This window comes from Olsenella sp. KH1P3 (assembly GCF_900167315.1).
Taxonomy (GTDB): domain Bacteria; phylum Actinomycetota; class Coriobacteriia; order Coriobacteriales; family Atopobiaceae; genus Olsenella_J; species Olsenella_J umbonata_A.
The window spans coordinates 1-115,343 of the sequence record NZ_FUWQ01000005.1; the positions used below are offsets into that span (position 1 = coordinate 1).

At 62.2% G+C, this 115,343-nt stretch carries 104 protein-coding genes and 3 tRNA genes (1 of these 107 running past the window's edge); 73 read left to right on the top strand and 34 right to left on the bottom strand.

Features of this window, described 5'->3' with window-relative positions; translation table 11 throughout:
- Nucleotides 1-302, bottom strand: a 302-nt coding sequence (locus B5D13_RS06840; protein WP_143327762.1) for a helix-turn-helix domain-containing protein, incomplete at its 3' end; no start/stop codon positions are given.
- A gap of 93 nt (nucleotides 303-395) precedes the next feature.
- Entirely contained in the window at nucleotides 396-2,297 is a 1,902-nt protein-coding gene (ftsH, locus tag B5D13_RS06845) for an ATP-dependent zinc metalloprotease FtsH (protein WP_078687583.1), read from the bottom strand.
- A gap of 437 nt (nucleotides 2,298-2,734) precedes the next feature.
- Here ftsH and ileS point away from each other — a divergent pair, with 437 nt between their 5' ends.
- The 6 genes from ileS to leuS all read left to right on the top strand — a co-directional run bounded on the left by ileS (nucleotide 2,735) and on the right by leuS (nucleotide 12,780).
- Nucleotides 2,735-5,551 (top strand): isoleucine--tRNA ligase, encoded by a 2,817-nt coding sequence (ileS, locus tag B5D13_RS06850; RefSeq protein ID WP_078687584.1) that lies wholly within the window; start codon nucleotides 2,735-2,737, stop codon nucleotides 5,549-5,551.
- Between the two features lie 7 nt (nucleotides 5,552-5,558).
- The gene (gene lspA, locus B5D13_RS06855; protein ID WP_234970758.1) at nucleotides 5,559-6,050 is read left to right on the top strand and encodes a signal peptidase II; all 492 of its coding nucleotides are present in this window, start codon (nucleotides 5,559-5,561) and stop codon (nucleotides 6,048-6,050) included.
- Nucleotides 6,051-6,139: 89 nt separating this feature from the next.
- Complete coding sequence (locus B5D13_RS06860) at nucleotides 6,140-7,165, top strand: RluA family pseudouridine synthase (protein WP_078687586.1); 1,026 nt, start codon at nucleotides 6,140-6,142, stop codon at nucleotides 7,163-7,165.
- 25 nt (nucleotides 7,166-7,190) lie between these two features.
- Complete coding sequence (locus B5D13_RS06865) at nucleotides 7,191-8,486, top strand: glycosyltransferase family 2 protein (protein ID WP_078687587.1); 1,296 nt, start codon at nucleotides 7,191-7,193, stop codon at nucleotides 8,484-8,486.
- A 92-nt stretch (nucleotides 8,487-8,578) separates the two neighbouring features.
- Nucleotides 8,579-10,090: an IMP dehydrogenase gene (locus tag B5D13_RS06870; protein WP_078687588.1), complete on the top strand. Its 1,512-nt coding sequence runs from the start codon at nucleotides 8,579-8,581 to the stop codon at nucleotides 10,088-10,090.
- Nucleotides 10,091-10,209: 119 nt separating this feature from the next.
- Nucleotides 10,210-12,780, top strand: a complete 2,571-nt coding sequence (gene leuS / locus B5D13_RS06875) for a leucine--tRNA ligase (RefSeq protein WP_078687589.1) — start codon at nucleotides 10,210-10,212, stop codon at nucleotides 12,778-12,780.
- A gap of 161 nt (nucleotides 12,781-12,941) precedes the next feature.
- Here leuS and B5D13_RS06880 read toward each other — a convergent pair whose 3' ends face one another.
- Both B5D13_RS06880 and B5D13_RS06885 read right to left on the bottom strand, forming a co-directional pair.
- Complete coding sequence (locus B5D13_RS06880) at nucleotides 12,942-13,937, bottom strand: 2-keto-3-deoxygluconate permease (protein ID WP_078687590.1); 996 nt, start codon at nucleotides 13,935-13,937, stop codon at nucleotides 12,942-12,944.
- Nucleotides 13,938-14,049: 112 nt separating this feature from the next.
- On the bottom strand, nucleotides 14,050-14,805 hold the full coding sequence (locus B5D13_RS06885; RefSeq protein WP_078687591.1) for an SDR family NAD(P)-dependent oxidoreductase: 756 nt from the start codon (nucleotides 14,803-14,805) through the stop codon (nucleotides 14,050-14,052).
- Between the two features lie 571 nt (nucleotides 14,806-15,376).
- Here B5D13_RS06885 and rimP point away from each other — a divergent pair.
- The 27 genes from rimP to holA all read left to right on the top strand — a co-directional run bounded on the left by rimP (nucleotide 15,377) and on the right by holA (nucleotide 42,567).
- The gene (rimP, locus tag B5D13_RS06890) at nucleotides 15,377-15,847 is read left to right on the top strand and encodes a ribosome maturation factor RimP (RefSeq protein ID WP_078687592.1); all 471 of its coding nucleotides are present in this window, start codon (nucleotides 15,377-15,379) and stop codon (nucleotides 15,845-15,847) included.
- A gap of 49 nt (nucleotides 15,848-15,896) precedes the next feature.
- A complete protein-coding gene (nusA, locus tag B5D13_RS06895) occupies nucleotides 15,897-17,144 on the top strand; it encodes a transcription termination factor NusA (protein ID WP_078687593.1) in 1,248 nt (415 codons plus the stop codon).
- A gap of 54 nt (nucleotides 17,145-17,198) precedes the next feature.
- Nucleotides 17,199-19,808, top strand: a complete 2,610-nt coding sequence (gene infB, locus B5D13_RS06900; RefSeq protein WP_078687594.1) for a translation initiation factor IF-2 — start codon at nucleotides 17,199-17,201, stop codon at nucleotides 19,806-19,808.
- Between the two features lie 6 nt (nucleotides 19,809-19,814).
- A complete protein-coding gene (gene rbfA, locus B5D13_RS06905; RefSeq protein ID WP_078687595.1) occupies nucleotides 19,815-20,225 on the top strand; it encodes a 30S ribosome-binding factor RbfA in 411 nt (136 codons plus the stop codon).
- Between the two features lie 5 nt (nucleotides 20,226-20,230).
- Entirely contained in the window at nucleotides 20,231-21,265 is a 1,035-nt protein-coding gene (locus B5D13_RS06910) for a DHH family phosphoesterase (RefSeq protein WP_078687596.1), read from the top strand.
- Nucleotides 21,262-22,185, top strand: coding sequence for a tRNA pseudouridine(55) synthase TruB (gene truB, locus B5D13_RS06915; protein WP_078687597.1), 924 nt, complete (start codon nucleotides 21,262-21,264; stop codon nucleotides 22,183-22,185). Before B5D13_RS06910 ends, truB begins: the two co-directional genes overlap by 4 nt.
- A complete protein-coding gene (locus B5D13_RS06920) occupies nucleotides 22,182-23,246 on the top strand; it encodes a riboflavin kinase (protein WP_078687598.1) in 1,065 nt (354 codons plus the stop codon). The genes truB and B5D13_RS06920 overlap by 4 nt, the downstream gene beginning before the upstream one ends.
- Nucleotides 23,243-25,147 carry a DNA primase gene (gene dnaG, locus B5D13_RS06925; protein ID WP_078687599.1) on the top strand — a complete coding sequence of 635 codons (1,905 nt, stop codon included), beginning with the start codon at nucleotides 23,243-23,245 and terminating at the stop codon, nucleotides 25,145-25,147. The genes B5D13_RS06920 and dnaG overlap by 4 nt, the downstream gene beginning before the upstream one ends.
- Before the next feature lie 50 nt (nucleotides 25,148-25,197).
- Nucleotides 25,198-26,547, top strand: coding sequence for an RNA polymerase sigma factor RpoD (rpoD, locus tag B5D13_RS06930; protein WP_078687600.1), 1,350 nt, complete (start codon nucleotides 25,198-25,200; stop codon nucleotides 26,545-26,547).
- Nucleotides 26,548-26,672: 125 nt separating this feature from the next.
- Nucleotides 26,673-26,747 (top strand) — tRNA-Asn (locus tag B5D13_RS06935).
- Nucleotides 26,748-26,787: 40 nt separating this feature from the next.
- A tRNA-Asn gene (locus B5D13_RS06940) sits at nucleotides 26,788-26,862 on the top strand.
- 192 nt (nucleotides 26,863-27,054) lie between these two features.
- Nucleotides 27,055-27,876, top strand: coding sequence for an ABC transporter permease (locus B5D13_RS06945; RefSeq protein ID WP_078687601.1), 822 nt, complete (start codon nucleotides 27,055-27,057; stop codon nucleotides 27,874-27,876).
- 9 nt (nucleotides 27,877-27,885) lie between these two features.
- Nucleotides 27,886-28,974, top strand: coding sequence for an ABC transporter ATP-binding protein (locus B5D13_RS08795; RefSeq protein ID WP_234970760.1), 1,089 nt, complete (start codon nucleotides 27,886-27,888; stop codon nucleotides 28,972-28,974).
- Entirely contained in the window at nucleotides 28,975-30,102 is a 1,128-nt protein-coding gene (locus B5D13_RS06955; protein ID WP_078687603.1) for a glycosyltransferase family 2 protein, read from the top strand.
- A gap of 290 nt (nucleotides 30,103-30,392) precedes the next feature.
- Entirely contained in the window at nucleotides 30,393-30,965 is a 573-nt protein-coding gene (pyrR, locus tag B5D13_RS06960) for a bifunctional pyr operon transcriptional regulator/uracil phosphoribosyltransferase PyrR (RefSeq protein WP_078687604.1), read from the top strand.
- The gene (locus B5D13_RS06965; protein WP_078687605.1) at nucleotides 30,966-31,904 is read left to right on the top strand and encodes an aspartate carbamoyltransferase catalytic subunit; all 939 of its coding nucleotides are present in this window, start codon (nucleotides 30,966-30,968) and stop codon (nucleotides 31,902-31,904) included.
- Nucleotides 31,888-33,177 carry a dihydroorotase gene (locus tag B5D13_RS06970; RefSeq protein ID WP_078687606.1) on the top strand — a complete coding sequence of 430 codons (1,290 nt, stop codon included), beginning with the start codon at nucleotides 31,888-31,890 and terminating at the stop codon, nucleotides 33,175-33,177. Before B5D13_RS06965 ends, B5D13_RS06970 begins: the two co-directional genes overlap by 17 nt.
- A gap of 74 nt (nucleotides 33,178-33,251) precedes the next feature.
- Entirely contained in the window at nucleotides 33,252-34,043 is a 792-nt protein-coding gene (locus B5D13_RS06975; RefSeq protein ID WP_180363891.1) for a dihydroorotate dehydrogenase electron transfer subunit, read from the top strand.
- 14 nt (nucleotides 34,044-34,057) lie between these two features.
- A complete protein-coding gene (locus B5D13_RS06980) occupies nucleotides 34,058-34,966 on the top strand; it encodes a dihydroorotate dehydrogenase (RefSeq protein WP_078687688.1) in 909 nt (302 codons plus the stop codon).
- Entirely contained in the window at nucleotides 34,960-35,685 is a 726-nt protein-coding gene (pyrF, locus tag B5D13_RS06985; protein WP_078687607.1) for an orotidine-5'-phosphate decarboxylase, read from the top strand. Before B5D13_RS06980 ends, pyrF begins: the two co-directional genes overlap by 7 nt.
- Before the next feature lie 179 nt (nucleotides 35,686-35,864).
- Complete coding sequence (gene mihF / locus B5D13_RS06990) at nucleotides 35,865-36,173, top strand: integration host factor, actinobacterial type (RefSeq protein WP_078687608.1); 309 nt, start codon at nucleotides 35,865-35,867, stop codon at nucleotides 36,171-36,173.
- Nucleotides 36,174-36,749: a guanylate kinase gene (gene gmk / locus B5D13_RS06995; RefSeq protein WP_078687609.1), complete on the top strand. Its 576-nt coding sequence runs from the start codon at nucleotides 36,174-36,176 to the stop codon at nucleotides 36,747-36,749. It begins immediately after the preceding gene.
- A 1-nt stretch (nucleotide 36,750) separates the two neighbouring features.
- Entirely contained in the window at nucleotides 36,751-37,044 is a 294-nt protein-coding gene (locus B5D13_RS07000; RefSeq protein ID WP_078687610.1) for a DNA-directed RNA polymerase subunit omega, read from the top strand.
- 2 nt (nucleotides 37,045-37,046) lie between these two features.
- Nucleotides 37,047-38,300, top strand: coding sequence for a tRNA uracil 4-sulfurtransferase ThiI (gene thiI / locus B5D13_RS07005; protein WP_078687611.1), 1,254 nt, complete (start codon nucleotides 37,047-37,049; stop codon nucleotides 38,298-38,300).
- A 120-nt stretch (nucleotides 38,301-38,420) separates the two neighbouring features.
- The gene (locus tag B5D13_RS07010; RefSeq protein ID WP_078687612.1) at nucleotides 38,421-39,197 is read left to right on the top strand and encodes a ComEA family DNA-binding protein; all 777 of its coding nucleotides are present in this window, start codon (nucleotides 38,421-38,423) and stop codon (nucleotides 39,195-39,197) included.
- Nucleotides 39,190-41,571 carry a ComEC/Rec2 family competence protein gene (locus B5D13_RS07015; protein WP_078687613.1) on the top strand — a complete coding sequence of 794 codons (2,382 nt, stop codon included), beginning with the start codon at nucleotides 39,190-39,192 and terminating at the stop codon, nucleotides 41,569-41,571. The genes B5D13_RS07010 and B5D13_RS07015 overlap by 8 nt, the downstream gene beginning before the upstream one ends.
- 24 nt (nucleotides 41,572-41,595) lie before the next feature.
- Nucleotides 41,596-42,567: a DNA polymerase III subunit delta gene (gene holA / locus B5D13_RS07020; RefSeq protein WP_090991481.1), complete on the top strand. Its 972-nt coding sequence runs from the start codon at nucleotides 41,596-41,598 to the stop codon at nucleotides 42,565-42,567.
- Between the two features lie 194 nt (nucleotides 42,568-42,761).
- Here holA and rpsT read toward each other — a convergent pair whose 3' ends face one another.
- Nucleotides 42,762-43,025 carry a 30S ribosomal protein S20 gene (gene rpsT, locus B5D13_RS07025; protein ID WP_078687614.1) on the bottom strand — a complete coding sequence of 88 codons (264 nt, stop codon included), beginning with the start codon at nucleotides 43,023-43,025 and terminating at the stop codon, nucleotides 42,762-42,764.
- Nucleotides 43,026-43,162: 137 nt separating this feature from the next.
- Here rpsT and lepA point away from each other — a divergent pair, with 137 nt between their 5' ends.
- The 28 genes from lepA to hflX all read left to right on the top strand — a co-directional run bounded on the left by lepA (nucleotide 43,163) and on the right by hflX (nucleotide 75,490).
- On the top strand, nucleotides 43,163-44,977 hold the full coding sequence (lepA, locus tag B5D13_RS07030) for a translation elongation factor 4 (protein WP_078687615.1): 1,815 nt from the start codon (nucleotides 43,163-43,165) through the stop codon (nucleotides 44,975-44,977).
- Nucleotides 44,977-46,083 (top strand): tRNA dihydrouridine synthase, encoded by a 1,107-nt coding sequence (locus B5D13_RS07035; protein WP_078687616.1) that lies wholly within the window; start codon nucleotides 44,977-44,979, stop codon nucleotides 46,081-46,083. The genes lepA and B5D13_RS07035 overlap by 1 nt, the downstream gene beginning before the upstream one ends.
- Before the next feature lies 1 nt (nucleotide 46,084).
- The gene (locus B5D13_RS07040) at nucleotides 46,085-47,356 is read left to right on the top strand and encodes a coproporphyrinogen-III oxidase family protein (protein ID WP_234970764.1); all 1,272 of its coding nucleotides are present in this window, start codon (nucleotides 46,085-46,087) and stop codon (nucleotides 47,354-47,356) included.
- 136 nt (nucleotides 47,357-47,492) lie between these two features.
- Complete coding sequence (locus tag B5D13_RS07045; protein ID WP_306806908.1) at nucleotides 47,493-48,602, top strand: DnaJ domain-containing protein; 1,110 nt, start codon at nucleotides 47,493-47,495, stop codon at nucleotides 48,600-48,602.
- A 57-nt stretch (nucleotides 48,603-48,659) separates the two neighbouring features.
- On the top strand, nucleotides 48,660-49,811 hold the full coding sequence (gene dnaJ / locus B5D13_RS07050) for a molecular chaperone DnaJ (RefSeq protein ID WP_078687618.1): 1,152 nt from the start codon (nucleotides 48,660-48,662) through the stop codon (nucleotides 49,809-49,811).
- A complete protein-coding gene (locus B5D13_RS07055) occupies nucleotides 49,808-51,091 on the top strand; it encodes a MiaB/RimO family radical SAM methylthiotransferase (RefSeq protein WP_078687619.1) in 1,284 nt (427 codons plus the stop codon). The genes dnaJ and B5D13_RS07055 overlap by 4 nt, the downstream gene beginning before the upstream one ends.
- 51 nt (nucleotides 51,092-51,142) lie before the next feature.
- Nucleotides 51,143-52,120 carry a PhoH family protein gene (locus B5D13_RS07060; protein ID WP_078687620.1) on the top strand — a complete coding sequence of 326 codons (978 nt, stop codon included), beginning with the start codon at nucleotides 51,143-51,145 and terminating at the stop codon, nucleotides 52,118-52,120.
- A 47-nt stretch (nucleotides 52,121-52,167) separates the two neighbouring features.
- Entirely contained in the window at nucleotides 52,168-52,674 is a 507-nt protein-coding gene (gene ybeY, locus B5D13_RS07065; protein WP_078687621.1) for an rRNA maturation RNase YbeY, read from the top strand.
- Nucleotides 52,674-53,063: a diacylglycerol kinase family protein gene (locus B5D13_RS07070; RefSeq protein ID WP_078687622.1), complete on the top strand. Its 390-nt coding sequence runs from the start codon at nucleotides 52,674-52,676 to the stop codon at nucleotides 53,061-53,063. Before ybeY ends, B5D13_RS07070 begins: the two co-directional genes overlap by 1 nt.
- A 69-nt stretch (nucleotides 53,064-53,132) precedes the next feature.
- A complete protein-coding gene (gene era / locus B5D13_RS07075; protein ID WP_078687623.1) occupies nucleotides 53,133-54,065 on the top strand; it encodes a GTPase Era in 933 nt (310 codons plus the stop codon).
- Nucleotides 54,066-54,070: 5 nt separating this feature from the next.
- The gene (gene recO / locus B5D13_RS07080; protein ID WP_078687624.1) at nucleotides 54,071-54,820 is read left to right on the top strand and encodes a DNA repair protein RecO; all 750 of its coding nucleotides are present in this window, start codon (nucleotides 54,071-54,073) and stop codon (nucleotides 54,818-54,820) included.
- Nucleotides 54,821-54,994: 174 nt separating this feature from the next.
- The gene (gene rpsO, locus B5D13_RS07085; protein ID WP_078687625.1) at nucleotides 54,995-55,273 is read left to right on the top strand and encodes a 30S ribosomal protein S15; all 279 of its coding nucleotides are present in this window, start codon (nucleotides 54,995-54,997) and stop codon (nucleotides 55,271-55,273) included.
- Nucleotides 55,274-55,363: 90 nt separating this feature from the next.
- Nucleotides 55,364-57,577, top strand: coding sequence for a polyribonucleotide nucleotidyltransferase (locus tag B5D13_RS07090; RefSeq protein ID WP_078687626.1), 2,214 nt, complete (start codon nucleotides 55,364-55,366; stop codon nucleotides 57,575-57,577).
- 238 nt (nucleotides 57,578-57,815) lie between these two features.
- Nucleotides 57,816-59,477 carry a ribonuclease J gene (locus tag B5D13_RS07095; RefSeq protein WP_078687627.1) on the top strand — a complete coding sequence of 554 codons (1,662 nt, stop codon included), beginning with the start codon at nucleotides 57,816-57,818 and terminating at the stop codon, nucleotides 59,475-59,477.
- Nucleotides 59,478-62,093, top strand: coding sequence for an FtsK/SpoIIIE family DNA translocase (locus B5D13_RS07100; protein WP_078687628.1), 2,616 nt, complete (start codon nucleotides 59,478-59,480; stop codon nucleotides 62,091-62,093). It begins immediately after the preceding gene.
- Between the two features lies 1 nt (nucleotide 62,094).
- Nucleotides 62,095-63,657 (top strand): helix-turn-helix domain-containing protein, encoded by a 1,563-nt coding sequence (locus B5D13_RS07105; RefSeq protein ID WP_078687629.1) that lies wholly within the window; start codon nucleotides 62,095-62,097, stop codon nucleotides 63,655-63,657.
- 13 nt (nucleotides 63,658-63,670) lie between these two features.
- A complete protein-coding gene (locus B5D13_RS07110) occupies nucleotides 63,671-64,168 on the top strand; it encodes a YajQ family cyclic di-GMP-binding protein (protein ID WP_078687630.1) in 498 nt (165 codons plus the stop codon).
- Nucleotides 64,134-65,495 (top strand): 30S ribosomal protein S12 methylthiotransferase RimO, encoded by a 1,362-nt coding sequence (gene rimO / locus B5D13_RS07115; protein ID WP_078687631.1) that lies wholly within the window; start codon nucleotides 64,134-64,136, stop codon nucleotides 65,493-65,495. The genes B5D13_RS07110 and rimO overlap by 35 nt, the downstream gene beginning before the upstream one ends.
- Before the next feature lie 7 nt (nucleotides 65,496-65,502).
- Nucleotides 65,503-66,099: a CDP-diacylglycerol--glycerol-3-phosphate 3-phosphatidyltransferase gene (pgsA, locus tag B5D13_RS07120; RefSeq protein WP_078687632.1), complete on the top strand. Its 597-nt coding sequence runs from the start codon at nucleotides 65,503-65,505 to the stop codon at nucleotides 66,097-66,099.
- 1 nt (nucleotide 66,100) lies between these two features.
- Nucleotides 66,101-66,622, top strand: coding sequence for a CinA family protein (locus B5D13_RS07125; RefSeq protein WP_078687633.1), 522 nt, complete (start codon nucleotides 66,101-66,103; stop codon nucleotides 66,620-66,622).
- 147 nt (nucleotides 66,623-66,769) lie between these two features.
- Complete coding sequence (gene recA / locus B5D13_RS07130; RefSeq protein ID WP_078687634.1) at nucleotides 66,770-67,864, top strand: recombinase RecA; 1,095 nt, start codon at nucleotides 66,770-66,772, stop codon at nucleotides 67,862-67,864.
- Nucleotides 67,865-67,869: 5 nt separating this feature from the next.
- Nucleotides 67,870-68,553: a regulatory protein RecX gene (locus B5D13_RS07135; RefSeq protein ID WP_078687635.1), complete on the top strand. Its 684-nt coding sequence runs from the start codon at nucleotides 67,870-67,872 to the stop codon at nucleotides 68,551-68,553.
- Nucleotides 68,554-68,835: 282 nt separating this feature from the next.
- A complete protein-coding gene (rny, locus tag B5D13_RS07140) occupies nucleotides 68,836-70,386 on the top strand; it encodes a ribonuclease Y (protein ID WP_078687636.1) in 1,551 nt (516 codons plus the stop codon).
- A 15-nt stretch (nucleotides 70,387-70,401) separates the two neighbouring features.
- Complete coding sequence (locus B5D13_RS07145; protein ID WP_078687637.1) at nucleotides 70,402-71,472, top strand: ATP-binding protein; 1,071 nt, start codon at nucleotides 70,402-70,404, stop codon at nucleotides 71,470-71,472.
- A 104-nt stretch (nucleotides 71,473-71,576) separates the two neighbouring features.
- Complete coding sequence (locus tag B5D13_RS07150) at nucleotides 71,577-71,894, top strand: stage V sporulation protein S (protein ID WP_078687638.1); 318 nt, start codon at nucleotides 71,577-71,579, stop codon at nucleotides 71,892-71,894.
- The gene (gene miaB / locus B5D13_RS07155) at nucleotides 71,894-73,261 is read left to right on the top strand and encodes a tRNA (N6-isopentenyl adenosine(37)-C2)-methylthiotransferase MiaB (protein ID WP_078687639.1); all 1,368 of its coding nucleotides are present in this window, start codon (nucleotides 71,894-71,896) and stop codon (nucleotides 73,259-73,261) included. The genes B5D13_RS07150 and miaB overlap by 1 nt, the downstream gene beginning before the upstream one ends.
- Complete coding sequence (gene miaA / locus B5D13_RS07160; RefSeq protein ID WP_078687640.1) at nucleotides 73,258-74,187, top strand: tRNA (adenosine(37)-N6)-dimethylallyltransferase MiaA; 930 nt, start codon at nucleotides 73,258-73,260, stop codon at nucleotides 74,185-74,187. Before miaB ends, miaA begins: the two co-directional genes overlap by 4 nt.
- A 1-nt stretch (nucleotide 74,188) precedes the next feature.
- The gene (gene hflX, locus B5D13_RS07165; RefSeq protein WP_078687641.1) at nucleotides 74,189-75,490 is read left to right on the top strand and encodes a GTPase HflX; all 1,302 of its coding nucleotides are present in this window, start codon (nucleotides 74,189-74,191) and stop codon (nucleotides 75,488-75,490) included.
- Nucleotides 75,491-75,531: 41 nt separating this feature from the next.
- Here the strand turns inward: hflX and B5D13_RS07170 are convergent, their stop codons facing one another.
- Both B5D13_RS07170 and lexA read right to left on the bottom strand, forming a co-directional pair.
- A complete protein-coding gene (locus B5D13_RS07170; RefSeq protein WP_234970786.1) occupies nucleotides 75,532-76,293 on the bottom strand; it encodes a heparan-alpha-glucosaminide N-acetyltransferase domain-containing protein in 762 nt (253 codons plus the stop codon).
- Between the two features lie 16 nt (nucleotides 76,294-76,309).
- A complete protein-coding gene (gene lexA, locus B5D13_RS07175) occupies nucleotides 76,310-76,954 on the bottom strand; it encodes a transcriptional repressor LexA (protein ID WP_078687643.1) in 645 nt (214 codons plus the stop codon).
- 183 nt (nucleotides 76,955-77,137) lie between these two features.
- Between lexA and B5D13_RS07180 the strand changes: the two genes are divergently transcribed.
- From B5D13_RS07180 to trxB, 6 genes are all read left to right on the top strand, one after another.
- On the top strand, nucleotides 77,138-77,566 hold the full coding sequence (locus B5D13_RS07180; protein WP_078687644.1) for a LysM peptidoglycan-binding domain-containing protein: 429 nt from the start codon (nucleotides 77,138-77,140) through the stop codon (nucleotides 77,564-77,566).
- Nucleotides 77,567-77,673: 107 nt separating this feature from the next.
- Nucleotides 77,674-78,126, top strand: a complete 453-nt coding sequence (nrdR, locus tag B5D13_RS07185; protein WP_078687645.1) for a transcriptional regulator NrdR — start codon at nucleotides 77,674-77,676, stop codon at nucleotides 78,124-78,126.
- Nucleotides 78,119-78,565 carry a dUTP diphosphatase gene (gene dut / locus B5D13_RS07190; protein ID WP_078687646.1) on the top strand — a complete coding sequence of 149 codons (447 nt, stop codon included), beginning with the start codon at nucleotides 78,119-78,121 and terminating at the stop codon, nucleotides 78,563-78,565. Before nrdR ends, dut begins: the two co-directional genes overlap by 8 nt.
- 82 nt (nucleotides 78,566-78,647) lie before the next feature.
- Nucleotides 78,648-79,961, top strand: coding sequence for an NCS2 family permease (locus B5D13_RS07195; RefSeq protein WP_078687647.1), 1,314 nt, complete (start codon nucleotides 78,648-78,650; stop codon nucleotides 79,959-79,961).
- A 68-nt stretch (nucleotides 79,962-80,029) separates the two neighbouring features.
- On the top strand, nucleotides 80,030-81,319 hold the full coding sequence (locus B5D13_RS07200; protein WP_078687648.1) for a uracil-xanthine permease family protein: 1,290 nt from the start codon (nucleotides 80,030-80,032) through the stop codon (nucleotides 81,317-81,319).
- A 163-nt stretch (nucleotides 81,320-81,482) separates the two neighbouring features.
- On the top strand, nucleotides 81,483-82,430 hold the full coding sequence (gene trxB / locus B5D13_RS07205; protein WP_078687649.1) for a thioredoxin-disulfide reductase: 948 nt from the start codon (nucleotides 81,483-81,485) through the stop codon (nucleotides 82,428-82,430).
- Between the two features lie 880 nt (nucleotides 82,431-83,310).
- Here trxB and B5D13_RS07210 read toward each other — a convergent pair.
- From B5D13_RS07210 to B5D13_RS07250, 9 genes are all read right to left on the bottom strand, one after another.
- Entirely contained in the window at nucleotides 83,311-84,999 is a 1,689-nt protein-coding gene (locus tag B5D13_RS07210) for a ClC family H(+)/Cl(-) exchange transporter (protein WP_078687650.1), read from the bottom strand.
- Nucleotides 85,000-85,107: 108 nt separating this feature from the next.
- Nucleotides 85,108-85,632, bottom strand: coding sequence for an adenine phosphoribosyltransferase (locus B5D13_RS07215; protein ID WP_078687651.1), 525 nt, complete (start codon nucleotides 85,630-85,632; stop codon nucleotides 85,108-85,110).
- 9 nt (nucleotides 85,633-85,641) lie between these two features.
- The gene (locus tag B5D13_RS07220) at nucleotides 85,642-86,370 is read right to left on the bottom strand and encodes a transcriptional regulator FtsR (protein ID WP_078687652.1); all 729 of its coding nucleotides are present in this window, start codon (nucleotides 86,368-86,370) and stop codon (nucleotides 85,642-85,644) included.
- Between the two features lie 3 nt (nucleotides 86,371-86,373).
- Nucleotides 86,374-86,808, bottom strand: a complete 435-nt coding sequence (locus tag B5D13_RS07225; protein ID WP_078687653.1) for an FHA domain-containing protein — start codon at nucleotides 86,806-86,808, stop codon at nucleotides 86,374-86,376.
- A gap of 49 nt (nucleotides 86,809-86,857) precedes the next feature.
- Complete coding sequence (locus B5D13_RS07230; RefSeq protein WP_078687654.1) at nucleotides 86,858-87,238, bottom strand: RidA family protein; 381 nt, start codon at nucleotides 87,236-87,238, stop codon at nucleotides 86,858-86,860.
- A gap of 2 nt (nucleotides 87,239-87,240) precedes the next feature.
- Nucleotides 87,241-88,473, bottom strand: a complete 1,233-nt coding sequence (locus B5D13_RS07235; protein ID WP_078687655.1) for a MalY/PatB family protein — start codon at nucleotides 88,471-88,473, stop codon at nucleotides 87,241-87,243.
- 140 nt (nucleotides 88,474-88,613) lie between these two features.
- A complete protein-coding gene (locus tag B5D13_RS07240; RefSeq protein ID WP_078687656.1) occupies nucleotides 88,614-89,471 on the bottom strand; it encodes an aminomethyltransferase family protein in 858 nt (285 codons plus the stop codon).
- Nucleotides 89,468-90,697 carry a D-alanyl-D-alanine carboxypeptidase family protein gene (locus tag B5D13_RS07245; protein WP_078687657.1) on the bottom strand — a complete coding sequence of 410 codons (1,230 nt, stop codon included), beginning with the start codon at nucleotides 90,695-90,697 and terminating at the stop codon, nucleotides 89,468-89,470. The genes B5D13_RS07240 and B5D13_RS07245 overlap by 4 nt, the downstream gene beginning before the upstream one ends.
- On the bottom strand, nucleotides 90,697-91,434 hold the full coding sequence (locus tag B5D13_RS07250; RefSeq protein WP_078687658.1) for a CDP-alcohol phosphatidyltransferase family protein: 738 nt from the start codon (nucleotides 91,432-91,434) through the stop codon (nucleotides 90,697-90,699). The genes B5D13_RS07245 and B5D13_RS07250 overlap by 1 nt, the downstream gene beginning before the upstream one ends.
- 226 nt (nucleotides 91,435-91,660) lie before the next feature.
- Between B5D13_RS07250 and B5D13_RS07255 the strand changes: the two genes are divergently transcribed.
- The 5 genes from B5D13_RS07255 (at nucleotide 91,661) to B5D13_RS08720 (ending at nucleotide 95,116) form a co-directional block, all read left to right on the top strand.
- Nucleotides 91,661-91,939: a DUF1292 domain-containing protein gene (locus B5D13_RS07255; RefSeq protein WP_078687659.1), complete on the top strand. Its 279-nt coding sequence runs from the start codon at nucleotides 91,661-91,663 to the stop codon at nucleotides 91,937-91,939.
- 445 nt (nucleotides 91,940-92,384) lie between these two features.
- Nucleotides 92,385-93,308 (top strand): tyrosine-type recombinase/integrase, encoded by a 924-nt coding sequence (locus tag B5D13_RS07260; protein WP_159444002.1) that lies wholly within the window; start codon nucleotides 92,385-92,387, stop codon nucleotides 93,306-93,308.
- Entirely contained in the window at nucleotides 93,239-93,592 is a 354-nt protein-coding gene (locus B5D13_RS07265; RefSeq protein ID WP_078687661.1) for a tyrosine-type recombinase/integrase, read from the top strand. Before B5D13_RS07260 ends, B5D13_RS07265 begins: the two co-directional genes overlap by 70 nt.
- Before the next feature lie 54 nt (nucleotides 93,593-93,646).
- On the top strand, nucleotides 93,647-94,597 hold the full coding sequence (locus B5D13_RS07270) for an Abi family protein (protein WP_078687662.1): 951 nt from the start codon (nucleotides 93,647-93,649) through the stop codon (nucleotides 94,595-94,597).
- A gap of 363 nt (nucleotides 94,598-94,960) precedes the next feature.
- Nucleotides 94,961-95,116, top strand: coding sequence for a hypothetical protein (locus B5D13_RS08720; RefSeq protein WP_159444003.1), 156 nt, complete (start codon nucleotides 94,961-94,963; stop codon nucleotides 95,114-95,116).
- A 421-nt stretch (nucleotides 95,117-95,537) separates the two neighbouring features.
- Here B5D13_RS08720 and B5D13_RS07275 read toward each other — a convergent pair.
- Nucleotides 95,538-95,614, bottom strand: a tRNA-Pro gene (locus tag B5D13_RS07275).
- A gap of 193 nt (nucleotides 95,615-95,807) precedes the next feature.
- Here B5D13_RS07275 and B5D13_RS07280 point away from each other — a divergent pair.
- Complete coding sequence (locus B5D13_RS07280) at nucleotides 95,808-96,152, top strand: MGMT family protein (protein ID WP_078687692.1); 345 nt, start codon at nucleotides 95,808-95,810, stop codon at nucleotides 96,150-96,152.
- A 72-nt stretch (nucleotides 96,153-96,224) separates the two neighbouring features.
- Here B5D13_RS07280 and B5D13_RS07285 read toward each other — a convergent pair whose 3' ends face one another.
- The 17 genes from B5D13_RS07285 to ispH all read right to left on the bottom strand — a co-directional run.
- The gene (locus tag B5D13_RS07285) at nucleotides 96,225-96,947 is read right to left on the bottom strand and encodes a Crp/Fnr family transcriptional regulator (RefSeq protein WP_078687663.1); all 723 of its coding nucleotides are present in this window, start codon (nucleotides 96,945-96,947) and stop codon (nucleotides 96,225-96,227) included.
- Nucleotides 96,948-97,090: 143 nt separating this feature from the next.
- The gene (locus B5D13_RS07290) at nucleotides 97,091-97,477 is read right to left on the bottom strand and encodes a DUF1667 domain-containing protein (protein ID WP_234970789.1); all 387 of its coding nucleotides are present in this window, start codon (nucleotides 97,475-97,477) and stop codon (nucleotides 97,091-97,093) included.
- A gap of 1 nt (nucleotide 97,478) precedes the next feature.
- Nucleotides 97,479-98,804, bottom strand: a complete 1,326-nt coding sequence (locus B5D13_RS07295; RefSeq protein ID WP_078687664.1) for an NAD(P)/FAD-dependent oxidoreductase — start codon at nucleotides 98,802-98,804, stop codon at nucleotides 97,479-97,481.
- Nucleotides 98,797-100,266 carry an NAD(P)/FAD-dependent oxidoreductase gene (locus B5D13_RS07300; RefSeq protein ID WP_200802625.1) on the bottom strand — a complete coding sequence of 490 codons (1,470 nt, stop codon included), beginning with the start codon at nucleotides 100,264-100,266 and terminating at the stop codon, nucleotides 98,797-98,799. Before B5D13_RS07300 ends, B5D13_RS07295 begins: the two co-directional genes overlap by 8 nt.
- Before the next feature lie 147 nt (nucleotides 100,267-100,413).
- Nucleotides 100,414-102,300: an ABC transporter ATP-binding protein gene (locus tag B5D13_RS07305; RefSeq protein ID WP_078687665.1), complete on the bottom strand. Its 1,887-nt coding sequence runs from the start codon at nucleotides 102,298-102,300 to the stop codon at nucleotides 100,414-100,416.
- Nucleotides 102,301-104,037, bottom strand: coding sequence for an ABC transporter ATP-binding protein (locus B5D13_RS07310; protein ID WP_078687666.1), 1,737 nt, complete (start codon nucleotides 104,035-104,037; stop codon nucleotides 102,301-102,303).
- Between the two features lie 24 nt (nucleotides 104,038-104,061).
- Nucleotides 104,062-105,888, bottom strand: coding sequence for an ABC-F family ATP-binding cassette domain-containing protein (locus B5D13_RS07315; RefSeq protein ID WP_078687667.1), 1,827 nt, complete (start codon nucleotides 105,886-105,888; stop codon nucleotides 104,062-104,064).
- A 5-nt stretch (nucleotides 105,889-105,893) separates the two neighbouring features.
- On the bottom strand, nucleotides 105,894-106,763 hold the full coding sequence (locus tag B5D13_RS07320; RefSeq protein WP_078687668.1) for a deoxyribonuclease IV: 870 nt from the start codon (nucleotides 106,761-106,763) through the stop codon (nucleotides 105,894-105,896).
- Nucleotides 106,750-107,970, bottom strand: coding sequence for a bifunctional phosphopantothenoylcysteine decarboxylase/phosphopantothenate--cysteine ligase CoaBC (gene coaBC / locus B5D13_RS07325; RefSeq protein WP_078687669.1), 1,221 nt, complete (start codon nucleotides 107,968-107,970; stop codon nucleotides 106,750-106,752). Before coaBC ends, B5D13_RS07320 begins: the two co-directional genes overlap by 14 nt.
- On the bottom strand, nucleotides 107,970-108,689 hold the full coding sequence (locus tag B5D13_RS07330) for a zinc ribbon domain-containing protein (RefSeq protein WP_078687670.1): 720 nt from the start codon (nucleotides 108,687-108,689) through the stop codon (nucleotides 107,970-107,972). Before B5D13_RS07330 ends, coaBC begins: the two co-directional genes overlap by 1 nt.
- Before the next feature lie 44 nt (nucleotides 108,690-108,733).
- The gene (locus tag B5D13_RS07335) at nucleotides 108,734-109,912 is read right to left on the bottom strand and encodes a cysteine desulfurase family protein (RefSeq protein ID WP_078687671.1); all 1,179 of its coding nucleotides are present in this window, start codon (nucleotides 109,910-109,912) and stop codon (nucleotides 108,734-108,736) included.
- Complete coding sequence (rpe, locus tag B5D13_RS07340; protein ID WP_078687672.1) at nucleotides 109,912-110,592, bottom strand: ribulose-phosphate 3-epimerase; 681 nt, start codon at nucleotides 110,590-110,592, stop codon at nucleotides 109,912-109,914. The genes B5D13_RS07335 and rpe overlap by 1 nt, the downstream gene beginning before the upstream one ends.
- 58 nt (nucleotides 110,593-110,650) lie before the next feature.
- Entirely contained in the window at nucleotides 110,651-111,670 is a 1,020-nt protein-coding gene (locus B5D13_RS07345) for an NAD(P)H-dependent glycerol-3-phosphate dehydrogenase (RefSeq protein WP_078687673.1), read from the bottom strand.
- 3 nt (nucleotides 111,671-111,673) lie between these two features.
- Complete coding sequence (gene plsY, locus B5D13_RS07350; protein WP_234970792.1) at nucleotides 111,674-112,357, bottom strand: glycerol-3-phosphate 1-O-acyltransferase PlsY; 684 nt, start codon at nucleotides 112,355-112,357, stop codon at nucleotides 111,674-111,676.
- A complete protein-coding gene (gene der / locus B5D13_RS07355) occupies nucleotides 112,358-113,677 on the bottom strand; it encodes a ribosome biogenesis GTPase Der (protein ID WP_078687674.1) in 1,320 nt (439 codons plus the stop codon).
- 99 nt (nucleotides 113,678-113,776) lie between these two features.
- Nucleotides 113,777-115,216, bottom strand: coding sequence for a DUF512 domain-containing protein (locus B5D13_RS07360; protein ID WP_078687675.1), 1,440 nt, complete (start codon nucleotides 115,214-115,216; stop codon nucleotides 113,777-113,779).
- Between the two features lie 33 nt (nucleotides 115,217-115,249).
- Nucleotides 115,250-115,343, bottom strand: partial view of a 4-hydroxy-3-methylbut-2-enyl diphosphate reductase gene (gene ispH / locus B5D13_RS07365; protein WP_078687676.1) — the final stretch only. It continues 788 nt past the right edge of the window; the window shows 94 of its 882 coding nt (coding positions 789-882); its start codon lies beyond the right edge, outside the window; it ends in the stop codon at nucleotides 115,250-115,252.

The window sequence follows — 115,343 nt, forward strand, 5'->3', positions numbered from 1 at the left end:
CAGTCCTTCAACGGGGTCGTCGAGGCTATGCCGAACCTCTCCATGGCCTCGGGCTTCGTCATGCCCTCGTCGACGACGGCGCGCGCGGCGGCGACCTTGGTCTCATATGAGTAGACGGCGTATTTCTTTCCCATGTCTGTCAGCCCCTCGATGCCGACGGATCTGTACGTGTCGATCCATTTTCTCACGGCCTCGTAGGGAACACCGATCAGGCTGGAGATGGCTTTGACACCGTTCCCCGCGTCGTAGAGCTCGGTGGCTTTCGACCTCGTGGCGGCGTCGTACAAAGTTCTTCGGGTCATGAAAGAAGCCTCCCTTTTCTCATGTCCAAGAAAAGGGAGGCGGTTCAATGCGCTCCGGGCGGGCCGCCTTTCTCTCGCACGTTGTCTCTCGTGCTACTCCGTTGCCTCGTCGGGGTACTTGGGGGCGAAGCCGTCGTCCCGGTTGAGGATGTTCATGAACTCCTCGCCGGTGATGGTCTCCTTCTTCTGGAGGTAGTGTGCGATCTCGTGCAGCTTGAAGCGGTTCTCCTTGAGCGTTCTGAGAGCCGTCTGGTGACCCTCCTCGACCAAGGCGCTGACCTCGGCGTCGACGGCTGTCGCCGTCTCGTCGGAGCATGTGAGTTCGGTGCCTCCGCCGAGGTACCTGTTCCTGGTCTCGCCGAGTGCCATCATGCCGAACCTGTCGGACATTCCGAGCTGCGTGACCATGGCCCTCGCGATCTTCGTGGCCTTCTCGATGTCGTTGGCAGCCCCCGAGGTCATCTGGCCGAAGATGAGCTCCTCTGCTGCGCGGCCGCCGCAGATCACGGCGATGCGCTGCTTGTACTCCTCGCGCGTCGTCAGGTAGTGCTCGTCCTCCTCCGTCTGCATCGTGAAGCCCAGTGCGCCCGAGGTTCGCGGGACGATCGTGATCTTCGAGACGGGGCGCTTCCCGTTCTGCACGGCAGCGACGATGGCGTGGCCGGTCTCGTGGTAGGACACCACCTCCTTCTCGTGCTCCGACAGAACCGTCGACTTCTTCTTCGCACCCGCGATGACCACGTCGACCGACTCGGTGATGTCTTCCTGCGTGACCCTGTCGCGTCCCATCCTGACGGCCCTTAGTGCGGCTTCGTTGATCATGTTCGCCAGATCGGCTCCCGATGCGCCTGGCGTCTGGCGTGCGATCGCGCCGAAGTCCACGCCGGGCTCTATCTTCACGTCGTTGCCGTGGAGCTTGAGGATGGCCTCGCGACCCGTCAAGTCGGGGAGCTCGACGGGCACGCGGCGGTCGAATCGGCCGGGGCGCAGCAGCGCGGGGTCAAGCGAGTCCGGCCTGTTCGTGGCTCCGAGGACGACGATGCCCTTGTGGTTGTCGAAGCCGTCCATCTCGGTGAGGAGCTGGTTGAGCGTCTGCTCGCGCTCGTCGTTGGTGTTGAGCGAGACATCTCGCTTCTTGCCGATGGTGTCGATCTCGTCGATGAACACGATGCAGGGGGCCTTCTCGTTCGCCTGCTTGAAGAGGTCGCGGACCTTGGCGGCGCCGCGGCCGACGAACATCTCGACGAACTCTGAGCCGGATATCTGGAAGAAGGGTACATTGGCCTCGCCGGCGACCGCCTTGGCGAGCAGCGTCTTGCCGGTTCCCGGAGGGCCCACGAGCAGGGCGCCCCTTGGGCATCGGGCGCCGATCGCGGAGTACTTCTCGGGGTGCTCGAGGAAGTTGACGATCTCGGCCAGGGATTCCTTTGCCTCGTCCTGTCCGGCGACGTCCTTGAACGTGACGCCGGTCTCTCGACCCTTGACCTCCTTGACGTTCGAGCGACCGAGTCCTCCACCCATGCCGAAGCCGCTTCCGAAGTTCATGGAGGGACCGTCCTCACCCATCTGCTTTCGAAGCTGGCGGTTGAGCAGATATCCGCCGCCCAGGATTAGCAGAATCGGAAGGCCATAGCTTGCGAGCAGGTAGATCCACATGTTCGAGGACTCGTCCGGGATTTGGGCCGAGAAGTCCACGTTCTTCTTCTCAAGCCTCTTGACCAGGGAGTCGTCATTGGGGAACTGGTTGGTCTGGTAGGTCTGCTTGTCGTCGCCCTCGCCGGTCGTGAAGCGGATGATGCTCTTGCCGGTGTCGAGCTGGACCTGGCTGACCTTGCCGTCGTCCACCATTCCAAGGAACTCGCTGTAGCTCACCTCCTTTATCTGGGGCTGAGTGATGCTTGGGTACAGCACTGACCTCAGCACAATCGCGGCGACGACTGCGACGATCAGGTAGAGGATCATCGACTGTCGCTTCTTCTTGTCGTCCATCTGCATCGGGCTTTGCTCCTTACAGGGTCTGTTAGTTGCCTTCGCTTTGGCTACATAGATACCCATCCGCGTGCCTTTCACGCACCCGACACAACTATTAAAGGTAAATTCGGGATTCGCGCCTTCGGCCAAGCGTCGTGCTAGAATGCTTCCGAAGCATTGATGGGGACATTAGCCTGGGTTGCCGTCGCAAAGCGAGCGGGGGAGTGGTGAGAGCTCCGCCGACGGTCCAAGTGAACATCACCCCGGAGCTGCGGCCCGAAAGCGTTGGTTCACGACGCGAGTAGACGTCGCCGGAGTGGCCGCCGATACAGGTCAGCCGAGTAAGGCGGATTTCCGCTCGCTGGGTGGTTACAAGCGAAGTGACTTTCGGGAGCGCTTCGTCCCAGCCTGAGGGACGAGTGCTCTTTTTTATTGCGCTCGGTACGGGAAAGGTGTGAAAGGTGGCAAATCAGTACAAGAAGACGATGAACCTGCCCAAGACCAGGTTCTCGATGAGGGCTGGTCTCGCCCAGCACGAGCCCGAGCGGCTTAAGGACTGGGACGAGAACGACGTCTACGGCCAGCTCATGAAGAAGAACGAGGGGCACGAAAAGTTCGTGCTCCACGATGGCCCTCCGTATGCCAACGGACCTATTCACCTCGGCCACGCTCAGAATAAGATCTCGAAGGACATCATCAACCGCTACTGGTCGATGCGCGGCTACCAGACTCCCTATGTCCCCGGATGGGACTGCCACGGCCAGCCCATCGAGCACAAGGTCGAGGAGATGCTGGGCACCGCCAAGTTCAACCAGCTTCCCACCGAGAAGATTCGCGAGCTCTGCCGCAAGATGGCCGTCGAGCAGGTCGACACCCAGCGTCAGGGCTTCAAACGCCTCGGTGTCCTTGCCGAGTGGGACAATCCCTACCTGACATACGTTCACGACTACGACGCCACTGACGTCGAGATCTTCAAGGCCATCTTTGACAAGGGGGCCATCTATCGTGGGCGCAAGCCGGTTCACTGGTGCCCCCACTGCCACACCGCCCTGGCGGAGGCCGAGATTGAGTACGGCGATGAGGTCTCACCCGCCATCTTCGTGCGCTTCGAGATGACGACGGTTCCTGCCGGCCTCGAGGCCTACGAAGGCAGGCTTTGGGTCGACATCTGGACCACGACCCCCTGGACCCTTCCCGCTGACGACGCCGTCATCCTTCATCCCGAGGCTGACTACGTTGCCGTTCTCGTCGATGGTCGCGCCGAGATCATGGCGCGCGCCCTCGTCGAGAAGGACTGCGCCAAGTTCGGCTACGAGTCGTATAAACTTGCGACCGACGCCGATGGCAACGTATGGAGCATGACGGGCACCGAGCTCGCCCACAACAAGTACAAGCAGCCCATCTTCGCTGACCAGGGCGAGGAGGGCGAGTTCATCTACGCCGACTATGTCACGCTCGACGACGGCACGGGCATCGTCCACACCGCGCCTGGCCACGGCGTTGACGACTACAACGCTGGCATGCGCTTCAACATCCCCATCATCATGCCCGTCGACGACAACGGCTGCTTCTACAAGGGCGATGGCATCGGCACCGGCGGCCCGTGGTCTGGCATGGACGTCAACGAGGCCAACCCCAAGATTATCGAGTGGCTCGACGAGCGCGGCACGCTCATCCTGCACGAGGACATCAACCACAGTTACCCCCACTGCTGGCGTTGCAAGCGCCCCGTCATCTTCCGCGCCACCAGCCAGTGGTTCGTCTCTATGGATAAGACCGGCCTGCGCAAGGACGCCCTCGAGGAGATCTCCAAGGTCAAGTTCTACCCGACGCACGCGGTCAAGCGCATTGGCTCTATGGTCGAGGGCCGTCCGGACTGGTGCATCAGCCGCCAGCGCAACTGGGGAGTCCCTATTCCCGCCTTCACCTGTCAGGACTGCGGCGAGGTCGTCATGAACGACGCCACGCTCGACAAGGTCATAGAGCTCTTCCGCGAGAAGGGCTCTGACGCATGGTTCACCGATGACCCCAAGGATTATCTGGGCGACGCCTGCGTCTGCGAGAAGTGCGGCAGCCACAACCTCAAGGCGAACAAGGACATCCTCGACGTCTGGTGGGACTCCGGTGTCTCGCACACTGCTGTCTGCAAGCACCGCGACAATCTGAAGTTCCCCGCTGACGTGTACCTCGAGGGCTCAGACCAGCATCGAGGCTGGTTCATGAGTTCCCTCATGACCTCGGTGGGCGCCTATGACATGGCTCCCTACAAAGCCGTTATCTCGCAGGGCTTCACCCTCGACGGCCAGGGCCGCAAGATGTCCAAGTCGCTGGGCAACGTCATCGACCCAAACAAGGTCTGCGACAACCAGGGCGCTGACGTGCTTCGTCTGTGGCTCTCTTCGGTCGACACCTCCGTTGACGTCCCGTGCGACGACACCATCCTGAGCCACGTCGGCGATGCCTACCGCAAGATCCGCAACACGCTGCGCTTCCTGCTTGGCGAGCTCGAGGGTCAGTTTGATCCCTCCGTCGACGGCCTTCCCTTCGAAGAGCTCGAGGAATTCGACAAGGTGACTCTTGCCCACATGTGCGAGGTTCACGACCAGGTCTCCAAGGCCTACCCCGAGTACCGCTTCAACGTCGTGTATCGCACGCTCTACGACTACGTCACCGAGCTCTCCAACGGTTACCTCAACGCGACGAAGGACCGCACCTACTGCGGCGGCAAGGGCAGCCGCGAGCGCCTCTCTGCGCAGACCGTCTGGGCCCACATTCTGACGATGCTCGTCCACGACCTTCAGCCCATCCTCGCCTACACCACCGACGAGATCATGGAGTTCCTGCCCGAGTCCATGCGTGACGGCCAGAAGTACGCCGCCCTTCTTGACTGGTATGAGAACCCCGTCTCGTCTGAGGTCTACGCGAAGTACCTTCCTGCGTACAAAGCACTCGTCGACGCTCGCGCCGCTTTCACCAAGTCCTACGAGGAGGCCACGACTAACGGTACCGTCACCGAGAAGACGACCCAGGCCACGCGTGCCGAGCTGACCGTCGGGCCCGACGAGTACGCCCTTCTCGGCTCCCTTGGCCGCGACGGCCTTGCCGAGGCCTTCGTCTGCTCCGACGTCTGCCTGCACGAGGGAGACGAGCTCTCCTGCGAGGTGCTTCCCGCCAATGGCGAGAAGTGCCCGCGCTGCTGGAACTGGAGGGAGCTTGGCGAGGATGGGCTCTGCGAGAGGTGCTCTGCGGTTGTCTCCGCTCTGCCGGCAGGGGAGTAGTGATTTCTTGGGCTCACGCACACTTAGGTCGACGCGCGGTCAGCGCGTCATGGCCTTTTGGATCATCGTTGTTCTGGGTGTCATCGTTGACCAGGTGGTCAAGGCTGCCATCCGCGCGACGCTTTCCGTTGGGGAGAGCGCGCCCTTCGTGCCAGGTGTGATTGAGCTGCGTCACGTCGAGAACACCGGCGCCGCCTTTGGCATGGGCGCCGGTGCCGGCGTAGCCTTCGTGGTGATAGCGGCCGTCGTTCTTGTCGCTTCTCTCATGTTCGTCTGGCGCAAGCGGATTCCCATGCAGCTTGCGGTGTCTATCGGTCTCGTTGCCTCCGGTGGCGTGGGAAACATGGTCGACCGTGTGATTGCGGGCTCGGTGACGGATTTTCTCTGCACTACGTTCGTGAGCTTCCCGGTCTTCAACGTGGCTGACATTATGGTTACGTGTGGTGTCGCCGTATCGCTTGTCGGCTACTACGTCTGGGAGTCGCGCACCGAGAGCTAGCGGCGAGTCCTGACAAGCGACCAATGGCTTCCATGGGACGCCCTCGCGCTTGCGCGACGGCGTCCCTCTTGTCGCATGAGAGGAGTTTGATGGCAATCAAGGTAGTTAATGCACTCGTCGGGCCTTCTGGCGACGGGATGCGCCTGGACGTGTTTCTTGCCCAGGTCGAAGGCTGTCCCTCGCGCAGCGCCTGTGCGCGCCTCGTCGAGAGCGGAGCCGTTACCATCAACTCGACTGAAGCCACGTCGAAGAGCGAGGCCGTCTGTCTTGGCGATCGAATCTGCGTGCAGGTCGACGTTCCGGAGCCGCAGGGGCCGCTCTCGCCGAACCCTGACATTCCACTCGATATAAGGTTTGAGGACGAGAGGCTCATCGTGTTGAGCAAGCAGGCTGGTCTCGTCTGCCACCCCAGTCCAGGCCACGTGAACGACACCCTCGCGAACGCCCTGGTCGCGCACTGCGGCTATGGGCATCTTGGCATGCTCCAGGGTGACGACCGCCCTGGCATCGTGCACAGGCTCGACATGGACACCTCTGGGCTCATGGTCGCCGCCAAGGACGACGAGGTCCAGAAAGACCTGCAGGACCTTATTCGCCTTCGCGTTCTTGACAGACGATACGTGACACTCGTCCACGGCTACGTTGCCCTTGACGAAGGGAACATCACGACGGGCATCGCGCGCTCGACGAGGGATCGCCTTAGGATGGCCGTTTCGGATGCGCCCGGCGCCCGCGAGTCAATCACGACCTTCAGGACACTTGAACGCTTTGAGGCCGGGCGCTTCGACGACGGGTACACCCTTCTTGAGTGTCATCTCTACACGGGCAGAACACATCAGATTAGGGTCCATATGCGCCACGTCGGGCACCCTTGCGTCGGCGACCCGCTCTACGGCAGGGGGGATGACCGTGCGAACAGGGGTCTTAGGAGGCAGTTCCTCCACTCGTGGAGCATTGCCTTTGACCATCCCATTACGGGAGAGGCGATCGAGCGAACCGATCGTCTGCCGAAAGATCTTCTTGCTGTACTAGAATCCCTTAAAGGAACCTCAATGGGTCGTACTGCGGCGGGCGAGGAAATTTGCCCGAAGCTCGGCCTTGGTGACCTTTCGTAAATAACGGAACAGAGAGGTTGTTCTCGTGGAAATCAGCAGGCTTGGCCTAACGCCCATCGTCATCTTCAACCTGGTGGTGTGGCTGTTCTTCACTCTGGCTTACTTCTATCAGATTGTGTATATCGTCAGGGTCATCGCCAAGGGAGACGTCATGCTTCCCAAGGCGAAGAAGAAGCACACCTACGCCTTCGTAATTGCCGCGCACAACGAGGAGCCTGTTATCGGCAACCTTGTGCGCTCTATCCTCGGGCAGGAGTACGACGGACGGATCGACTGTTACGTCGTTGCGGACGCCTGCACTGACTCGACGGCCGAGGAGGCCCGCAAGGCAGGCGCCATCACCTGGGAGCGCAACGATCTTGTCCGCAAGGGCAAGAGCTGGGTTCTCGACTTTGCGTTCGACCGCATTCTCAACGAGACGGGCGACAAGTACGAGGCGTTCTTCGTCATGGATGCCGACAACATCATCGCGCCCAACTACGTCGACATCATGAACGATGCCTTCGATGCCGGCTACCTTGTCTGCACGAGCTACCGCAACTCGAAGAACTTTGACTCCAGCTGGATTAGTTCGGCCTATGCCCTCTGGTTCCTGCGCGAGGCGAAGTTCCTCAACAACGCCCGCATGATGCTTGGTACAAGTTGCGCCATCTCGGGTTCCGGATGGATGGTTTCCTCGGCCATCATTCGCGGCATGCACGGTTGGAACTTCCATACCCTTACCGAGGACATCCAGTTCACGACCTTCTGCAACACGCACGGTATCCAGATTGGGTACGCGCCCGCGGAGTTCTTCGACGAGCAGCCGCTTACGTTCAAGGCCTCGTGGACCCAGAGGATGCGCTGGACCAAGGGGTTCTACCAGGTGTTCTTCTCGTATAACAAGAACTTCCTGCACGGCGTATTCGTGGATCACTCCTTCGCGTCCTATGACATGCTCATGACGGTCGCGCCGGGCATGATCCTTACGCTGCTCTCGTTCTTCATCAACGCCGCCTATCTAATAATTGGCACCCTGAGTCACGGTTTCATCGCGACGCAGGCAGAGCTCACCATGTGTGTGGGATCGCTGGTGATGACGTTCGCCTCGATGTACCTTGTCTTCTTCGTCCTTGGCGTTCTGACCACGGTCTCCGAGCGCAAGCATATTCACACGAATAAGAAATGGCGCATCGTCTCCAACTGTTTCACGTTCCCGATTTTCATGATGTCCTATATTCCCATCACTGTTGCCGCGCTGTTCAAGAAGGTCGAGTGGGTTCCTACGAAGCACGACATCGCGGTTAACTTTGATGAGGTTATGGGCGAGGGCTCAAAGTAGCATTTTCGTAACGTATCAGCGCTATACTTTCCTGCAATTTATCTGCTAACGGACTGAAATAGCGCCAAGGTCCAAGTCGAAAGGAGACATGCATGGCAACGTTCTTCGAGGGGGAGTCGCACACTTTCTCCGAGTACCTACTAGTCCCTGGATATTCCTCTCATGAGAACATACCGGCCAACGTGTCCCTCGAGACCCCTTTGGTGAAGTTCAAGCGCGGCGAAGAGTCTGCTATCAAAATGAATATCCCGATGGTCTCCGCCATCATGCAGGCTGTCTCTGGCCCGCGCTTGGCCATCGCGCTTGCGCAGGAGGGTGGCATTTCGTTCATCTACGGCTCTCAGACGCCTGAGAACGAGGCTGCGATGATTCGTGAGGTCAAGACATACAAGGCTGGCTTCGTCGTCTCAGACTCGACCCTCACTCCCGACATGACCCTTCAGGACGTTCTCGACCTTCGCGAGATGACCGGTCACACCACCATGCCCGTCACCGAGGACGGTACCGCCCACGGCAAGTTCTGCGGCATCGTCACCTCTCGTGACTACCGCGTCTCCCGAGACGATCGCAGCAAGAAGGTCTCCGAGTTCATGACCCCTGCTTCCGAGTGCGTCACCGCTGACCTGAGCACTTCGCTCAAGGTCTGCAATGACATCATCTGGGAGCACAAGATCAACACTCTGCCGATTGTCGACGGCGAGGGCAACCTCTCTTCCCTCGTGTTCCGCAAGGACTACGACTCGCACAAGTCCCGTCCCGAGGAGCTCCTGGACGAGCACAAGCGCTACATCGTCGGTGCGGGCATCAACACGCGTGACTATGCCGAGCGTGTCCCCCTGCTGGTCGAGGCTGGCGCTGATGTTCTTTGCATCGACTCCTCCGAGGGCTATTCCGAGTGGCAGAAGCTTACCCTTGATTGGATTCGCGAGCACTACGGCGACTCCGTCAAGGTTGGTGCGGGTAACGTCGTCGACGCAGACGGCTTCCGCTTCCTCGCCGAGGCCGGTGCCGACTTCGTCAAGGTCGGCATCGGCGGCGGTTCCATCTGCATCACTCGTGAGCAGAAGGGCATCGGCCGTGGGCAGGCTTCCGCACTTATCGACGTTTGCCGTGCGCGTGACGAGTATTTCGAGGAGACGGGCATCTACGTCCCGGTTTGCTCCGACGGTGGCATCGTCTACGACTACCACATGACGCTTGCTCTCGCCATGGGCGCCGACTTCCTCATGCTCGGCCGCTACTTCGCCCGCTTTGACGAGTCTCCCACGCGGCGCCTCAACGTCAACGGCTCCTATGTCAAGGAGTACTGGGGCGAGGGCTCTGCCCGTGCGCGTAACTGGGCTCGCTACGACCTTGGCGGATCCAAGAAGCTCTCCTTCGTCGAGGGCGTCGATTCCTACGTTCCCTACGCTGGCCCCCTCAAGGACAATGTCGACAACTCGCTTACTAAGGTTCGCTCGACAATGTGCAACTGCGGTGCGCTAAACCTAGCCGAGCTACGGGACAAGGCAAAGATCACGCTCGTCTCCTCCACCTCCCTCGTCGAGGGCGGCGCACATGACGTTATCCTTAAGGACTCCCAGTCTGACGGGTTCCGCTCTTAGCGCACTCCGCCCGGTTCCGTAGGACCGGGCTAGTTTCGAGTATCAGACGGTTCGTGGTCTGCCACCGCTTTCCCCGTATAATGGGGCGCGGTGGCAGACTAGGTTAGAAAGGTAGCTACGTGACTGACAACAATGACGCCGAGCGCGAGCAGGACTATCCGTCCTACGACGCTCAGGCAATCGAGAAGAAGTGGCAGGCCGCGTGGGAACGCGACGACCTCTACAAGACTGACGAGGATCCCTCCAAGCCCAAGAAGTACGTCCTCGAGATGTTCCCGTATCCCTCAGGCGACCTCCACATGGGCCACGCCCGCAACTACACCATCGGCGACGCGATGGCCCGCCAGGCACGCATGCGCGGCTTCGATGTCCTTCACCCCATGGGCTTCGACGCATTCGGCCTTCCCGCCGAGAACGCTGCCATCAAGCACAACACGCAGGCGTCGAAGTGGACTCACCAGAACATCTCGCAGGCCGTCGAGACCATGAAGCGCATGGGCTTCTCGTATGACTACGACCGTATGTTCAACACCTGCGACCCCGAGTACTACAAGTGGGGCCAGTGGATGTTCATCAAGATGTGGGAGAAGGGACTGGCATACCGAGACACATCTCCCGTCAACTGGTGCCCGACGTGTCAGACGGTTCTTGCAAACGAACAGGTCGTTGACGGCAAGTGCTGGCGTTGCGGATCCGTCCCCGAGAAGCGCAACCTCTCGCAGTGGTATTTCAAGATCACCGACTACGCCCAGGAGCTCCTGGACGACCTTGACAAGCTTGGCGGCTGGCCCGAGAACGTCAAGGCGCAGCAGCGTAATTGGATTGGTCGCTCCGAGGGTGCCGAGATCGACTTCACACTTGCCGCCGAGGATGGCGTGACCCCGACTGACCGCAAGGTCACCGTCTTCACCACGAGGGCCGACACCATCTTCGGCGTCTCGTTTATGGTGCTGCCTCCCGAGTCCGAGTTCGCCCACGAGCTCGTGAGCGGCACTGAGTACGAGCAGGCTTACCTCGAGCTCAAGGCTGCCACCGAGAAGGTCTCGAGCGTTGACCGCCAGGGTTCGGATCGCGAGAAGCACGGTGTCTTCACTGGTCGCTACGTTATCAACCCGGTCAACGGCCGCCAGGTCCCCGTCTGGGTAGCAGACTACGTCCTTATGGACTACGGTACCGGCGCGGTCATGGGCGTGCCCTGTGGCGACCAGCGCGACTTCGACTTTGCTAAGAAGTATGGCCTCGAGATCGCCCCGATCATCTGCAAGGAGGATGACCCCCTCTACGAGGAGCTCAAGGACGAGAAGGAGCTTCGCGTGCGCTCAGTCGACTGGGACCACGCCATGGCTGCCGAGGGCATCCTCGTCCAGTCTGGCGAGTTCACCGGCCTCAAGGGCGGCAAGCACTCTGAGGCTGTCGACGCCATCATCAAGTGGCTATCCGACAACGGCTGCGGCCGCGAGACCATCCAGTTCCGTCTGCGCGACTGGCTCATCTCCCGCCAGCGCTACTGGGGCAACCCTATCCCCATGATTCACTGCGACGACTGCGGTGACGTCCCTGTCCCAGAGTCCGACCTGCCCGTCATGTTGCCCGACAACCTTGACCTGGGTGCGGGGGAGACCCTCGCGGAGTACGCTCCGTTCTACGAGACCGTCTGCCCCAAGTGCGGCAAGCCCGCGAAGCGCATCACCGATACCATGGACACCTTCACCTGCTCTAGCTGGTATTACATGCGCTACACCGATCCCCACAACGACAAGGCTCCCTTCTCTAGGGATGCGGTCAACCGCTGGATGCCCGTTGACAACTATGTCGGCGGCATCGAGCACGCGATCCTCCACCTTCTGTACTCGCGCTTCTGGACCAAGGTCATGCGCGACCTCGGCATGATCGACGTGGACGAGCCGTTCACCAACCTGCTCTGCCAGGGCATGGTTAAGGACGAGCATGGCGACGTCATGTCCAAGTCCAAGGGCAACGTCGTTCCCCCCTCGAGCGTCATCGAGCCCTACGGCGCGGACACCATGCGCCTCACCATCCTCTTCGTCGCTCCTCCCGAGAAGGACTTCGACTGGGACCCCGACGCCGTTGCGGGTGCCAACCGCTTCCTCAAGCGCGCGTGGCGCATCGTCTGGGCACTCGCCAAGTCTGGCGACAAGGAATCCAAGCTCGACCTGTCGTCCCTCGACTCCCAGAGCAAGGAGCTCAATCGAGTCCTCCATGAGATGGGTCTGAGGTGTACCAACGACTTTGACCGTTGCCAGTTTAACACCGCCATCTCGGCCGTCATGGAGCTCGTCAACGCCGCTTCCAAGTACGTGCTTGACGTTCCCACCGAGAAGCGCGACGCCGCCGTGTGCTACCGCGTCGCCCATGACATCGTCGCTATGCTTGCACCCATCTGCCCCCACTGGGCCGAGGAGCTGTTCCATGCGGCGCTCGGCTGCGATGGCTCGGTCTACAACGAGCCCTGGCCCACGTTTGACACCTCGCAGGCGAAGAGCGACACGGTCGAGATCGCCGTCCAGATCAAGGGCAAGGTGCGTGCCCGCATCGTCGTGTCTGCTGAGGCATCAAAGGAAGAGCTTGAGCGGGCGGCAAAGGAGGCCGTTGCTGACCAGATTGCCGGCAAGGAGATCAAAAAGGTCATCGTCGTTCCTAGCAGACTCGTAAACATCGTCGCGGTCTAGCCGATCGCCTCGCAATATCGCTATTCTCCAGAAGGCGCCCCATCGCTTTTTGTGGTGAGGCGCCTTCCTACTGTCCTATTTTGTGACTAAAAATGGCGCCCCCACTGGGGGCGCCATGTCATAAGCCTTGTGCGGTCTCCTTCTGGCGGGAGCCATGCGGCTTACGCAGGCTGTTCAGCCACGGCCTTCTTCCCCTGCTGTTTTGCCTGGTTCTGCTTGTAGACGTAAGAGGTGATGAGCGGCGTGAGTATCGCGGTCACGATTGCGCATGCCGCGACCTGCGCGGTTGCCGTCGCAAGCACGGCACCCCCAAACTGCTCGGCGTTGACCGTCGCCATGGCTGCGGGAGTCGCGACGTTGGCGCCTGCGCAGCTGGAGATTGCTGCACCCGCGACGCCGGAGCCGCCCGTCAGCCTGTCTGCGGTCACGTTGATGACGGCTCCACCGACAGAGCAGATGATTCCAAGCAGGATTCCGGGGAGGCCTGCCTCGACGATCTGGCCCAGGGTCATGGTCGAACCCATGGCGAAGAAGACAATCATGATGATGCCGGGGAGGCCGGCCGAGAGCGTTTTCTTGAGGCTCGGGAAGAGGTTGCCCAGCACGATGCCGACGAGGATCGGGAGTACGGCCCCGAGGAGGCTCCAGCCGAGAGGGGCTTGGCCTGCTGCGCCGAGTGCGATCATCGTGACGGGGGGTCCTACGACCAGGGTCGTGATTGCGACCGCGCCACGCTCGATCTCGGTGCCGTATGTGCCAGTGAGACCCGCATAGAGCGAGTTGTTGGCGCCGGAGCAGGCCGCGAGGATGACCATGGCGCTCAGGCCGAAGAGATTGTTGCCCAAACCGAACTGGACGACCATTGCGAGGGCGACGCAGAACGCGACCTTCGTGATGATTATGACGGCTCCCCTAAAGGCTGCCTGGGGAGCAGACTTGAACGAAATCGTGGTTCCCACGATCAGGAGGAACGCGCCTACGAGCGCGCCAGAGCCCTGCGTGGTCATCGCGGTGGTAAAGCTGCCGATGCCGAAGACCTGAGGGAAGAACGTGTTGATGACGCATGCGCTCAGAAGCGGGATGAGGATGTTCGCACCGGGAAACTTCCCGAGCTTTTTGAAGAAGCCCTCTTTTTGGGGCTGTTCGTCGTTAGCCATCTTTTGCTCCTTCTCTCTCTTGTATCAACTTGTGTCCCCTTATGGTTGGGACACATAAAAATGGGGCCTGAGGCTCTTGTCCCCAGGCCCCGTATTGGCTGGTTCAGAACAACTAGCCGTCCATGACGATTCCGCCGTCGCAGTCGCCTATTTCGCCGTTGACGAAGCTTGCGAGGTCGGATGCGAAGAACAGAACCATCTGTGCGGGCTCGGAGGGCTTTGCCGCGCGGCCAAGAGGAATCATGCCGATGACCTTTGCGTACTTGTCAGGGTCATTCTGGAGTGCGGTGGTCATGCCGGTGATGGTGAAGGAGGGGCAGACGGCATTGCATGAGATGCCGTACTTGCCGCCCTCTTTTGCGATTGCCTTAGTGAGGCCGTTGACGCCAGCCTTGGAGGATGCGTAAGCAGCGGTTCCGAGGAGGCCGCCGCCGAGCTTGCCGGCAACCGAGGAGACGTTGACGATACGTCCGCCGCCGTTCTTCTTGAAATAGGGGAAGATGGCGCTGCACATGGTAAACGTGCCCGTCAGGTTGATGTTGATCGTGCGAGCCCACTCGGCGTCGTCAATCTCCTCGAACGGCTTGGCAGAGATGATGCCAGCGACGTTTACGAGTACGTTGACCTCGGGAACCTCAGCCATGATCTTGTCAACGGTCGCGCGAACCTCGGCGGGATCAGAGACGTTGAGCTTGTAGAAGTGGTTGCCTTCGCCAAGGGACTTCACGAACTCGTTGCCGCGCTCCTCGTTGATGTCGGTGACGACGACATGTCCGCCTCCATCAACGATGCCCTTGACAATCTCGCTACCAATGCCGCCGACGCCGCCGGTGACTATGGCAGTTTTGCCTGAAAAATCAAACGCCATTGTCTTCCCTTCTAAATCGCTTGCGAACTATGGTTCTGTTTACACGGGCCCCTAAAGACCGGGGGGAAAGATATCACTGGTGGGAACGAATGAAATGAGTGGGGCTCTCCCGATTGCGCATAGGATTCCTTTTGATTGCCTTCAAATATTTATTTCGCGCGCGAAATTATTCTCTGCGTCTCTGCCGCCTTTCGCGAGGCCGGCCGTCCGTATGCAATAGTGGACCTCGGCGATTCGGCGTTGTGGTTTGACTTTCCGGTATATAACACCATAAAACCTACATCTACCTAAAATTGATTAGAAATACTTGAACCAAAAGATGAAACGGCTTAATCAAATGTGTAGAAAAACGTAGAACAAAGCACGTAGACCCAACCGTTTGCCCGTCTCGTTCTCTGGTGGCAGTGCCTTTGGAGTCGTCTTGAGCTAGGCCTGAAAACTTTCTTTCCCACGTGTGTCAAAACGTGTTATCATTTCTTGAGCTTAATCGTGATTGTTCGAGGAAGTGGGGCGTTAGGTCGCCCCGCTTCCTTTCTGTATGTAGGGACTCCGGTCCCAGAGAGGGGGGAGCGTGGCGTCCAGCGAACTTGAGCTCAAGATTGTCGACGCCCTCGAGGCCGTTGCAGGTGAGCACGGCATCGACGTTGTGGACGTGGAGGTCGTCGGGTCCAGCAAGGTTCCCATCGTCCGTGTTAGGCTTGACTATGCGGATGAGGAGAGCGGACCCATTTCACTTGACGAGGTGTCTGCGCAAAGCCCCTGGGTCAACGAGGTGATTGACGCTGTAGACCCCTTCCCGGGCTCCTATACGCTCGAGATCTCTTCTCCCGGGCTTTCGCGTCCCCTGCGCAAATCGCGCGACTACGAGCGCTTCGCAGGCGAGACCGTCTCGCTTAACACGTTTGCCAAGGAGGGCAGGAAGCACTTTACCGGCAAGCTCCTTGGTCTCGAGGACGGCAAGGTGAAGCTCGACTGTGACGATGGCGGCTTTGCTTTTGACCTCGACGAGATTAAGAACTGCAAGATCAAGCCCACATTCTAGAAGCGGCTCAATAACAATTCGCAAGAATCGATATATGGAAGGAACAACAATGGCATCTGAAATGATGGAAGCCCTGATGATGCTCTGCCAGGAGAAGCACATCGACGAGCTGTACCTGATCGACCAGCTCGAGCAGTCTCTCGCCAAGAGCTACGCCGAGGTCATGCACCTCCAGGATGGCGCTCGCGTCACCATCGACCGCGCCACCGGCAAGGTCTACGTGTACAAGCTCGTTCCCAAGGAGGAGTCCTGGGATGACGAGGTTGGCCTCTACACCGAGTTCGACGAGGAGGACGTTACCCCCAAGGATACGAGCCGCACCGCAGCCCAGCACGCCAAGTCCGTCATCAACGAGATCGTCCGCAACTCTGCCCGCCAGCAGATTTACGAGGAGTTCAGCCAGCGCATCGGTGACATCATCACTGGTACCGTGCTCCAGACCACGCCCGACTTCGCCTTTATTAAGATTCGCGAGAACGTCGAGGCCGAGCTGCCCTATTTCGACCAGCGTCGCTATCCCGACGAGCGCAACGAGCGCCCAGCGGGCGAGCGTTATGCCCACAACCAGAGAATCCGTGCGATCATCGTCGACGTTCGCGACCCCAACAGCAACCAGCCTCCCATCCGTGGCGAGCGTCAGCGTCCGTCCATCGTCGTTTCTCGTACCCATCCCGATCTGATCCGTCGCCTCTTCGAGCTTGAGGTTCCCGAGGTCTATGACGGCGTAGTCGAGATTCGCTCTGTCGCGCGAGAGGCTGGCGTCCGCTCCAAGGTCGCCGTTTCCTCCCTCGACGACCGCCTTGACCCCGTCGGAGCCTGCGTCGGCCCCAAGGGCAGCCGTGTGCGCACTGTCGTCTCCGAGCTCCGTGGTGAGCGCGTCGACGTCGTCCTATGGAGCGACGATCCCGCCAAGTGCGTTGCGAACGCTCTTTCCCCGGCGCGTGTCTCCCGCGTCCTCGTTGACCGCGAGAACAACTACGCGACGGTAATCGTCCCCGACGACCAGCTTTCGCTCGCCATCGGTAAGGAGGGTCAGAATGCCCGTCTCGCGGCCCGTCTCACCGGTATGCACATCGACATCAAGAATGAGTCTCTTGCGGCTGACATCATGCGTGAGATGCCCAAGGAGGTCGAGGCTCCCGCAGAGGAGGGCGAGCACCGCTGCGAGTATGTCGGCCCGACCGGCATCCAATGTCGTAACATGGCTCGCCCCGGCTCCAGGTACTGCGGCATCCATGAGAAGCTTGCAGAGCTTGGCGACGACGTTATCACCGACGATCCCGACTCCCTGATCTAGCGCGAAACGTTAGGTCCCGATTCGTTTCGCCCTACGGAAAGGAAGGTTGGTCACATGGCAAAGACCCGCGTACATGACCTTGCCAAGGAATATGGCATGACAAGCAAGGAGATGCTTGGGCATCTCGCAGACATGAAGATTCCCGCGAAGTCGCCGTCCTCCACCCTTGAGGATGCCTACGTCTCCATCGTCCGCAAGAAACTCAAGCCAATCCTGGAGGAGCGTGCCGCGGTCATCGAGGCCGAGAAGAAGGCCGAGGCCGAGAAGAAGGCCGAGGAGGAGCGCATCGCTGCCGAAAAGGCGGAGAAGGAGCGCATCGAGGCCGAGAAGCGCCGCGAGAAGGAACGTGCCGAGGAGGAGAGGCGTCGTGCCGCCGAGGAGGCCGCTCGCAAGGAGGCCGAGGAGAAGCGCGCCGCCGAGGAGGCCGCTCGCAAGGAGGAAGAGGAGCGCAACCGCGTGCGCGACAACGCTCCGAAGAGCACTCCGTCCTTCTCGAGCCTGCTTGACCAGATCGCCCAGCAGGAGAAGGTCCTCCAGCAGCAGGCGGAGGAGAACGCCCAGAAGAAAGAAGCTTCGAGGGGCCGTGGCGACTCCGATGGCCGTAGGGGCAGGAAGAACTCCTCCTCCAGGAACAACTCCGCCGACACCGAGTCCGAGAGTCGCGGTCGCGGTAAGGGCCGCAAGGGCGGTCGCCGCGGAGGTCAGGAGGAGGACCGCTACTCCCGCATGGCCAGGGAGGCCGAGGAGTACAGCAGGTCTAAGGTGCTCGAGGAGGCCCGCGAGGCCGTCGAGGAGGCGACCCGCGAGTCGACCGGCAGGCGCAAGGAACGCAAGAAGCGCCGCAAGCAGCAGCAGGCCGAGGCGGCCAAGGAGGCCCGCATCGAGGAGGCCCTCGCCAACGACCAGGACATCTCGCAGCTTGACACGGTTAAGGTTCCCCAGGGTTCCACCGTCGCCGACCTGGCCGACCTTCTGGGTATCAACCCGAACGACATCATCAAGCGCCTGTTCCTCCTGGGAACCCCGCTCACGATGACCGAGTCCATGTCCGACGAGCTCATCGAGCTCGTCGCCGACGACCTCGGCCGTGACGTTAAGGTCATGACCAAGGAGGAGGAGAACTCCTTCACGTTCTACGACGACCCGAAGGACCTTAAGCCGCGTCCGCCCGTGGTTACCGTCATGGGCCACGTTGACCACGGCAAAACCAGCCTTCTGGACGCCATCCGTCACACCGGTGTTGCCGAGGGCGAGGCAGGCGGCATCACCCAGGCCATCGGCGCGTCTCAGGTCAAGATCAACGACCGCATCATCACGTTCATTGATACGCCTGGCCACGAGACCTTTACCGCCATGCGTGCCCGTGGCGCCAAGGTTACCGATATCGTCATCCTGATCGTCGCCGCAGATGACGGCGTCATGCCTCAGACCATCGAGTCCATCAACCACGCGAAGGCCGCCGAGGTGCCCATCATCGTCGCCGTAAACAAGATCGACAAGCCCGGTGCCGATCCGACCCGCGTGCGTCAGGAGCTCACCGAATACGGCATCATTCCTGAGGAGTGGGGCGGACAGAACATGTTCGTCGACATCTCGGCAAAGAAGCACATGGGCATCGACACCCTTCTTGAGAGCGTCCTGCTTGAGGCCGACGTTCTTGAGCTCAAGGCCAATCCCGACACATTCGCTTCCGGCAACGTCCTCGAGGCGAAGCTCGACCGCGGCCGCGGCTCGGTCGCGACGCTGCTGGTCAACCGTGGCACCCTTCACGTTGGCGACGCCATCGTTGCGGGTCTCTCCTTCGGCAAGATCCGCGCTATGATCGACCCCCGCGGCAACAACGTCACCGAGGCGGGTCCCTCGTACCCCGTCGAGGTCCTCGGCCTCCAGAGCGTCCCCATGGCCGGTGATGAGTTCCGCGTCTTCCAGGACGAGCGCGACGCCCGTAGCCTCGCGGACGAGCGTGCGCTCAAGGCTCGCATCGAGGAGCAGAACAAGGTCAAGCACGTCACCCTCGAGAATCTGTTCACCACAATGGAAGATGCCGAGGTCAAGGAGCTCAACCTCATCATCAAGGCGGACGTCCAGGGTTCCATTGAGGCCCTTCAGGACTCGCTCGACAAGATGGATCAATCCGAGGTTCGCATCAACACGATTCACTCTGCCGTCGGCGCCATCACCGAGACCGACGTCATTCTTGCAGACGCCTCCAACGCCATCATCATCGGCTTCGGCGTTCGTCCCGAGTCGAAGGCCAAGGCCGCCGCAGAGCACGCCGGCGTCGAGATCAGGACCTACAGTGTCATCTACAAGTGCATCGAGGATATCGATGCCGCTCGCATCGGCATGCTCAAGCCGACCGAGCAGGAGGTCCAGACCGCCTCGATCGAGGTTCGCAACACCTTCAAGGTTCCCAAGGTCGGAATCGCCGCTGGCTGCATGGTCGAGGACGGCGAGGTCTCTCGCGACGACCTCTGCAGGCTCGTGCGCGACGGCATCGTCGTCTACGAGGGACGGCTTGCGTCGCTGCGCCGCTACAAGGACGACGTCAAGTCCGTCAAGGCGGGCTTCGAGTGCGGCGTGGGACTCGAGAACTTCCAGGACATCCATGTTGGCGACATCATCGAGACGTATCGCATCGAGCAGGTCGCCCGAACGGAGTAGTCGCTTATGAAGCAGAATCGCAATTCTCGCCGCATCAACAAGATCGCGCGTGAAAAGCTGGCAAGCATCCTTCTGTTCGAGGTTTCCGACCCCGACCTGGCGCTCGTGACCCTTACGAGCGTCGAGGTCTCGGTCGACAAGTCCGTGCTCAAGGCCTATGTCAGCTGCGACAGGGACCGCTATGAGGATGTCTCTGCAGCCCTTCAGAGGGCCAAGGGGCGCATCCGCGGCTTGCTGGGCCATGCGCTCGACTGGCGCGTCACCCCTGAGCTCATCTTCGAGATCGACACGACCGCCGACGAGGCGGAGCGCATCGCCATCGCCCTTGAGAACGTGCCTCCGACGCTCTCTGTCGAGAAGGACGATGCGGGCTATCCTGTTGCATCCGACGAAGACGAAGAGGAACCAAAGGAGTAGCTCGAATGGGATTGTGTTTTAGCCCTGAGCAGGCGGAGTCCTTCTCTGAGATTGAGGGGCTCATCGAGTCAAGTCAGACAATCGCCATCTGTGCTCACACTAGTCCGGATGGCGATGCCCTGGGGTCGACTCTCGGACTCAGGCAAGTCATCCTCTCCAAATGGCCCGACAAGTGCGTCGTCGGCCTGCTGGCGGACGACGACCAGGTCCCTCGCATCTACTCCTACCTTCCGGGCGCGGGCCAGCTCGTTCATGCCTCCGACTTCGACGAGAGCGTTGACCTCTTCGTGAGCGTCGACGTCTCCGTCGCTAGTCGCCTCAACGAGGGCGAGAAGGTCATGCGCCGCGCTCGTAGGACCGCCATCATCGACCACCATCCCTGCGACGATCCTGAGGCGGACGCGTACTTCATCAGGCCTGACGCGGCGGCGGTCGGCGTGCTCGTCTGCGAGTTCGCCCTTCAGCTCGGTGTTGAGGTGACGGCCGATATTGCGCGCTGCCTCTACTGCGCCGTCGCGACTGACACTGGCAGGTTTCAGTACCAGAATGCCGACCCGGAGTCGTTTCAGGTCGCATCCCTCCTGGTCGACGCTGGCGCTTCGCCCTCCGAGCTGTCGCTCAACGTCTATCAGAACTTCAGCCTCTCCTATCTTCACCTGGAGTCCCTCGTGATGGGCAGGATCACGACGTTTGCTGACGGCAAAATCTCTTACAGCTACGCGACCTCAGCCGACCTCGAGCGTACGGGCGCGAGTCTCGACGAGTGCGATGGCCTCGTCGATGTCGTCAGGAGCGTCGCCAGCTCCGAGGTCGCCCTGTTTCTTAAGGAGGTTCCCGGCAACAAGGTCCGAGGCAACCTCCGCTCAAAGACGGATAAAGACGTGTCGCAGGTCGCCCGTTCCCTTGGCGGCGGAGGGCACAAGGCTGCCGCAGGCTTTACGGTGGAAGGCGATATCGACCAAGCCCTGGCGTCGGCGTTGCCCCAGCTTGTCGCGCTCTTCTCGGATGCGCGTAAGCAGGAGGGAAACGATAGCGAGTGAAGCGTGGTCTCAGCGGAATAAACTGCCTCCTGGCGGTCGACAAGCCATTGGGCATGTCGAGTCATGACGTTGTCAACAAGGTTCGGCGCGCGCTTGGCGAGCGTAGGGTCGGCCATGCCGGCACGCTTGACCCGGCCGCCTCGGGCGTCCTCGTCGTCGGCGTCGGACAGGGAACCAGGCTGATGGGTAATCTCACCCTGGACACTAAGTCTTACCTCGCCCAGGTCGAGTTCGGGTTCGAGACGTCGACCGACGATGCCGAGGGTGAGCCCGTCGCCCGTGCCGAGGTTTCCGACGAGCTGCACGATCTCGGGTACGCTCGTCGCGTCGTCTCCGGCCTGGTGGGGGAGCACGATCAGATCCCTCCTGCGTACTCGGCCATCTCCGTCGACGGGAAGCGCGCCTACGCCCGGGCGCGGTCCGGCGAGGAGGTCGTCCTGCCCAGCCGCCATGTGAGCGTGCTCGAGGCGGACTGCCTTTCCTGCGGCGGTGACCCGCTCGTGTGGACCTGCGCCTTCACCGTCTCGAAGGGGACCTACATTCGCAGCATCGCTCGCGACCTCGGCCGCCAGCTTGGAACTGCGGCGCACCTCCGCGGCCTGCGCAGGACCGCCTCGGGGTCTATCGACATCGGCTGCTGTCTCACGCTCGAGCAGGTTGCCGAGCTTGGTCCCGGGCGTATCGTCACGCGTGCGCTCGATCCGCTTGCTTGCCTTGGCATCGTCTCCCAGGAGCTTGGCAAGAGGACTCTCGCGGACGCCATGTGCGGCAAGTCCATTCCTAACCGCTCCGGCGCCGCCGAGGGCGAGCGCGTCGGCCTCGTGTCCGACGGCAAGCTGATGGGCATCTGGCATGTCGTTGGCTCGTCGCTGCGCTGCGACGCAAACTTTCCATCGGGCGTCTCGGGGGTGGTCCTGTGACGCCGCTCTCGTACCCGTTGTCCTCGGCGACGTCCAGGGAGCTCATCTGCGAGTCGGTCTTCTCCGATGTCCAGCGCGGGTACGGTCGAGTCGAGCTTCCCTTTGGCATGGCGTACGTCGCCGATGGTGCCAGTCTTGCGGACAAGCCCCCTGTGGCATGCTGCATAGGTGCGTTCGACGGACTGCACCTGGGGCATCGCGACCTTGTCGGCTCATGCATGTCCGATGCACGCTCCCTTGGCGTCCTGAGTGCCGCGGTGACCTTCGATCCCGACCCGAGCGAGGTGCTGTCGTGCCCCTCCGCGAGGCTTCTGGGCTGTGCTGACCGGCTTCGCGGCCTCATGTCGCTTGGCCTCGACCTCATCCTGGTCGTGCGATTCGACGAGTGCCTGGCTGCCACCGATTATCGCGCCTTCCTCGAGGACCGCCTCGGTGGGGTCGTGCGGCTCTGCAGCGTGCACGTGGGCTCGAACTTCAGGTTCGGAGCTGGTGGCGCGGGAGACGTTGCGGCAATCTCCTCCTGGGGAGAAGCGCATGGCGTTCGCTGCTGCGGCCACGACCTCGTCTGCAGCGAGGGGCTGCCCGTGAGCGCCACGCGCATACGCTCGCTCGTGGCGTCTGGCGACATCGACTCCGCCCGCGAGCTTCTCGGACGCTGCCACTTCGTGTCCGGCGTTGTCGAGCATGGCCGCGGCCAGGGCAGGGCATTCGGCTTTCCTACTGCCAATCTGCGCTTTTCTCCGCTGTCTTGCGTTCCGGGCGCTGGCGTGTACGCCGGGTTCTTCCTCTTCGGGGGAAGGGCGTGGCCGGCTGCCGTCAACGTCGGTGCCCCGCCCTCGTTCGGAGGTCCTGACCCGTTCTTCCTCGAGGCACACCTCGTGGGGTTTGAGGGTGATATCTATGGGCGCTCTGCGAGCGTCGTCTTCGTCCGCTGGCTTCGGCCCTCCCGCGTCTTCGCGTCCACCGAAGAGTTGGAGACCGTCGTTCGCGGCAACATCGATTGGGTACAAGAGAACCTAGGCGTCGGCCTGGGCGACTCTGGTCTGGAGGTGAGCGCGTGATAACCGATGAAGACAAGGAGCGCGTTCGACAGGCCTCCGACATCCTGCAGATTGTCGGCGAGACCGTCGAGCTGCGCCAGCGCGGGAATGACTTCTGGGGCTGCTGTCCCTTCCACCACGAGAAGAGCCCGTCGTTCCACGTCATTCCCGCCACAGGCCTCTGGCACTGCTTCGGCTGCGGGGAGGGCGGAGACATCTTCGCGTACATCATGAAACGCGAGAGCCTGGACTTTCCCGACTCCATCCGCTACCTCGCCGATAAGGCGGGCATCGAGCTGCAGGAGGAGCGAGGCGGCCGACGCGGTCCCAAGCGCAACCGCCTGATCGAGTGCATGGGCGAGGCCGAGGCCTTCTACTCGCTCCAGCTGCTCAGGGGCAGGGGAGAAGGGCCCGACTCCGGACGCAGTTACCTTGGCGGCAGGGGATTCGGCTCCGACGTCTGCAGGCGCTGGGGGCTCGGCTACGCTCCTGGCCATGGCGCGCTCGTTCGGCACCTTCGCGAGAAGGGCTTCAGCGAGCAGGAGATGATTGCCTGCAACGCCGCGCTCGACGGAAGGGGCGGAGGAGCGCGCGACCGCTTCTTCGACCGCGTGATCTTCCCCATTCACGACGAGCTGGGGCGCACCATAGCCATGGGCGGAAGGGTCCTGACCAAGGGAAAGCCTGCCGTCGGCGGAAAATACGTCAACACGAGCGAGACCGCGATCTTCTCGAAGAAGAAGCACCTCTTCGCCTTCGATCGTGCCAAGGACACCATGGCGGCCACCGGTACCGCCATCGTCTGCGAGGGCTACACCGACGTCATCTCGATGCACGAGGCCGGCTTCACCAACACCGTCGCGACGATGGGGACGGCCCTGACTATGGACCACGTGAAGCTCCTTGAGCGCTTTGCCAAGCAGCGGATCGTCTGCATGTTCGATGGCGACGCGGCAGGCCAGAAGGCCGCCGAGCGCGCTGTCCAGTACATCGGCAGTACCAGCGTCGAGCTGCTGTGCGTCGTGCTTCCGGACAATCAGGACCCGATGGAGTTCCTCTCGGCCCACCAGCCGTCCGAGCTCCAGGAGATCCTGGATCGGGCACGCCCTTTGATGGACTTCGTGTTCGAGAAGCGACTCGATGGCTACGACCTCTCGGTTCCCGGTCGCAGGGTGGCGGCGATGAACGACATGGCCGCCCTTCTGGCGCCGCTCAAGGGATCGATCCTCATCGACGGCTATGCCTCCCAGCTCGCCGACCTCCTTGGTGTAGAGGTGCAGCGCGTCAAGCAGATCGTGAGCGAGACGCCCGTGAAGTCTCCGGAGCAGAGGGGGGCCGCACGCGCGGAGCGTCGTCCCGAGTATGATGCGAGAAGCTACGATGAGGTGCCCGCCTACGACGGACCTTATGGCGATCCGGTTCCCGCCCGCCCCTCGGGCTTCGGATCGATGCGGGGCCTGACCACGGACGAGAAGATGATCAAGGCGTCTGAGCGGGAGCTCCTCTCGCTCATCGCGACCCACCCCGACGTTCTGAGGCCCCAGTCGGAGCGCATCGCATCGTTCACCTGGACCGATCCGCGATATGAGAGCATGGCCTGGGCCATGCTCGCGACGCCTGCGGGATCATCTCCCCAGGACGTGGTGGCCGCGGCCTCCGAGGTCGTCCCCGAGGCACCCCGCGTGCTCTCCTCTGGACGGCTCGAGTCGACCTCCGCAATGTCAACCGAGGACCGAGCTTCATTCCTCCTTGACATGATCGACCTCTGGTCGAGCAGGCGTGAGATTCGCAGAATCAAGGGAAAGCTCAAGTCCGCTTCCTGCAGCGTGAATGATGCCGAGTCGGTAGAGCTGTTCAAGAAGGCGACCGAGCTACAAAAGCACGTAAATGAGTTGTCAAATAAGGTTTCAAGTGTTGTATGAGCGCATTTTTTGGGTAACATCTCAAAGGCATATGCGTCGAAAGGATTTCTGTGGCCACGAAGAAAGCTACCTCCGAGAGTACTGCTAACTTGTCCGACGAGCTTCTTGGTGTTGTTGACCAGCTGGTAAAGGGTGCCTCTGACTCAAGCATTACCGAGGATGACATTCAGGCTGCCATCGGTGACGTCGATGTCGACGACGACGAGCTCTCCGACATGTATGACCTCATTCGCTCGAAGGGCGTTTCCATCGAGAGCGACGGCGATGCCTCGACTTCCATGGTTTCTGACGACGAGGATGACAATCTCGACGAGGATGACATGGACGACGACAGTCTCGACGACGATGACGAGATGTCCGAGGCGAAAAAGGAGGCCAGGGTCGCAAACGAGGTCCTGCGCTCCGTGCCGAAGCAGAAGTCTCGCAAGCGCTCCTCGCGCGCCCGCGCCCGTCGGGTCGACGGCTCCACGGTCATGCTCACGGGCGACCCCGTCAGGATGTACCTCAAGGAGATCGGCAAGGTCGACCTCCTGACGGCCGCCGAGGAGGTCAACCTCGCCATGAAGATCGAGGCTGGCACGGAGGCGTCCGAGAAGCTCGAGGCCGCCGAGCGCGGTGACATTGAGCTCACCCGTTCTGAGAAGCGCCGTCTCATGCGCATCGAACAGGTCGGTCTCGATGCAAAGCAGGCGCTCATCAGTGCCAACCTCCGCCTCACGGTCTCAATCGCCAAGCGCTACGTCGGCCGTGGCATGCTCTTTCTCGACCTTATTCAGGAAGGCAACCTTGGCCTCATCCGCGCGGTCGAGAAGTTCGACTACACCAAGGGCTTCAAGTTCTCCACCTACGCAACGTGGTGGATTCGCCAGGCCATTACGCGCGCGATCGCCGACCAGGCCCGCACCATTCGCATTCCCGTCCACATGGTTGAGACGATCAACAAGCTCGTCCGCGTGCAACGCCAGCTCCTGCAGGACCTAGGCCGCGACCCGACTCCCGAGGAGATCGGTGCCGAGATGGGCATCTCTGCCGACAAGGTGCGCGAGATTCAGAAGATCAGCCAGGAGCCCGTCTCCCTCGAGACGCCTATCGGCGAGGAGGAGGACTCCCAGCTCGGCGACTTCATCGAGGATTCTTCCGCTGTCGCCCCTCCCGAGGCTGCTAGCGACTCAATGCTGCGCGAGCAGCTTGAGCAGGTTCTCGATGGCCTTGCCGACCGCGAGCGCAAGGTCATTAAGTTCCGCTTCGGCCTCGAGGACGGTCACCCACGCACCCTCGAGGAGGTCGGGCGTGAGTTTGGCGTCACGCGCGAGCGCATCCGCCAGATTGAGTCGAAGACTCTTGCCAAGCTTCGTCACCCGTCTCGCTCCGGCCGCCTCAAGGACTATATGGAGGAGTAGCCCCACGCAAGAGGCTTAAGATGCGGATTTGCGTGCCTTTTGATAACTGCCAAGAAATTTGATTTTCTGCTTGCATCGTGAGGGCGTATCCGTATACTTATTTCTTGCGTCGCGAGAGCGATTATTCCCCGATGGCGCAGTGGTAGCGCAGCTGACTGTTAATCAGCGTGTCGCAGGTTCGAATCCTGCTCGGGGAGCCAGAATCTTCGCAGCTGGAGCTAATGCTTCGGCTGCTTATATTCCCCGATGGCGCAGTGGTAGCGCAGCTGACTGTTAATCAGCGTGTCGCAGGTTCGAATCCTGCTCGGGGAGCCATGATTTTTCAGCCCGGGATTTTCTGCTCCCGGGCTTTTTGTTTGCCCGCATTCTGGTCTTGAGCTGCGCTTTGACTTGCCTGCTCTGACGTTTGTATGGCATCCACGGCCGCAATAGGCTCCTATGCTAATATTTTCCCGCTTATGTCCCTATCAAATGGGGCGATGTCGGATATAACCGTATGGAGGCAAATTGCAATCAGCCACCACCAAAGCGGGGGTTTCGGCAAAGGACGCCTGGTACCCCGCCTCTAAGCGAGACATCTTCATTCTGAAGGAGCTCGTCTCCAAGGACTTCAAGCTCAAGTACCGTCGCAGTGCCCTGGGTGTCGTGTGGAGCGTTCTCAACCCGCTGCTCATGATGCTTGTTATGGCGGCGGTCTTCGGCAGCTTCATGCGCTACAACGACCCCACCTTGGGTAACTACGCCGTCTACCTCATTCTTGGCAACACCGCGTTCCAGCTCATGAACGACGCGACGAGCCAGGGTATGGGCTCCATCATTGGTGCCTCGTCCCTTCTCAAGAAGGTCAAGATCAACCGATACGTCTTTCCGGTAGAAAAGGCGCTTTTTGCGGGCGTCAACTATCTTTTCTCGCTCATCGCAATTGCCATCGTCATGCTCGTCGAGCAGGTGCCCCTTGGTGTCACGGCGCTTCTCCTGCCTTTTGGCATCCTCATGTTGCTCTTCTTTAGCATCGGCTTGTCGCTCCTGCTCTCGGCGCTCTCGGTGTTCTTCCGCGACGTCATGCACCTCTGGAGCGTCGTGCTGACTGCGTGGACCTACGCCACCCCGCTCTTCTATCCCTTCGCTATCCTTCCCGGTTGGATGCAGACGCTCGAGCGCTTCAATCCCATGTACGTGTACGTCACCTACGTTAGGGATGTCGTTCTGTACCAGACCGTCCCCTCGGTTGGCATGCACGTCGCATGCGTCGCCTTTGCCGCGGTCTCGCTCTTGCTGGGCATGGTGGTCTTCAAGAAGAACCAGCACAAGTTCATCCTCTTTATCTAGGAGCAGGTTTTGCCTAACACTTCAGCAGAGATGCCTGAATGGCTTCCCGTCGCGACGCTTACGCAGAGCGACCTCACGTTCGGCGAGCACACATTCCTCGATGCCTCCGTCATCGGCAATGCTCCTCGTCACGTTCTCTATTCCTATTACTGGAACATCGAGGGTGGCGGACTTGGCGACAAGACCGGCACTCCCGGCGATCAGACGAGGTTCGGCTTCATCCCTCCGTGTCCCGGCCGCTTCCTCCTCACCGTCGAGGCCCATGGCTCCGACGGCGTGGTGAGAAACGCGAGTGCCTGGGTCACCGTTAGGTCCTCGTCGGAGGCGACCCTCAAGCGTCCGGACGTATCCCAGAGCGATGCCGAGGACGTCATCTCCGTCGACGACGTCTCGATGATCTTCAACGTCGCCTCCGAGCAGTTCGGCTCGCTCAAGGAGTACTTCATCGCCCTCATGCGCCACGAACTCAAGTTCAAGGAGTTCCGCGCGCTCAACCACATCAGCTTCAACGTGAAGCGCGGCGAGGCGTTCGGACTCGTGGGCACCAATGGCTCGGGCAAGTCGACCATGCTCAAGATCATCGCCGGCGTCCTCGAGGCCTCCGAGGGCAACTGCAGTGTGCATGGGTCCATCGCACCGCTCATCGAGCTTGGCGCAGGCTTCGACATGGAGCTCACCGCCAAGGAGAACATCTATCTCAACGGCGCCCTGCTGGGCTACCGCAAGGAGTTCATCGACGAGCACTTCAATGACATCGTCGAGTTCGCCGAGCTCCAGAACTTTATGGACATGCCCCTCAAGAACTACTCCTCGGGCATGGTCGCGCGCATCGCCTTCGCCATTGCCACGATCACTGAACCCGACATCCTCATCGTCGACGAGACGCTCTCCGTCGGCGACTACCTGTTCCAGCAGAAGTGCGAGAAGCGCATCCAGGAACTCGTTGCGTCGGGCAACGTCACGGTGCTTCTCGTCAGCCACTCCATCGACCTGGTCGAGCGCATCTGCAACAGGGTCTGCTGGATCGAGAAGGGGCAGATGAGGATGCTGGGCACGACCGACGAGGTCTGCGCGGCGTACAAGAGCATCGGAGCATAAATGAACTCGCAGGTAGACGTTACCGTCGTCCTTCCCATCTATAACACCGACAAATACCTTGACCAGGCGCTCTCGTCTGTCGAGAAGAACGATCGCATCAATCTCGAAATTCTTGCCATCAACGACGGCTCCACTGACCTCTCGCTCCAGATCATGAGGGAGCACGAGGCAAGGGACTCGCGCGTGCGCGTGATCGACAAGGCCAACCAGGGTTACGGCGCCTCCGTCAACAGGGGCTTCCGCGAGGCTCGCGGTACCTACGTGGCCATCCTCGAGCCCGATGACTATGTCGAGCCCCACATGTACGACGACCTGTTCGAGTTTGCGATGAGCTTCGGTATGGTCACGCCTCCCGACGTGGTCAAGTCCCCGTACTGGCGCATCTACATGCCTGGCACGCCCGAAGAGACGAGGCTCAACTGCGCCTACTACGATCGCATCAAGCCCAAGCGGCAGCCCTTCACCATCTTCGACTGCCCGCGCGTCGTCCAGCACCACCCCTCCATCTGGTCCGCTCTTTATCGCAAGGGCTTCCTGGAGGAGAAGGGCATCACCTTCAAGGAGGTGCCCGGTGCGGGATGGGTGGACAATCCGTTCCTGTTCGAGACCATGTGCCGGGCCGAATCCATAGTCTTCAAGAACACTCCGTACTACTGCTACCGAGAGGACCTGCCCGGCTCGTCGTCTGCCACGCGCGTGCTCTCGCTCTCGTTCGAGCGTTGGAATGACATGGCCGACGTCGTAGAGCGCCTGGGCATCACCGACGGGGGAGTCCTCAAGGCACTCGCGACCATCGGCTTCCGCTATGCCGGAGAGGCAATAGGCAGGGGAGCGCTCGACGACCCCGCCCTCAAGGACCAGATGGCCAAGCTCTTCTCGCGAATTGACGAAGAGACGATTCTGGGCCTGCAGAACGTCTCGCCCCAGCTGAGGAAGCTCGCCTTTGAGCTCTCGAATCGTCCCGTCCCCTCGATTTCGAAGCTCGGCTACCTCCTTGGACTCGTTTCCGAGTTCGCCTACGCCACGCGCTGCAACGGCCTTGGCTTTGCTATTTCGCAGATTTCGCGCTATCGCGACCGCAGGAAGCGTCAGGACAAGTGCTCCGAGGGGCATTCCGCCGAGGTCTAGCGAGGGCGATTGGCTTGCCGCGGGCTTGCTCGTGCGGTGGGGAAGCCCCGCATTCGCTTACGTTTTTTATCGACCCGTCTTTGGCGGGTCGATTTTTTTGCTATTGGCAAGATTCTCGCTTGTATCCGTTGTTTCTCGCGATATATTGAGTAAGACCTTTAAGCGCGGTACGAGATGCCGGCAAGGACGCTTTGATTATTGTAGGATCTCCGTTTAGGTGGTCTGACATAGCTTTCTTCCGACGCTTGTGCCGCATGTGCGGACAGGCGTTTTTTATTGGAAGGAGTGCCATGGCAGAGAACAGCCCCAAGGCCGTCATCATGGATGGGCAGGCAATGGCTAGGGCAGTGACTCGCATTGCCCACGAGATCATCGAGCGCAACGAGGGTGCCCAGGACCTCGCCCTCGTTGGCATCATCAGGCGCGGCGAGACGCTTGCTAACAGACTCGCCGATGCAATCGAGGGGATCGAGGGGACGCGTCCCGTGATCGGCTCGCTCGACATCAGCTTCTATCGCGACGACTTCATGCGCAACGTAGCGCCCGTGCTGCACGGCACGAACATTCCCTTTGACATCGACAATCGCACGATCGTCCTGGTGGACGACGTGCTCTACACCGGCAGGACGGTCCGCTCCGCGCTCAATGCGCTGATGGACTACGGCCGTCCCCAGTCCGTGCAGCTCGCCGTCATGGTTGACCGCGGCCACCGCGAGCTTCCCATCCGTGCGGACTTCGTTGGCAAGAACGTGCCTTCTTCCCACGAGGAGGACGTGCGCGTGTGCATTACTCCGCTCGACGAGCGTGACTCCGTCGAGATCTGGAGTCTCGATACCGAAAAGAATGCCGGAGGTGCAAACTAGATGCTCTCAGTCAAACATCTCATCGACACGTACAGCCTTACAGCCGATGACATCACCCAGATTCTCGACACGGCCGCCGCGTTCGAGTCCGTCAACAACGCGCGCGTCATCAAGAAGGTTCCCGCGCTGCGCGGCCGCACGATCGTGAATCTCTTCCTTGAGCCCTCCACGCGCACCAAGAGCTCCTTCGAGCTCGCCGAGAAGCGCCTCTCTGCCGACTCCATCTCCATGGGCGGCAGCACCTCTTCCGTCGTCAAGGGTGAGAGCCTCGCGGACACGATCCAGACCATCGACGCAATGAACGTTGACATGTTCATCTGCCGCGCCCGTCTCGCCGGCACGCCCCAGAAGATCACCGAGAACACCGACGCCATCGTCATCAACGCAGGTGACGGCAAGCACCAGCACCCCACGCAGGCCATGCTTGACCTCTACACCATTCGCAAGCACTTCGGCCACCTCGCGGGCCTCAAGGTCGCCATCGTCGGCGACCTTGCCCACAGCCGCGTCTGCGGATCGCTCGCCCCTGCGCTCAAGACCATGGGCGCGGAGGTTGTACTCGTCGGCCCTCCCACCTTCCAGGTGGACGACCCCGAGTGGTTCGGCTGCCCCCAGACCTGGAGCCTCGATGAGGTAATAGACGACGTTGACGTCGTCTACATGCTTCGCGTTCAGCTCGAGCGCATGGAGGGCGCGACCATTCCTTCTCGCCGCGAGTACAACCGCCTCTACGGCCTCGACATGAACCGCGTGCACCGCATGAAGGAGAACGCGATCATCTGCCACCCTGGCCCCATGAACCGTGGCATGGAGATCAACGCTGACGTGGCCGACTGTGGCCGCTCTAGGATTCTGAACCAGGTCAACGCTGGTGTTCTTACCCGCATGGCCGAGATGTACCTGCTGCTGGGAGGAGAGAACAATGGCATTTCTGCTTAAGGGAGCCCACGCCGTCGACCCTCAGGTCGGCCTCGACAAGGTAGTCGACGTCCTGATTGACGGCGAGGATATTGTTGAGGTCGCGGAGTCCATCGACGCGCCCGAGGCCGAGGTGGTCGACGCCCGCGGCAAGTACCTGGTTCCGGGCCTCGTCGACATGCACGTCCACTTCCGCGATCCCGGCTTCGAGTACAAGGAGGACATCGCCTCCGGCTGCCGTGCCGCGACCCATGGCGGCTTCACCGACGTCGCGACAATGCCCAACACCGACCCCGTCACCGACACGGGTACCGGCGTACGCTACCAGATCGACCGTGGTCGTGCGGCCGACCTCTGCCACGTCCGTCCAATCGGCGCGCTTACCCGTGGCGAGAAGGGCGAGGCCCTTGCGGAGATCGGTGACATGGTCCTCGAGGGTGCCTGCGCCTTCTCTGACGATGGCCACGGCGTCCAGAGCGCCGGCATGATGCGCACCGCAATGGGCTACGTCTCCCAGTTTGACCGCGTCGCCATCGCGCACTGTGAGGTCGAGTCGCTCACCACGCACGGCGTCATCAACGAGGGTCGCGCCTCGACGCGCCTTGGCATGTTCGGCTGGCCGGCGCTTGGCGAGGAGCTCGAGATCTATCGCGACATCGAGCTCTGCCGCCTCACTGGCTGCCCTCTCCACATCGCCCACATTTCGACCAAGAAGGGACTGGACCTTGTCAAGGCTGCAAAGGCCGAGGGTCTTCCGGTCACCTGCGAGGTCACGCCGCACCACATCTTCCTCAACGAGGATGACGTGACCGCCGAGTACAACACCAACCTCAAGATGAATCCTCCTCTGAGGCTCAAGAGCGATATGGAAGCCCTGCGCGAGGGCATCGTCGACGGCTCCATCGATTGCATCGTCACCGACCACGCTCCTCACGCCAAGCACGAGAAGGACTGCGAGTGGGAGATCGCCTTCTTCGGCACCATCGGCCTCGAGACCTCGCTGCCCCTCATGCTCAACAACATGGTTCGTTCCGGCGAGATGAGCTGGGCTAGGCTCGTCGAGGTCATGGCCATCAACCCCCGCTCCGTCCTGAGGTTGAAGCCGGTCAAGATCGAGAAGGGCTCCAAGGCAGACCTCACGCTCATCGATCCCGAGAAGGAGATCACCGTCAGCGAGGACTATTTCGAGAGCAAGTCCAAGAACTCCGCGTTCCTGGGCATGAACCTCGTCGGTGTCGCCACCGACGTCTTTGTCGACGGCAAGAGGACTCTCGTGGACGGTCAGGTGGCCTAGTCCGCTCGCATCACATCTCGTGGCGCGATACCCTAATGGGGTCTCGCGCCACGTCTGTATAAGGAGGACGTACTGTGCATCTGGATGCCAAGGTACATCAATACGACTTTACGGTTGTATCGAACGAGCGGGTGGGAGACGGAATATTTCGCCTCGTCATCAGCTGTCCCGAGCTCGCCTCGCTGATTCTTCCGGGGCAGTTCATGAACTTCCGCGTTCCGGGGGACGCTTCCCACATCGTCAGGATCCCGCTTTCCTTCGCTTCGAGCGATGCGGGTACGGGCACCATCGAGCTCGTTTACGCCGCGGTGGGCGAGGGGACGAGGCGACTCTCCCTCTTGGAGGCCGGAGACGGTTCCGACCTGTTGGGGCCTTGCGGCCATGGCTGGAATGTCAGGCCTGGAGGCAGGGCACTCTGCGTCGCCGGCGGCGTCGGTGTTCCTCCGGTGCTTGCTGCCGCGAGGGCTCTCGTGCAGGCCGGCCGCACCGTCGACGTCGTGCTTGGCGCCCAGACCGCCTCGAGGCTCTGGGGCGAGACAGACGCGCTCGCCCTTGGCGCCGGGGAGGTCATTGTCTGCACCGACGACGGCTCCTATGGCATGAGGGGCTTTGCGACCATCGCCGTAGAGAAGCTCTTCTCCGCCAACGAGTACGACCTCGTGGTCACCTGCGGGCCCAACGTCATGATGGGCGCCGTCGCGCGCATTGCAGAGGATGCCGGCGTGGAGTGCCAGGCCTCCCTCGAGCGCATGATGACCTGCGGGTTCGGTGCCTGCAGCACCTGCAACGTCGCCATGAGGGCCGGCGGCTACAAGGCCTGCTGCATGGACGGTCCCGTATTTGACGCAAAGGAGGTCGCGTGGTGAGCGATACCGTGAACATGTCCGTCGACCTCGGCGGCATCAAGATGAAGAACCCCATCAACACTGCGTCCGGAACCTTCGGCAACGGTTGGCAGTTCGAGGGATTCTACGACGTCAGCACCCTTGGCGCCATCACGACCAAGGGTTGCGCGGCCGAGCCGTGGGACGGCAATCCCGCACCGCGCATGTGCGAGGTCAACTCGGCCATCATGAACTCCGTCGGCCTTCAGAATCCCGGGGCCCACGCGTTCGTAGAGACCTATGGCGAATACCTGGCGGGACTCGAGGGTCGTGGAACGCGCGTCATCGTCCAGGTCGCGGGCCACTCCCTCGAGGAGTACGCCCGGGCCGTCGAGCTTTTTGACGAGCTCGCGCCGTTTGCCTCCGGCTTCGAAATTAACATCTCGTGTCCCAACGTGAGCAAGGGCGGCGCCGCCATGGGCGCAACTCCCAAAGCGGCCGCCGAGGTCATGCGTGCGGTTCGCCCCCTCACTTCGAGGCCCGTCGTTGTCAAGATGGCGCCGCATGACGTCGCCGAGATCGGGCGCGCGCTGGAGGCCGAGGGTGCGGACGCACTCTCGCTCATCAATACCATTCCCGCCATGGCCATCGACGTGAGGACTAGAAGAAGCCGCCTCTCGAGGGCCACGGCTGGCCTTTCCGGCCCCGCCATTCACAACATCGCGGTGCGCATGGTCTGGGAATGCCACAACGCGGTCGATATCCCGCTGTGCGGAATCGGCGGCGTCTCCTCGGGTGCGGACGCGGCCGAGTTCATCCTGGCCGGAGCCACGGCCGTCTCTGTCGGTACGGCGAACCTTACCGACCCCACGAGTGCCCCGAGGATACTGTCAGAGCTTGAGCAATGGGCCGAGTCCCAGGGTGTCCGTGACATCAACGATTTGATTGGAGCTGCCGAATGCTAGGTGAAGAGGCTGCGCGTGAGTCCGTTATCGTCGCGCTAGATTGTGACAAGCAGATCGCGCTAGAGCTTGCCGACAGGCTTCGTGGCAAGGCACGCTGGGTCAAGGTCGGCATGACGCTCTTCTACGCCGAGGGCCCGTCCATCGTGAGAGAGATGCACGATAGGGGATTCAAGGTATTTCTCGACCTCAAGATCCACGACATCCCCTTCCAGGTCAGGGGAGCTGCCCGCTCCGCCTCGCTCTCGGGTGCAGATATCCTTTCCATTCACGGCCTGGGCTCCTCTGCCATGATCGCCCAGGCGCGTGAGGGCGTTGAGGAGGCCGCTGCCAAGCGCGACGGCGACCGCACGAGGCTCGTCGCGATTTCCGTGCTGACGAGCATGGACCAGGGCTCGCTTTCCGAGGTCGGCATCGAGCTTCCTGTCAAGGACGAGGTCGCAAGGCTCGCTAAGCTCTCCTTTGACGCGGGCTCCGACGGCATCGTCTGCTCTCCGCAGGAGGCTGCCCAGATGCGCAAACTTCTGGGTCCGGAGGCCCTGCTCGTAACCCCGGGCGTCAGGCCGGTCGGCTCTGCGGTCGGTGACCAGAAGCGCGTTGCCACGCCTGCGGCTGCGATTGCTGCTGGAGCATCTAAAATTGTGGTCGGTCGCCCAATAACGCAGGCCGATGAGCCAATTTCTGCCTTCGAATGCATAGTGAATGAGCTAGTGAAGGGCTAATATTCTTTACGGGAGCGGTATTGAAGTGCAGTTATGTGTATTTCAGCCCGTCCACGTGCGTTTTTGCCAATAGGTACTTGATAAATACAGGACATATTGGCAAACTATCGTCTTGCACGTTGATTAACAGCGCTTTTGCAAGGCGTTATACGTATGAATTCCGATGTTTGGAGGAACCCATGGCACTACCTCAGCTTACTGACGAGCAGCGTAAGGCAGCACTCGAGAAGGCCGCTGCGGCCCGTCACGCGCGTGCTGAGCTGCGTGAGAAGATCAAGCAGGGTGAGATTTCTCTCGAGGAGGTTCTCAACTCTGAGGATCCTATCGCCAGCCGCATGAAGGTTTCCGCACTCATCGAGTCCCTGCCTGGCTATGGCAAGGCTAAGGCTGCCAAGATTATGGACGAGCTCGCCATCTCCTCCACTCGTCGCGTTAAGGGCCTCGGTGCTCGTCAGCGCGAGCAGCTTCTCGAGGTGCTCTCCAAGTAAGTGAGCACTCCTCGTTTATTTGTCATTTCCGGACCGTCGGGTGCGGGGAAGGGTACTTTGCTCTCGCTTGTTCGCGAGCAACGACCTGACCTCGGCCTGACGGTTTCGGCTACCACTCGTTCGCCGCGTCCCGGCGATGTGAATGGTGTCACGTACCACTTCCTCACCGATTCCGAGTTCGTCTCCAAGGTCGAGGCCGGAGAGTTTCTCGAGTGGGCGGACGTGCATGGCCACAAATACGGGACGCTTAAGAGTGAGGTTGACTCTCGAATCGCCGATGGCAAGTCGGTCATTCTCGAGATTGACGTTCAGGGGGCCTTTAACGTCAAGAGGATCTACCCCTCTGCCGTACTCATCTTCATCGAGCCGCCCTCCCTAGAGGTTCTCGAGCGGAGGCTGCGCGGCAGGGGTACCGAGGACGAGGCTTCCGTTGAGCTGAGGCTCACGAACGCCCGTCGAGAGATGGATTTGGCCGATCGCTACGATGCCCGGGTTGTCAATGACGATTTGGACAGGGCAGCAGCTGAACTTGCCCGCATTTTTGATCACTACGAGACGAATGGAGGTAACTCCTAACATGGCAGTTACTAAGCCCGAGATCGATGATCTCCTATCGATGACCGAGCAGAACCCGTTCCTGCTCTGCACCGTCGCTTCCAAGCGTGCGTGCGACATCAATAACATGGTACGTGGCCAGCACCTCCGCGTCACCGCCATTCAAGACTTTGACGACATCACTCCCGTCGTTTCGGGAGAGGACCCCGTCACCATCGCCATGACTGAGATCGAGGACGGCACCCTCGGCTTCGTCAAGGAGAAGTTTGACGAGGAGATCAAGGGCAACAACACTCGCGTCGAGCGCAACCTCTAGGCATGACTAACAGAGTCTGTCTGGTCCACTACCACGAGATCGGCCTCAAGGGCAAGAACCGTTCCACCTTTGAGAACCAGCTCGTGAGGAACCTTCGCTGTGCGCTTCGTAGCTTTCCCGTCAAGGGGATCAAGAGGATCTCGGGTCATCTGCTCGTGACGGTGGAGGATGGCTTCGCCTCTCAGGAGCTTGCTCATGCCATCTCCCGCGTTCCCGGAGTGGCGCGCGTCTCTCTTGCATACCTCTGCGGTCTTGACCAGGATGAGTACTGTGCCGCTGCCGTCAAGGCCCTTGGCGAGGCGGGGGAGTTCACAACCTTCAAGGTTCATGCGCGTAGGTCGTCGACCGACTACGAGCTTCACACGCTTGACATCAACCGACTCGTGGGCGGCGTACTCTGCCAGGAGTTCCCCGACAAGAAGGTTGCCATGCACGGCCCCGACGTGACGGTCATCGTCATGGTCGTCAACGCGAGCGTCTACGTGTACGCCGACACCGGTCGTGGCGTCGGCGGTCTTCCCGTCGGCACCGCAGGTAAGGTCGTCACGCTCCTCTCGAGCGGCTTCGACTCTCCGGTCGCTACGTGGATGGTCGGACGTCGTGGTGCTACCTGTGTTCCCGTGCACTTCTCGGGTCGCCCCATGACCGCCGACACCAGCGAGTACCTCTGTCAGGACATCGTCAACGCGCTTGCTCCCTCCGGCATGATTGGGCGTATGTACGTCGTTCCGTTTGGCGAGAAACAGCGCGAGATCTCACTTGCCGTTCCGCAGAGCCTGCGCATCATCACCTACCGTAGGATCATGTTCGCCGTGGCCGAGAGGATTGCGCAGATCGAGGGTGCCAAGGCCCTCGTCACCGGTGAGTCCCTGGGGCAGGTCGCCTCTCAGACGCTCGATAACATCTCGGTCGTCAATGAGATGGTCTCGCTTCCCGTGCTCCGCCCCCTCATCGGGTCGGACAAGCTTGAGATCATGAGCCGTGCCGAGGAGATTGGCACGTACGACATTAGCTCCCAGGACGCCGCCGACTGCTGCACCCTTTTCATGCCGCGTCGCCCCGAGACCCACGCGAAGCCCGACCAGGTACACGAGGCCTGGGACTCCTTCGACCATGATGCCATGATCGACGACCTGGTTAACAGCATCGAGTACGTCGACTTTGACCAGTGCCCGAGCTACAAGCCCCCTCGTGGGTACCGTGCACGCCACCGCGAGCTCGCTCCTGCCGCCTTCGAACGTGATGACGTCAAGTAGGGTGTGCGTCGTGCCCCGTCAGCTAGGCGAGAGCTTGAAGTGACTTAGGAGCGACCATACCTTTCTGTTTCGCCAAAGCATGCCACCCCTGGGACGATGATTGTCCTGGGGGTGGTTTTTATGGCGCAGCGCAGAAGCAAGGGTCGGGCGAGTTCGTCGGTTTCCCTCTTTTCCGACTCGGTCTCCAAAAGGATTGCCCTGTCTGGGCGGCGGCGGAGTGCCGTCATCGTTCTTGCGTGCTGCTTCCTGTTTGCGGTCGTGGGCATCACGTTCGTCCTGCTACGGCAGGGCGAGTATAGGCTCACGCGCTCATCGGGACCTGGGGCCGCGGCGGAGGCTGACGCTCGCCAGGGTGCGCACGAGTCGGAGCCTGTAGATCGGGGGGAACCCTCCGACTCAGAAGGCTCCTCGAAGGCGTCCGACTCCACGGAGACGTTCTTCGTGCACGTCGACGGCGCCGTCGCCTCGCCCGGAGTCTACGAGCTCGCCGCCGGCTCGCGTGCCAACGACGCGGTCCGCGCTGCCGGTGGACCCACCGAGGGTGCAGACCTTTCCATGCTCAACCTTGCGCAGAAGGTCTCGGACGGGGAGAAGATCCATGTCCCCGCTCAAGGCGAGGCGGCTCCCCAACCCTCGCAGGCAGATGTCGGTTCCATCGATCCCTCCGTCCCCCCTAGCGGTTCTGGCTCGTCTAAGGGCGGCGCGTCGCTCGTTAACATCAACACGGCCAGTGTCGACGAGCTTAAGACGCTCAGTGGCGTAGGAGAGTCCACTGCCAAGGCGATCGTGGAGGACCGGACAAATAACGGGCCGTTCGCCAGCAAGGAAGACCTGATGCGCGTCTCTGGCATAGGCGAGAAGAAATACGCCAAGCTTGAGGGGAGCATCTGTGTCTAGGGAAGCGAGGTTTCCCGACCGCCCCGGCATTCCCGTCTCCCTCTACTCGCTCCTCGTCGTCATGGCGGTGGAGAGGCTCGTCCTTCTCGGCGGGATGGTGCCGCCTCCCCTTGCAACGGCACCTCTTTTCCTACTTCTCCTCGCGCTTTCGTGCGTCCTCGTTCGAAGGGTCGGGTCCGAGGTCGTGGCGCTTACCGTGTTTGTCGCCGCTTCGGCGACGATTGCCCTATTCGCCTCCTCGGCGCGTTCGTCCTCGCTCGAACGTGCTGCTTGCGTTCTGGCCCGCACGCCTCCGTCTGCATGTACGTACCGCGTTTCTTCGGATTCCGCCGCATCGACGGGCGGATATCGTTCGCGTGCCGTCGCTTGCGTGGACGGCGAGGCCGTCGCAGATGTGTGGCTGTCTTCCAAAGATGAGCTTCGCGCGGGCGACGTCGTACGCTGCGTCGGTCGCTTTCGATCCAATTCGGATGACGAGTGGGGGAGGAGCAATCGCGGCCGGGGAATCATGGGCTCCGTCAGCGCGGTTCGCGTCGTCTCGCGCGGTTCCGACGACGGCGCGCTCGCACGTTTGCGTGCGTTTCGCGAGGACGTAATTTCGGATATCGTCTCGCAAGGTTCCGATGGGTCGACCGTCCTTGCGGGCTGTTTGTGCGGCTATCGAGGAGCCCTTAAGGAACGTGAGGTAGATAGGCTCTTCTCGACCTGTGGGGTGTCCCACCTCATTGCCGTGTCGGGGACTCACATCGCGATTGTGGCCGAGCTTGTGGCTATGGTCATGTCGCGTATTGGCGCTCGGCGCCTTGTCTCCGCTGTCGTTCTGTTGCTGTCGATCGGTTCCTTCGTCCTCTTTTGTGGAGCGCCGCCGTCCGCCGTCCGTGCGGGCCTCATGTCCGTCGTGGCTTCGGGTGCGGCGCTCGCCGGAAGGAGGGGGCAGTCGCTTTCGGCCGTCTGCGCGGTCGCCATTCCGCTGTGCCTCGTCGAACCTTGTCTCTCGTGTGAGGTTGGGTTTTTGCTGTCTGTCGTCGCGGTGGCCTCGCTTTGCCTGTTCGCGCCGTATGCCGCCTACGTCATCGAGGTGCTCTTCTCGTCCGAGGCGGCTTCTCGCTGGGCCTCTCGCAGAAGATGGGGGAGAAGGGCCCTCGAAACGCTCTCGGGAGCCAGACGCGCCCTTGCCGTCACCCTCGTTGCCCAGGTTGCGACGGCTCCCATTATTGTCTCGAACTTCTCCGAGATATCGCTCGTGGCACCGTTCACCAACCTGCTGGTGTCGCCTTTTGTCGCAATCGTCGTGGCCCTCGGCGTCGCGTCCTGCCTTCTCCGCCCCGCACCCTGGGCCTCCTTTGTCCTCGTCAGGACCGCCTCGGTGATAGGGGATGCGGTGGTTGCCGTGCTTCGCACAGTATCCGCCTGTCCCTTCTCGTCTGTCTCCGTTTCGGCCTCTGAGGGCGTGGCATTTGCCGTCTTCTTTGGTCTCTCCCTCGCCCTGCTCATTTGGTGGCCTCGCGTTAACGCGAGGCTTGTCCGGCATGTGATGCTCGCGGTTTTCGTTGGAAGTGCTTGTCTGCTGTTCAGATGGCGCTTCTTCGCTCCAGCGCGGGTCTGCGTACTGGACGTCGGACAGGGTGACGCTATCCTGGTGCAGGACGGTTCCTCTGCGATCCTGGTCGACGTCGGTCCCGACGACAGCGTCGTCCAGGAGCTCCAGAGCCTTCACGTCCTTCATCTTGACGCCGTGGTCGTCACCCACCTTCATGGCGACCACTATGGTGGTTTCGACTCGCTTTCGAGGGGAATCGGATGCGACCGGGTCCTCGTGGCGCGCGGGGTCTCCTCCGGCTTTGCCCGGATCGAGTCGGGCGCTTTGGCCCGCACGGCTCCCGAAGGTGTCGGCGAGTTGGGTCTTGGCGATGCCCTTGACTGCGGAGGATTCCACCTTCGCGTCGTATGGCCCGAGTCTGACGTCGATGGCACGCAGAATGCGCACTCGCTTGAGCTTGTGCTTTCTTACGACGAGGGTGGTCGCTCGATGACGGGACTCCTTACGGGAGACGCCGAGCGTGACGAGACCGGTGAGGTCGTCGACTCGGGTCGTGTCGGTCGGATTGACTTCCTCAAGGTTGGGCACCATGGTTCAAGCGTTTGCCTCACGCCCTCCGAGACAAAGGCGTTGTCACCGCTTTTGAGTGTCGCAAGTGCGGGTGAGGGCAACTCCTACGGACACCCGTCCGAGGAGGCCGTCGACATGCTGGAGGACGTTGGCTCTCGCTTCTTCTGCACGAAGGACGTCGGTCGCGTCGTGGTGGCTCCCGGGTCGGGAGGGCTTGAGGTTTCATGCGAAAGGGTGCCGGAGCCCCTGCCCGATGTGGCATAGTATTCAAGGACGAAAGGGGATGTCTTGGCAAGAATTTCAAATGCGGCTCTGCTTCCCGCCTACCTGGTGGTCGGAAGCGACGAGCTCAAAGTCGAGAAGACGGTCTGCAGGCTCAAGTCCCGCCTGGACGAGGGTCTCGCCACCTTCAACCTCGACGAGCTGAAAGCATCTGCCGACCTGCTGCCCGGCACCCTGACCTCCTCGCTCAACACCATCCCCGTCGGCACCGGCTTTAGGCTCGTGGTTGTGCACGACGCCGAGAAGCTTCCCAAGCCGACCTCCGAGGCCATCATCTCCTACCTCAAGGACCCGAACGAGGGCTGCGTACTTCTCCTCGTCGCTAAGACTCTCGCCAAGACGACCAGGCTCTACAAGGCGGTCAAGGCGTGCGGCGACAAGTCCGTCATCGATTGCTTCCCGCCGAAGAAGCGCTGGGAACTCTCCGGCCAGGTCTGCAAGCTCGCTCGCGCGCACGGCCTCCAGATGGACGAGGCCGCCGCGACGGAGCTCATATCGCGCGTCGGCGAGTCGACCGTCATGCTCGATGCCCAGCTCAAGTCACTTGCTGCGCTTTTTGGTGACGGTGCCTGCATAGGTGTGCCAGAGGTCGAGAAGAACGTGGCGCGCATTGCCGACGTCAAGCCCTGGGACCTTCTTGATGCCGTCTCGGCGCGTGATGCGCAGAAGGCCCTGAGACTCTATCGCATGATGAGGAAGCCCTCCCAGATCGCGCTCGTCACCTTCCTGAGTGGAAGGATTCGCGAGCTCATCTGCGCCAAGTCGCTCGACGCTCGTGGCGAGGGCGGGATGCTCCCCGGCGAGCTGAAGAAGCAGCAATGGCAGGTCAAGAACTACGTCGGCTGGGCCCGGCGCTTCGCTCCCGGCGAGCTTGAGTCCGCGCTTTCCTCCCTTGCGCGCTGCGAGGCTGACCTCAAGAGCGGAGCGGATGCCGAGACCACCTTCGTCACGCTCATGCTCGAGCTCTGTGGGGTTTAGGCTCCGTTCCTCTCATACGGTCTTTCCCACGCCGTTTCTCTCGAGTGACGCTTCCAAAACATGGCGCAATTGTGTCGTTTCGAGTGATCGCTCGTGTCGCGGTGCATGCATTTCTCTGCTGTGCTGTTTTTTGACATAAAAAGGGCGCATCCAATGGATGCGCCCTATGAGCCTTTATGAGGTGAAGAAGCGTCTTACTTGAGGGTGTTGACGAGCTTCTGCATGCCAGACTTGCGCTCGGCAGCCTGATTCTTGTGGATGATGCCCTTGGAGGCGGCCTTGTCCATCAGACGACCGGCGACGTTGGCAGCCTTCTGGGCCTCCTCGACGTCCTTGGCCTCGACGGCAAGACGAACCTTCTTGACGGCGGTCTTGAGCTCGGAGCGGACTGCCCTGTTGCGGATGCGAGCCTTCTCTGCGGTGAGAATGCGCTTCTTCTGAGACTTGATGTTAGCCACGTGTGGTTCCTTTCGGTTCTTATCCTTGAGGCCTCTTATTTACGAGGTGTAGGACGTGGGGAATCCGACACCTGACACGGCGAGGTCGACTTCGGGAGTATAGCACGTAACGTGCGATTTACGCTATTATCTTCCGCATGGCTAACAATGATACTTCACATATTCGCAATTTCTCGATCGTTGCGCACATCGACCACGGCAAGTCGACCATCTCTGACAGGATCCTCGAGCTCACTCACACGGTAGAGCGGCGAGACCTAGCGAGCCAGATGCTCGACTCCATGGAGATCGAGCGCGAGCGTGGCATTACCATCAAGAGCAATGCCGTTCGCGTGGTCTACACCGCAGACAACGGGGAGGACTACCAGTTCAACCTGATTGACACTCCTGGCCACGTCGACTTCACCTACGAGGTCTCCCGCTCGCTTGCGGCCTGCGAGGGCGCGGTTCTGGTCGTCGATGCCACGCAGGGTGTCGAGGCCCAGACGGTCTCGAACGCGAGCCTCGCGATGAATGCGAATCTCGACATCGTCCCCGCTATCAACAAGATTGACCTTCCGTCGGCCCACCCTGACGAGGTCAAGGCCGAGATCGAGGAGGACCTTGCCATCCCGGCCGACGACGCCGTCCTTGTGTCGGGCAAGACCGGCGAGGGCATCCACGACCTCCTCGAGTCGATCGTGTATCTGGTCTCGCCGCCGAAGGGCGACGCGAACGCCCCGCTCAAGGCCCTCATTCTGGACTCGTATTTCGACGAGTACCGCGGCGTGGTGGCGACGGTGCGCGTGTTCGACGGCGTCATGCGCGCCGGCAAGAGCATGCGCATGATGGCACTCGGCGACACCTTCCTGTGCGACGGCGTCGGCGTCAAGCGCCCACTCGAAACGCCCCTCGACGAGCTCGGGGTGGGCGAGGTCGGCTACGTCGTCACTGGCTTGAAGGATCCCGCCCTCGTCAAGACCGGCGACACCATCACGCTTGTAGACGATCCCTGTGCCGAGCCCTGTCCCGGCTACCACGAGGCGAAGCCCATGGTCTTCACGGGCCTTTTCCCGATTGACAACAAGCAGTACGAGAACCTTCGCGACGCGCTCGAGAAGCTCAAGGTCAACGACCCGTCGCTCACCTGGGACCCCGAGACCTCCGTCGCACTGGGCTTTGGCTTCCGCGTGGGATTCCTCGGTCTTCTCCACATGGAGGTCGTGAAGGAGCGCCTGGAGCGCGAGTTCAACCTCGACCTGATTGCGACGAGTCCCTCCGTCAACTACCACGTGTTCAAGACAGACGGCTCCATGATCGAGATCACGAGCCCTCAGGACATGCCCGAGGTGACGAGGATCGACCATATCGAGGAGCCCTACCTCAAGGCAAAGGTCATCGTTCCGCCCGAGTTCATGGGTGCCGTCATGCAGCTTGCCATCGACCACCGTGGCATCACGCAGGACATGGTCTACCTCTCCGAGAAGTCGGTCGAGATGCACTTCGACATGCCTTTGGCCGAGCTCATTTTGGACTTCTTCGACCAGCTGAAGAGCCGCACCAAGGGCTACGCCTCCCTCGACTACGAGCTGTCCGACTACCGCAGCTCCGACCTCGTCAAGCTTGACATCCTGCTCTCGGGTGACGAGGTTGACGCGCTCTCGTTCATCGTTCACAAGGACAAGGCCTACGAGCTCGCCCGCCGCCTGTGCGACAAGCTCAAGGAGATCATCCCGCGCCAGCAGTTCGAGGTTCCCATCCAGGGAGCCATCGGCAACAAGATCATCAGTCGCTCGACTGTCAAGGCTCATCGCAAGGACGTCCTCGCCAAGTGCTACGGCGGCGACATCTCGCGTAAGCGCAAGCTTCTCGAGAAGCAGAAGGAGGGCAAGAAGCGCATGAAGTCCATCGGCTCCGTCGAGGTCCCACAGGAGGCGTTCCTCGCCGTCCTCAAGGTGGATGACGACAAGTGATGCATGGTCTGAATATCGAGGATTCTCGTCGCAAAGCCCCCGGGTCGCTTTGCGACGACCCCGCCGCGTCCGAGGTGCTCGCCGCATTGGCGAGAGGTGCCGGACTCTCCGACGCGCTCGAGCGCTTCCCCCGTGCAGGCACCCTTCGCGAGCGTCTCGAGCGCGCCCGCTACCTCATGGCGCCCATGGCCGGCGTATCTGACGCGGCCTATCGCATGATGGCGCGCGCCGGCGGGGCCGGTCTGGCATACTCCGAGATGGTGTCGGTCGCTGGCATCCACTACGAAGGCGAGAAGACCTGGGACCTCGTTATCCCGCGCGATCCCGAGCCCGACCTCGCCGTCCAGCTGTTCGGGTCGAAGCCCGACCAGTTCAGGGAGGCTGCGGCTCAGGTGTCTGAGCGCCTCGGCGACCGTCTTGCGCTCATCGACATCAACATGGCCTGCCCGGTTCCAAAGGTCACCAAGAAGGGCGAGGGCTCGGCTCTCCTGGACGAGCCGGAGCTCGCGGCCGATATCGTGCGTGCCTGCGTGCGAGAGGCGAGCGTCCCCGTTACCTGCAAGATCAGACGTAGCCGACGTCCCGGCCCCGAGCAGGCGCCCGACTTCGCGCGCGCGCTCGAGCAGGCGGGCGCCTCTGCCGTCGCGGTTCATGGCAGGTGCGCGAGCCAGCTCTATCGCGGCGAGGCTGACTGGTCCGTCGTCAGGCACGTGGTCGACGCGGTCTCGATACCGATCATCGGCTCTGGTGACGTGCTCAGTGCCGAGAGTGCGTCTCGCATGCGCGCGGAGACCGGTGCGAGTGCGGTCATGGTCGCGCGCGGAACCTACGGAAACCCCTGGATCTTCGGGTCCGCTCGTCTCGTTGACGCTGGGAAGCCCCCCAAGGAGCCCTCGGCCCTGGAGCGTATCTCGGCATTCGAGTGCCACGTCAGGCTGCTTGCTGCCACCGGTGCCCACCTGGCTCGCGCCCGCAGCCTTGCCGGCTGGTACTTCAAGGGCATGCCGCATGCTGCCGCCTGGAGAAACAACGCTATGTCCTGCGTCTTGCTCGAGGATTTTCTGAAGCTCGCGCGCGATCTGCGCCTTCGCGCGCTGGAGGGCTAGCGTGCCTGCCGCGGGAGAGGTTGCGCTTTGGTCGGACCATTCGCTCGACCGCTCTGTGGGCGCGCTCTACGTCCACGTTCCCTTTTGCAAGAGCAAGTGTGCCTACTGTGACTTCTCCTCTCGGGCCACGAGCGCGGACGACCCGCTGCTTGCCGAGTACGCACGGGCAATCGAGGCGCAGCTCGAGGCGTTCGCCGACGTCGGCCTGCTCGATCGCTCCGACACCGCCTACGTTGGCGGAGGAACGCCGTCGAGGCTCGGCCCGGCGCTGCCGCCTCTTGTCGAGACCATCCGGCGCCTCTGCTCGCCGTCCGAGCTGAGCTGCGAGGCCAACCCAGAGTCGCTCGACGGGGCGCTCGCGCGCTCGCTCGCGCGGGCCGGCGCCTCGCGCATCTCGCTTGGCGTGCAGTCGACCTGCGACGTCGAGCTTCGTGCCCTCGGGCGCGCTCACGATGCCGCCGAGGCGCTTGCTGCCGTCTCGCGCGCCCGCGATGCCGGACTTACCGTCTCGTGCGACCTCATGTGCGCTACTCCTGAGCAGACGGACGAGTCGTGGGACCGCTCGGTCTCCGACGTCATCGCGGCCGGAGCCGATCACGTGAGCGTCTATCCGCTCGCCATCGAGGAGGGCACGGCGTTTGGAAGGCGCTTTGGAGACGACGCCCAGCCCTGGAACGACGAGGACGTCCAGGCCCGCCGCATGAAGATCGCTCGCGAGATTCTTGCCTCTTGCGGTTTCGCCCGCTACGAGGTCGCCAGCTACGCGCGGCCCGGGTGTCGCTGCGCGCACAACATCGCCTACTGGACCGGCGTTCCGTACCTCGGCGTCGGCACCGCCGCGGCTGGCATGCTCACGCGTCGTGGCTACGAGCGCCTTAGGCTGGCGTGCCCGCAGCTCCCCGATGCTCCAGGCGGCGTCGTGCGCATACGCCTAACCGTGAGGTCAGACGCCCGGCAGATCGCGGGCGACCCGAGGACTGAGGCGCTCCTGTTCGACGGCGAGTTCCTGAGCGAGGAACAAGCCGCGGCCGAGGACCTCATGCTTGGCGCGCGCCTCGTCGACGGCGTGTCGCCTGCGCTTCTGGGCCACGCACGCGACGTATTCGGCCCCTCACGGCTCGACGATACGCTTGAGTCGGTGCTGGGGTCCGGCCTCGCCGTGCTCGAGGACGGGCGCTTGCGCCCGACCGAGAGCGGATGGCTTTTGGGCAACGAGCTCTACGGCTCTTTGTGGTCGCTCTCGAGCGGCGAAGTGACGTCCTTCTCGGCTTAGCGCAAGATCCGCGCAAACGCTTCTTTTTGAAGATTCGTGCAGCTAGCGCGGGTCCGTGTATAACGGGTGGGCGCTAGGGATAGAATTCTCTGGACTGTTTGGAAGATCCTGTCGATTGGTATAGCCGATGCCCTCCATGAACGAAAAGGACTACTACGCCATCCTTGGCGTCGAGAAGGACGCTACGAGCGACCAGGTGCGCAAGGCCTTCCAGCAGAAGGCGCGCAAGCTCCATCCCGACGTGAACAAGGAGCCGGACGCCGAGGAGCGCTTCAAGGAGGTCTCCGAGGCCTACGCGGTCCTTTCCGACGAGAGCAAGCGTCGCCGTTACGACGCAATGCGCTCCGGCTCTCCCTTCGGCGGCTATGGCGCGCCCGCGGGCGAGGCGCAGGGCGACCCGTTCACTGGCGGATCTCCCTTTGGCTGGGGTTTCCCCTTCGGTGCCGCTGGCTATGGAAGGCGCAGGGCCACGCGAGCGCGCTCCTATAACCCTCGGGCTGGTGCCGACATCACGTTCAACCTCACTCTCGACGACGAGACCGCTCGCAAGGGCGGCAGCCGCGGCGTGACTTTCCAACGCTTCGTCGTCTGCGACGTGTGCTCTGGCAAGGGCTCGGTCGAATCGGCGCATGCCGAGACCTGTCCCACCTGCGGCGGGCGTGGCAGGATCCAGGTCGACCTGACCGGCGTCTTCGGCTTCGGCGCCCTCGACGTCGAGTGCCCCGAGTGCGAGGGCTCGGGAAAGGTCGTTGCCGATCCCTGCGAGAACTGCGGCGGCTCCGGCCGCGTCCTTTCTGCCAGCGAGGTGGTCGTCGAGATCCCCGCGGGCTCCCATGACGGTGACGTTGTCAGGGTCAAGGGCATGGGCAACGCCGGCACGAACGGCTCGAGCTCTGGAGACTTCGTCTGCAGGTTGGGCGTTCCCTCCGAGCAGCTGTCCCCGCGCCAGGCCTTCGGGTTCCAGGTGCTCGGCTTCGACGCCCCGTTCATCGTGTTCGGAGCCATCGCGGGAGTGATTCCCTCCATGTTGCTCTACGTTGTAGCTCTGCTGCTGCTCGGCGCTTTCATGGTCGTCCGGGGTGGCCCCGTCGGTCGCAATGCCCGCTGGTGGAGAAATGCGCTCACCACGTTCCTGGGCGGCGCCGCCAACGGGGCGCTTCTCGCGCTGGTCATGGTTTCGATGTTCTCGTGCGGGAGCTCCATGGGCAGGCGCGCTCTCTACCGGTCCGGCTTCGTTGGGCTCTAGGGGTCCCGATTCCGATAATTGTTCGATTTGTTCGTTGCTGTGTGGGAGATTGGTTAGATGTCTTCAGGTCGTGACTACTACGAGGTATTGGGCGTCGACAAGGACGCCGATGCGAAAACCATCAAGCGTGCTTTTCTTAAGCTTGCCAGGAAACTCCATCCCGACGTTAACAAGGAGCCGGGCGCCGAGGAGAAGTTCAAAGAGGTGAACGAGGCCTACTCGGTCCTTTCGGACGAGCGCAAGCGCGCCAACTACGATCGCTACGGCACCGCCGAGGGCCCCGGTGGCTTCGGCTCCGACTACGTCGACATGTCCGACATCTTCGGCGGCGGCTTCGGCATCGACGACATCTTCGACTCCTTCTTCGGAGGCTCTCGCGGCGGCTCGCGCCCGGCACGCACGCGTGGTCGCGACATGGGCATCACGCTGCAGCTAACGCTTGCTGAGGCGGCGGCCGGATGCAAGAAGACCGTCTCGTATGAGCGCCTGGCGCCCTGCGACGACTGCAACGGCACCGGCATTGCCGAGGGCGGGCACGAGACCACCTGCACCCGCTGCAACGGAACGGGCCGCGTGACCGAGTACCAGCGCACCATCTTTGGCCAGATGAAGTCCACCGGCGTCTGTCCCGAGTGCGGCGGATCCGGAAAGGTCATCGACAAGCCTTGCGAGACCTGCGACGGCCAGGGGCGCGCGCCGTCTCGCGAGACGGTCGAGGTGGACATCCCGGCCGGTGTGCACTCCGGTCAGTCGCTCTCCGTCAAGGGCAAGGGCGAGGCCGGCGTTCGCGGCGACGTGGCGGGCGACCTGATCGTCAGAATTGAGATCAAGCAGGACGAGCTCTTCGAGCGCCAGGGAGACGACCTCTTCTGCAAGGTCGAGCTCGACTACCTCGAGGCAATCGTGGGCAAGCGCGTTCGTGTCGAGGGCATCCTCGCAGACGAGGAGGTCGTCGTCAACGTTCCCGCCGGCTGCGAGTACGGTCAGCAGGTTCGCGTCGAGGGCAAGGGCATGCCGCGTCTCGGCTCGAGCGCGCGCGGAAGCCTGTATGCCGTCGTAGAGGTCATCGCCCCAAAGGGCCTCGACGCATCTCAGCTCGCGTCGATCGGCGCGCTCGTCGAGGCACGCGGCGGCTCCACTGACGGCGATGCCCCTCGCAAGCCGCGCTTTCACGCGCACGGCCGCAAGGCCAAGGGTGCCGCGAAGTGAGTGTCGGCAAGGTCGCCTTCGCAAACCTTGGATGCCGCGTCAACCGCGTCGAGATCGACGTTATCGCCTCCGAGCTCGAGCGTGCCGGCTGCGAGTTCGTCGGAGAGCAGGATGCGGACGTTATCGTGGTCAACAGCTGTGCTGTTACCGGCGAGGCCGAGGCCAAGACGCGAAAGGCCATCAGGCACGCCGCCTCGCTTCCTCAGGTGCCGATTGTCATCGCGACCGGCTGCGTTGCGACGCTGTTTGGTGGAGAGCTCGAGGCCATTGGCGCCAACGTGCGCGTGGTCCGTTCCAAGGCCAAGGTCTCTGGCGAGGTCCTTCGCGAGCTCGGCGCTCCCGAGGGAGGCGTCAGCGATGAGGGGACCGTCTTGGACGCGCCGTCGCCTACGGGAAGGACCCGACCCGGCATCAAGATTCAGGACGGCTGCGACAACCGATGCACCTACTGCATCGTCTGGAAGGCCAGGGGCCGCTCGCGCTCCGTCCCCGTCGAGGATATCGTGAGCTCCGTTCGGGAGGCCGTGGGCCGCGGTGCCCGCGAGGTCGTCCTGACGGGCATCAACATAGGAAGGTTCCGCGGAGAAATCGAGGGCGCCGTTCGCGGTCTGCCGGCACTTCTCGAGCACCTTCTCGGCGCTACGGACGTCGAGCGCCTGAGGGTCACCTCCATCGAGCCCCCTGACGTCACCGATGAGCTGTTGCGTGTCATGGCCTCCCATCCCGAGCGGATTGCGCCTTTTCTGCACATTTGCCTCCAGTCGGGCAGCGATGCCACCCTGGCGCGTATGGGTCGCGTGTATGACACGGCCTTCTACCGCGACGTCGTGCGGCGCTCTCGTGAGATGGTCCCCGGTCTCGCGCTCGGTACCGACGTGATTGTGGGCTTCCCGGGCGAGACGGACGAGGAGTTCGAGGATTCGCTCGCGTTTTGCCGGGAGATGGACTTCTCGAAGATGCACGTCTTCCGTTACTCGCAGCGCCCCGGCACGCCCGCAGCGGAGATGGAGCAGGTGGACGCGCGCATCAAGGCGGAGCGCGGCAGGAGGATGCGTGCCCTCGCTCGCACGATGCGGTTGGCGGCCGCCAGACGCTTGGTTGGCACCGAGCAGCTCGTTCTCGTACAGGCTACGGGTGCGGGCGTAACTGGCGGCCTGTTCGACGTGGTGGTCGATCGCGACATCGAGCCCGACACCTTCGCACGGCTGACTGTCTCGTCGGCCGCCGCAGACGGCACGCTCTTCGCGACGATGCGGCAAGACGACTCCGTAGCGATATGATGTAGGTACAGAGCTATCTGGCCTGCAGCTGCGATTCTGACTGGAGATACCTTGGACCCTACTCGCGTTCGCCTCACCATTCCCGATTCCGTCGATCCCACGGTTCTCATGGGGCCTGCCGACCTCCTGCTGCGCAGGATCGAGGCCGCGTTTGACGCGGCGATATCTGTCCGTGGCAACCAGATCACAGCGACGGGTCCGTCTGACGAGGTGGAGCGCGTGGTCTCTGTCTTCAGCGGGCTCATACGGCTGATTGAGATGGGGGAGTCCCCGTCGACGGCGGACCTGGACCTTTTGATCGGTCAGGTCTCGAGCGGGGTGGCGAGCGCAGACGACTTCCCCGACGACATCCTGCTCACCTACCGCGGACGTGCCATCAGGCCGAAGACCTCGGGTCAGAAGCGCTACATCGAGTCCATTCGCGACAACACGATCACCTTCGGGCTGGGACCCGCCGGAACCGGAAAGACGTACCTGGCAATGGCCATGGCCGTGGCGGCCCTCAAGCGCAAGGAGGTCTCGCGCATCGTTCTGACCAGGCCCGTCGTCGAGGCGGGTGAGTCGCTGGGGTACCTCCCGGGCACGCTCGAGGAGAAGCTCGACCCATACGTGCGTCCCCTGTACGACGCGCTCTTCGACATGACCGATCTCGAGAAGGGCAACGCCCTCATCGAGCAGGGTGTCATCGAGATTGCGCCCCTGGCCTTCATGCGCGGCCGCACGCTCAACGACGCCTTCGTCATTCTTGACGAGGCGCAGAACACGACGCCCGACCAGATGAAGATGTTCCTCACGAGGCTCGGGTTCAACTCGAAGATGGTTGTCACCGGCGACGCGAGCCAGCGCGACCTGCTTGGGGTCAACGGCCTCGAGACGGCCCGCCGCGTCCTCGGGGGTGTGGACGACATCTGCTTCGTCGACCTTGGCCGCAATGACATCGTTAGGCACTCTCTTGTCGCCAAGATCGTCGATGCGTACGAGCGTGACGACCGTGCGTCCGCGGGCCCCGCGCGCAGAGACGCTAAATAGTTGACCCGTCGCATTCACCGTGCGAGGATGCGACATGAGGAGGGGATATGGCGCACGAGTACGATATTGACATCGAGGACGACGTAAATTCACTTCTCGGCGAGGACGAGATTTGCCGTATCTGCGACTTCGTTCTTGAAGAGGAGGGTGTGGAGCGCCCCTGCATGGTCTCCGTCTCGATTGTGAGCGACGAGCGCATCCACGAGCTCAATCGAGAGTGGCGTGACGTCGACCGCCCGACGGACGTCGTGTCGCTGGAGTGCGAGAGACCCGACGACCCCGATCTCGCCCCGGGCGAGCCCTGCGAGCTCGGCGACATCGTCTTGGCGCCGGCGTTCATCTTCAGGCAGGCCGAGGGCTTCGGCACCACGCCCGAGGACGAGTGCAGGCTCTTGTTGGTCCACGGCATGCTGCACCTCCTGGGGTACGACCACCTCGAGGATGACGAGGCGGAGGTCATGGAAGCTCGCGAGGACGAGTTGCTCGTGGGGCTCAAGACCGATGCACCCCTCGGCCGCGTGGCCTTCACGCGGCATCGCGGCGGTGAAGACTGATGATTCCCGGCAGGAAGTCGAACCACCCATCTTTTAGGAGAAGCTTCCTCTTTGCGCTTCAGGGCTTCCGCACGGCCTTTAGTCTTGAGAGAAACATCAAGGTCATGCTTGCGGGAGGCCTCGTTGCGGTCATCGCCGGCTTTGCGCTGAGGCTTGATCCCGTCAGTTGGGGAGTCATCTTCCTGTGCTGCGGTTCCGTCCTCTCGATGGAGCTCATCAACACCGCGATAGAGACGGTCGTCGACCTTGTCTCGCCTGAGTTCCACCCCCTTGCGGGCCGCGCGAAGGACATCGCCGCTGCGGCCTCGTGGGTGCTCTGCATCCTCGTCGCCGGTGCGGGTCTCGTCATCTACGGATATGCCTTATTTAGGCTCTTGGGGCTGGCCTAGCGTCGCGTCATGCCACGCATGCTATCCTGCTCTGAGCTATCGCATCGAGTTTTTGGAGTTGGTGAATTCATGGGCGGGAGCAGTACCGACCAGCAGGCAAACGTCGACCGAACGTTCAGGAGTGGCTTCGTCGCGCTCGTGGGGCGCCCCAGTGTCGGCAAGTCGACGCTGCTCAACGCGGTGATGGGTGCCAAGCTTGCCATTACGAGTCCCGTTGCCCAGACCACGCGCAGGCGCATGAGGGCGGTCGTTAACACCGACTCCTCGCAGCTCGTCATCGTCGACACCCCGGGCCTGCACAAGCCCAAGGACGCCCTGGGCAAGGAGCTCAACAAGGTCGCCTTGGCCGAGCTCGCTGACGTCGACGTCGTCGCGTTCCTTATCGATGCGACCAAGCCCGTCGGCAGGGGAGACGAGTGGGTGGCGAAGCACGTGGAGAGCTCTGGCGCCACGTTCAAGCTGCTCGTTATCACGAAGGCCGACATCGCCAAGCCCGACCAGGTCTCCTCTCAGATCGAGGCGGCAAGCTCCCTGGCGCATTTTGACGAGACACTCGTCGTCAGCGCTCGCGAGGGATTCAACGTCGACTCCTTCGTCGGCCTCGTCTCGTCACACCTGCCTGCGGGTCCCAAGTGGTTCCCCGACGACATGGACTGCGACGCCACCGACGAGGAGCTTGTCGCCGAGTACGTGCGCGAGAAGGTTCTCAATAACCTGCGCCAGGAAGTCCCGCACTCCGTTGGCGTCATCTGCGAGGACATCGAGTGGGCCAAGGATGGCCATGCCTCCATCTCGGCGACAGTCATCGTCGAGCGTGAGGGACAGAAGGGCATCGTCATCGGCCGTGGCGGCAAGATGATCAAGAAGATCGGCACCGAGGCACGCAAGGACATCGAGCGTCTCTTCGACTGCAAGTGCTTCCTCGACCTCGAAGTCCGCGTGCGTCCCGACTGGCGTCGCGACCAGAACGAGATCAGGCGTCTTGGCTACGAGGCCGAGTAGCGTCCATGGCTTCAAGGCGGACGAGACGGGCACGTGGGATCGTACTCGATAGGACCAAGCTGGGCGAGCAGGACCTCATACTGACGCTCCTCATCCAGTCGGGAGAGCGCGTCAGTGTCGTTGCACGTGGAGCGCGTAAGCCCGGCGGGCGCCTTGCGGCCCGCTGTGAGCTCTTCAGCGAGACGGACTTTCTGCTTGCCCGCGGGCGCGGCCTCGAGGTCGTTGCCGAGGCTTCCCTGGTCGAGAGCCATTCGGGCATCAGGGGGGACCTTGCGCGTGTCAGCGCGGCCTCCGCCGTGTGCGAGGTCGCCTCGCTCACGAGCTTCGACGACGCACCCGACCCGTTCCTGTACCCCCTGTGCTCGCGCGTCCTGCGCGCGTGCGAGGAGGCCCGGGACCAGCAGGGGCTTGACGTCGCCGTGGTGGCCTACGTCTTCAAGGTCCTCGCTCACGGAGGCTGGTTCGCGCAGCTCGGCTCGTGCGTCTTGTGCGGCGACCAGTCTCGGTCGTACTTCTCGGCGAGGTCTGGCGGGGCCCTGTGTTCGAGCTGCGCCAAGGACGTGCCAGACGCAATCGAGATGGGTCCTTCGGAGCTCAAGTGGATTGACGCGTTCATCCGTTCCACCTTCGACGAGCTCGTTCTGGCGAGCATTGACATGGGTATGTCGACAAAGCTCCTGGGTGTCGCCCACACCTGGGCCGCCACGCACCTTGACGCGCGCCTCAGGTCCATGGAGTTCATGCTGAGCCTGTAGCGTTTGTGTTCATGATGCGGGTTTTTCGACGGGCGAGAGCGTCGCACCCGCCTCGCCTTTTGCAGTGCGCGGCGTTAGTGGTATCCTCGTCTGGTCGTTACCCCGCTCTTGGTGGCTCGTCCATTGCCAGACGGCCAACCCAGTCCGGGGCGTATCTATGTGAAAGGGGTTTTCATGGCAATTTCCAAGGAGCGTAAGGCTGAGCTCATCAAGCAGTACGGCAAGAACGAGCACGACTCCGGTTCCGCTGAGGTTCAGGTCGCCCTGCTGACCGAGCGCATCCGTGAGCTCACCGAGCACGTCAAGGTGCACATCCACGACCACCACACCCGTCGTGGCCTGCTGATGCTCGTCGGCAAGCGTCGTCGCCTCCTGTCCTACATCAAGAAGCAGGACATCGAGAACTACCGTTCGCTCATCAAGAGCCTCGGCATTCGCGACAACATCCAGTAACAAGGTGTTTAGAGGGGGCGCCAGAAGGGCGCTCCCTTGCTATTGACGGCCCGTCTGCGATGTGGCAGGCGGAGATAAGAGGAAAAGATAATGGCAAAGGTTACGCACGAGTTCGACCTGTACGGCAAGCACTACAAGTTTGAGACCGGCGAGCTCGCGAAGCAGGCAACGGGCGAGTGCCTCGTGTCCTGCGGAGACTCCACCGTCAACGTGACGGTCGTCGTCTCGAAGGAGCGCAAGAACTACGACTTCTTCCCCCTGACCGTGGACTTCATCGAGAAGATGTACTCCGTCGGTCGCATCCCCGGTGGCTATCTCAAGCGCGAGGCGCGTCCTTCCGAGAAGGCCACCCTCACCGCTCGCATGATAGATCGCCCCATTCGCCCGTCGTTCCCCGACGGCTTCCGCAACGAGGTTCAGATCGTGGCCATGCCGCTCGTGGCTGACCAGGTCAACCCCGTCGACACCATCTCGATCATGGGCGCCTCAGCTGCCCTGACCGTCGGTGGCGTGCCCTTCGAGGGTCCGCTCGCCTGCGTCCGCATCGGCCGTGACGCCGAGACCGGCGAGTTCATCGTCAATCCGACCTACGAGGAGCGTGACGCCTCTGACCTCGACCTCGAGCTCGGAGGCTCCGCCACGTTCATCTCAATGCTCGAGGCTGGCGCCGACGAGATCTCCGAGGAGGACATGCTTGCTGCCATGGCTTTCGGCCAGGAGGCCATCGCAGCCTTCTGCGAGGAGCAGAAGAGGTTCTTTGACAAGGTCATCGAGGCCAACGGCCCGTTCCCGGTGCGCGAGTACATCCTCGACGAGCCCATTCCCGAGGTTCACGAGAGGATCTTCGCCCACTTCGACGAGATGTCCGCCGCCCTCAAGGACGCTGACAAGCAGTCCCGCATGGGCAAGGTCGAGGAGCTGAAGGAGGCCATCAAGGCCGAGTTCACCGAGGAGGAGCAGCTTGAGTGGGATCGTGCGATTCCCGTCGAGCTCAAGAGCCTCGAGAAGCACGCGATGCGCAAGATGGTCGTCGAGACCGGCGAGCGCGTTGACGGCCGTACGGCCACGGAGGTCCGTCCCCTGATGGTCAAGCCCGACTACCTGCCGCTGGTTCACGGCTCTGGCCTCTTCCAGCGTGGCCAGACCCAGGTGCTCTCCGTCGCCACGCTTGGCATGCTCAACGAGTGGCAGCGTCTTGACACCATCGAGCCCGTCGACGGAAAGCGCTACATCCACCACTACAACTTCCCGCCGTTCTGCACCGGCGAGACCGGCCGCATGGGCAGCCCCAAGCGCCGCGAGATCGGCCATGGCAACCTGGCCGAGCGCGCGCTTCTCCCCGTCATCCCCTCTGAGGACGAGTTCCCCTACACCATCCGTGTCGTCTCCGAGGTCATGGAGTCCAACGGCTCCTCGTCGATGGCGTCGACCTGCGGATCCACGCTCGCCCTCATGGACGCCGGCGTTCCTCTGAAGCGTCCTGTCTCCGGCGTCGCCATGGGCCTCATCCAGGAGGAGGGCAAGACCGTCGTCCTGACCGACATCCAGGGCCTCGAGGACTTCCTCGGTGACATGGACTTCAAGGTGACGGGCACCACCAAGGGCATCACCGCCATGCAGATGGACAATAAGGCCACCGGCCTCACGCCCGAGATCCTCAAGCAGGCCCTGCAGCAGGCGCACGAGGGGCGTATGTTCATCCTCGACGCCATGCTCGAACAGATCCCCGCTCCGCGCGAGAACACCAAGGACAGCGCGCCGCAGATCATCAGTCTCACCATCCCGACTGACAAGATTCGCGACGTCATCGGCTCCGGCGGCAAGGTCATCCGCGGCATCCAGGACGACACGGGCGCCACGATTGACATCCAGGAGGATGGCACTGTCTTTATCGCCGGTACCAACGGCGCGGGCGACGAGGCTGCCGAGCGCATCAAGGCTATCGTCAAGGTTCCCGAGGTGGGCGAGGAGTACACCGGCCGTGTTGTCAATATCCAGCCGTTTGGCGCCTTCGTCGAGCTGCTTCCTGGCAAGGACGGCCTGCTCCACATCTCCCGCGTCGCTCAGGGTCGCGTCGGCAAGGTCGAGGATGTCCTCAACATTGGCGACGAGGTCAAGGTCAAGGTCCTCGAGGTGGACGAGAAGGGCAAGATTAGCCTCGATCGCATCGACAAGCCGGAGGTCTCTGGCGGCCCTGACTCCGAGGGCGAGCGCAAGGGCGGCGAGCGCAGGCACCGTCGTCCCGGTGACAAGCATGGCAACGGCGGCAACGGTCGTCAGCCGCGTCGTCACCATGAGGGCTAGTCCTCTGGCGCAGAATTGAGCACACGCTTGGCGGGCGCCTTCGGGCGCCCGCTTTTTTGCTTCTCGGCTGCGCAAACTGGCGATTTCCTATGGGGTTTGGCCTACGAATCTCTCCTGACGGCGATATGTGAGTAAAATAAGAAAGATATGACCAGCATGGTTTGGTCCTTCTTTCAAAGGTTAGGCGGGCTTCCGCCTTTGATATCGCAGTTAAAACGTCGAAAGGATTTTTCAACCAATGGCAAAAAAGCAGACTCCCCTGAGGATCATTCCGCTGGGTGGACTCGACGGCATCGGCAAGAACATGACCGCCTTCGAGTACGGCAGCGACATGATTCTGGTCGATGCCGGTCTCATGTTCCCCGATGACGAGCAGCCTGGCATAGACCTCATCCTGCCCGACTACTCCTACGTCCTCGAGAACGAGGAAAAGCTTCGCGGCATCATTATTACGCACGGCCACGAGGACCACACGGGCGCGCTGCCGTACGTCCTGATGGACCTCGCCAAGAAGGTCCCCATCTACTCCTCGAAGCTGACCCTGGGCATCATAGAGGGCAAGCTCGCCGAGCACAAGATCAACTCGCCCAAGTTCCGCGACGTCTCCAACGGCACGCACATCAACCTGGGTGCTTTCAGCATCGACTTCTTCTCGATGACACACTCCATCCCGGGCGCGCTGGGCGTCTATATGCGCACGCCGGCGGGCTCTGTCATGCACACGGGCGACTTCAAGCTCGACCAGACCCCGATTGACGGCGTCACACCCAACTACCAGGCCATCAACAGGTTCGCTACCCTCGGCGTTGACCTGCTCATGTCGGACTCGACCAACGCCACGCGTCCCGGCTTCACGAAGAGCGAGTCGGCCGTGGGCCCCGCCATCCGACACATCATCAAGAACGCCAAGGGCCGCGTCATTGTCGCGTCCTTCTCGAGCCACATCCATCGTCTGCAGCAGATTTGCGATGCCAGCACGGCCGTCGGTCGCAAGGTCGTTGTCACCGGCCGCTCGATGGTGCAGAACACCAAGATCGCCCGTGAGCTGGGTTACCTGAAGATCGATCCCGACGACATCATCGACGGCTTCGAGGTCGAGGACATCCCCGACGACAAGATCGTCGTCATGTGCACCGGAAGCCAAGGCGAGCCCATGAGCGCCCTCTCGCGCATGGCCAATGGCGACCACAAATCTTTCACCATCACGGCCGATGACACGGTCATCATCTCGGCCAACCCCATCCCGGGCAACGAGAAGAGCGTCCAGGGCATAATAAACTCGCTGTCCAAGATCGGGTGCGCCGTCTATGACAAGAGCACAACGCTTGTCCATGTCTCGGGCCACGGCTCCCAGGAGGAGCTCAAGCTCATGCTGGCCATGGCAAAGCCACGTTTCTTCATGCCTGTTCACGGCGAGGCCGTGCACCTGAGGGCCCACGCGAAGCTCGCCCAGGAGATGGGCATGCGCGCCGACCACATCTTCGTCGCCGACAACGGCGATACGCTCGAGATGGTCAACGGCAAGGTCGGCTGGGGCCGACCCGTCGAGTCCGGTGTCGTGTACGTCGACGGCCTCTCCATCACCGACGCGAACCCCGTCGTCTTCCGCGATCGCCAGAAGCTCGCGAGCGATGGCATCGTCACCGTCGTCTCTACCGTCTCCAAGCGCAGCCGCGCCGTCGGCAACGTCGAGATCTCCTGCCGAGGCGTCTCCTTCTCGGTCGACGACATCGCGAACGAGGCCCAGGAGACCGTCAGGCAGACGCTCCAGCGCATGGCGAGCAAGGAGGGCTCGAACGTCGAGTCCCTGCGCAAGAGCTCCCGCAACAGCCTTTCCAACTACCTTTGGAACAAGACGCGCACGCGACCCATGGTCATTCCGGTCGTGATGGAGGTTTAAATGCCCTCTAAAAGCAGATCAAACGCAAAAAAGAGGCGTAGTTCGTCCCGCGGCGCCGCGAACGGATCGGCCCTCGAGCATCTTCTGCCCGAGAGGGGCTCCGCGGTCTTCGACATCGTGGGAGTTTGTATCATCGTGGTTGCCATCGCGATGGTCTTAGCGCTTGTATCTCCCAGCAACGCTCCCGTGACGAAGGCGGTCGGCGAGTTCCTGGTGCTCTGTTTTGGCGTGGGTGCCCTGCTCTGCCCGATTTCGCTCATCATATTCGCGGCCACGCTCTTTTTGGGGGAGGACGAGCCCATAGGCCACAAGGTCGCTCTTGGCCTTTTCCTCATCATCGTCTCGATTCTGGGCATGATCTCGCTGACCGTTCCCGGAACTCTCGAGAGGCCCTACATGGTCGTCGCCGAGGAGATTGTCGGCAGCTATGGCGGATACGTCGGCGGTTGCGTGGCGTATGCCCTGCTGAGCACCGTCGGCCGTGACGTGGGCTACGTCATTCTCGCTGGCGTCATCGTCGTCGGCGCGGTCATCTGTGGCTTCTCCATCTCTGGTGCCGTTGCCCGTATCCGCGGCAAAGCCGAGCAGGTCGGTGACTCCATCAGGCTCGCCCGAGAGCGCAAGCGCGAGGCCTCCCTTGCCGAGTCCGCCCGCGGCCTGCAGTCTGACGACAATCTGGCAGACGACGACGTCGAGGCTCCCACCAGCTTCATCGGCTCCAGGCGCACCAGCGTCCTTCTGCGCGGACGCCACTCCAGGGGCCGTGTCGAGGACGCTCCGACCGTCAGACTCGACGACGTCCAAGCCGATGGGAACCTCGAGGCTACCCAGCCAAAGACCCGCCTGCTCAGGCGCAAGAAGCATCCCGACATCGACACGGACGTCACTCAGCCCGCCATCGACTTCGGCGGCGAGCTCGCCGGAGAAGGCGAGCCCTTGTGTGACGTGCGCGTCCAGCCCGAGCCGGACGACGAGGAGAGCGTTCCTGCCGCCGTGCCTGACTTCATTCGCAACGCACGCAGCTCTCGCGCGACCGTCGACAAACCCCATGAGGACTCCGCCAAGAGGGGCAAGCCCGCCAAGCAGGCCGTCGCAAAGCAGAAGACGACGCGCGCGAAGGCCTCGGGTTCGCGTCCTGGAGACGATGTCGACGGATATGAGCTTCCTCCGTTCAACATGCTGAGCAGCAACCCCCACAGTGCCAACGCCGCGGCCTCCAAAGAGGAGCTGGACGAGACGCGCGAGCGCCTTCAGGGAACCTTGAGGGAGTTTGGCCTGTCGAGCCGCGTCGTGGATTATATCTCGGGCCCCATCGTCACGACCTTCCGTATCGAGATGGGCGAGGGCGAACGCGTCAGCAGGATCAAGAACCTCGAGGACGATATTGCTCTTACGCTTGCCGCCGAGAAGGTTCGCATCTTCGCGCCCATCAAGGGCACGAGCTACGTGGGCGTCGAGATTCCTAACAGCAAGAGGTCCAACGTCCACCTGGGCGATGTCCTGCCCTATGCCACGGGCGGCCCCCTCGAGGTCGCCATAGGCCGCGACTCCGCCGGCAAGCCCGTCATAGCAGACATCTCGAAGATGCCCCACATGCTCGTTGCCGGCACCACCGGCTCGGGCAAATCCGTCATGATCAACTCGATGATCATGTCGATTCTCATGCGTGCGACCCCCAAACAGGTGCGCATGATTATGGTCGACCCAAAGCGCGTCGAGTTCTCGAGCTACAACGGGTTGCCGCACCTCTACGTCCCGGTCGTCACCGACCCACGCCAGGCTGCGAGCGCCCTGCAGTGGGCGGTCTCCGAGATGGAGCGCAGGCTCAAGGTCTTCGAGCGTGCCGGAGCTCGCAACATTCTCGTCTATAACGAGATGTGCAAAACCGGCAAGCTCTCCGAGATGGACAATCCCCCCGAGCCCCTGCCCTACATCGTTGTCGTGGTGGACGAGCTTTCGGATCTCATGATGACTGCTGGAAAGGATGTCGAGGCCTCCATCGTCCGCATCGCCCAGCTCGCGCGTGCGGCCGGCATTCACCTCGTAATTGCAACCCAGCGTCCCTCCGCCAACGTCGTCACGGGCCTCATCAAGTCCAACATCGACAGTCGCGTCGGCCTTAAGGTCGCCTCCGGCATCGACTCGCGCGTCATTCTCGATGAGACTGGCGCCGAGCGCCTTTTGGGCAATGGTGACATGCTCTTCAAGGACCGCGGCCTCGCCCCGAGGCGCGTGCTCGGCTGCTACACCTCTGACAACGAGATCGAGGAGGTCGTGAGCTTCATTCGCGACCAGGCGGAGCCTGACTACCACGAGGAGATTCTCTCCCAGGTGGTCCCCGGCATGCCTGGCGGCGGACGCGAAGAGGTCGGGGAGGACGACGACCCGCTCGTCTGGGAGGCCGCGCAGATTGTTGTGGACTCGCAGTTGGGTTCTACCTCTGGCCTCCAGCGCAGGCTCAAGGTGGGCTACGCTAGGGCAGGACGAATCATGGACATGCTCGAGGCTAAGGGCGTCGTCGGTCCACCCGACGGCTCCAAGCCCCGAGAGGTCCTTCTGGATAAAGAGGCCCTTGAGGACCTTAAGACGCAGGAAGCAAAGTATAGGGAGGTGTAGCATGGCGCGTCCTCGCTTCAGCGAGATGCTCGTCGACAGAAGACGCGAGCTCGGCCTTTCCATCAAGCAGGCGGCCAATGTGCTACGCCTGAGGGAGGACGTCCTCATGGCATTTGAGGACGGCGACTTCCAGATGATGCCCAAGTCAGGCTACGCCCAGGGTATGCTCTCCTCCTACGCTCGCTACCTCGGCCTTAATCCGCGCATGGTGACGGCACAGTTCTCGGCTGACTTGGCCGATTGGGAGCACGGTGGGTCGGGGCGCCAGATTGCCGGCCGCGGCGGCTCGCGTCGAGGGAGTGGGGGAGAAGGGCCTTCCTACGAACTTCCGGGCGAGGGCTCCGGGGGCGGCCACTACGAAGGCAGTCGCGGGCTTCTTCCCACCTCGGGCGGCTATGCTGGAGACGTGTATGGCTACACGACCACGCGTGCGAGTGCGCGCGGACAGGGCTCGACGCCTCTGGTCAGCAGCCGCTCGGCGGCACGTGGCGACATTATTCCGCGTCGCTATAGCGGAAGGGACATGTCCAACTATTCTTCCGGTCGCGACGGCGGCAGGTCATCGCGCTACCGTCAGCAGGCCGATCGCTCCGGCTATGCTTCGCGCTACCGCGGATCCGAGGGCTATGCGGATCGCTCGTCTCGCGACCGCGTGAGCGTCCGCCGCGTCAACCCGAGCGAGTACCGCGACGACCTCAGATATGACAATGCTCGTCCCTATGAGGCTGCCTCGACGCTCTCGGGCAGGCAGTCCTCTCGCAACATCGCGCGCACTGACCGACCCAACGTCGCACGCCGTCGGCCGAGCGAGGACCCGCGTCGCTACAACCGTGCACGCAGGAACCCCAAGCCGCCACGCGGCGGTGTCATGGGCGTGATTGAGGCGTTCTTCTCGGATAGCCGCCGTGCCATCGGCTTCGGACTGGTTGCCTGTGCGGTGATCTTGACTGTGGTCGTAATCTCGTCCATCAACTCCTGCGTGAGCAAGGGGGCCAGCGGCTCGAAGACTGTTGAGGTCAGCTCCTCTTCGACCCAGACGCAGTCCCAGTCGAAGCCAAGTGACTCCAGTCCAGGCTCCTCGGATAGCAATTCCAAGGAAGAGGAGGAGGCCGCTGCCGAAGCCGTCGCTGCCAAGAACGAGAAGGATGAGCAAGACGCGAACACCGAGACCGACGTGGTCGTGAGCGTCGAAGACGGCGAGGTGTCCTGGGTAGAGATCGAGTGCGACGGGAAGAGCGAGGTGGCTGAGCAGATAACCGGTCCCTGGAAGAAGAGCTTCGTCGTTACCGACTCCATCACCGTGCAGGTGAGCAACACCTCCGCAGTGACGGTTAAGAAGAACGGCGAGACCCAGAAGTTCGACAACAAGACCTCCGGCATCGGTACCGTTACCATTGCGGGCACCAAGGTCGCTACCAAGTCCGACGACGCATCTGATGGCTCGGATGCTTCCGTGACCTCCAGTGGCGATTCATCCTCAACCTCTTCGAGCGGCTCGAAGAGCGCGACTGCAAGCTCGGCCAAGGGCTCGAAGAAGACCGGCTCGAGCTCCCAGAAGAACTAGTGCGAGGGGAACCATGGCAAAGGAATCCAGCTTCGACATTGTCTCTGTGGTTGATATCCAGGAAGTAGACAATGCCTACCATCAGGCTTCGCGTGAGCTGACGCAGCGCTATGACCTGAAGCAGACCGACTCGAGCATCGAGTTTTCGAAGAGAGACGCGACCTTCAAGGTCGTCGCCCCCTCGGAGTTCGTTGTGGGGCAGGTTGTGGACGTGCTCAACTCCAAGCTATCTAAGCGCCTGATTGATCTCACCGCGCTCAGGTGGGACGACACCTGCTCTTCCTCGGGCACCTTGGTCTACCGCTGCGCCCGCATTGTCCAGGGGATTGACAAGGAGACCGCAAAGAAGATCTCAAAGGACATTCGCGATCTCAAGCTAAAGTGCAGGGTGACCGTCGAGGGCGACAAGCTCCGCGTCTCGTCCGCTTCGCGCGACACGCTTCAGAAAGTCATTAGCTCGCTAAAGGAAAGGGACTATGGCCAGCCTCTCCAGTTCAACAACTACCGATAACCCCATTCTCAACTGCCTCTACGTCACGCTTGGCTGCGCCAAAAATGAGGTCGACACCGACCGCATGCGCGCGCTTCTTAACGAGGCGGGCTTCGGCGAGGCCCACGACGTGGACGAGGCCGACGTCGTTCTCATCAACACCTGCTCGTTCCTCGCCTCGGCGACCTCCGAGTCCATTGACGCCACGCTCGACCTTGCCGATGACGTCGCCCAGGGCGTGCGCAGGCGTCCCATCGTCATGTGCGGCTGCGTGCCCTCTCGCTACGGCGACCAGCTTGCCGGACAGCTTCCCGAGGTCGCGGCCTTCGTCCGCGCTGACGAGGAGGATGGCATCGTTGAGGTTGTTCGTGGCGTCTTGGACATCGAGGGGCAGGACAGTGAGGCCCTTGGCAATCGCGTTTTGAGGACCGTCGAAGGCGCGAGCGCCTTCGTGAAGATTTCCGACGGCTGCGATCGCTACTGTGCCTTCTGTGCGATTCCCTACATTCGCGGGCGCTACCACTCGCGTCCTGCCGCCGAGATTCTCGACGAGGTTGCCGAGCTTATGAGGGGTGGCGTGCGCGAGGTTGTTCTCATCGGCCAGGACACTGGTATCTGGGGCAGCGACATGGGTGACGGTTACTCCCTTGCATGGCTCCTTCGCAGGGTCGGCGAGGTGGTGCGTCCCTACAACGGCTGGGTTCGCGTGCTATACCTCCAGCCCGAGGGCATGACGGACGACCTTATCGCAGCGATTCGCGACACGCCTGAGGTCCTGAACTACATCGACATACCCGTTCAGCACTGCGACGAGAAGATCCTCAAGTCGATGAACCGCTCCGGGTCTCTCGAACAGCTGCGTGCCGTCTTCGATAAGCTTCGCAGCGAGATTCCCGGCATGGTGCTCAGGACGACGGGTCTCGTCGGCTTCCCCGGCGAGACCGACGACCAGTTCGACGAGCTTCTTTCCTTCGTCACCGAGCAGGAGTTCGACTATACCTCGGTGTTTTCCTACTCGCAGGAGGACGGCACGGCCGCGGCCAAGATGGCCAATCAGGTGAGCGAGGACGTCAAGCTCGACCGCGCCCAGCAGCTTCTGGATGTCGCGGAGGAGATGGGCTTTGCTGCCACCGCAAAGCACGTGGGAGAGGAGGCCGACGTCATCATCGACGGCGTCGAGGAGACCGACGACGGCGTCGAGCTCATCGGTCACACCTGGTTCCAGGCTCCCGACTGCGACGGCGCGGTCCACATCGCCGAGGGCGAGGCCTCCGTGGGTGACGTCGTCCGCGTCAAGCTGGTCGATTCCTTCTGCTATGAGCTTGTTGGCGAGATCATTGGGGAGTAGTTAGTTCATGAGTTCCAACAAATCTATCTGGACGCCTGCAAACGTTGTCACCAGCGTCCGCGTCATATTCGTTCCCGTCTGGCTTGCCGTGGCCGAGCTGTGCCCCGCCTCGGATGGCTCTTCGGTCTCGTTTGCCGCGCTCTTCTCGGCCGTTTTCTTTATCCTGCTCTCCCTTACGGACAAGCTCGACGGTTACCTTGCGCGCAGCAGGGGAGAGGTGACCACCTTCGGTAAGTTCTTGGACCCCATCGCCGACAAGCTCGTTGTCATCGTCGCGCTTTGTTTCTTTTTGGAGAAGGGCATGACGTCTCCGTGGGTGCTGCTCGTCATCGTCTCGCGCGAGTTCCTTGTTTCTGGCCTGCGCATGGTCGTGGCTTCCGCGGGCACCGTCATCGCCGCGTCCAACCTCGGCAAGTGGAAGACTGCGACTACCATGGTCTCGCTTTCCGGTCTCATGCTGCTACGCTCTCTTCCCGCCGGTGTCCTCGCGTCGGGTCTTTCCGTCATCTCGTACGTCCTGCTGCTCGCCGCCGTCGTCCTGACTGCCTGGAGCGGCATTGATTACTTCGTAAAGAGCTGGGCTTTCATTACGGAGGGTGAGTAGCTTGTCGCTTTCCGACTCGGACATAGAGCTTCCTTCCGACGACGACCTCTCTCGCCTTGCGGGGGAGGTCGTTTTGCTTGGAGTTTCCTCCGGCAGCCTTGTCGGCACCGCGGAGTCCTGCACCGGAGGGCTTGTCGCTGCGGCCCTCACCTCGGTCTCAGGCTCCTCGGCCACTGTTAGGGGTGGCGTCGTGAGCTATGCGATAGGGGTGAAGCACGACGTCCTCGGTGTCTCGAGCGACATTCTTGATACGCCCGGCATCGGTGCGGTCTCCTCTGAGTGTGCCGAGGCCATGGCCGCTGGTGCGCGTCTTGTTCTCTCCTGCGACGTTGCCGTTTCGGTCACGGGGATTGCGGGACCGACAGGCGCCGAGCCGAATAAGCCGGTGGGGTCCGTTTGGTTCGGAATCGCATCTGTTGGGTCGACGAAGAGCGAGCTGCATCTTTTCTCCGGAAATCGCGACCAGGTGAGGCGCAAGGCGACCTTTGTCGCCCTCACAATGCTGAAAGACGCGCTTGCCTAGTAGAAGCTGCGACTTTGTGCGCGCAGCTTCTAACCCCTCTCGCTGGGTCAGTTTCCCGCAAGTCCAATTTGCTTAACTGGAAGCATGGTTTGACACCGAACGGGTGTTCGACTACTATTTCGGTAGTCTTTCGAATTGGGAGTGATTATGGCCAAGAGCAAGGGATCCGCACGCGCTGTGCACGAGAAGACCTACGGCGAAGAGCGCGACAAGATGATCGACGCCACCACGTCCGAGATCGTCAAGAAGTTTGGCAAGGGCGCAATCATGAAGTACGGTGACGGCGGCGTAGACCTCGACATCGAAGCCATCCCTACCGGTTCTTTGGCCTTGGATGCCGCCCTGGGTATCGGTGGCGTTCCGCGTGGGCGCATCATCGAGATCTACGGCCCCGAGTCCTCGGGCAAGACGACGCTTTCACTCGAGATCCTCGCCGAGGCCCAGGCTATGGGCGGTGTCGTGGCTTTTATCGATGCCGAGCACGCGCTTGACCCCGGCTACGCCGCCCGCATCGGCGTCGACATCGACGAGGTCCTCATCTCTCAGCCCGATACCGGCGAGCAGGCACTCGAGATCTGTGACATGCTTGTTCGCTCCGGTGCCATCGACGTCGTGGTCGTTGACTCGGTCGCCGCGCTCGTCCCGCGCGCCGAGATCGAGGGTGAGATAGGCGACACCACCGTCGGCCTCCAGGCTCGCCTTATGAGCCAGGCGCTCCGCAAGCTTGCAGGCTCGCTCTCTAAGTCCAAGACGACCTGCATCTTCATCAACCAGCTCCGCGAGAAAATCGGCATCATGTTCGGCAACCCCGAGACGACGCCCGGTGGACGTGCCCTCAAGTTCTTCTCTTCGGTTCGCATGGACATCCGCAGGATCGATTCGATCAAGAAAGACGGCGACGTCATCGGCAATAGGGTGAGGGTCAAGGTCGTCAAGAACAAGGTCGCTCCTCCCTTCAAGCAGGCCGAGTTCGACATCATGTACGGCACGGGTATCTCCAAGGAGGGCTCCATCCTGGACATGGCTGTCGACCTGGACGTCGTCAACAAGAGCGGCGCATGGTTCACCTACGAGACGGAGAGGCTTGGCCAGGGCAGGGAGGCTGCCAAGGCCTTTTTGGCCAGCAACCCCGACCTTCGCGAGGAGATCGACCACAAGGTACGGGTGGCGTGCGGCCTTGACTTTGGTGACGAGCCTGTCGGCGTTCCAGTTGCCCTCTCGGACACCGCTGAGGCGAAGTAGTCGCGATGGGTTCCTCTGGTTCGTTCGAGTGGAGCGTTTCCCTTCCTGGCTCCAAGGGCTCACGCTCCACTTTCTATAAGCCCAAGGCCTCCATCTGCATCGATTCGGAGTCTCGTGGGCATGAGGAGCTCTTCGTGCCCGTTTCGGTCGCGAAGGTCCTTGCACGTCATAGGAAGGACGGAGAGTCGCTTCCTGACTCACGTGCCGAGCTTATCTTTCAGTTGTCCTTGCTTGAGGAGACCGAATGCCGCAAGCGCGTAGAGGGCCTCATCAACCGCAGGGACTACTCGACCTCCGAGCTTACTCTACGCCTCCAGCGCGACGGGTACCCATCCGACGTGGTCAAGTCTGTTGTGGAGAGGATGGTTGAGGTCGGCGTCCTGAACGACTTGCGATATGCGGACGTCTTTATCAGGTCAAAGATCTCCTCCGGTTGGGGCGAGCTCCGGATTGAGCGTGAGCTTTCCCGAAGGGGCGTTGATGTTGAGACGCTCGAAGGCTGGCCTGACTCTTACTTCGACGCGACCAACGAGGCGGAGCGTGCTTACGAGCTTGCGTCTCGCAGGCGCTTCTCTGGAAGGGACCCTTACGCTAAGGCCGTTCGCTATTTGATTGGTCGCGGTTTCTCGTATTCCGTTGCATCTGATGTCGCCTCCCGCCTGAAGGACGAGGGCACGCTTCTCGGATAATGCGTTTCTTGGTTCGTCTAGCACGATTCTTTCGTGTATTTGGTACGTTTGGCGACGCTACTCGCCGTGCATGTTTGACAGTTTTCGGTATTCAACCTAGGATTTAATCGTCATTTGAGTATTTCTCGTTTGTCGGGCTCGTCGACAGGCGTTGTTTATCTTTTTTATTCCAGACAATGCACCTCCTTGGGACGAGATTCGCCTCAGATGGCGGGTTCCGCTGCGTATGCTGGCGGTTTCCTGAACAGACTTTATGCAATCTAATCATCTGAGGAGTGAACTATGGAAATTGTCATCGGGCTTGTGTGCCTGGTCATCGGTGCAGTTGCCGCGTACTTCATCGCCACGAGCGGCAGCAACTCGAAGATCCAGGAGGCGAACCGCACCCTCGAGGACGCCAAGAGCGAGGCTGCCAAGATCGTTGATGCCGCCGAGAAGGATGCGGCTACGGCGAAGAAGTCCGCACTCGTCGAGGCGCGCGAGGAGATCCTCCAGCTCAAGAATCAGAGCGAGGCTGACGAGCGCAAGAGGCGCCAGGAGCTCCAGTCGATGGAGAATCGCATCATGCAGCGCGAGGAGTCCCTCGACCGTCGCAACGACGCGCTCGATCGCAAGGAACACCAGCTCTCCAGCCAGCAGGGCCAGATCGACCGCCGCCAGAACGAGGTCAACGAGCTCTTCGCCCGTCAGACCTCCGAGCTCGAGCGTATCGCAGACCTCTCTCGCGACGACGCCCACCGCGAGCTTCTCGATCGCGTGCGTAACGAGGTCGTCCGGGACGAGGCCCAGATCATCAGGGACTCCGAGCAGAGGATCCGCGCTCAGGCCGACAAGACCGCGCGCGAGATCGTGAGCACTGCCATCCAGCGCTGCGCTGCCGACCAGGCCGGTGAGATTACCGTCACGTCCGTCCACATTCCCTCCGATGACCTCAAGGGGCGCATCATCGGCCGCGAGGGGCGAAACATCCGCACCTTCGAGCAGGTCTCCGGTGTCTCGCTGGTCATCGACGATACTCCCGAGACGGTTGTCCTCTCGAGTTTCAATCCTGTCCGCAGGGAGACCGCCCGCGTTGCCCTCGAGAATCTCATCGCTGACGGGCGCATCCACCCCGCGCGCATCGAAGAGATGTACAAGAAGGCCGAGAAGCTCGTCAACGAGCGCGTCCAGGAGGCTGGCGAGCAGGCTGCCTTCGACGCCGGCATCCACGACCTGCACCCCGAGCTCATCAAGACGCTTGGCGCACTGAGGTACCGCACCTCCTTTGGCCAGAACGTCCTTCAGCACTCCATTCAGGTCTCCGCTCTTTGCGGCATCATGGCATCCGAGCTCGGTCTTGATGAGGCCATCGCCAAGCGAGCCGGCCTTCTCCACGACCTTGGCAAGGCCATTGACCACGAGGTCGAGGGTCCCCATGCCGTCATCGGCGCCGACCTCTGCCGCCGCTACGGCGAGCGTCGCGAGATCGTTCACGCTGTCGAGGCACACCACGCCGACGTCGAGCCCGATACCGTCCTTGACGTCCTGGTCCAGGCTGCCGACGCCATTTCCGCTGCACGCCCCGGTGCACGTCGCGAGTCTGCCGAGAACTACATCAAGAGGCTTGAGAAGCTTGAGGAGATTTCCAATGCCCATGAGGGCGTTGAGCGCACCTACGCTATGCAGGCCGGTCGCGAGCTTCATGTCATGGTCCAGCCCGAGAAGATCTCCGACTCCGAGGCGACGGTCCTTGCCCACGACATTGCCAAACAGATCGAGGACGAGATGGAGTATCCCGGCCAGGTTCGCGTCGTGGTCATCCGCGAGTCCCGTGCCGTCGACGTCGCGAAGTAGCTTGGGCGCGTTCGTATGACAAGCGACCTCGTTGACTTCGTTGCCTCCATGGGAGGCGAGCGCTCTCTGCGTGTCGAGGAGAACTTTGGCGACGGCTTCGTCAAGCTTCGCGTTTCCGAAGCGGAGCGCCGTCAGGCAAAGCACGATATCCGCTGCATCGAAGACGTTGTCGTCGAGATGCTGAGGAACTCTCGCGACGCAGGTGCCCGCCGCATCTTCGTCGCGACGTTCAGGGACGGCTCCACGCGAAAGCTGACCATCCTCGACGATGGCTCTGGGGTTCCCGAGTCCATGCGGGACAGGATCTTCGATGCGCGCGTCACCTCAAAGCTCGAGAGCGTCCATATGGACCGCTGGGGCGTGCATGGTCGCGGAATGGCGCTCTTCTCGGTGAAGGAGAACGCCGAGTCCGCTCGCGTCGTGGACTCGGCTCCCGGCAAGGGGTCGTCCATCAAGGTCGTGACGGATGTCGAGAAGGTTCGCGAGAGGGCGGACCAGTCCACGTGGCCATCTCTGGGCAGCGACGACGACGGCAACCAGTCCGTCGTGCGCGGTCCCCACAACATCATTCGCACCTGCTGCGAGTTCGCCCTCGAGGAGCGCGGTAGGTGCGAGGTGTATGTCGGTTCGCCTGCTGAGATCGCGGCGACTGCACGCAGGAGGGTGAAGCCCTCCCTGGGGGGTTCCGACCTTCTCTTCGTCGATACGCTCTCCGAGCTCCCCGTGCTTGAGCGCTTCGCTGTTGCCGCGGACGCCTCCGAGCTCTTCGAGGTCTCTCGGGGCCTTGGGCTCGACATGTCCGAGCGCACCGCGCACCGCATCGTGAGCGGTCAGGTCAAGCCCCTTCGCAGCGTCTTCTCACGTCTCACGCATAAGGGGTCGCCCGATCCCAAGGAGGTCGACCTCCAGAAGGACCGCAGGGGGCTCAAGGTCTCCGTCGAGGACCTCGAGAACTTCTCGCGCGTGATGGAGAGGGATTTCTCGTCTATCGCCGACAAGTACTACCTGTGTCTTGCCGCTGACCCAAAGATTAGGGTGACGCGCAACAAGATTACTGTTACTTTTGAGATTGACGAGGGCGACTAGCTTGTCAGCCCCTCATATCTGAAGCTAAACTGTAAGATAATTGTTTGTAACTGAGTACCAAAACCATCGCACCGCAAGACTAGAAACGCACCCGGGAGTATCACATGGAGTTCCTTAAGGTCTCCAGCAAGTCGTCGCCCGCTTCTGTGGCAGGCGCTATCGCTGGTATGGTAAAGGACGGGGTCCCCGTCAATCTTCAGGCAATTGGCGCTGGGGCCGTCAATCAGGCGATAAAGGCTGTTGCCATCGCCAGGGGCTTCCTGATTCCCACGGGAGTCGACATCTCTTGTGCTCCCACGTTTGCAGACATAATCATTAACGGCGACAGCCGTACGGCCATCAGGATTGCCGTGTACGTACATCGCATTGTTCCGCAGACCGGCTCTGCGGACGACAGCAGCAGCTCGGAGTTGGTTTCTTAGTGTCTAGAGTCAAGCAGCTTGTAGGGAAGACCTACTTCGTCCGCACTTTCGGATGTCAGATGAACCTCCATGATTCCGAGAGGGTCGCAGGTCTCCTTGATGACTGCGGCTGCGTCCAGGTGGAGGGTCCCGCCGAGGCTGACGTCGTCGTTTTCATGACGTGCTCGGTCAGGGAGAAGGCTGACACCCACCTGTATGGCGAGGCTTCGAATCTGGTCCGTCTGCCTGCCGCCCCCTCTGGACGTCGCGTGGTCGCCATCGGCGGATGCATTGCTCAGCGCGACGGCGAGGCGCTCAAGGAGCACGTGCCCAATGTCGATGTCGTGTTCGGTACGAGCGCCCTGGCAGAACTTCCGGCACTTCTTGTCAGTGCCTTCGAGGAGAAGGGCGATGGCGTTTTCGTCGACGTCGTCGAGGAGGGCCGCGGCTTCTCCGCCGACCTCCCCAGCCACAGGGCGCAGCGCTTTCACGCCTGGGTGCCCATCATGACCGGCTGCAACAACTTCTGCTCTTACTGCATCGTCCCGTACGTTCGAGGGCGCGAGAAGAGCCGAGTGTTCGAGCGGATCGTCGCCGAGTGCGAGAGCCTTGTCGCGGACGGCGTGCGCGAGATCACGCTCTTGGGCCAGAACGTAAACTCCTATGGCCGTGACCTCTATGGCGAGCCTCGCTTCGCGGAGCTCCTAAGGGCTGTCGGTGCCACGGGCGTCGAGCGAATCCGCTTTACCTCGTCGAACCCCAAGGACCTTTCGGCCGAGACCATCGCAGCCATGGCTGAGACGCCCAACGTGATGCCTCACCTCCACCTAGCGGTCCAGTCCGGCTCTTCGCGCATCCTTAAGGCCATGAACCGCAGTTATGACCGCGACGAGTACCTGCGCCTTGCGAAGGACCTCAAGGCGGCCATCCCGGGCCTCTTCCTCTCTACCGACATCATCGTCGGCTTCCCTGGCGAGACGGAGGAGGACTTCCTCGACACGATGAGCCTCGTTCGCGAGGTTGGCTTCTCGTCCGCGTACACCTTCATCTACTCCAGGCGGCCTGGCACCCCGGCCGCCAAAATCGCAGATGACACGCCTCGCTCCGTCATTCAGAATCGCTTCGATCGCCTTGCGTCGCTCGTTGACGAGCTGGCCCACGAGGCAAACCAGGTCGACTATGACAAGGTCGTTACCTCCCTCGTGGAGGGCACATCCAAGAAGGATGACTCCGTCTTGGTGGGACACAGCGAGAAGAACCAGACCGTGCTCTTTTCGCTTCCCGAGGGTCACACCGCCGGCGAGTATGTCGGCAAGATGTGCGACGTCCACGTTTCCGAGGCCAGAACCTGGTACCTGCGCGGCGCGCTCGTCGGCGATCCTCGATGAGCCGCCCTCTGGTCGTTGCCATTGTGGGGCCGACCGCCTCCGGCAAGAGCGCCCTCGCGGACGAGCTTGCCGTCAGGCTGGCGACCAGCGTCATATCGGTCGACGCCATGCAGGTATATCGCGGGATGGACGTCGGTACGGCCAAGACTCCCGTGGAGGAGAGACGCGCGCCGCTCCTGATGATTGACGTCGCCGACGTCGGCGACGACTATTCGGTCCGTCTCTTCCAGCGCGGCGCGCGCGTCTGCATTGACGATCTCCTTTGCGCGCACAGGCTGCCCATCTTATGCGGCGGTACGGGCCTGTACCTCAATGCTGTCGTCGATCGCATGGAGTTTCCCGCCGGCGCGACCGAGAGTCCCGCCCGCGAGCGCTATGAGCGTTATCTGGAGCAGGAGGGCTCTGAGGCACTGTACGCGCTCCTGAGCGCGCGCGACCCGGCAAGCGCCGCGCTGATTCACCCCAACAACACGCGTCGCGTCGTTCGCGCCCTCGAGATGCTCGAGGGCGGGGTCTCGTATGCCGAGCATCACAAGGGCCTTCACGAGTGCAAACCCTTCTACGACGCCCGCATTTTCGGACTCGCGATGTCCCGCGAGAGACTCTACAGGCGCATCAACGAGCGCGTCGACCTCATGATGGAGCAGGGACTGCTCGCTGAGGTTGAGGCGCTTCTCGACCGCGGGCTCGGCTCATCCGCAACTGCCCGCCAGGCAATCGGCTACAAGGAGATTCTTGACTACTTGGACGGGGTTTGCTCCCTGGACGAGGCCGTCGAAACAATCAAGACTCGCTCGCGCAGGTATGCCAAGAGACAGCTTTCCTGGTTCAGGCGAGACGGGCGCGTCAGCTGGCTAGACATGGATGCGATGGACACGTTTGCGGCGGCAGACGCCGTTCTGGAGAGCTTGGGGGAGCGCGACTAGCATGGGAAGGTTCAAGCATTACGAGACTGCTTTTCGTCCCGAGCGTGCCATCCTCGTCGGCGTCGACTTCGGCAAGGGCGAATGGAGCATCGAGGAGTCGCTCGCTGAGCTCGAGCGCCTTGCGCAGACTGACGGCGCCGTTGTGGTCAGGACTATCGTGCAGCGTCTTGACGCGCCGGTTCCCAGGACGTTCATTGGCAGTGGTAAGGCGGATGAGCTCGCCCGGCTCGTGAGGGCGCTTGACATCGACGTCGTCATATTCGACGACGAACTGAGTCCTTCTCAGCAGTCGAACCTTGAGAGACTTGTCGGAGAGCCCGTGAAGGTGATCGACAGGACCGCCCTCATCCTCGACATCTTCGGAGAGCATGCCCGCACGCGCGAGGGACGCCTTCAGGTTCAGCTTGCCCAGCTTCAGTATGTGCTCCCTCGTCTCCGCGGCATGTGGAGCCACCTTGTGGGCGAGCAGACCCGAGGCGGCATCGGCAGCAGGTTTGGGCAGGGCGAAAGCCAGCTCGAGGTCGACCGCCGACTCGTCAGGAAGCGCATTTCGTGGCTTCGCAAGGAGCTCGAGCAAGTCGACGTCAGACGCCGTACCCAGGGCAAGGCGCGTTGGGACTCTGGCGTGTATCGCGTCTCACTGGTCGGATATACGAACGCAGGAAAATCCACGCTCCTCAACCACCTGACAGGGGCTGGCGTCTACGTTAAGGACGAGCTCTTCGCGACGCTCGACCCGACCACACGCTCGCTCGAGCTCGAAGAGGGACGAAAGATCACTATTACCGACACCGTCGGATTCATCCAGAAGCTCCCGACGATGCTCGTCCGTTCGTTCAAGTCCACCCTGGCCGAGGTCTCTGCCGCGGACCTCATCCTGCTGATTGTTGACGCGAGCGACCCCAACGCCTCGAAGGAAATAGCTGCCGTTCGCGCCATCCTGGAGGAGATCGACTCCGCGAGCGTTCCGTCGGTGCTGGTCTACAACAAGTGCGACCTACTGTCCGTCTCCGAACGCGAGGCTCTGGCACTTAGCAATCATGACGCCGTCTTCATATCGGCGATGACGGGGGAGGGGATCCGCTCCCTCACTTACAGGATCGTGCAGGAGGCATCTGCCGGAGACGAGACCGTGACCGCGCTGATTCCCTACGAGAAGGGACTGCTCATGAAGCTTGTCCACGAGCGCTGCCAAGTCCTTCGCGAGTCATACGAGCAGGGTGGCCTTCTGGTTACGGCCAAGGCCTCGAAGCGCATGCGAGAAACGCTCAGGCCCTACGAGATCGAAGGCGACACCGTGTAGGCTTACGCGCCCGCGCCTTGGCGCCGGGGTCGCCGCATGCGTTATGCGAAGCGTGCTATTGCATCCGCCAAGATGAGCAAGATTGGCTGGTGCGCCACGTAGATGGGCAGCGGTCGCCTGCCCACAACCTCGAGCGGTCCGATGCCGCATGAGAGCACGGCTGAAGTCGTCTTGCTCTCCTTCACCTTCGCGCCGGCTCCCCAGCCGGAAAGATAGAGGAAGAGGTAGGGGAGAAGGGGGTAGTAGTCCCCCGACGCGAAGCGGGGGCCAGGAAATCCCAGCCACGACAGCCAGCCCGCTTCGTATGGCGCCCTAGGCAGGCGGAGGGCATTTGCGCCCAGGCCTATGATTCCCTCCTGCAGGTTCAGGCAGACGATAAACGCCGCGGCAAGAAGCACGACGCCCATCCACCCCGGAGGCCTTACGCCAGTGCGCTCCAGTACGGCGGTTGTCAAGGTGCAGGCGCCCATGCAGTAGATGATTCCAAAGCTGATTGGTGTGTCGACGGCAGCCACGCTCGTCACGACGAATATCAGCAGGGCGACGGCGAGGTACTTTGCTGACCTCTTGAGGTTGTTGCGCGAGTAGTTGCACATCATTCCGGCTAGCAGGATAAACGTCCACGATATGGTGCATCGCCAGACGTCCTGCGTCGGCGGCCGGAAGAACGGAAGGTCGATTCCCATGATGTACTTGAGGTCGTAGCAGAAGTGAAAAAGGACCATCGATATGACCGACAGCCCTCTGATAGTGTCGTAGAGCCTCGCTCGTTCGACTCGGTTCGTATCCTTGATATCGACCAACTTGACCTCGGCTCGACTAGATTGACCTGAAGAGTCCGGTTACACGCCCCAGGATCTTCGGGTTGTCGACGTAGATCGGGTCCATGGTGTCGTTCTCGGGCTGGAGCCTGATCCTGTCCTTCTCGCGATAGAAGGTCTTCACGGTCGAAGAGTCGTCGATGAGCGCAACGACGATTTCGCCGTCACGGGCGTCGTCCTGCTGCTTCACGACAATGTAGTCACCGTCGAGAATGCCGGCGTTAATCATAGACTGCCCACGGACGCGAAGCACGAAGGAACTCGCGTCGCCGACGATGCTGGTCGGAAGTCTGAAGCTGTCCTCCACGTTTTGCTCGGCGAGGATGGGCGTTCCCGCGGCCACGCGGCCGACGAGGGGGAGAGAGACCGAGCCGTCCTCGAGATCCTGCGTGACTCTGGCGGCCTTGTCTGTCGACTCGGTGTCTTCCTCAACGACCTCGATGGTGCGCGGCTTCTTGGAGTCACGCTTGATGAGGCCGCGCTCCTGCAGAACCTTGAGGTGCATGTGGACGGTTGACGGCGAAGCCAGGCCGACGGCAACGCCAATCTCGCGCACCGATGGCGGATAGCCGTGTTCAGTCGTGTAGTCGCAGATGAAGTCGTAGATTGCCTGCTGACGCTTGCTCAGTTTGTCTCTGGACATGATTCCCTCCTTCGTTTCCCCTATTTTACGCGAACGGATGGAATTAGACAAACAAATGTTCGATTATTGCTTGACCGTACGCTTGTTCTATATATAGTAGTACATGTGTTCCAATTCGTGCGTTCGAATTGTTGTCCGATCCGCTCGTCACAATGAGGTCAACGAATTCGAAAGGGGATAGAAATGAACAACGCATCCTGCGCATATGCGGTCGACGGTAATCTTGCCCTCAAGCCCGTGGAACGCCGGCGCCTCATTCTTGTTGAGGATTCGTCTTGCGGCGGTCGTCGTGCCGACTTCGTGCCTGAGGCTCCCGCCGCCGCTTCGCCGAAGTGCGTGGGGTCGCTTCTCGTGTTCGTTACCGCGTCTCTTATGCTCCTGGGGGCCATGGCTCTGGGCTCGACTCTCAGGGCCCAGCGTCTTTCTGCCCCCTTCTCCAACGTCTCCCGCCAGACCGTGGAGGTTTCCTCTGGCGACAGTGTGTGGACGATTGCCGAGCAACATCCGGTCGAGGGTGCTTCGACCCGTTCCGTTGCTGACTGGATCATCGAGGCCAACGGCCTCGAGCAGTCTAACCTTTCCGTCGGTCAGTCGCTCGTCGTGCCTGCTTAGCTTTCGCGTGCTCTCTTTAGTGGGTTATCTGGTCAGTTTTCTGCATTGATGCTTCACGTGCTGGATAGTGTGATACCTTTCGTACTGTTTAATGTATGAGGAGGAATATGCGCTGTCCCAAATGCGGATGCGATGAGTCGAAGGTCGTTGACTCTCGCCCTTCCGAGAGCAACGATGCGATTCGTCGTCGTCGTGAGTGCATCAAGTGCGGCACCCGTTTTACGACATATGAGCGTCGCGAGGAAATGCCCATCCTCGTGGTCAAGAAGGATGGTTCCAAGGAGACCTTCGAGCGCCAGAAGCTTATGCGCGGTCTCGTTACTGCTACTGTCAAGCGTAACGTGGCGCTCGAGGACCTGAACAATCTCATTGACGACATCGAGTCCTACCTCAGGGACAACGGTATTACCGAGGTGCCCTCCCAGGAGATCGGCAAACTCGTGCTTCAACGTCTTATCGATGTGGATAAGGTCGCTTACGTTCGCTTTGCGTCTGTCTATCGCGACTTCAAGGACGTGGATGAGTTCAACGAGGAGCTGAGGAGCCTGGCTAATGAGTAGCGAGCGCATCAATCTTCCCATTATGAGACTCGACCACGAGGTTGAGCTTCCCACGTACGCCTACGAGGGCGATGCTGGGCTCGACCTTCGCTCCAACGAGGATGTCGTCCTCCAGCCCCTTGAGCGTCGCCTCATCTCCACTGGTCTCGCAATCGCGATTCCCGAGGGATATGCCGGTTTTGTCCTGCCCCGAAGCGGGCTTGCCTATCGAGAGGGCCTTTCGATGGCCAATGCGCCGGGCCTCATCGATGCGCACTATCGTGGTGAGCTCAAGCTTTGTGCCGTTAACCTTGATGGGGAGAATCCCATTAGCATCTCTAGGGGCGAACGAATCGCCCAACTTGTTATTCAAAAGGTTCCGGTCGTTAATCTCGTCGAGGTCGAAGAGCTTGATTCGACTGACAGGGGGACCGGGGGATTTGGTTCAAGCGGTGTCTAGCCGTTGAATAAGTCGCTCGTTCGGATTGTCCGATCGGGCGATTATTTCTGTGTTTCGAGCTACAAGGAAGGAAAGGCATTCGATGGAGAAGTTCTTTAAGGCGGCCGAGCGTGGGTCGTCTGCGACCCAGGAGCTGCGTGCGGGTCTGACCACGTTCCTCGCGATGTCCTATATCATTGCGCTGAACCCCCTCATCCTTTCTGGCGCTGGGGTCCCCATCTCCGCCACCATTACCAGCACCTGCTTCGGCGCCGGCATCATGACGATTATCATGGGCCTGTTCTCAAACCGTCCCATTGCCCTCGCCTCGGGCCTCGGGCTCAACTCCATGGTGGCGGTCGCCACCACGACGCTCTGCGGTGGCGATTGGCACGCGGGCATGGGCATCGTCCTCGTTGAGGGCATCGTCATTCTCTTGCTCGTCCTCTGCGGCCTTCGCCAGGCGATCATGGACGCGATTCCCGTCTCGCTTCGTCATGCAATTTCGGTCGGCATCGGCATTTTCGTCGCTATGATCGGCCTTTCGAATGCCGGTATCATCACGGGCAATGGCGACACGCTCCTTGCGTTGGGCCAGGTTACCCAGCCGTCCTTTATCGTCGGTGTCATTTCCATCGTCGCGACCATCATCTTCGTCGCGTTTGACGTCAAGGGCGCTCTGCTCCTCGGCATCATCGTCGCCGTCGTGAGCGGCATTCCCCTGGGCATTACCGGCACGCCGCAAGGTGTCTTCTCGCTTCCCGACTTCACGGCCTTTGGTGCTCCATTTCAGGCTGACTCCGAGGGTGTCATGGGTATCGCCAAGGTCATTGCCACCCCAGCCCTTCTCGTGACTGCATTCTCGCTCATGATGTCCGACTTCTTCGACACGATGGGTACTGCCATGGCAGTCGCCAAGGACGGCGAGTTCCTCGATGAGAACGGCAACGTCGAGGACATCCGCTCCATCCTCATCGTCGACTCGTGTGCGGCTTGGGTCGGTGGCCTCCTTGGCGCCTCTTCCGTCACCACGTTCGTCGAGTCCGCCTCCGGCGCCGCCGATGGCGGCCGCACTGGCCTCTCCTCGATCTTCTGTGGCCTCTTCTTCATTGTCTGCGCGTTCTTTGCGCCGGTCATTGCTGTTGTCCCCGGTGCGGCCACTTGCGGTGCCCTCGTTTATGTCGGCTATCTGATGATGTCTGAGGTTACTGCTATTGACTGGAGTGACTTGCTTGAGGGCATCCCCGCATTCCTTTCTATCGCTGGCATCCCCCTCACGTACTCCATGTCCTCCGGTATCGGTCTCGGCTTCATCGCCTATATAGTCGTTGCCATTGCCACCGGAAAGGTCAGGCAGATCAAGCCTCTCATGTGGGTCGCTGCGATTGCGTTCGCGGTCTACTTCCTGGTTGCCTAGCGGTCAGTTATCCCATTGGACATGTCGCAACGACTGTCCTGTCCGTCCCTGATTCGAAAGGATTCTTAATGGCTGAAAAAGAACGCGAGGTCATTGGCGTCAGTGACCGCGTCTCTGTTGGAAGGGCCATTCCCCTTGGCATCCAGCACATGATGAGTATGTTTGGCTCGACGGTTCTCGTTCCCGTCCTCGTCGGACTAAATCCCAACGTCGCCATCATGTGCTCCGGCATCGGCACCATCTGCTACCTCCTCGTGACCAGGAACAAGATTCCTAGCTACCTGGGGAGCTCCTTTGCCTTCATCAGCCCCATCCTCGCCGCAGTTGCCGCTACGGGCAGCCTGCACACCGCCCTGTCCGGCGTCGTCGTCGCGGGTCTCGTCTTCCTTGCGGTCGCAGGCATTATCAAGCTCGTCGGCACCGGCTGGCTTGACCGCCTGCTTCCGCCCGTTCTCGTCGCTGCCGTAATGATCGTCATCGGCGTCGGACTCTCGGCGACCGCTGCCAAGATGGCGCTCTACTCCTCGACTGACTCTTTCGTCGCCGAGGGTGCTATCGTTGCGGCAATCACACTTTGCGCGGCCGTTATCTTCTCGGGCATGGGGGGACTTGTCGGCACGCTGCCCATTCTTCTGGCAATCATCGTCGGCTACCTCATCTCGATGCCGCTTGGGCTCGTCGACTTCCAGGGCGTCATCGACGCTCCTTGGATTGGTCTTCCGCCCATCCAGACACCGCACTTTGACCCGGGTGCGATTGCTCTGATCGCCCCCGTTGCCCTTGTGGTCGTTATCGAACACATCGGCCATCTCCTTGCGGTGGGCGAGATCGTCGGCAGGGACTACCGCGACATGCTTCCTCGCTCTCTTGCTGGCGACGGCATCTCCACCGTCATCTCCGGCCTTCTTGGTGGCACGCCTACCACGACGTATGCCGAGAACATTGGCGTCATGAGCGTCACGCGCGTTTACTCCACGCAGGTGTTCTGGTATGCGGCTGGCTTCGCGCTGCTCGTCGGTGGCTTCTGTCCGAAGCTCGCGGCCTTTATCAACTCGATTCCTGTTCCCGTCATGGGCGGCGTTAGTCTCCTGCTGTTCGGCCTCATCGCATCCAATGGCCTTCGCATGCTGGTCACCAACAACGTCGACTTCGACCAGAACCGCAACCTGATGATCGCATCCGTCGTCATCATTTTGGGTGTCGGCATGGAGACGTCGAGTATCGCGATTCCGGTGGGGGACTACACCCTTCCTGGTATGGCGACCTCCGCTCTCGTCGGCATCATCATGAACCTCATCCTTCCCAAGGCGAAGGATGATGCAGTCGAACCTGAGTCTTCCGTTGCGGAGACCGAGTAGTATCAACGTGTCGCGCGTCGAGCCTCTATTTTCAGGGCAAAGACTTTAGTTTGCATTATCGGTCTCATGCATTTTGCGTGGGGCCGATTTGTTTGTACGCGATTTAAAATTGCGAGAGGGTAGAGTGATTTTAGGATGAGAATTAGATCGAATGGAGGTCACTATGAGCTCTACTGAGTTGCTGGACCTTGTCGTCATAGGCGCCGGTCCTGCCGGCCTTTCTGCGGCCATCTACGCGCAAAGGGCCATGCTGTCCGGTGTGGTGCTCGAACAGGAATCGGTTGGCGGTCAGGTCGTGCTTACGAGCGAGGTTGACAATTATCCCGGGGTCCCGAACGCCGATGGGTATTCGCTGGTGGAAGCCATGCAAAAGCAGGCAATTGACCTTGGATCCACGATTCGCCTGGAGAACGTCGAGAGTGTCTCTCGGCTTGATGACGGCATCTTTGAGGTTGTGACGCCTCAGGACACCTATCATTCCAAGGCTGTCATCGTCGCCGGTGGCGCCTCGCCGCGTGCGGCCGGCTTCGAGGGCGAGGCTAAGTTTAAGGGGCACGGGGTCTCGTACTGCGCAACCTGCGACGGCATGTTCTATCGCGGCAAGCATGTCTTTGTCATCGGCGGCGGCAACTCCGCTGCTGAGGAGGCGTTATTCCTCACCAAGTTTGCCGACAAGGTGACGATGGTCGTTCGCAAGGATCACCTGCGTGCGCAGGCTGCGGTCGCAATGCAGGTTGAGCAGAATGAAAAGATCGAGATCCGCTTCAACACTAGCGTGGTTGCGGTCGACGGCGACAACCTGCCGAAGTCTATCTCATTCAGGGACAACGTCACCGACGAGGTCGTTACTGAGAGCTACGGTGAAGGCTCGTTCGGCGTCTTCGTGTTCGTCGGCCGCGTGCCGGCTTCCGAGCTGCTTCGAGGTCTCGTACAAGTAGACGATGCGGGCTACATCGTTACGGACGAGCGCATGGCAACCTCGACGACTGGACTGTTCGCGGCAGGAGACATTCGACAAAAGCCTCTACGTCAGATTGTGACCGCAGCGTCTGATGGAGCGATTGCCGCGACCAGCGTGGCGGCATATTTGGGGCAGCCCATCGAAGGTTAGGCTCGCGTCGCTCGTAAATCTAACTTTCTTAATAAACGGCCGGGGAGACGCTCGACGGAGTTCTCCCGCTTTGGATGATAGTTATCGTATTATGTAAAGTAGTAGTTTCCGAACGCCACCAATCGGGGAGAAGCAGTTTGCTCTAACCTGTTCTTAGTCTGGAGCAGTTGACGCCGCTGGGCCCGTTGATTCATGAGGCATAACTAGTCGATTAGAAATATCTAGGGCCTCAAAGCGCCTTAGAATGGCTCGTTTGTATTTGTGCAGGTAGAAAGACAATTATTGGTAACAAGTCTAACTTGTTGATAGCCATTGCGTTCCGATGGCAATATCGGCTTTGAGATGGGTTTCATATTCGAGATCGTCGCTGAATCGCCTGAAATGGTTGATGCGAATGCTCGTCTACAAGTTCACTGTTGCCTAAGATCGTCTCTCATAGTTGTTAGGTGCTGTGTGTGACTTGCTCAAGAATCGTTGCGTCTGGAGCCGTTTGATGTCGTGGTACGGCAATGCCGGTCGAGATGTTATCGTGGCTGATTCCAACTTGTGCATTGTCAGGCTCCGTGTTCGGCGACCATTTTGTCAGCACTATTTCATGTTAACGTGCCTTGTCGTTTGGGCATGGTTACAAGCTCGGGTTGTTGTCTTAAGGTAGTGGCCTTCAGAGGCTCTATGTCGTTTGGGTACTGATAATCCTCAAGTATTTATGAAACCGTGATAATATATCTTATGTAAAGTATAAATGATACTTGCCTTTAATTGTCGTCGAGGTCAAGATATTCCTTCCTCAACCAAGGAGAAAGCCCGGCCTGAAACGAATATCTGTTTCAGGCCGGGCGGCTCTCATTCCCTTTGCGGTGTTTTGCGTGCTTGAAGGGCCTTACTTGTTGGCTGAGACATTTCTGTTTGCGAAGATGTCTCGAACGCGCACTCGAAGTCTGGAGGACTTGGGAGTCCAATTGCTCGTGAGCGAACTCGAGAGCATCTTCCACACTTTGTCGTACGATTCGTCCTCGCTTGACCCATCCATTAGAACCAGGCACTCGTCCAGCGACTCGAGTACGGTGTCGCCCGTTGGCGTGATGTCGCGGTTGGCCCTGCTGATCAAGACGATTCTCGTGTTGCTTGGCCATTCGATGTCGCGGAGCCGCTTGCCCTCGACCTTGGATCCTGCTCCCACGGTTATGGTGTGCAGGACCTTCTCCCCCGCCGGGGTGGCGCCAGAACCATTGGACCCCGGTTCCTTGCGGTTTTGCGTGGCACCCAGGAGATTGCCGAGCAGGTGCTCGTAGAACGGGTCGACGCCCGTGAGGTTCGCGGTGACGTACGAGAGAACAGACACGACCGAAACCGAGAGCAGGGCCTCGAGCGAGCCGGTGAGCTCGAACGCCAGAACGACCGCAGTAACCGGCGCACGCACGACTGATGCGAACAGCCCCGCGATGCCCAGTACTACGAAGTTGGGCAGAAACTCCTGCGGCAAGCCGAGCGCGTGAGAAGACACGGTTGCGAAGAGGTATCCGCAGAGCGCGCCCATGACGCAGAGCGGAAAGAGCGTACCGCCGGGCGCCCCAGACGCAAAGGCAAGCGTCGTCGCAAGGTACTTTCCAACAAGGAGGAATGCCACAGCTGCGACCGCCAGTGCCTGCGGAGACTCAAGGAGCTTCAGAATCTCCTCTCCACCACAGGTAAACTGGGGCGCGAAGAAGACCAGGACGGCGGATGCCGCAAAGGGCACCACCAGGCGCGCATAGGGCAGGAAGCGGTCGACGCGCGCGTACAGGCGCTCGCTTGCGAGGAACATCCCCCTGTTGTGCGCGGCGCCAAGCAGGCCAGAGAGCACGCCGAGCGCGATGACGTAGAGGTAGCACGCGTGCGGGAGGCTCTGCGCGAGGGGGAACTTGAGCACGGGCTGCAGACCGAGCACCTGCGACGCGATGAAGTCGGACGAGACCGCCGAGGCCATCACCGAGATGATCAACGGCGCGGTGAACTCCTTGTGGATCTCCTCGATCGCAAAGAGGACTCCGGTCAGGGGCGCGCTGAAAGCGGCTGACATGCCCGCGGCCGCTCCGCAGGTGACAAGCAGGCGCTCTTCTCCCCTGCCCCTTCCGATGATCTTCGAGACTGCCTTGCCGCCCATGGCGCCCAGCTGAACGCTCGGTCCCTCTCGGCCGAGCGAGAGGCCGCCGAGGCAGCAGAGCGTTCCCTCGATGAACTTTGCGAGCGTGACGCGCCACCACGGCATGTCGAGCTGGCCCATGACCTCAGCATCGACCTGCGGAATGCCCGATCCTTGCGTGTATGGCTCCCATACGAGCAGCTTGCAGGTAAGGACGCAGAGGAGAAGTGCACAGACGACCCAGGCCGCGATGAGCACAGGCTGTTCGCGCGCGACGCCGACGAAGACCCTCAGGAGCGACTCCGAGCCGCTGAGCACGTAGCGATAGAGGGTGACGATTGCCCCTCCTACGATGCCGACAAGCACGCCCTCGCCAATCATGTAGACCTGGAACCACCTTGACATGCGGCGCTCCAGCAGGGTGCCACCCGAGTCCGAACCTCTCATGCAAAGACCTCTCTGGTGGGACGGCCACCATAGCTGCTAACCTAAAAAAGCAGCGAGGACAAGCCTCGCTGCAGACGTGACACGCTATGTCGCGCCGTGGTGCGGGCGCTAGTGCACCTGGATGATGGTGAAGATCTCCTGCTGGAAGTCCTTCTTCACGACATCGCGCGGGTTGAGGTAGCACAGCTCGAGGCCGAACGCGAAGCCCTCGACCTCTCCGCCGGCCTGCTCAATGAGCTTGGCGCATGCGACCGCGGTGCCGCCCGTGGCGATGAGATCATCGACGATGAGGCACTTGTCGCCGGACCTGATGGCGTCCTTGTGAATCTGGAGCTGGTCGGTGCCGTACTCCAGGTCGTACTCCTGACTGTAGACCTCGCGGGGAAGCTTGCCGGGTTTGCGGGCGGGGACGAAGCCGACGCCCATGCGGTATGCGACGGGAGCTCCGATGAGGAAGCCGCGCGCCTCGGCGCCGACGATCTTGGTAACGCCGGCATCCTTGAAGTGCTCGGCAATCTCGTCGACCATGCCGCAGAAGCCCTCTGCGTCTGCAATCAGGGGCGTGACGTCCTTGAAGATGACGCCGGGCTCTGGGTAGTCGGGAATGTCGACGATGAACTTGTCGTAGTCCATTGTTCTCCTCTACTTCATCTGGCTAAAGGTGCTGCCGATCTGACGCCTGATAAGGCCTTCCCTTACCTGGCCGGTGAGGAGAAGCATCTGACTGAAGGCGTGCTCGAACTGCTGACGGTCCTCCTCGGTGGGATCCACCTCGACGCCACCAGCCTTGCGAGCATACACCATGAGGGCCTGCTCGAACATCAGACTCTCGCGGTTCACGGAGGTAACGTATTGGCGCAGGTTCTTCGGTCCGATACCGAAGTGCTGCAGCTGGTCGCAGATGCGAATGAGGCTGAGGTCGCGACCGTCGACGAGGTCGCGACCGTGCGGCGACCTCTTTAGCGAGATCAGCCCGACCTCCGCGAGCTGGCGGACGAAGCTGACCGAGCAGTTCGCGACCTCGGGCATGCGGTCGATGGGATGCAGCTTGTCGGCATCCTCGTCCTCGGACTCGACCGAACGGTACCCGATGGCGGGCGACGACTCGAGCTCGGGGGAAAGCCCTTCTCCCCCATCGAGCTGCTTCTTGATGACCGAAAGCGGGAGGAAGCGGTTCTTCTGCAGGTAAAGGATGGTCTCGAGCCTGTGGAGGTCCTTCTGGGAGTACAGACGGTAGCCTGCCGGCGTGCGCGAGGGGTTGAGCAGCCCCTCGTCCTCAAGGTAGCGGACCTTGCTGATGGAGAGGCCTGGGTACTGCGACTGGAGTCGCTTGACCACCTTGCCAATTGTGAGATATCCGGCTTCAGGCATGGCTTAGTTACCGGTCTCGATTCGCGTGGGCCTCTGGTTGGTATGGAACACCATGCGAAACGTGCCGATCTGGATGGTGGAGCCGTCCTTGAGCATTGCCTTGTTGACGATGGCACCGTCAACCCAGGTGCCGTTGAGCGAGCCGAGGTCCTCAACCGTAGCGAAGCCCGACGAGATGCCGGAAAGGTCGACGCGCGCGTGGTGGCGCGAGACGGTCATGTCGTTCAGGAACACGGAGTTGCTCGGGTCACGGCCGATGGTAACGATGGAATCGGTCAGCTCGAAGTTGGACCCCATCTGGGGACCCTTGACGATTACGAGCGAGGGGTTGGCGGGCGTCGCGTCGCCCATGAGGTCAGGAGACGTGGCATCCGACGACGGCATCCTGAAGATGCGGGTTGCGCCGGAATCGGGCTCGTTGTTGTGTGTGGGCTGCATGTGTCGTATCTCCCATCTATATCTGCGTAACGCTCACTATCATACACCCTTATCTGCAGGCAACGCAGTCCATCTCGATGAGTGCCCCCATGGGAAGGCGCGAGACACCCACGACCGAGCGTGCCGGCGCGGGCGTCACGAAGCGCTTGGAATAGACCTCGTTCACCTTGTCGAGGTCGTCCAGATTCACGAGGTAGAGGGTTGTTTGGGCGACGTCGGAGAGCGTGCAGTCGCATTCGGCGAGAATTGCCTCCACGATATCGATGATGCGCTCGGTCTGCTCGGCCACCCCAGCTTGAATGACCCTCTTGCAATCGTTTGGGTCGATGGCGACCTGTCCCGATGCGAAAACGAGCCTTCCTGCGGTGGTGCCCTGCGAATACGGACCCTGCGCGTCGGGGGCGTACGGTGCGTTGATCGAGTATTTCATGTCTACCTTCCGATGGTATCCAGCTTGCGTTCGTGAGCGACCGAGACGAGCCTCTCGAGCGCGCCCTCGATGACGTCGCTGGGGCAGGCGAGGTTGAGCCGCTCGAAACCCGAGCCCTGCGTGCCGAACTTGGGACCGTGGTCAAGAAAGAGCATGGCCTCCTGCTCAAGGATACGACTGCGCTCTGCGTCGGCAAGGCCCCATGCCCTGAAGTCCATCCAGGCTAGGTAGGTGCCCTCGAGGGGCATTACCTTGACGCCCGGCAGGTAGGCCTCGATGGCGCCGCGGAGGATGCCGTAGTTATTCTCTACCACGCCAAGCAGCTGCTCGAGCCATTCGTCGCAGAGCGTGTAGGCCGCTATCGTGGCCGGATAGGCGAAGGCGTTCAGCTGGAAGAAGGCGGCGTCGGCCATGCCCTCCTCGAAGCGCTCGCGAAGATGTTCGTCGGGCACGAAGATGGCCGAAGACTGGCAGCCTGCGATGTTGAAGCTCTTGCTGGGAGAGGTGCACACGACGATGTGGTCGTAATCGCTCGGGTCGGCGACGCCCATGATCGAGGTGAAGTCGTGCCCCGGCATCGTGACGTCGCCGTGGATCTCGTCGGACACGACGATGACGTCGTTCTGGACGCAGATGTCAAGCAGTCTGCGGAGCTCAGCGGGCTCCCACACGCGCCCGACGGGGTTGTGTGGGCTGCAGAGCAGAAGCAGACGCGCTCGCGGGTCCGCGGCTTTTATGGCGAGGTCTTCGAAGTCGATGCGGTAGCGCGGTCTGCCGGCGGTGCCGAGCGCGTCCCCGTCGGGCGGCAGGAGCGGGTTTTCTACGACACGCCTCCCGCCGCGCTCGATGGCGTCTCTGAAGGGGCGATAAACGGGTGGCTGGATGATCACGCCGTCGCCTTCGGAGGCGAAGCTGCGAACGGCGTTGAAGAGGGCGGGCACGACGCCCGGGGTCGTGGCGATCCAGTCCTTCTCGGCTGGCCATCCGTGCCTGCGACGCTGCCAAAGCACGCAGGCCTCGTAGTACTCGTCGGTAGGATCGGTGTACCCCAGGCAGCTGGTCTGGGAGAAGCGCGAGAGCGCCTGCGCGATGGGAGGCGCAAGCGGAAACTCCATGTCCGCGACGGATAGGGGAACTATGCCGTGAAAGGCGGACGGGTTGATCTTGAGCATCGAGTTCCACTTGCTGGAGCCTGACTCCGACCTCTGGGGACGCGTGGTGAAGTCATAGCGCATTGGGTCCCTCCTTAGCTGATGCCACGTGCGCGCTAGCGGCGCGCCTGGCCTCAGCTTATCCCACGTCTTGGAGAGACTGCCTGCCAACTCGACGAGTGCCGGGCTCCCTCCGCGCGCGGTCGAAGCGGATCGTCTTCCACCTACGAGAAGAGCGCACGCGCGCCCACGTAGTCGCGTCCGTCGCGCAGGAGGTCGTGCGCAAGCAGCTTCTTGCCCTCTAGCTCGAGGCGCCCCTCGGTCGCAAGGTGACGCGACCACGGCAGCCCGTCATGGCATAGGGACCCGAAATCGCCCACGCCCAGGGGTGCCACGGACTCGAAGGAGAGCATGCTCCTCCAAAGCGTACGAGCAAGGGCGGGCGAGACGAGCATGAGGTACGCTGGCTCCTGCGCCACCTCTACGCAGATGGTGAGCGCGGCGATGCGCTTGTCAAGCAGGAGGCTGCGCACTTCTTCGGATTGCGGAAGCTCGTTCACGCCGTCAACGTAGTCGGCGAGCACCGGCGTGGCCGAGCGACCCCACAGCAGGAGTGGCACGAGCTTGTGCGAGACGTCGTCGGTCTTGAGTCCGTCGTAGGGGCGGTAACCCTTTTGCTCCACGGTCGAGAGGAACGAGAGCCAGGCGCCGAGCATCTCTGCCCTGGGTGACGCGTCGATGGCCAGGTACTCGTGGTCTCCAGTCCTTACGGTCAGCGGGATGGACGCCACGCTGCCGTCGCCGACGAGGACCGCCTCGAAGGCCGCGGCGCCAACCGAAAGCGTCTTGCCGCCGAATGCGGCATTCCCGAAGCTGGCTGCGGGCTCGCCGCCTGCAAAGAGCATCGTCGTTCCCGTGAGGTCGGCCAGCAGGCAGCCGTCATGAAGCCTTTCGCTCAGGCTCTCGGTTGTGGGGTACGAGAGCGGGCGCTGGGCTCCCCTCCACTCCCCCATCTGAGCTCCAAGGAGCTCATGCTCCTCGAGTAGGACACTGGTTACGATGCCGTCATTGTTTTCGCTCATGCTGCGGTCAGCTCCGTCATGTCATAGAAGAGTGGTAGTGCGAACACGTTGAAGGACGAGACGTTCGTGATGACTCGCCCCGTGGAATAAGTCGCGTAGGCAAGCGGGCGCCCGTTCTGGTACCAGCTTGCGTAGCCCGTCGGTCCGTTGGCGTCGGCGAGGGTAGACTTTGCAAGCGTGCAGGAGTAGGTGATCCTGCTTCCAGGAAGGTAGCGACCCCGTGCGTCTGACTGGGAAGTGGTGACCACCTTGCCCCAGAAACCCAGCGAGTAGGTCGAGAGGCGAATGGGCCAGGACTTGCGCGTGAAGGTCACGCCCTTCATGTAGCTGTCGTACACCCAGTCCATCAGGATGGCGGTGTCGCTGAAGCGACCCTCGTGCGTCTTGCACCCGAGCACGCACGAGAAGGTTTGGATGCCGTGTCTCCTGCTCGAACCGAGGAACGTCGTGCCGGACTCGACGGCACCCGTCTTGATTCCGCAGAGCCCCGCATAGCTGCCCATGAGGTCGTCGGTCGATTGGAATGTCTTGGGCTGCCCGCCGACCGTAAGCGTCACGCTGTGCGTGGTGACGGCCTGCGCGATGAGTGGGTAGTTCTCGAGCGCGTAGCGACCCATTATCGCAAGGTCGTGGGCGCAGGAGTAGTGCCCGTCGGCCTCCAGCCCGTGCGGGTTCACGAAGTGTGTGTTCGTCATGCCCAGTTGCGCGGCCTTCGCGTTCATGAGCTCGGCGAAGGCATCCTCGCTGCCCGCGACCGCGATGGCGATGTAGGAGGCTGCGTCGTTTCCCGAGTAGACGAGCATTCCCATGATCAGGTCGCGCAGGGTCGGGGTCTCTCCCGGCTTGAAGCCGCAGAGCTGCGCGTCGGCTTGGAAGCTGAGCCCGTCGGGAATCGTGACGGGCGTGTCAAGCGAGATGCCCGAGTCGAGGGCGACCATTGCGGTCATGATCTTGGTGATGGATGCCATGGGCATCTGGGCCTGGGCGTTGTGGCTCGACAGGACGTTGCCGTCCTGGTCGATGATCTCCCAGGCTTGGGCCTCGGCGGGATGCGGACCGTTCTCGCCGTCGTTCGCGTCCGCGGCGAGCGCGCGGACCGGCATCGCTACGATGAAGAGAAAGGCGACCAGCACGACGAAGGCCGTCAGGAGCGCAACGCGTCTGCAGACGCGAGAATCGGAGGACCCATGGATCCCCCGTACGGCCAAACAGGTTGAGAAGGACATTAGAACACCTCGTCGATGCGATGGCCCACCGAACGCGCCTTGTGAACGTAGAAGGCGCCCTTGCACGTGTACTCGAGGGCGGCAAGTGCCGAAAAGAGCACGCCGGCGTAGACGAAGAAGATGCCGAGGCACGAGGAGGACCCGTTGAGTCCCGGAAGCCAGGAGGCGGAAACGAGCCCGAGGCCATCGACGTGCGGGATGCCCAGGAGCATGAGGGTGAAGCCCGTCATGAGGCAGGCGGTAGCCGCCTTGCCGACGTAGACCACGTCAACGGGACGGCCTCGGTACTTCTGCAGGTAGATCCCACCGAGGAACAGGTAGCTGTCGCGGCAGACGATGAAGATGGCGATCCACAGGGGAAGGTCTCGTGCGATGATGAGGCCGAAGACTCCAAGGAACAGCAGGAGACGGTCCATCACTGGGTCCATCATCTTCCCGAGCCAGCTGACCGTCTGTGTGCGTCGCGCCACCTGGCCGTCGAGGAAGTCGGTGACCGCGGCGACGGCATAGCACGCGAGCGCGAGGTAGCGGTTCTCGCCGTTGATGTAGAGGAAGAAGAAGACGAGCGTAAGCACGAGACGGCAAAAGGTGATGAGGTTCGCAAGAGTGAAGATCTTATGCGACGGGTTCTCGGATGACCCTACCGGCGCGCTGGTGCCCTGCTGCTGCGCCCTGAAGGCGTCCGGGTCGACCTGGTTCTTCACGTTTTGCTTGATTCGCGTGCTTGTCTGGGACACGTATTGCTCCTTGGGTATCGTCCAACGTTCTGTATATTACCCGTTTAGGCCAATGCGGAGCCAATGTGCGGAGCTTCTCCACCGCCCAGCGCGTCCTTCGCTGCCGATTTGCCGCCGTACAGCGGCTTGAGACGAGATTTTGCGCACGGGGGCGAGCCGTCGTGAGAACATTCGAGAAAATTGTGAGCTCGTTTGACGAGCGGGTTTTTAGCGGTCGGAGGTTTTCATGGCAGACGGTCTTGACGGCATCGAGGACGAGGAGACTACGATCATCACCCTCAACTACGACGATGGAACGAGTGAGGAGTGTGAGGTCATTGGTGTGTTCGGCCACGACGGAAGCGATTACATAGCGCTTGGCCCCGTCGAGGACGAGGATGACGTCTACCTGTATCGCTATCACGAGGGCGACGACGAGACGTTCAGCATCGCCGAGATTGAGGACGATCTGTTCGATTCCGTGGCCGAGGCCTACACGCAGATCATGGAGGAGGCCACGGCCTAGGGGGCTGGCGCTCGCCCGTTCTTCGTATCTTGGCCAATATTAGATATACGACGGCGTCGGACACCCATTGTCGAAATGACAGCTTGTCATCTCCGAAGTTTTGCGCAAAGAAAAAGACCGCACAAAGTGCGGTCTCATAATAATCTGGTCGGGTGGACTGGATTCGAACCAGCGACCCCTTGACCCCCCAAGGCGCAATCCTTGAAGAATGTCAATAGACAACGCAGGACATCACTTCCATAAATTGTGCTGTTTAACTGGGCATTTGCGTACTTTCATCAACATCAGGCGACCACAACCCCCGTCATGTAAAGTCGTCCGCAGGACACACATGGGACACCGTGTCCTATGTGTGTGTCCTTTGTGTCCTGCGAGGGCCCCTCCCCGCGGGCGGATGGTTCCAAGTTTTGGGAGGAACGATGGCGAGGAAGCTCAGCAGCGGCTAGTGTACAAGAACCAGAGGCTCGGGAAGTGGCGCCTCGCGATAAGCTGGCAGGACGACGACGGCAGGCAGCACAAGATGACCCGCTCCACCCAGGTGTCGTGCTACGAGGACAAGGTCGGCAGGAACGGGAAGGTGAGAAGGGACAACCGCGGCAGGGACGCAGCCGAGCAGCTCCTGCGGAAGTGGCGCGACGAGGAGGTCCGAAAGGACGAGGAGCTCTCCGGCACCGTCTCCTGCGAGACGCCTGTCTACCGCTACGTCCTCGACTACATAGACCTGAAGGAGTCCACCGGCAACATCTTCGCCTCCACGGCCGACGGCTACCGCTGGTACGCGAAGCACCTCCTGGGCACCGAGCTCGGCAAGACCCCCGTGGGGCACGTCACCGCACGGCAGATCCAGGAGTTCGAGCGCGACATGGTGCAGGACGGCTACGGCGGAAACACGGTCTCGCACACCCACGTGCTCCTCAAGACCGCCTTCATCAGGGCGCGCAAGCTGGGCGACATACCCTCCAACCCCTTCGACCTCGTCGACGCGCCCAAGAGGCCTACGAAGCCGATAAACTCGCTCGACGCACAGAGCGTCCGGCAGCTCAACCAGACCTTGGGGAGCGTCGCCGACCCGTTCTCGACCGCCGTGCTCCTCGCGCTCATGACGGGGATGAGGCAGGGGGAGATATGCGCCCTCAGGTGGCAGGACGTCGACCGCGTGTCACGTAAGATCCGCGTCTCGCACGCCCTCACGAGGGCGAACGGCACGTTCGCGCTCTCCACCCCGAAGCCAGGAGCTCCGCTAGGACCATCCCCTACGGCGACGAGCTCGCCCGCGTGCTGGAGGCGAGGGCACGCGCGATGCACGGCGAGCGCGAGGCGATGGGGCTCGACTGGGACGAGGGCCTCTTCGTCGTGGGGAACGCCGTGACGGGCGCCTGGAAGAGCCTGATGGCGCTCGGGCAGGAGTGGAGGGCGTTCGTGAGGGTGGCGAAGCTCGTGGGCTCTCAGGGCGAGCCGCCGAGGTTCCACGACCTTAGACACACCTTTGCGACCATGGCGATTGGGTCGGGCGTGGACGTGAAGACCGTGAGCGCCATCCTCGGCCACTCCAACGCCGCGATGACCCTCAACGTCTACGCGGACGCGCTCGCCGACAGCAAGAAGGTGAGCATGGACCTCATGGGCAGGATCATGTCCGCGGGGCTCTCGTAGGCCGTAGAATCAGGCATCGCCAGCCGCAGGACGACCAGATGGGCGGGTTTTGGAATGGAGCAACAGGACAAGGGCAGAAAGCCGAAGCTCGACCCCGAGGGGCAGGTGGCCTTCCTCAGGGGCAAGGGGGTCACGTTCGAGCGCATGGGCGAGGCAGACGCCATGCACTACCTCTCGCAGGAGTCGTACCTCTTTTCAGCGTACGCGTACCGGACGCTCTTCCCGAAGCGCGTCGGAGGGGCGCACGACGGCGAGTACGCGAACCTCGACTTCCGCGACCTGGTGGACCTGGAGCGGCTCGACCGGGATCTCAGGACGGCGCTCCTGCCGCTCGCGCTCGATGCGGAGCACCTCGCGAAGGCGCGGGTGCTCGACGAGGTGGCAAGGCGGCCTTCCGAAGATGGCCATTCCATCGTGCGCGACTACATAGCGTCGCTCTCCCCCTCCGAGCGCTCCCGGAGGGCGGCGGAGATTTCGAGGCTCCGGCGCGACGAGTACTCCGGAGACCTCCAGAGGCACTATCCCGCCGAGATGCCCATATGGGTGCTACTCGAGCTCTCCTCCTTCGGCACCGTCGCGGACATCTACCGCTTCTGCGCGAACCGATGGGGCGACCGCCCCATGCTGCGAGAGCACTACTTCCTCAGGTCTGCGAAGGGGGTGCGCAACGCCTGCGCCCACTCCTCCGCGATAATCAACGGGTTCGGCTCCGCGAGCCACGATGCACGTCCGGCGCCGGACGCCCTCACCGTCGCCCTGCGCGACGCGGGCTTCTCGAAGAGGTCTAGGGCGTCCAGGATGAGGAACCCACGCCTCCAGCAGATAGCCTCGCTCCTGCTCCTCCACAGGCGCATGGCCGAGGGGACCGCGCTCGCAGGCGAGGCGTCTGCAGAGCTCCGCTACCTTGCCGATGACATTAGGTCCGTGCTCTCTGTAACCCGTCCCGACGCCTCCGCGGAGGCGTCCATGGAATTCCTCGCCGAGCTGGTTGACCGCTGGTTCTGATCGGGTATAGTGTATATGGATGTCAAAACCCGAGAGGGTTTTATGTGGCGGGGACGCGTGAGCGCCTCCGCCTAATTTTTTGCCTTTCAGATCCGGCGCGCCCGCCGCCTTCCGGGATCGTAGCGTGTCGACCTTGGGGCATGCGCGCGATGCCCCTGCCACGGTGACCGATCCGACCACCATCCAAAGCGGGTCCGAACGAGGCGCCCGGGCGCCGAACGTCACGATTCGCGGGTCGTCGGCACCGGTACCAAATTCCCGACATTTGCCCGTAGAATCCCCGCAACGCATTGCCACCAATCGCTCCCGTCCGTCGTAGCATAGCTGCCACATCAAGCGGTCACGAGGACTGGAGGATATGCCATGAAGTGGATTTACGACGCTTGCGGCAACGCGGACCTCGAAGAGGTCGCATTCGCGGAGAGGGGCGTCTCGGCGATACTGGAGTACGTCGACCTCTCCTCTACGCCCCGAGGGACGCTGCGGACGCAGCGATGTGCCTCCTGGGGCGCTTGGTAAGGGAGCTCGCCGAGGCGACCGTGTCGCATGGCAATGCAGGGGACGACGAGTCTGCGCGTTAAGCTCTGCTCGCCGCTTTTCTCCGAAAGGCCGTCTTGCCCGCCGGTCACGCCGCCCCCGCGGGGGCGGCGTGACCTTGTGCGATGGTGCCCTTCCGACATCCGCTGCGACGGTGATAGCTGCTCCATCCCCTATCCACGCGCCCGTCGAAAGCGTCCAACCGGCGCAGGAGCACAGTGTGCTTCTGCGCCGACACCTCCACGCCCTTCCCCGCCAAAGACGCTGGCACAGGGAGCAAGCACCTCTTCCCGCTCCCTGACGGCCCGCGCGACGGGACGCGGTTTGTAGTACGTAAATAGTACGTCAGATAGTACGTATAAGAAAAAAGGTCAGAGGCTTAAGCCTCTGACCTGCGATTTCATGGTCGGGTGGACTGGATTCGAACCAGCGACCCCTTGACCCCCAGTCAAGTGCGCTACCAAGCTGCGCCACCACCCGTTGCTTTGACGTTTGCGAATTCGCTTCGCTTCCCGCCTGCGGTTGAATACAATAACGAACATCATCTTGATGTGCAAGCAAAATTTGAAAAAGAATTTTGCAGTCCCATTTTTGGTAGCAAGACGAGCGATCTACCTGTGGGTATTGACGTACTTTCAGATGCGGCAATTGTAACGAGGCGATGTACACACTCATGAAGGACCAAAGCGCGACGGGCGAAGGCCCCAACTTCTTCGAAAGGGCCTTTGACGTGGTAAGGCAGATCCCGCAAGGGCGCGTGGCAACCTACGGTCAGGTGGCCACGCTCATGGGCGAGCCGCGCAAGGCGCGCTTAGTTGGCTTCGCCATGCACCAGTCGCCCGGATTATCTGGAGGTGTGCCCTGCCATCGCGTCGTTTACGCGGATGGCTCGTTGACTCCGGGGTTTGCCTTTGGCGGTCCCGGCGAGCAGCGAAGGCTCCTGGTCACCGAGGGGGTCACTTTCACGAAGGACGGAAAGGTCGACCTTGAGAAGCATCGTTGGGAGGCCGGGGTCTAACAGAGGTCCTTAGGGCGGCGGCGGTATCTAGTGATTTGTTGCCGTGTGGTCGGGCCTGGGCCAAGCCTAGCGCTAGCGAAGCCTGAAGCCACAGCCCTCAATCGCAATGCTGCCCTCGCGCTGCATGAGCGACAGCTCACGCGAGAGCGCCGACCTGTTGGCGCCAAGGTACGCGGCGAACTGCGCCCTTGTGAGCGGTACAGAAATCACTTCTCCTTTGCTCTTGCCTTGGCGTGCGGCCTCGATGGAGAGGTAGGTCAGGACCTTCTGCCTGAGCGTGCGCTGCGAGACGACCTCAAGCCTCTGCATCAGGAGCACGTTCTTCTGGCAGAGCATGGAGACCATGTTCGAGGCGAGGCGCTGGTGGAATCTGCAGGAACGGGAACAGGTGCGGTTGATGCGGCTGAAGTCCAGAAACAGGAGGCTGCTCTGGCTGGCGGCCCGAAACGTGACGCGCGAGGTCCGCGTCGGTCCGCAGGCGAACGACTCGCCGACGAGTTCCCCAGGATAGAGACAGGCGAATATCGACTCGTTTCCGTCGATGTCCTGGGTGACCATCTGCACAGAGCCCTCGACGATTGCGCCGACTAGGCTCACCCTCTGCTCGGCGAGGATGATGGTCTGGGACTCGTCGAAGTCGCGCCGTGACAGTGACAGGCAGCCGGACATTAGCATGAGCTCTTCGAGCGAGATGCCCTCGAAGAGGGGAAGGCGCGCCAGCTCGGGTTCGCTTACGGGGATGGTCCTTGGCGGGAGGACGAGCGGCCTGGGAGCTCTGCCGTCAGATGATGTCACTTGCAACTCTCCCCTCTCCGCCGGTCTGCTCGCGACCTCCTGTCGGCACGGTCGAGAAGGGCGAGTCGTTCGCGCCTGGTAGGCCTGGCGGGATCGTGGGGCCTTGCGAACTACTAAAAGTATACGCAAGGAGAAGTACGTGGTTACGGGTACGAGGCGGTGGCGACGACGTCCACGCCCGTCCCACAAACGTCCGCGAGGACGACCTGGCCCATTCGAACCGGCGGGCTCACGCGGACGGAAGCAAGGGCCTCCATGACGTCGCGAACGAGGTCCTTGGGGACGTCTTGCGCAGTCTTGACGGGCAGCATGGGCGCGGGAGTCCTTCCCGCCACACGGACGGTGCTTGTCACGACGCGTGTGGGGTTGGTAAGCTCCTTGCGGGCATAGGCGTCCCCGCGCGGACAGGCGTTGCCCCCGACCGACGCGACCTCTGTCCCCGAGAGCCGCGCGACGAGGTGACAACCCCTGGGACACCGGATGCACGTCAGTTCTCGCATGATGCCTGTCGATGTCGCCCGGTCAGTCATGTCAGCCCTCTTCCAGCGCAATCGTGATGACGTCGTCACCCGAGAGTCCCTCGAGGCAACTGGCGCGAAGCCGTACGGTCAGCATCTCGGCCGGCACGAGCGCCACGTGGCGGCGATGGGAGACACGGCGGCCGCCGACGTAGACGCTGACGCAAACGTCCCGGTAGACCGCGTCGACACGAAAGCGCAGCGTGAGAGCGTCTTCGACCGCAGATGGCCTCACGAACGACGGAACGGCGCAACGGACGCCCCGCGCGCACTCAACCGGAAACGACCCTTCGCCCGACATGGGGGCCGTCGGCGCGGAGGGAGCGTCCTTCTCGATGGCCGCACGTAGGGCAAAGCGAGCGGCGCAGGAGCCGGCGTGTGCCGACTCCTCACTCACGTAGTCGACCAAATCATGCACGTGCAAGACGTTTCCGCAGGCGAAGATGCCGGGCGCGGAGGTCTCGAGGCTCTCGTTGACGCGGGCGCCGTGGGTGGTCGGATTGATGTCGATTCCCGCCTGCTGGGCAAGTTCGTTTTCGGGAAGGAGGCCCACCGAGAGCAGCAGCGTGTCGCACGGCACGCGGCGCTCCGTACCCGCAATGGGACGCAAGTCCTCATCTACCTGCGCTATGGTGACCGCCTGGACGCGCTCCGCGCCCTCGATGTTGACGACCGTATGCGAGAGGAGGAGTGGAATGCCGAAGTCCTCGAGGCACTGGACGATGTTTCGCTTGAGTCCGCCCGAGTAGGGCATGATCTCGCACACACAGCTGACATGAGCACCCTCGAGGGTCAATCGGCGCGCCATTATTAGGCCGATGTCGCCCGAACCGAGGATGACCACCTCGCGCCCGGGGAGGAATCCGTCCACGTTGACCAGGCGCTGCGCGGTGCCCGCGGTATAGACGCCGGCAGGCCGCGTGCCGGGGATGTCGAGCGCACCACGCGGGCGCTCGCGGCAGCCCATTGCCAGCACGATGGATCCCGCCGCGACGCGGAAGACGCCGTCTCGGGCGTTTACGGCCACCACCTCCCTGTCCGCGGACAGGGAGAGCACCGTCGTGTTGAGGAGGTACTCCACCTTGAGCTCCCGGGCGCGCTCGACGTAGCGCGCGGCGTACTCAGGTCCGGTGAGCTCCTCGTTGAAGGTGTGTAGGCCGAATCCGTTGTGGACGCATTGGTTGAGTATCCCGCCCAGGCGCCCGTCTCGCTCGAGGATAAGGACGGAGCGCGCGCCCCGCTTCCGCGCCGAGATGGCGGCAGCGAGGCCCGCAGAGCCTCCACCAACGACGAGCACGTCGACGGAGCGACTCACCATCGGTTCGCTCGAGCTAGCCATGGGGTGCAACCTCCTTGGTGTTGCCGGCTAGGTAGCGGGAGGCCCCGCCCTTTTTGGTGACCATCGCAAAGGGGATGTCGGGGTGCTCCTGCGAGATGATCTGCATGATGCGCGGGCAGCAGAAGCCGCCCTGGCAGCGTCCCATGGTTGCCCCGGTGCGGCGCTTGACCGCATCGACCGAGCGGGCGCCGCGTCGGCACGCTTCGCGAATCTGCCCCTCGCTCACGAGGCAGCAGCGACAAACGATGTTGCCGTAGCTTGGGTCGCGCGCGATGAGCTCGTTCCATTCCTCCGGCGAGATGCAGTTTAGGTTGACGTAGCCTCGCCTGCGAGGCTGAAAGTCCGGGCGGGGCCCGCGGGCCCGCCCCATGCGCGCGAGGGCCCGGAGCACCTCGGACGCGACCATGCGGCCGATTGCGGGACACGCCGTGAGGCCCGGGCTCTCGATGCCCGCGCAGTCCACGAAGCCCGGGGCCTCGGGCAGCTCGCCGATTGCGAAGTCATGCTCCGGACGGTGGGCGCGCAGGCCCGAGAAGGACGCGATGACTTCGCGAAACGGGATGTCCCGCACCCCGAGAGCGCTCCTGCACCTTACGGCTCCAAGGCCCGCGGCGGTGGTCTGGGTGCCTTCGCGGTCGTCGACGTCGTCCGCGGTTGGTCCGACCAGCAGGTTGCCGTGGACGGTGGGCGTGACGAGCACGCCCTTGCCCATCTTGGTGGGAAGCGTGAAGACCGTGTGGCGCACGTGACTACCGGCAGAGGTGTCGAGAAGTTCGTACTCCCCGCGCCGAGGCACGATTGCCATTCGGTGGGGGCTCACCATGTTGTGGATCTGGTCGGCGTAGATGCCGGCGGCGTTCACGACGCAGCGGGAGCGCACGACGCCTCCGCCGGCGTGGACCAGCCAGAGCCCTCCCTCCCGCTCGACGGACTCAACGCGCGACCCGAAGGAGAAGCCGACGCCGTTTTGGCGGGCGTTTTCGAAGAGCGCGATGACGAGCCCAAAGGGGTCGCAGATGCCGGCCGTGGGCGCCCACAGGGCGCACGTGGCGGCATCGGACACGTTGGGTTCCATGCGACGGAGCTCGTCCTTCTCGACCACGCGAAGGCCGGGCACGCCGTTTGAGCGGCCGCGCTCCAAAAGCGCCTCGAGGGCGGGACGCTGGTCCTCGCACGTGCACACGACGAGAGAGCCTACGGGCATGAAGGCGAAGTCGAGCTCTTGGGCGAGCCCTGGGAAGAGGGCGTTTCCCTCGACGTTGAGACGGGCCATGAGGGTCCCGGGATGGGCGTCGAACCCAGCGTGGACGATGGCGCTGTTGGCCTTGGAGGTGCCGCAGCCGACGTCGTCGGCCGCCTCTAGCACCAGATAGCGCCCGTCCGTTCGGGAGAGCTCGCGCGCGGCGGCGCAGCCGCTTGCCCCGGCGCCAACAATGACGCAGTCCCAAATGATGTCCTCCATGGCACCTCCGTGGCGGGCCGCCCAGCGATAGCGTGACTGTCGCACGTAAGACCATCATAGCGAGCCGCACCGAGGCGGCGGTCCCAGGGGCGGCGGATGGCCCGGATGCGGGCGTAGGTGCGCGCCTGGCGCGAGGCGCCAAGGTCACTAGCTGGCGAACTGGCTTCGGTACAGCTTCGCGTAGAAGCCGCCCCTCGCTAGGAGCTCCTCGTGCGTGCCGCTTTCGATCAGCCGTCCGTCGCGCATGGCCAGGATGCAGTCAGCACCCTTGATGGTCGAGAGCCTGTGGGCGACGACCAGGGAGGTGCGACCCTCCATCATGCGGTCGAACGCATCCTGAACCTGCAGCTCGGTGCGCGTGTCGATGGAGCTCGTGGCCTCGTCGAGCAGCAGCACCGCCGGATCGGTCAGCATGACGCGGGCGATGCAGAGAAGCTGCCTCTGACCCTGCGATAGGCTTCCACCATCCTCCCCCACGACAGTGTCGTAGCCCTGGGGGAGCTGCATGATGAACTTGTGCGCGTGGGCGCGGCGGGCCGCCTGCTCGATCTGCTGGCGCGTGGCGCCGGGGCGGCCGTACGAGATGTTCTGGGCGACGGTGCCCTCGAAGAGCCAGCTCTCCTGAAGCACCATGCCAAAGGCCGAGCGCAGCGTTTCCTTGGTCATGGTGGCGGTGTCTCGCCCGTCAAGCAGGATCCGGCCCGCATCGAGCTCGTAGAAGCGCAGCAGGAGATTTATGAGCGTGGTCTTGCCGCAGCCCGTGGGACCGACAAGCGCGAAGCGCTTGCCAGCCGGGATGTGCAGGCTGAGGCCTGTGATGAGCGGATGGTCGGGTGCGTACGAGAAGGACACGCTCTCGAAGTCGATGCGTCCCTCGAAGCGCTCGGGGCAGGCGGAGGCCGCATCCGCAGGGGGCGTCTCGGGCGCGCGGAGGACGTCCTTCTCGTCCTCTGCGTCCAGCAGCGCGAGGACCCTTCGGGCGGAGGCGAAGGCCGTCTGGACCTGCGTCACGACCGACGAGATCTCGTTGAAGGGCTTCATGTACTGGTTGGCGTAGCTCAGGAAGCTTTGGACCTGGCCCACCGTGAGCGCGGACGGCCAGGAGCTGATGACGCAGGTGAAGCCCAAGAGCGCGACGGCAGCGTAGATGACGTTGTTCACTAGGCGCGTCGAGGGGTTGGTGAGTGAGCTCACGAACTGAGCGCGCTCACCTCTTGCGTATAGGCGCTGGTTTATCTGGGAGAAGCGCTCGCACTCCGAAGTGGAGCGGGCGAAGGCGCTCACGAGCTTCTGGTTGGTGATGGTCTCCTCCGCGAAGCCGCCGAGCTCGCCCTGGATGGCCTGCTGCCGCGCGAAGGACTTGGCCGAGAGGCGCGCGATCAGGGCGGCCGCACCGACCGAAAGCGGCGTGAGCACGATCACGAGGGCCGCGACGGGCAACGAGATGGACAGCATGAACGCGAGCGTCACGACGATGGCGACGATGCCGTTGAAGAGCTGGTTGAAGCCCTGCAGGAGGCCGTCTCCCAGCTGGTCGACATCGTTCACGACACGCGAGAGCAGATCGCCGTGCGCATGAGAGTCGACGAACGACAGCGGAAGACGCTCGAACTTAGAGAAGGCGCAGGTCCTGAGGTCGCGCACCGTCTCGTAGCTCAGGCGGTTGGTGCAGTAGCCCGCCGCCCACTGAAGGGCGGCCGCGAGAGCGACGGTGAGCGCGAGCCGCTGGAGGGTCAACGCGAGGGCGGCAAAACCGACGCTGCCGGGCGCCACCAGGCAGTCGATGGCACGGCCGGTAAGGATGGGGACGTAAAGCTGCAGCACGACCGAGACGGTCGCCGCCGCGAACGATATGGAGAGCGAGACGATGTGCGGACGGACGAACGAGAGCATGCGGAGAAGGACCTGTCCGACGGAGTAGGAGCTCGCCTCGAGCTCAGGCGAGGCGCTGCCGCGAGGTCCCTTGCCCGAGCCGCCACGTACGGTAGCCATGGCAGCGGAGGCGCTGCCGCCGCCGGTGTAGGGATTGGGCATCTAGGCCACCTCCCCTTCGGAGAGCTGCGACAGGCAGATCTCACGGTAGAGATCGCAGCTGCTATAGAGCTCCCTATGCGTGCCGAGCCCGGCGACGTGGCCATGGTCCAGAACGAGTATCTCGTCGGCACCCATGACGGACGAGACGCGCTGCGAGATAACGATGCGGCTGAGGCCGGAAAGCGATCCGAGGGCCTCGCGCAGACGCGCGTCGGTCGCCAGGTCGAGGGCCGAGGCGGAGTCGTCGAGTATCAGCAGGCGCGGGCTTCCGACGAGCGCGCGGGCGATGGTGAGCCTCTGCCTCTGGCCGCCCGAGAAGTTCTTTCCACCGGCCTCGACAGGGGCGTCGAGCGCACCTTCCTTGGCGAGGACGAAGTCCGCAGCCTGGGCATGCTCGAGGGCCTCCATAAGCGCGGATTCGTCGGCATCGGGGCACCTCCAGCTGAGGTTCGAGCGTATGGTGCCGGAAAGGAGGCTCGCCTGCTGGGGCACGATGGCGACCGCGCGGCGCAGCGAACCGAAGCTGAGCGTTCGGACGTCGTGACCGAAGACGCGAACCGTCCCGGCGCCCGCGTCGTACAGACGTACCACGAGATTAGCGAGCGTTGACTTGCCCGAGCCCGTTCCGCCGATGATGCCGAGCGTTTCTCCCTGGCCAAGCGAGAGGCTCACGCCGCTGATGGCCGGCTCGCGCGCGCCCTCGTACCAGAACGACACGTCCGCGAGCTCCAGGGCGGGGACGGCGGCGTCGGTTGCGTCTGCGTCGAGCTCCTCGGATCCGGACACGAGCGAGACGGGGCACGACAGCACCTCACCCACGCGCTGCGCCGAGGCGGCCCCACGCGTGAACACAACGACGAGGTTCGCGACGAATACGACGGAGAGAAGGGCCTGGCCCATGTAGTTCACGAATGCGATGACCTGGCCCTGCGTGAGCTCGCCCTCGAAGACGCGATGGCCGCTCGCCCAAAGAATCGCTACGACGCCGAGGTTCATGATCAGAAGCGTCGAGGGGTTGAGCACGGCAGAGAGCCTGCCGACCGAGATGGCGGTGTCGGCCTGCGCAAACGCGGCCTCGCGGAAGCGCTTGCGCTCGGCGTCGTCTCGCCTGAACGCGCGGATGACGCGCGCACCCGAGAGCGCCTCGCGGCACACGAGCGACACCCGGTCGAGCCTCTGCTGCATGACGCGGAAGTACGGGACGGAGCGTGACATGACCAGCCAAAACACGAGCCCCACTACGGGGATGCACACGAAGAAGACCAGACCCAGTCCCACGTCGATGCAAAGCGCGGCGACCATCGAGCCGACGGCCAGAACCGGCCAGCGGACGAGCTGGCGAATACCCAGGGCGATGGCGACCTGGATCTGGTTCACGTCGTTGGTGAGCCGCGTCACGAGCGACGGCGTCGAGATGCGGTCGACGTCAGCGGCCGAAAGCGACATGGCCTTCTGGTACAGCGCATCGCGAAGGTCGGTGCCGACCCCCTGCGCCACGAGGGCCGCCATCTTCTGGCAGACCAGCGTGAAGCAGTAGCCGACGATGGCCAGGCCCATGAGGAGAAGGGCGTAGCGCAGCACGACCGAGGAGTCATGCGCCGCGACGCCCTGGTCGATCATGCGGGCAACGATGACGGGCGTCGCGAGGTCGAAGAAGACCTCGACGACCTTGGCACTGACCCCCAGTGCCAGTCGCACCCGATACGGAGCGACGAACCTTGAAAGCAACTCTCTCACGCGCACTTCCTAACGGGGCCGTCCCTAGTCCAGACCAAGCCTCTCCGCGAGCTCGAGCCACTCGTTCTCGAGCTCGTCGATCTCGGACAGCACGTCGTCGATCTTCTTCTGCTGGTCCAAGAGGCCAGCGTAGTCTGAGGGGTCCATGGCAGACATCTCGGCCCGCAGTTGGTCGGGCTTGCCCGACAGCTTGTCGATGCGACGGGTGACCGAGTCGTAGCGCTTCTTGAGCTCGCGGCGCTCGGAGTTCGAGAGCGTCGGCTTTGCCCCGGAGTCGCCTGAGTCGGGCGCGTCGTCAGAGGCAACCATAGACCCGCGGGTTTCCGGAGTCGAATTCCTCTTTTGTATGGACTCATTCAAGAGTCTGAGATACTCGTCGGTACCTCCCGGAACGTGACGGATCTCGCCGTCGATGATGGCGAACTGGTCGTCCGTGACGCGCTCCATGAGATAGCGGTCGTGGCTCACCAGGATGAGCGTGCCGGGCCATTCGTCCAGGAGGTCTTCAAGGACGGCGAGCATGTCGGTGTCCAGGTCGTTGCCGGGCTCGTCGAGAATAAGCACGTTGGGCTCGTCGAGAAGGACGCACAGTATCGAGAGGCGACGGCGCTGCCCGCCCGAAAGGTCCCTGATGAAGGTCGGGAACTCCCGACGAGAGAAGCCCAGTCGCTCCAGCAGCTGCTCCGCCGACTGCATCTTCCCGTCGATCATGTAATACTTTTTGTAGCTCGCGATGAGCTCCGACACACGCCAGTCGTCCTTCTCGTGAAGTTTGTCAAGGTGCTGCGAGAGGATGCCGAACTTTACCGATTTGCCGATCTTCACGTAGCCCTTGGTCGGAAGGAGCTTGCCGGTCATCGCCTTGAGCAGGGTCGACTTGCCCACGCCGTTGGCGCCGAGTATGCCGTAGCGGTCGCCGGGGCCGATGAGCCAGTTCACGTCGTGAACGACGTTCTTGCCCGGGTAGCCGACGCTGACGTTCTTGAACTCCATCACCTGCTTGCCCAGGCGGCTTACCGCAAGGCGCTTGAGCTCGATGGTGTCCCTCAGTGGCGGGTCACCCGCAAGGAGCTCCATGGCTGCGTCTATGCGAAACTTGGGCTTCGAGCTGCGAGCCTTGGCCCCATGCGCCAGCCAGTTGAGCTCCTTGCGCAGGGTGTTCTGGCGCTTCTCCTCCGCGACGGCCGCCTGGCGCTCACGCTCGACGCGCTGTTGGATGTAGGCCGAGTAGCCGCCCTCGAAGGGGTCGATCTGCCCGTCGTGAACCTCCCACATGTGCTCGCAAACCTCGTCGAGGAACCAGCGGTCGTGCGTGACGACGAGAAGTGCGCCATGACCCGAGGGCCAGCGGCGCTTGAGATGGTTTGCGAGCCATGTGATGGCGTGAACGTCCAGGTGGTTGGTGGGCTCGTCCATTAGCAGGACGTCCCAGGTACCCGTGAGGACGCGCGCAAGGTCGACGCGGCGGCGCTGGCCTCCAGAGAGCTCGCCCACGGCCCCCCTCCAGTCGACGTCGCTCAGGAGCTCGTCGATGATCGAGCGCACACGCGGGTCGGACGCCCACACGTACTCTGGGACGTCTCCCACGACCGCGTGTTCGACGCTCTCGTCGTCGGAAAGGGAGTCCTCCTGCGCCAGGACGCCGACCTCGATGCCATTGCGGTAGGTGACGTCGCCGGAATCTGGCTGGATGCGCTTGGCGACAAGCTCGAGAAGGGTCGACTTTCCGTCACCGTTCTTGCCGACTATGCCGATGCGCTGGCCCTCGTTGATGCCGATGGTCTGGTCGACGAGGACCGTCTTGCCGGGCCATTCGTGCGAGACGTGCTCGCAGCCTATGAGTATGCCCACTCTCTCTACTCCTTTTCGCCTGTCGCGAGGGAGCGCAGCAGGGCGATTTCGTGCTTGTAGCCATCAAGATCGTTGGGCGTCTCTAGAACCATGGGAAGCCCCCTCAGGAGGGGGTGGTTCACGATGCGGGCGAAGGCCCGCTCTCCCAGGCAACCCTCGCCGATGCGCTCGTGACGGTCCTTGCGTGCGCCCACGGCATTCTTCGAATCGTTCAGATGCAGGGCCTTGAGCCGGTCAAGGCCGATGCAGCGGTCGAACTCCCCGAGCACACCGTCAAGGTCGGAGGCGATGTCGTAGCCGGCATCGCTCACGTGGCAGGTGTCGAGGCACACGCCCACGAGCTCGTCGTGGTCCACGCCATCGATGATGCGCCTGATTTCCTCGAAGCTGCGTCCGACCTCGGTGCCCTTGCCCGCCATGGTCTCCAGCAGGAGGAGGGTTGACTGGCCGGGGCGAAGCGCCTGGTTGATGCCATCGACGATGAGCTCGACCCCGCGGTCGACGCCCTGCTTCACGTGGCTGCCAGGGTGGAAGTTCAGGTAGTTGCCGGGCAGTGCCTCCATGCGCTCGAGGTCCTCCCTTAGGACGCGGCGGGCGAAGTCGCGGGTCTCCTCCTTGCTGGAGCAGAGGTTCATAGTGTAGGGGGCGTGAGCGACCAGCGTTCCGAAGCCCTCTCGCCCCAGCAGCGCGCGAAGCGCGGCCGCGTCGTCGGGATCTATGGGTTTGGCGTTGCCCCCGCGGGGGTTGCGGGTGAAGAAGGCGAAGGTCGTCGCGCCTATCTCGAGCGCGGTTCTCCCCATCGCCTCAAGTCCCTTCGATGTGGAAAGGTGGCAGCCCAGGGCAAGGTCCTCGCCCGAAAAGCTAGCGTGCTGCATGAGCGGAAGCCCCCTCGATAAGTGCAGAAACACGACCCAGAAGCTCCGAGGCGACATCGTCAAGCGGAAGCGTCTCCATTTGCTCGACGCCCTCATGCGTCACGAACGCCACCCGGTCGGTGTCCGACCCGAAGGTAGAGTCGGCACGCGAGACGTCGTTTGCGACGATCATGTCACAGCCCTTGCACTCGAGCTTGCGCTTGGCGTTAGCGAGAAGGTCGTTCGTCTCGGCGGCAAACCCGACCACAACACGCGACCCCTTCAAGGCGGAAAGCGAGGCGAGGATGTCTGCGGTCTCGACGAGTTCGATGCTATCGAGGTGCACGTGGGATTTCTTGAGCTTGTAGTCAGCGGGGTGCGCGGGAGTGTAATCCGCGACGGCCGCCGCGCAGATGGCGGCATCGGCATCTGCGAACGCGGCAGTGGTCGCCTCGAGCATCTGCGCCGCACTCACGACGTCAACACGCTCGACGCCGGCAGGTGCTGCGAGGGAGGTGGGGCCGCTCACCAGCGTCACCTGGGCACCCAGCGAGGCGGCGACGCGGGCAATGGCGTATCCCATCTTGCCAGTGCTCGCGTTGGCTATGTAGCGAACCGGGTCGATGGCCTCGTGCGTGGGCCCCGCGGTCACAACGACCTTCCTCCCGCAAAGCACGCCGCCCTTGGAATCCGTCTGACGAGCCACATCCAGCAACGCAAGCGCTGCGGAGACGATGTCATCCACGGAGGCGAGCTTGCCCGCGCCGTCATAGCCACAGGCAAGGTGACCCTCGTCTGGCTGCACGAAGCGGATGCCGCGGGCGCGAAGCGTGGCAACATTGGCCTGCGTCGCCGGGTTCGCCCACATATGCCCGTTCATGGCGGGGGCCACCAGAACGGGGCAGTGCATTGCCAGAAGCGACGAGCTCACCAGGTCATCGGCGATTCCCGAAGCCATCTTCGCCATGACGTTCGCGGTGGCGGGGACCACGACCGCAAGGTCGGAGTCATCGGCCAGCGAGATGTGAGGAATCGGCGTCTCGCAGTCGTAGAGCGAGGTATAGACCTCATGATGCGTCAGGGCGGCAAAAGTGGTCGGGCCGACAAAGCGCGTGGCGTCGTCGGTCATGGCAACGACAACGTCGCAGCCGGACTTTTGGAGCCCGCGAAGCACCTCACAGGCCTTGTAGGCGGCTATGCCGCCGCAAACGAAGAGGGAGGTCCTCATTACTGAGCGACCTCCTCGGTCACCAGCATGCGGTGGCAGTACGGGCACTCCGCGATGGGGGTGCCCTTCTTGATGTCGTTGTAGAGGCTGGGCTGGAGCTTGACGCGGCAGACGGAGGGGACGTTACCGTGCAGTCGCTCGACGCAGAGGCCGTCAAATCGCTTGCCGAGCCGCTCATAGGTGGCAAGCGTCTCAGGCTGGATGTCGGCGAGAACCTGCTTGCGCTCGGTGGCGAGCTTGCGCACCTCGGCCATGATGTTTGCGGAGTCACGCTTGAAGGACTCCTCGAGGGACTTCCTCTCGGCATCGAGCCTGGCGTCGAGGTCGCGTGCGTTCTTCTCGGCCTTGCTGGCCTTCTCGAGCGCCTCCATCTTCTGGCCGTGCGTGAACTCGAGCTTCTCCATCTTCTTGGCGAGCGAGGTGAGCTGCTGCTCGATGCTGCCGATCTCGCGATAGCCCGTCTCGCCGGCATTGAGCTTGGACTTCACCTCGTCGCGCACGTCGACAAGATGCTGGTAGGCAGCCTCGGAGTCGCTCACGTCGATCTCGCAGTCCTTGCGCTGGCCGACGATCTTGGTGAGCTGGACGGCGAGCTTCTTCTTCGCGGCGTCCAGCGCGGCAAGCCTCTTCTGCTGGGGCATCGCCTTGAGCTGGCGGCTATACCTCATGAGCTCGATGTCTATGCTCTGGAGCCTGAGAAGCGCCTCATATTCGTTCATGTGTTCCTCCTTGCGGTCGAATGGCGACCCGTGTTCCTTGACGCCTACAGGCGGCCGTTCTGCTGTCTGACGATGTCGAGAAGGGCTTGCGCGAATCGATCGAGGTCGTCCTCGGCAATGCGTTCGTCGAACGAGATCCTGAGAGCTCCGAGCGCCTGGTCTCGAGGGATGCCCATGGCCGACAGAACATGGCTCGGGTCGAGCGAGCCAGAAGAGCAAGCCGAGCCAGCCGAGACCTCGAACCCCGCCCGGTCGAGCTTGAGGATGAGCGTCTCGGAGTCGACGCCCGGGCACATGATCGAGACCATGCCCGGGAGTCTCCCCTCGTCAATCGTAGCCGAGGTGGTGGGAAGGATGCCCGTCCCTTCGGCGCAAAGCGTCTGGTAGAGGCGGTTGGCGCGAGCGGAGACGAGGGCGCGCCTCTCGGAGAGGTTCTCGCACACGTCAAGGGCGGCAGCGGCGAACGCGAGCGCAGAGCGCACGTTCTGGGTGCCGGCCCTTCTCCCCTGCTCCTGTCCCCCACCGAAGCCCTGCGGCCTGAACGGGGTGCGACCGCGCATCGCCAGTACGGCTATCCCCACAGGGCCACCAATCTTGTGGGCCGCCGCGCTCACCGCGTCGACTTCGTCGAGCTCCAGGGGAATGCGGCCGAACGCCTGCACGGCGTCGGTGTGGAAGAGCGCCCCGTGAGCGTGAGCGGCACGACAGAGCTCAGCCACGGGCTGGACGACGCCGGTCTCGTTGTTGGCGCTCATGACCGAAACGAGTGCCACGCGGTCGTCGAGCAGGGGCTCGAGGGCCTCGGCGGTCACTCGGCCCGAGCGGTCGGGACGCACAAACTCGACGTCGAAGCCACGGCCGCGAAGGCTGGGGGCGACGTCGATCTCGGAGTCGTGCTCAATCGCCGAGATTATCACCCTGGTGCGTTTGCGATCGCGGGCGCGGGCGCCCTCGGAGATGCCATAGAGCGCGATGTTGTTGGACTCGGTGCCGCCCGAGGTGTAGACGACGTCAGAGGGACGGAAGCCGCCGCCTAGGCAGCGAGCCAGGTCGCGGCGGGTCTTCTCGAGAGCCTGCTGGGCCTTGCGACCAAGCGTGTGGAGGCTGTTGGGGTTTGCCCCGGCGATGTCAGACCCCTCGTAGGCGAGCTCGGCGGCGAGCGCAGGCTCACTCATCGGCGCGGAGGCGGCGTAGTCGAGGTACACGAAGCCGTTCTGATCCATTAGCGCCTCGCCTCGAGACCGAGCCTGCCCTGGGCACGCAGCCCGGCAATGGCCTGAGCGCGATCCTGGGGCTTGAAGACGGAGCTGCCAGCGACGAGCACGTTGGCTCCCGCCTCGACAATATCCCGAGCATTGCCGACGCCGATGCCACCGTCGACCTCGATGGCGGGGCTCACGCCATGCTCGCGGCAGAGCTCGGAGAGCTTCCTGACCTTCTGGACGGAGTTGGGGATGAAGCTCTGGCCGCCAAAGCCGGGATTCACCGTCATGACGAGAACCAGATCGACGTCCTCGATCACGGAGTCGAGCAGGCACACGGGCGTGGCGGGATTGAGGGCGACGGCTGCCTGGGCGCCGGCCTCGCGAATCTGCGCGCACAGGCGGTTCGCATGCGTGGCGGCCTCAAGGTGGAACGAGATGATGTCGGCACCGGCCTCGAGGAACCAGGGAACCTGGACCTCGGGGTTCGAGACCATGAGGTGAACGTCGAGAGGGAGCTTGGTCGCGGCCTTGACCTGCTTCAGGATGGCCGTACCGTAGCTCAGGTTAGGCACGAAGTGGCCGTCCATCACGTCGTAGTGGACCAGGTCGGCGTCGCGTACGGCGTCAAGCTCCGCGCCGAGCTTCGTGAAGTCGGCGGAAAGAACCGAAGGTGCGATGAGCACGTCTTCGTTGAGCATAAGTGCAATCCCTCTCTCTATTCGTTTGTTCCGGCCTGGGGCCGGCTCGTTGCAAAGACTAGCGAAGGCCGTAGAACTCCTGGCGCGGGCTGCGCTCGAGGAGAAGGTCAAAGGCCTCGGTAGCTCCAATGTTCTCATACAGGACGGCGTGAACCGCGTTTGTGAGCGGCGTCTCTATGGAAAGCTCGGAAGCGAGCTCCCAGATGCTCTGTGCCGCGCGAGCACCCTCGACGACCATCCCGCTGCGCTCCTCATACTCGGCGAGGGTCACGCCGCGCGAGAGCAACTCGCCGAAGCTGCGGTTTCGCGAGTGCGGACTCGTGCAGGTCGCCACGAGGTCACCCATGCCGGCAAGCCCCATGCAGGTCATCGGGTCGCCGCCGACGGCGGCGACGATACGGCTGATCTCAGCGAGGCCGCGCGTCATCACGACCGCCAGGGCATTGTCGCCCATGCCGTTTCCGGCACAGGCGCCACAGGCAATGGCCACGACGTTCTTGGCGGCAGCACAGACCTCGACGCCCGTGAGGTCAGACGAGCAGTACGTGCGGAAGGTCTTCGAGTGGAAGAGGCTCTGCAGCCTCAGGGCAAGCTCAGCATCGCCTGCCGCCACGACGGCGGCAGACACCATGCCCTGCCAGATCTCCTCGGCGTGGTTCGGGCCAGATAGCGCCGCGACGCGCGAGGGGTTTCCCAGCTCGTCGGCCACGACGTCGGTCATGAGCTTGTGCGATCCGCCCTCGACGCCCTTCGTGAGAACCACGACGGGGCAGCTCTGGTCGGCATGGGGCGCAAGATCGTGCATGACGCCGCGAACGAAGGCCGAGGGAACCGCGACGACGATGCAGTCGGCACCGGCGGCCGCCCCCTCAAGAGAGTCCGTTGCGACGACGTTTTCGGGCAGCACGTAGTCCGAAAGGTGCTTTGGATTCACATGGCGCTCGCAGATCGAGTCCGCGACGGCGACCGTGCGGGCCCACACGCACACCTCGTCGCTGTTGCGGGCCACAAGTCCGGCGGCGGCGGTTCCCCAGCTGCCCGAGCCGATAACGGCGACGCGCCTGAACTCCGAGGCCATGGGCTACCTCCCGTCCTCAGAGGAATCCTTGTGACGAACCGAGAACTTGCGCTCGCTTCCCGCAAGGAGCTTCTTGATGTTGGAGCGATGGGCCCAAACGACCGTGGCGGAGACCAAGCAGAGCGGGACAAGCGCCATGCCCCTCACACCGAACGCCGCGGAGAAGAACGAAAGCGACAGGGCCGCAAAGATCGAGCCAAGGGAAACGTATCCCGAGGGCACGGCCAGAACGATGAAAACGCCGAGCATGGACAATGTGGCATTCCAGCAGAAGCCAAGGCCCGCGCCCAGACCGACGGAAATGCCCTTTCCGCCATGGAAGCCAAGGTAGGGCGAGAACACGTGCCCGAGCACGCAGAGAGCGTAGAGCGACGTGGTCATCCAGCCGAGCTCGGCAGTGGGAAGGGTGCTCGCCCAATCTCCCCCAAAGGCGAAGTGTGCCAGGGCGAGGCGCGACAGCATGATCGCAAGGAAGCCCTTGCCGGCATCGCAGAGCAGGGTCGCCACTGCCGCACCGGCACCCGCAGAGCGAGCGACGTTGGTCATGCCGATGTTTCCGGAGCCGACGTCACGCACGTCAATGTGCGCAGAGACCCTGGCGATGATCAGTCCACAGGGAATGCCACAAACGAGGAAGCAGCCGATCGCGCAGAGCGCGAAGGTGAGAAGAGCGTTGGGGGTGATCACCTAGTCGTCCTTCCTTCGGAACTTGAGCCTGATGGGCGTGCCCTCCAGCGAAAACGTCGCGCGCAGGCGGTTCTCGAGGAAGCGCTCGTAGTTGTCATCGATGAGGTCGGGGGCGTTGCACCAGAAGGTGAACACGGGCGGCTTGTCGCCGGTCTGCGTCGCATAGTGCACCTTGAGGCGACGGTTCTTCTGGGTGATGGTGTGGCCGCTCTCGCGAATCTGGGTGACCAGCTGATTGAGCTGGGAGGTCTTGATGTGGTTCGCGTGGTTCTGTGCCGCGTGCACGGCAGCGGCCAGAACCTTGTCGGTGGCGCGACCGGTGAGGGCAGAGACATTGACAGAGGGGGCCCAGGTAGCGAAGGTCATGCGGGCGTCCAGCGAGTTCACGACGGCGTCGCGCTTCTCGTCAGTGTCGATGAGGTCCCATTTGTTGAGGACGATCACGATGCCGCAGCCGCGGTCGATGGCCATGCCGGCGAGCTTCTGGTCCTGCTCCGTGACGCCGATGGAGGCGTCCACGACGAGCAGGCAGACGTCCGCGCGGTCCATGGCGCCAAGGCCGCGGACGAGGCTGTAGTACTCGACATCCTCGTGCACCTGGGTCTTCTTGCGCATGCCGGCAGTATCGACCAGGCGGAACTTTTGGCCCTTCCACGAAATCATGATGTCGACGGCGTCTCGCGTCGTGCCGGCGACGTCACTGACGATGGAGCGGTTCTTCTTGGCAAGCCTGTTGGTGAGGGAGGACTTTCCGACGTTCGGGCGGCCAATGATGGCGATGTTCAGGGCGTCGTCGTCGAGGGGCTCCTCCTCGACGACGTCTGGGAACGCCGCGACGACGTCGTCCAGAAGGTCGCCGGTGCCGTGGCCGTGGCCCGCGGAGAGAGCGCGCGGCTCGCCGACTCCCAGGGAGTAGTAGTTCCAGTCGTCGAGCATGGTCTCGGGGTTGTCGATCTTGTTGACGACGAGGAAGACCGGCTTCTTCGACTTGCGGACGACGCGAGCGACCTCCTCGTCCTCGTCGGTGACGCCGACGGTTCCATCGACTACGAATACGATGACATCGGCCTCGTCGCATGCCGCGAGGGCCTGCTCGCGGATGCGAGGGGCAAAGACGTCCTTCGACTTGAGAGACTCGATGCCGCCGGTGTCAATAAGGACGAACTCCCTTCCGTTCCAGTCGCAGTCATGGTAGGAACGGTCGCGCGTGACACCGCGCGACTCGTGGACGATGGCGTCGCGGTTGACCGAAAGGCGGTTGACCAAGGTGGACTTGCCCACGTTGGGCCTTCCCACGACGGCAACGACAGGCTTAGACATAAGACTCCTTCGTAGAAATTCTCATCTTGGTCAGTCTACCATCAGTGCAGCTAGGCTATGCACCCGCTCGACGTGCACACCAAGAGTGCGGATAGGCGCTCAGGACTGGCGGAGGGACTCGACGATGTGGGCGGGAGACGGCACGGAGACGACTCCCCTGCCGCCGCGGCGTTCGATCTCGGACATGACATGCGCCTGCGTGTCGCCGTCAAGGGTCATCTTGTCGAAGTTGAACATGACCTCGGGAAGCAGCACGGTCTTTCCCGAGAGGTCCTGCGGAAGCTGGGCGAGAAGGTCGCAGGAGACAATGAGTCCGGTGACGTTGACGTCGCCGCCGTAGTAGTCGTTGCGGATGGCCTGGGCCTCGATGGCAAAGGGGACGCCCGCCTCGCGGGCCACAGACTCCCAGAGCTCAAGGAACACCTGGGTCACTTCGAGCGCGGCCTCGCCACACACGAGCAGGGCGCCGGAGCGGCCGCCTTCTTCGGCCGAGCAGACGCGGAGCGCGGCTTCAGCCAAAAGCTCCGGACGAGATTCCGCGATGTCGGCCCCCTCGTCGAGGAAGCTGCGAAGCATGCCGATGCCATCGTAGAACTGCGGGTATCCGTCATAGCTCTCGGCAGGCGGAACGGGCAGCCTCGCGTCGACATAGAACTCGTCCGAAAGCTGAAAGCGCGTGATGCCAAGACGCTCGCGGGCACGTTGCTGATACGGCTCTATGAGCCTAACGACGGCGCGCGACGCCTCGACGTCCTCTGAGAAGGACTCTGAGAACATCTTCGAATACTTCGTGTAGCCCATGGGGACGAGGGCGAGCGAGGTGACGTTGTCGTGGGCCTCGACCCAGGACAACGTTTTGCGAAGCTCTTCTCCGTCGTTGATGCCGGCGCAGAGCACGATCTGTCCATGGACCTCGATGCCCGCCTCGCAGAGACGCTCAAGCACCTCGATCCCGCGGTCCGCGTTGCGGCCGATGAGTGAGCGCCGGACGTCGGGGGATATTGCGTGGATCGAAACGTTCATGGGCTCCATGCGACACTCGATGATGCGACGCAGGTCCTCGTCGTCGACATTGGTGAGCGTGACAAAGTTGCCCTGGAGGAAGGAGAGGCGGAAGTCGTCGTCGCGAAGCGTGAGCGACGCGCGGGCATCTTCGGGAAGCATGCGCATGAAGCAGAACTTGCAGGCGTTCCTGCACGTGCGGATGCCATCGAAGAGGACGTCGGTAAACTCGACGCCCCAGTCTTGCCCCAGATCGCGCTCGAGCGTGCAGGCGAAGGCTCCCGACTCATCGAGGCCGAGCGCCTCGGGAACGAACACCTCAAGCTCGGCGATCTGGTCAGAGGCCTCCCAGCGCCAGGAGATGATGTCGGTCAGCCTCGCACCGTTGACCGAGTCGATGCGCATGCCGGGCTCGAGCCCGGCCTCCCAGGCGGGGCTGCCGTCCTCGACAAACTTGATCCAGGCGCCGTCGGCGCGCTCCCTGGTCGAGGCGTAGTCGCTTCTCTGCTTGCCGTCGTATGCGAGGTCGCTCGACATGTGCCTCCCCTCTCGCTTCCTAAGTGTAGCCTGCTAGTCCTCGGACTCCGCCGCGGGTACCGACTCTGCGACGGAGCCGCCGGTAAGAGCCCCTATGGTCCTGACGACGTGGTCGATCTGATCCTGC

What these genes read in the sequence shown, in the direction of transcription:
- B5D13_RS06970 (WP_078687606.1), top strand. Translation starts at nt 31,888, where the DNA reads ATGGCATTTCTGCTTAAGGGAGCCCACGCCGTCGACCCTCAGGTCGGC.
- B5D13_RS06910 (WP_078687596.1), top strand. Translation starts at nt 20,231, where the DNA reads ATGGGATTGTGTTTTAGCCCTGAGCAGGCGGAGTCCTTCTCTGAGATT.
- B5D13_RS07360 (WP_078687675.1), bottom strand. Translation starts at nt 115,216, where the DNA reads ATGTCGAGCGACCTCGCATACGACGGCAAGCAGAGAAGCGACTACGCC.
- B5D13_RS07095 (WP_078687627.1), top strand. Translation starts at nt 57,816, where the DNA reads ATGGCAAAAAAGCAGACTCCCCTGAGGATCATTCCGCTGGGTGGACTC.
- nrdR (WP_078687645.1), top strand. Translation starts at nt 77,674, where the DNA reads ATGCGCTGTCCCAAATGCGGATGCGATGAGTCGAAGGTCGTTGACTCT.
- pyrF (WP_078687607.1), top strand. Translation starts at nt 34,960, where the DNA reads ATGCTAGGTGAAGAGGCTGCGCGTGAGTCCGTTATCGTCGCGCTAGAT.
- mihF (WP_078687608.1), top strand. Translation starts at nt 35,865, where the DNA reads ATGGCACTACCTCAGCTTACTGACGAGCAGCGTAAGGCAGCACTCGAG.
- B5D13_RS07320 (WP_078687668.1), bottom strand. Translation starts at nt 106,763, where the DNA reads ATGCAGCACGCTAGCTTTTCGGGCGAGGACCTTGCCCTGGGCTGCCAC.
- B5D13_RS07245 (WP_078687657.1), bottom strand. Translation starts at nt 90,697, where the DNA reads ATGTCCTTCTCAACCTGTTTGGCCGTACGGGGGATCCATGGGTCCTCC.
- B5D13_RS07090 (WP_078687626.1), top strand. Translation starts at nt 55,364, where the DNA reads ATGGCAAAGGTTACGCACGAGTTCGACCTGTACGGCAAGCACTACAAG.
- B5D13_RS07000 (WP_078687610.1), top strand. Translation starts at nt 36,751, where the DNA reads ATGGCAGTTACTAAGCCCGAGATCGATGATCTCCTATCGATGACCGAG.
- rbfA (WP_078687595.1), top strand. Translation starts at nt 19,815, where the DNA reads ATGAAGCAGAATCGCAATTCTCGCCGCATCAACAAGATCGCGCGTGAA.
- B5D13_RS07345 (WP_078687673.1), bottom strand. Translation starts at nt 111,670, where the DNA reads ATGGCCTCGGAGTTCAGGCGCGTCGCCGTTATCGGCTCGGGCAGCTGG.
- B5D13_RS07280 (WP_078687692.1), top strand. Translation starts at nt 95,808, where the DNA reads ATGAAGGACCAAAGCGCGACGGGCGAAGGCCCCAACTTCTTCGAAAGG.
- B5D13_RS06870 (WP_078687588.1), top strand. Translation starts at nt 8,579, where the DNA reads ATGGCAACGTTCTTCGAGGGGGAGTCGCACACTTTCTCCGAGTACCTA.
- B5D13_RS07150 (WP_078687638.1), top strand. Translation starts at nt 71,577, where the DNA reads ATGGAGTTCCTTAAGGTCTCCAGCAAGTCGTCGCCCGCTTCTGTGGCA.
- B5D13_RS07305 (WP_078687665.1), bottom strand. Translation starts at nt 102,300, where the DNA reads ATGCCCAATCCCTACACCGGCGGCGGCAGCGCCTCCGCTGCCATGGCT.
- era (WP_078687623.1), top strand. Translation starts at nt 53,133, where the DNA reads ATGGGCGGGAGCAGTACCGACCAGCAGGCAAACGTCGACCGAACGTTC.
- B5D13_RS07110 (WP_078687630.1), top strand. Translation starts at nt 63,671, where the DNA reads ATGGCAAAGGAATCCAGCTTCGACATTGTCTCTGTGGTTGATATCCAG.
- infB (WP_078687594.1), top strand. Translation starts at nt 17,199, where the DNA reads ATGGCAAAGACCCGCGTACATGACCTTGCCAAGGAATATGGCATGACA.
- B5D13_RS07300 (WP_200802625.1), bottom strand. Translation starts at nt 100,266, where the DNA reads ATGGAGGACATCATTTGGGACTGCGTCATTGTTGGCGCCGGGGCAAGC.
- der (WP_078687674.1), bottom strand. Translation starts at nt 113,677, where the DNA reads ATGTCTAAGCCTGTCGTTGCCGTCGTGGGAAGGCCCAACGTGGGCAAG.
- ybeY (WP_078687621.1), top strand. Translation starts at nt 52,168, where the DNA reads ATGGCGCACGAGTACGATATTGACATCGAGGACGACGTAAATTCACTT.
- B5D13_RS07135 (WP_078687635.1), top strand. Translation starts at nt 67,870, where the DNA reads ATGGGTTCCTCTGGTTCGTTCGAGTGGAGCGTTTCCCTTCCTGGCTCC.
- thiI (WP_078687611.1), top strand. Translation starts at nt 37,047, where the DNA reads ATGACTAACAGAGTCTGTCTGGTCCACTACCACGAGATCGGCCTCAAG.
- B5D13_RS07180 (WP_078687644.1), top strand. Translation starts at nt 77,138, where the DNA reads ATGAACAACGCATCCTGCGCATATGCGGTCGACGGTAATCTTGCCCTC.
- B5D13_RS06980 (WP_078687688.1), top strand. Translation starts at nt 34,058, where the DNA reads ATGTCCGTCGACCTCGGCGGCATCAAGATGAAGAACCCCATCAACACT.
- B5D13_RS07295 (WP_078687664.1), bottom strand. Translation starts at nt 98,804, where the DNA reads ATGGCTAGCTCGAGCGAACCGATGGTGAGTCGCTCCGTCGACGTGCTC.
- B5D13_RS08720 (WP_159444003.1), top strand. Translation starts at nt 94,961, where the DNA reads ATGAAGTGGATTTACGACGCTTGCGGCAACGCGGACCTCGAAGAGGTC.
- B5D13_RS07230 (WP_078687654.1), bottom strand. Translation starts at nt 87,238, where the DNA reads ATGAAATACTCGATCAACGCACCGTACGCCCCCGACGCGCAGGGTCCG.
- lepA (WP_078687615.1), top strand. Translation starts at nt 43,163, where the DNA reads ATGGCTAACAATGATACTTCACATATTCGCAATTTCTCGATCGTTGCG.
- B5D13_RS06885 (WP_078687591.1), bottom strand. Translation starts at nt 14,805, where the DNA reads ATGGCGTTTGATTTTTCAGGCAAAACTGCCATAGTCACCGGCGGCGTC.
- coaBC (WP_078687669.1), bottom strand. Translation starts at nt 107,970, where the DNA reads ATGAGGACCTCCCTCTTCGTTTGCGGCGGCATAGCCGCCTACAAGGCC.
- B5D13_RS06955 (WP_078687603.1), top strand. Translation starts at nt 28,975, where the DNA reads ATGAACTCGCAGGTAGACGTTACCGTCGTCCTTCCCATCTATAACACC.
- B5D13_RS06965 (WP_078687605.1), top strand. Translation starts at nt 30,966, where the DNA reads ATGCTCTCAGTCAAACATCTCATCGACACGTACAGCCTTACAGCCGAT.
- B5D13_RS07265 (WP_078687661.1), top strand. Translation starts at nt 93,239, where the DNA reads ATGCACGGCGAGCGCGAGGCGATGGGGCTCGACTGGGACGAGGGCCTC.
- B5D13_RS06880 (WP_078687590.1), bottom strand. Translation starts at nt 13,937, where the DNA reads ATGGCTAACGACGAACAGCCCCAAAAAGAGGGCTTCTTCAAAAAGCTC.
- lexA (WP_078687643.1), bottom strand. Translation starts at nt 76,954, where the DNA reads ATGTCCAGAGACAAACTGAGCAAGCGTCAGCAGGCAATCTACGACTTC.
- trxB (WP_078687649.1), top strand. Translation starts at nt 81,483, where the DNA reads ATGAGCTCTACTGAGTTGCTGGACCTTGTCGTCATAGGCGCCGGTCCT.
- recA (WP_078687634.1), top strand. Translation starts at nt 66,770, where the DNA reads ATGGCCAAGAGCAAGGGATCCGCACGCGCTGTGCACGAGAAGACCTAC.
- dnaJ (WP_078687618.1), top strand. Translation starts at nt 48,660, where the DNA reads ATGTCTTCAGGTCGTGACTACTACGAGGTATTGGGCGTCGACAAGGAC.
- B5D13_RS07270 (WP_078687662.1), top strand. Translation starts at nt 93,647, where the DNA reads ATGGAGCAACAGGACAAGGGCAGAAAGCCGAAGCTCGACCCCGAGGGG.
- dut (WP_078687646.1), top strand. Translation starts at nt 78,119, where the DNA reads ATGAGTAGCGAGCGCATCAATCTTCCCATTATGAGACTCGACCACGAG.
- B5D13_RS07235 (WP_078687655.1), bottom strand. Translation starts at nt 88,473, where the DNA reads ATGCGCTATGACTTCACCACGCGTCCCCAGAGGTCGGAGTCAGGCTCC.
- B5D13_RS06860 (WP_078687586.1), top strand. Translation starts at nt 6,140, where the DNA reads ATGGCAATCAAGGTAGTTAATGCACTCGTCGGGCCTTCTGGCGACGGG.
- ftsH (WP_078687583.1), bottom strand. Translation starts at nt 2,297, where the DNA reads ATGCAGATGGACGACAAGAAGAAGCGACAGTCGATGATCCTCTACCTG.
- B5D13_RS07105 (WP_078687629.1), top strand. Translation starts at nt 62,095, where the DNA reads ATGGCGCGTCCTCGCTTCAGCGAGATGCTCGTCGACAGAAGACGCGAG.
- B5D13_RS07035 (WP_078687616.1), top strand. Translation starts at nt 44,977, where the DNA reads ATGCATGGTCTGAATATCGAGGATTCTCGTCGCAAAGCCCCCGGGTCG.
- rny (WP_078687636.1), top strand. Translation starts at nt 68,836, where the DNA reads ATGGAAATTGTCATCGGGCTTGTGTGCCTGGTCATCGGTGCAGTTGCC.
- B5D13_RS07195 (WP_078687647.1), top strand. Translation starts at nt 78,648, where the DNA reads ATGGAGAAGTTCTTTAAGGCGGCCGAGCGTGGGTCGTCTGCGACCCAG.
- B5D13_RS07010 (WP_078687612.1), top strand. Translation starts at nt 38,421, where the DNA reads ATGGCGCAGCGCAGAAGCAAGGGTCGGGCGAGTTCGTCGGTTTCCCTC.
- B5D13_RS07200 (WP_078687648.1), top strand. Translation starts at nt 80,030, where the DNA reads ATGGCTGAAAAAGAACGCGAGGTCATTGGCGTCAGTGACCGCGTCTCT.
- B5D13_RS07220 (WP_078687652.1), bottom strand. Translation starts at nt 86,370, where the DNA reads ATGCCTGAAGCCGGATATCTCACAATTGGCAAGGTGGTCAAGCGACTC.
- pgsA (WP_078687632.1), top strand. Translation starts at nt 65,503, where the DNA reads ATGAGTTCCAACAAATCTATCTGGACGCCTGCAAACGTTGTCACCAGC.
- B5D13_RS07225 (WP_078687653.1), bottom strand. Translation starts at nt 86,808, where the DNA reads ATGCAGCCCACACACAACAACGAGCCCGATTCCGGCGCAACCCGCATC.
- B5D13_RS07210 (WP_078687650.1), bottom strand. Translation starts at nt 84,999, where the DNA reads ATGAGAGGTTCGGACTCGGGTGGCACCCTGCTGGAGCGCCGCATGTCA.
- B5D13_RS07255 (WP_078687659.1), top strand. Translation starts at nt 91,661, where the DNA reads ATGGCAGACGGTCTTGACGGCATCGAGGACGAGGAGACTACGATCATC.
- hflX (WP_078687641.1), top strand. Translation starts at nt 74,189, where the DNA reads ATGGGAAGGTTCAAGCATTACGAGACTGCTTTTCGTCCCGAGCGTGCC.
- B5D13_RS07290 (WP_234970789.1), bottom strand. Translation starts at nt 97,477, where the DNA reads ATGACTGACCGGGCGACATCGACAGGCATCATGCGAGAACTGACGTGC.
- B5D13_RS07045 (WP_306806908.1), top strand. Translation starts at nt 47,493, where the DNA reads ATGAACGAAAAGGACTACTACGCCATCCTTGGCGTCGAGAAGGACGCT.
- rimO (WP_078687631.1), top strand. Translation starts at nt 64,134, where the DNA reads ATGGCCAGCCTCTCCAGTTCAACAACTACCGATAACCCCATTCTCAAC.
- B5D13_RS07330 (WP_078687670.1), bottom strand. Translation starts at nt 108,689, where the DNA reads ATGAACGAATATGAGGCGCTTCTCAGGCTCCAGAGCATAGACATCGAG.
- B5D13_RS07145 (WP_078687637.1), top strand. Translation starts at nt 70,402, where the DNA reads ATGACAAGCGACCTCGTTGACTTCGTTGCCTCCATGGGAGGCGAGCGC.
- rpsO (WP_078687625.1), top strand. Translation starts at nt 54,995, where the DNA reads ATGGCAATTTCCAAGGAGCGTAAGGCTGAGCTCATCAAGCAGTACGGC.
- pyrR (WP_078687604.1), top strand. Translation starts at nt 30,393, where the DNA reads ATGGCAGAGAACAGCCCCAAGGCCGTCATCATGGATGGGCAGGCAATG.
- B5D13_RS07100 (WP_078687628.1), top strand. Translation starts at nt 59,478, where the DNA reads ATGCCCTCTAAAAGCAGATCAAACGCAAAAAAGAGGCGTAGTTCGTCC.
- B5D13_RS07240 (WP_078687656.1), bottom strand. Translation starts at nt 89,471, where the DNA reads ATGAGCGAAAACAATGACGGCATCGTAACCAGTGTCCTACTCGAGGAG.
- B5D13_RS07070 (WP_078687622.1), top strand. Translation starts at nt 52,674, where the DNA reads ATGATTCCCGGCAGGAAGTCGAACCACCCATCTTTTAGGAGAAGCTTC.
- B5D13_RS07215 (WP_078687651.1), bottom strand. Translation starts at nt 85,632, where the DNA reads ATGGACTACGACAAGTTCATCGTCGACATTCCCGACTACCCAGAGCCC.
- recO (WP_078687624.1), top strand. Translation starts at nt 54,071, where the DNA reads ATGGCTTCAAGGCGGACGAGACGGGCACGTGGGATCGTACTCGATAGG.
- rpe (WP_078687672.1), bottom strand. Translation starts at nt 110,592, where the DNA reads ATGCTCAACGAAGACGTGCTCATCGCACCTTCGGTTCTTTCCGCCGAC.
- nusA (WP_078687593.1), top strand. Translation starts at nt 15,897, where the DNA reads ATGGCATCTGAAATGATGGAAGCCCTGATGATGCTCTGCCAGGAGAAG.
- B5D13_RS07335 (WP_078687671.1), bottom strand. Translation starts at nt 109,912, where the DNA reads ATGGATCAGAACGGCTTCGTGTACCTCGACTACGCCGCCTCCGCGCCG.
- miaA (WP_078687640.1), top strand. Translation starts at nt 73,258, where the DNA reads ATGAGCCGCCCTCTGGTCGTTGCCATTGTGGGGCCGACCGCCTCCGGC.